103 protein-coding genes, 1 tRNA gene and 2 pseudogenes (1 of these 106 running past the window's edge) are annotated in these 115,343 nt (G+C 40.1%); 102 read left to right on the top strand and 4 right to left on the bottom strand.

Annotated features, from left to right (window positions below; all coding sequences use genetic code 11):
• The 10 genes from rimO to G603_RS19670 all read left to right on the top strand — a co-directional run.
• A protein-coding gene (gene rimO / locus G603_RS0107775) for a 30S ribosomal protein S12 methylthiotransferase RimO (RefSeq protein WP_026669860.1) crosses the window boundary here: on the top strand, nt 1-1,255 show its 3' portion. It extends 143 nt beyond the left edge of the window; only the last 1,255 of its 1,398 coding nucleotides appear in the window; the start codon falls outside the window, past its left edge; its stop codon occupies nt 1,253-1,255.
• Nucleotides 1,239-1,775, top strand: a complete 537-nt coding sequence (gene pgsA, locus G603_RS0107770; RefSeq protein WP_026669859.1) for a CDP-diacylglycerol--glycerol-3-phosphate 3-phosphatidyltransferase — start codon at nt 1,239-1,241, stop codon at nt 1,773-1,775. Before rimO ends, pgsA begins: the two co-directional genes overlap by 17 nt.
• A gap of 77 nt (nt 1,776-1,852) precedes the next feature.
• Nucleotides 1,853-3,496, top strand: coding sequence for a DEAD/DEAH box helicase (locus tag G603_RS19680; protein ID WP_051207620.1), 1,644 nt, complete (start codon nt 1,853-1,855; stop codon nt 3,494-3,496).
• A gap of 274 nt (nt 3,497-3,770) precedes the next feature.
• Nucleotides 3,771-5,078: an alpha-amylase family glycosyl hydrolase gene (locus G603_RS0107760; protein WP_026669858.1), complete on the top strand. Its 1,308-nt coding sequence runs from the start codon at nt 3,771-3,773 to the stop codon at nt 5,076-5,078.
• 83 nt (nt 5,079-5,161) lie between these two features.
• A complete protein-coding gene (gene dut / locus G603_RS0107755; protein WP_026669857.1) occupies nt 5,162-5,599 on the top strand; it encodes a dUTP diphosphatase in 438 nt (145 codons plus the stop codon).
• Nucleotides 5,600-5,746: 147 nt separating this feature from the next.
• Nucleotides 5,747-6,856 (top strand): ABC transporter ATP-binding protein, encoded by a 1,110-nt coding sequence (locus tag G603_RS0107750; RefSeq protein ID WP_026669856.1) that lies wholly within the window; start codon nt 5,747-5,749, stop codon nt 6,854-6,856.
• Complete coding sequence (locus tag G603_RS0107745) at nt 6,856-8,985, top strand: Gldg family protein (RefSeq protein ID WP_026669855.1); 2,130 nt, start codon at nt 6,856-6,858, stop codon at nt 8,983-8,985. Before G603_RS0107750 ends, G603_RS0107745 begins: the two co-directional genes overlap by 1 nt.
• 80 nt (nt 8,986-9,065) lie before the next feature.
• Nucleotides 9,066-9,731: a DUF4340 domain-containing protein gene (locus G603_RS0107740; protein ID WP_026669854.1), complete on the top strand. Its 666-nt coding sequence runs from the start codon at nt 9,066-9,068 to the stop codon at nt 9,729-9,731.
• Nucleotides 9,732-10,050: 319 nt separating this feature from the next.
• Nucleotides 10,051-12,591, top strand: a complete 2,541-nt coding sequence (gene glgB / locus G603_RS19675) for a 1,4-alpha-glucan branching protein GlgB (RefSeq protein WP_051207618.1) — start codon at nt 10,051-10,053, stop codon at nt 12,589-12,591.
• 6 nt (nt 12,592-12,597) lie between these two features.
• Nucleotides 12,598-13,524 (top strand): mechanosensitive ion channel family protein, encoded by a 927-nt coding sequence (locus G603_RS19670; protein ID WP_081669862.1) that lies wholly within the window; start codon nt 12,598-12,600, stop codon nt 13,522-13,524.
• A gap of 83 nt (nt 13,525-13,607) precedes the next feature.
• Here the strand turns inward: G603_RS19670 and G603_RS0107725 are convergent.
• A tRNA-Thr gene (locus G603_RS0107725) sits at nt 13,608-13,680 on the bottom strand.
• Nucleotides 13,681-13,868: 188 nt separating this feature from the next.
• Between G603_RS0107725 and argH the strand changes: the two genes are divergently transcribed.
• From argH to rsfS, 73 genes are all read left to right on the top strand, one after another.
• Nucleotides 13,869-15,296: an argininosuccinate lyase gene (gene argH / locus G603_RS19665; protein ID WP_051207616.1), complete on the top strand. Its 1,428-nt coding sequence runs from the start codon at nt 13,869-13,871 to the stop codon at nt 15,294-15,296.
• 54 nt (nt 15,297-15,350) lie between these two features.
• Entirely contained in the window at nt 15,351-16,436 is a 1,086-nt protein-coding gene (asd, locus tag G603_RS0107715) for an aspartate-semialdehyde dehydrogenase (RefSeq protein ID WP_026669853.1), read from the top strand.
• A 23-nt stretch (nt 16,437-16,459) separates the two neighbouring features.
• On the top strand, nt 16,460-17,839 hold the full coding sequence (locus tag G603_RS0107710) for an ATP-binding protein (protein WP_026669852.1): 1,380 nt from the start codon (nt 16,460-16,462) through the stop codon (nt 17,837-17,839).
• Between the two features lie 114 nt (nt 17,840-17,953).
• Nucleotides 17,954-21,421, top strand: a complete 3,468-nt coding sequence (locus tag G603_RS19660) for a DNA topoisomerase III (RefSeq protein ID WP_035792465.1) — start codon at nt 17,954-17,956, stop codon at nt 21,419-21,421.
• Between the two features lie 48 nt (nt 21,422-21,469).
• Complete coding sequence (locus G603_RS0107700) at nt 21,470-22,144, top strand: UDP-N-acetylglucosamine pyrophosphorylase (RefSeq protein ID WP_026669851.1); 675 nt, start codon at nt 21,470-21,472, stop codon at nt 22,142-22,144.
• Nucleotides 22,145-22,219: 75 nt separating this feature from the next.
• Nucleotides 22,220-22,423 carry a DUF6465 family protein gene (locus G603_RS19655; RefSeq protein WP_051207614.1) on the top strand — a complete coding sequence of 68 codons (204 nt, stop codon included), beginning with the start codon at nt 22,220-22,222 and terminating at the stop codon, nt 22,421-22,423.
• A 78-nt stretch (nt 22,424-22,501) separates the two neighbouring features.
• Nucleotides 22,502-23,383 carry an HAD-IIA family hydrolase gene (locus G603_RS0107690; RefSeq protein ID WP_051207611.1) on the top strand — a complete coding sequence of 294 codons (882 nt, stop codon included), beginning with the start codon at nt 22,502-22,504 and terminating at the stop codon, nt 23,381-23,383.
• Nucleotides 23,384-23,565: 182 nt separating this feature from the next.
• Nucleotides 23,566-24,249 (top strand): F0F1 ATP synthase subunit A, encoded by a 684-nt coding sequence (locus G603_RS0107685; protein ID WP_442852362.1) that lies wholly within the window; start codon nt 23,566-23,568, stop codon nt 24,247-24,249.
• Between the two features lie 228 nt (nt 24,250-24,477).
• Nucleotides 24,478-24,693, top strand: a complete 216-nt coding sequence (atpE, locus tag G603_RS0107680; RefSeq protein WP_026494584.1) for an ATP synthase F0 subunit C — start codon at nt 24,478-24,480, stop codon at nt 24,691-24,693.
• 22 nt (nt 24,694-24,715) lie between these two features.
• Nucleotides 24,716-25,207 carry an ATP synthase F0 subunit B gene (locus G603_RS0107675; protein WP_155832643.1) on the top strand — a complete coding sequence of 164 codons (492 nt, stop codon included), beginning with the start codon at nt 24,716-24,718 and terminating at the stop codon, nt 25,205-25,207.
• Between the two features lie 22 nt (nt 25,208-25,229).
• Complete coding sequence (gene atpA / locus G603_RS0107670; RefSeq protein ID WP_026669847.1) at nt 25,230-27,029, top strand: F0F1 ATP synthase subunit alpha; 1,800 nt, start codon at nt 25,230-25,232, stop codon at nt 27,027-27,029.
• A gap of 11 nt (nt 27,030-27,040) precedes the next feature.
• Nucleotides 27,041-27,979: an ATP synthase F1 subunit gamma gene (gene atpG, locus G603_RS0107665; protein WP_026669846.1), complete on the top strand. Its 939-nt coding sequence runs from the start codon at nt 27,041-27,043 to the stop codon at nt 27,977-27,979.
• A 15-nt stretch (nt 27,980-27,994) separates the two neighbouring features.
• On the top strand, nt 27,995-29,398 hold the full coding sequence (atpD, locus tag G603_RS0107660; RefSeq protein ID WP_026669845.1) for a F0F1 ATP synthase subunit beta: 1,404 nt from the start codon (nt 27,995-27,997) through the stop codon (nt 29,396-29,398).
• A gap of 67 nt (nt 29,399-29,465) precedes the next feature.
• The gene (gene atpC, locus G603_RS0107655; RefSeq protein ID WP_026494589.1) at nt 29,466-29,885 is read left to right on the top strand and encodes an ATP synthase F1 subunit epsilon; all 420 of its coding nucleotides are present in this window, start codon (nt 29,466-29,468) and stop codon (nt 29,883-29,885) included.
• A gap of 72 nt (nt 29,886-29,957) precedes the next feature.
• Nucleotides 29,958-31,031, top strand: a complete 1,074-nt coding sequence (locus G603_RS0107650; protein ID WP_026669844.1) for an acyltransferase family protein — start codon at nt 29,958-29,960, stop codon at nt 31,029-31,031.
• 121 nt (nt 31,032-31,152) lie between these two features.
• Nucleotides 31,153-33,663: a homocysteine S-methyltransferase family protein gene (locus G603_RS0107645; RefSeq protein WP_026669843.1), complete on the top strand. Its 2,511-nt coding sequence runs from the start codon at nt 31,153-31,155 to the stop codon at nt 33,661-33,663.
• 46 nt (nt 33,664-33,709) lie between these two features.
• Entirely contained in the window at nt 33,710-35,344 is a 1,635-nt protein-coding gene (gene ilvB / locus G603_RS0107640; RefSeq protein ID WP_026523623.1) for a biosynthetic-type acetolactate synthase large subunit, read from the top strand.
• A gap of 14 nt (nt 35,345-35,358) precedes the next feature.
• A complete protein-coding gene (gene ilvN, locus G603_RS0107635; RefSeq protein ID WP_026669842.1) occupies nt 35,359-35,850 on the top strand; it encodes an acetolactate synthase small subunit in 492 nt (163 codons plus the stop codon).
• Between the two features lie 129 nt (nt 35,851-35,979).
• On the top strand, nt 35,980-36,495 hold the full coding sequence (gene ilvN, locus G603_RS0107630; RefSeq protein ID WP_026523621.1) for an acetolactate synthase small subunit: 516 nt from the start codon (nt 35,980-35,982) through the stop codon (nt 36,493-36,495).
• A 67-nt stretch (nt 36,496-36,562) separates the two neighbouring features.
• Nucleotides 36,563-37,591, top strand: coding sequence for a ketol-acid reductoisomerase (gene ilvC, locus G603_RS0107625; protein WP_026669841.1), 1,029 nt, complete (start codon nt 36,563-36,565; stop codon nt 37,589-37,591).
• An 89-nt stretch (nt 37,592-37,680) separates the two neighbouring features.
• Nucleotides 37,681-40,110, top strand: a complete 2,430-nt coding sequence (locus G603_RS0107620; RefSeq protein WP_026669840.1) for a YfhO family protein — start codon at nt 37,681-37,683, stop codon at nt 40,108-40,110.
• A gap of 46 nt (nt 40,111-40,156) precedes the next feature.
• Nucleotides 40,157-41,422, top strand: coding sequence for a 3-isopropylmalate dehydratase large subunit (gene leuC / locus G603_RS0107615; protein ID WP_026669839.1), 1,266 nt, complete (start codon nt 40,157-40,159; stop codon nt 41,420-41,422).
• Between the two features lie 20 nt (nt 41,423-41,442).
• Nucleotides 41,443-41,934 (top strand): 3-isopropylmalate dehydratase small subunit, encoded by a 492-nt coding sequence (leuD, locus tag G603_RS0107610; protein WP_026523617.1) that lies wholly within the window; start codon nt 41,443-41,445, stop codon nt 41,932-41,934.
• On the top strand, nt 41,921-42,922 hold the full coding sequence (locus G603_RS0107605) for a glycosyltransferase family 2 protein (RefSeq protein ID WP_026669838.1): 1,002 nt from the start codon (nt 41,921-41,923) through the stop codon (nt 42,920-42,922). Before leuD ends, G603_RS0107605 begins: the two co-directional genes overlap by 14 nt.
• A 21-nt stretch (nt 42,923-42,943) precedes the next feature.
• Nucleotides 42,944-43,762, top strand: a complete 819-nt coding sequence (locus tag G603_RS0107600; protein ID WP_026523615.1) for an Mrp/NBP35 family ATP-binding protein — start codon at nt 42,944-42,946, stop codon at nt 43,760-43,762.
• A 62-nt stretch (nt 43,763-43,824) separates the two neighbouring features.
• Complete coding sequence (locus tag G603_RS19650; protein WP_051207609.1) at nt 43,825-45,285, top strand: AI-2E family transporter; 1,461 nt, start codon at nt 43,825-43,827, stop codon at nt 45,283-45,285.
• 108 nt (nt 45,286-45,393) lie between these two features.
• The gene (locus G603_RS0107590) at nt 45,394-46,425 is read left to right on the top strand and encodes a branched-chain amino acid aminotransferase (protein ID WP_026523614.1); all 1,032 of its coding nucleotides are present in this window, start codon (nt 45,394-45,396) and stop codon (nt 46,423-46,425) included.
• A 198-nt stretch (nt 46,426-46,623) separates the two neighbouring features.
• A complete protein-coding gene (locus G603_RS19645; RefSeq protein ID WP_051207607.1) occupies nt 46,624-47,016 on the top strand; it encodes a NusG domain II-containing protein in 393 nt (130 codons plus the stop codon).
• Between the two features lie 236 nt (nt 47,017-47,252).
• Nucleotides 47,253-49,034, top strand: coding sequence for an ABC transporter ATP-binding protein (locus G603_RS0107580; RefSeq protein WP_051207605.1), 1,782 nt, complete (start codon nt 47,253-47,255; stop codon nt 49,032-49,034).
• A 49-nt stretch (nt 49,035-49,083) separates the two neighbouring features.
• Nucleotides 49,084-50,871 (top strand): ABC transporter ATP-binding protein, encoded by a 1,788-nt coding sequence (locus G603_RS0107575; RefSeq protein ID WP_026669836.1) that lies wholly within the window; start codon nt 49,084-49,086, stop codon nt 50,869-50,871.
• 76 nt (nt 50,872-50,947) lie between these two features.
• Entirely contained in the window at nt 50,948-51,466 is a 519-nt protein-coding gene (locus tag G603_RS0107570) for a GNAT family N-acetyltransferase (RefSeq protein WP_026669835.1), read from the top strand.
• Nucleotides 51,467-51,478: 12 nt separating this feature from the next.
• Nucleotides 51,479-52,021 carry a Gx transporter family protein gene (locus G603_RS0107565; RefSeq protein ID WP_051207603.1) on the top strand — a complete coding sequence of 181 codons (543 nt, stop codon included), beginning with the start codon at nt 51,479-51,481 and terminating at the stop codon, nt 52,019-52,021.
• Nucleotides 52,018-52,635 (top strand): Holliday junction branch migration protein RuvA, encoded by a 618-nt coding sequence (gene ruvA, locus G603_RS0107560; RefSeq protein ID WP_026669833.1) that lies wholly within the window; start codon nt 52,018-52,020, stop codon nt 52,633-52,635. Before G603_RS0107565 ends, ruvA begins: the two co-directional genes overlap by 4 nt.
• A 64-nt stretch (nt 52,636-52,699) precedes the next feature.
• On the top strand, nt 52,700-53,722 hold the full coding sequence (gene ruvB, locus G603_RS0107555; RefSeq protein ID WP_026669832.1) for a Holliday junction branch migration DNA helicase RuvB: 1,023 nt from the start codon (nt 52,700-52,702) through the stop codon (nt 53,720-53,722).
• Between the two features lie 163 nt (nt 53,723-53,885).
• Complete coding sequence (locus G603_RS0107550; RefSeq protein ID WP_196808053.1) at nt 53,886-54,293, top strand: cell division protein ZapA; 408 nt, start codon at nt 53,886-53,888, stop codon at nt 54,291-54,293.
• Between the two features lie 42 nt (nt 54,294-54,335).
• The gene (locus G603_RS0107545; RefSeq protein WP_026669831.1) at nt 54,336-56,684 is read left to right on the top strand and encodes a peptidase U32 family protein; all 2,349 of its coding nucleotides are present in this window, start codon (nt 54,336-54,338) and stop codon (nt 56,682-56,684) included.
• Between the two features lie 3 nt (nt 56,685-56,687).
• The gene (locus G603_RS0107540) at nt 56,688-58,079 is read left to right on the top strand and encodes an FtsW/RodA/SpoVE family cell cycle protein (protein WP_026669830.1); all 1,392 of its coding nucleotides are present in this window, start codon (nt 56,688-56,690) and stop codon (nt 58,077-58,079) included.
• Nucleotides 58,057-59,502, top strand: coding sequence for a peptidoglycan D,D-transpeptidase FtsI family protein (locus G603_RS0107535; RefSeq protein WP_026669829.1), 1,446 nt, complete (start codon nt 58,057-58,059; stop codon nt 59,500-59,502). Before G603_RS0107540 ends, G603_RS0107535 begins: the two co-directional genes overlap by 23 nt.
• 32 nt (nt 59,503-59,534) lie before the next feature.
• The gene (locus G603_RS0107530; RefSeq protein ID WP_026669828.1) at nt 59,535-59,870 is read left to right on the top strand and encodes a hypothetical protein; all 336 of its coding nucleotides are present in this window, start codon (nt 59,535-59,537) and stop codon (nt 59,868-59,870) included.
• Between the two features lies 1 nt (nt 59,871).
• Entirely contained in the window at nt 59,872-60,936 is a 1,065-nt protein-coding gene (locus G603_RS0107525) for a hypothetical protein (RefSeq protein WP_026669827.1), read from the top strand.
• Between the two features lie 16 nt (nt 60,937-60,952).
• Nucleotides 60,953-61,345 (top strand): GerW family sporulation protein, encoded by a 393-nt coding sequence (locus G603_RS0107520; protein WP_026523600.1) that lies wholly within the window; start codon nt 60,953-60,955, stop codon nt 61,343-61,345.
• Between the two features lie 28 nt (nt 61,346-61,373).
• Nucleotides 61,374-61,907 (top strand): J domain-containing protein, encoded by a 534-nt coding sequence (locus G603_RS0107515; protein WP_026523599.1) that lies wholly within the window; start codon nt 61,374-61,376, stop codon nt 61,905-61,907.
• Nucleotides 61,908-62,055: 148 nt separating this feature from the next.
• Nucleotides 62,056-62,241: a 50S ribosomal protein L28 gene (rpmB, locus tag G603_RS0107510; RefSeq protein ID WP_026494616.1), complete on the top strand. Its 186-nt coding sequence runs from the start codon at nt 62,056-62,058 to the stop codon at nt 62,239-62,241.
• A gap of 144 nt (nt 62,242-62,385) precedes the next feature.
• On the top strand, nt 62,386-62,748 hold the full coding sequence (locus tag G603_RS0107505) for an Asp23/Gls24 family envelope stress response protein (protein ID WP_026669826.1): 363 nt from the start codon (nt 62,386-62,388) through the stop codon (nt 62,746-62,748).
• Between the two features lie 53 nt (nt 62,749-62,801).
• Nucleotides 62,802-64,547 carry a DAK2 domain-containing protein gene (locus tag G603_RS0107500; RefSeq protein WP_051207633.1) on the top strand — a complete coding sequence of 582 codons (1,746 nt, stop codon included), beginning with the start codon at nt 62,802-62,804 and terminating at the stop codon, nt 64,545-64,547.
• Nucleotides 64,548-64,557: 10 nt separating this feature from the next.
• Entirely contained in the window at nt 64,558-66,612 is a 2,055-nt protein-coding gene (gene recG / locus G603_RS0107495; protein ID WP_051207631.1) for an ATP-dependent DNA helicase RecG, read from the top strand.
• Nucleotides 66,613-66,693: 81 nt separating this feature from the next.
• A complete protein-coding gene (locus tag G603_RS0107490; protein ID WP_026669823.1) occupies nt 66,694-67,563 on the top strand; it encodes a DegV family protein in 870 nt (289 codons plus the stop codon).
• 51 nt (nt 67,564-67,614) lie between these two features.
• On the top strand, nt 67,615-69,537 hold the full coding sequence (locus G603_RS0107485; protein WP_026669822.1) for a DNA gyrase/topoisomerase IV subunit B: 1,923 nt from the start codon (nt 67,615-67,617) through the stop codon (nt 69,535-69,537).
• Between the two features lie 85 nt (nt 69,538-69,622).
• Nucleotides 69,623-71,860 carry a DNA gyrase/topoisomerase IV subunit A gene (locus G603_RS0107480; protein WP_026523593.1) on the top strand — a complete coding sequence of 746 codons (2,238 nt, stop codon included), beginning with the start codon at nt 69,623-69,625 and terminating at the stop codon, nt 71,858-71,860.
• 9 nt (nt 71,861-71,869) lie between these two features.
• Entirely contained in the window at nt 71,870-72,424 is a 555-nt protein-coding gene (rsmD, locus tag G603_RS0107475) for a 16S rRNA (guanine(966)-N(2))-methyltransferase RsmD (protein WP_026523592.1), read from the top strand.
• A 48-nt stretch (nt 72,425-72,472) separates the two neighbouring features.
• Complete coding sequence (locus G603_RS21440; RefSeq protein ID WP_051207602.1) at nt 72,473-75,169, top strand: Ig-like domain-containing protein; 2,697 nt, start codon at nt 72,473-72,475, stop codon at nt 75,167-75,169.
• A 12-nt stretch (nt 75,170-75,181) separates the two neighbouring features.
• Nucleotides 75,182-75,709, top strand: a complete 528-nt coding sequence (gene coaD, locus G603_RS0107465) for a pantetheine-phosphate adenylyltransferase (RefSeq protein ID WP_026669821.1) — start codon at nt 75,182-75,184, stop codon at nt 75,707-75,709.
• On the top strand, nt 75,693-76,346 hold the full coding sequence (locus G603_RS0107460) for an HrpE/YscL family type III secretion apparatus protein (RefSeq protein ID WP_026523589.1): 654 nt from the start codon (nt 75,693-75,695) through the stop codon (nt 76,344-76,346). Before coaD ends, G603_RS0107460 begins: the two co-directional genes overlap by 17 nt.
• A gap of 71 nt (nt 76,347-76,417) precedes the next feature.
• Nucleotides 76,418-77,155: a pseudouridine synthase gene (locus G603_RS0107455; protein WP_035792456.1), complete on the top strand. Its 738-nt coding sequence runs from the start codon at nt 76,418-76,420 to the stop codon at nt 77,153-77,155.
• A 5-nt stretch (nt 77,156-77,160) separates the two neighbouring features.
• Nucleotides 77,161-77,775, top strand: coding sequence for a hypothetical protein (locus G603_RS0107450; RefSeq protein ID WP_026669819.1), 615 nt, complete (start codon nt 77,161-77,163; stop codon nt 77,773-77,775).
• Between the two features lie 54 nt (nt 77,776-77,829).
• A complete protein-coding gene (locus G603_RS0107445) occupies nt 77,830-78,945 on the top strand; it encodes an RluA family pseudouridine synthase (protein ID WP_026669818.1) in 1,116 nt (371 codons plus the stop codon).
• Complete coding sequence (locus G603_RS0107440) at nt 78,918-79,451, top strand: Holliday junction resolvase RecU (protein ID WP_026669817.1); 534 nt, start codon at nt 78,918-78,920, stop codon at nt 79,449-79,451. The genes G603_RS0107445 and G603_RS0107440 overlap by 28 nt, the downstream gene beginning before the upstream one ends.
• Nucleotides 79,452-79,539: 88 nt before the next feature.
• On the top strand, nt 79,540-80,649 hold the full coding sequence (gene hisZ / locus G603_RS0107435; RefSeq protein ID WP_026669816.1) for an ATP phosphoribosyltransferase regulatory subunit: 1,110 nt from the start codon (nt 79,540-79,542) through the stop codon (nt 80,647-80,649).
• 41 nt (nt 80,650-80,690) lie between these two features.
• Nucleotides 80,691-81,338 carry an ATP phosphoribosyltransferase gene (gene hisG, locus G603_RS0107430; protein WP_026494631.1) on the top strand — a complete coding sequence of 216 codons (648 nt, stop codon included), beginning with the start codon at nt 80,691-80,693 and terminating at the stop codon, nt 81,336-81,338.
• A complete protein-coding gene (gene hisD, locus G603_RS0107425) occupies nt 81,338-82,627 on the top strand; it encodes a histidinol dehydrogenase (protein WP_026669815.1) in 1,290 nt (429 codons plus the stop codon). The genes hisG and hisD overlap by 1 nt, the downstream gene beginning before the upstream one ends.
• Nucleotides 82,628-82,671: 44 nt before the next feature.
• On the top strand, nt 82,672-83,262 hold the full coding sequence (hisB, locus tag G603_RS0107420; RefSeq protein WP_026669814.1) for an imidazoleglycerol-phosphate dehydratase HisB: 591 nt from the start codon (nt 82,672-82,674) through the stop codon (nt 83,260-83,262).
• A gap of 71 nt (nt 83,263-83,333) precedes the next feature.
• Nucleotides 83,334-84,611: a bifunctional phosphoribosyl-AMP cyclohydrolase/phosphoribosyl-ATP diphosphatase HisIE gene (gene hisIE, locus G603_RS21930; RefSeq protein ID WP_026669813.1), complete on the top strand. Its 1,278-nt coding sequence runs from the start codon at nt 83,334-83,336 to the stop codon at nt 84,609-84,611.
• A gap of 33 nt (nt 84,612-84,644) precedes the next feature.
• On the top strand, nt 84,645-86,522 hold the full coding sequence (locus G603_RS0107410) for a TIGR03960 family B12-binding radical SAM protein (RefSeq protein WP_026669812.1): 1,878 nt from the start codon (nt 84,645-84,647) through the stop codon (nt 86,520-86,522).
• Nucleotides 86,523-86,590: 68 nt separating this feature from the next.
• Entirely contained in the window at nt 86,591-87,343 is a 753-nt protein-coding gene (locus tag G603_RS19635; RefSeq protein WP_081667171.1) for a TIGR03936 family radical SAM-associated protein, read from the top strand.
• Nucleotides 87,336-88,358, top strand: a complete 1,023-nt coding sequence (locus G603_RS0107400; protein ID WP_026669811.1) for a ribonuclease E/G — start codon at nt 87,336-87,338, stop codon at nt 88,356-88,358. Before G603_RS19635 ends, G603_RS0107400 begins: the two co-directional genes overlap by 8 nt.
• A 94-nt stretch (nt 88,359-88,452) precedes the next feature.
• Nucleotides 88,453-88,761: a 50S ribosomal protein L21 gene (gene rplU / locus G603_RS0107395; protein WP_026494637.1), complete on the top strand. Its 309-nt coding sequence runs from the start codon at nt 88,453-88,455 to the stop codon at nt 88,759-88,761.
• Between the two features lie 22 nt (nt 88,762-88,783).
• On the top strand, nt 88,784-89,113 hold the full coding sequence (locus tag G603_RS0107390; RefSeq protein ID WP_026523579.1) for a ribosomal-processing cysteine protease Prp: 330 nt from the start codon (nt 88,784-88,786) through the stop codon (nt 89,111-89,113).
• A gap of 3 nt (nt 89,114-89,116) precedes the next feature.
• The gene (gene rpmA, locus G603_RS0107385; protein ID WP_026490668.1) at nt 89,117-89,401 is read left to right on the top strand and encodes a 50S ribosomal protein L27; all 285 of its coding nucleotides are present in this window, start codon (nt 89,117-89,119) and stop codon (nt 89,399-89,401) included.
• 117 nt (nt 89,402-89,518) lie between these two features.
• The gene (gene obgE, locus G603_RS19630) at nt 89,519-90,865 is read left to right on the top strand and encodes a GTPase ObgE (protein ID WP_051207601.1); all 1,347 of its coding nucleotides are present in this window, start codon (nt 89,519-89,521) and stop codon (nt 90,863-90,865) included.
• Nucleotides 90,849-91,145: a ribosome assembly RNA-binding protein YhbY gene (gene yhbY, locus G603_RS0107375; RefSeq protein ID WP_026523578.1), complete on the top strand. Its 297-nt coding sequence runs from the start codon at nt 90,849-90,851 to the stop codon at nt 91,143-91,145. The genes obgE and yhbY overlap by 17 nt, the downstream gene beginning before the upstream one ends.
• An 80-nt stretch (nt 91,146-91,225) precedes the next feature.
• Complete coding sequence (nadD, locus tag G603_RS0107370; protein WP_026669810.1) at nt 91,226-91,879, top strand: nicotinate-nucleotide adenylyltransferase; 654 nt, start codon at nt 91,226-91,228, stop codon at nt 91,877-91,879.
• Nucleotides 91,876-92,463 carry a bis(5'-nucleosyl)-tetraphosphatase (symmetrical) YqeK gene (gene yqeK / locus G603_RS0107365; protein ID WP_026669809.1) on the top strand — a complete coding sequence of 196 codons (588 nt, stop codon included), beginning with the start codon at nt 91,876-91,878 and terminating at the stop codon, nt 92,461-92,463. Before nadD ends, yqeK begins: the two co-directional genes overlap by 4 nt.
• The gene (gene rsfS / locus G603_RS0107360; RefSeq protein WP_026523575.1) at nt 92,460-92,828 is read left to right on the top strand and encodes a ribosome silencing factor; all 369 of its coding nucleotides are present in this window, start codon (nt 92,460-92,462) and stop codon (nt 92,826-92,828) included. The genes yqeK and rsfS overlap by 4 nt, the downstream gene beginning before the upstream one ends.
• A 101-nt stretch (nt 92,829-92,929) precedes the next feature.
• Here the strand turns inward: rsfS and lexA are convergent, their stop codons facing one another.
• Nucleotides 92,930-93,547: a transcriptional repressor LexA gene (lexA, locus tag G603_RS0107355; protein ID WP_026523574.1), complete on the bottom strand. Its 618-nt coding sequence runs from the start codon at nt 93,545-93,547 to the stop codon at nt 92,930-92,932.
• A 493-nt stretch (nt 93,548-94,040) separates the two neighbouring features.
• On the opposite strand from lexA, the gene G603_RS0107350 reads away from it, so the two are divergent.
• From G603_RS0107350 to G603_RS0107315, 8 genes are all read left to right on the top strand, one after another.
• On the top strand, nt 94,041-94,469 hold the full coding sequence (locus G603_RS0107350) for a LysM peptidoglycan-binding domain-containing protein (protein ID WP_026523573.1): 429 nt from the start codon (nt 94,041-94,043) through the stop codon (nt 94,467-94,469).
• Between the two features lie 124 nt (nt 94,470-94,593).
• A complete protein-coding gene (locus tag G603_RS0107345) occupies nt 94,594-95,223 on the top strand; it encodes an AAA family ATPase (RefSeq protein WP_026669808.1) in 630 nt (209 codons plus the stop codon).
• 5 nt (nt 95,224-95,228) lie between these two features.
• Nucleotides 95,229-95,822 carry a 5'-deoxynucleotidase gene (gene yfbR / locus G603_RS0107340; protein ID WP_026669807.1) on the top strand — a complete coding sequence of 198 codons (594 nt, stop codon included), beginning with the start codon at nt 95,229-95,231 and terminating at the stop codon, nt 95,820-95,822.
• A 9-nt stretch (nt 95,823-95,831) separates the two neighbouring features.
• The gene (locus G603_RS0107335; protein WP_026669806.1) at nt 95,832-97,172 is read left to right on the top strand and encodes an MATE family efflux transporter; all 1,341 of its coding nucleotides are present in this window, start codon (nt 95,832-95,834) and stop codon (nt 97,170-97,172) included.
• Entirely contained in the window at nt 97,162-97,602 is a 441-nt protein-coding gene (locus G603_RS0107330; protein WP_026669805.1) for a hypothetical protein, read from the top strand. Before G603_RS0107335 ends, G603_RS0107330 begins: the two co-directional genes overlap by 11 nt.
• Nucleotides 97,547-97,918, top strand: a complete 372-nt coding sequence (locus tag G603_RS23295; RefSeq protein WP_081669859.1) for a CPBP family intramembrane glutamic endopeptidase — start codon at nt 97,547-97,549, stop codon at nt 97,916-97,918. The genes G603_RS0107330 and G603_RS23295 overlap by 56 nt, the downstream gene beginning before the upstream one ends.
• 226 nt (nt 97,919-98,144) lie before the next feature.
• On the top strand, nt 98,145-98,366 hold the full coding sequence (locus tag G603_RS0107320; RefSeq protein WP_026669803.1) for a hypothetical protein: 222 nt from the start codon (nt 98,145-98,147) through the stop codon (nt 98,364-98,366).
• 74 nt (nt 98,367-98,440) lie between these two features.
• A complete protein-coding gene (locus G603_RS0107315; protein WP_242834853.1) occupies nt 98,441-99,733 on the top strand; it encodes a fibronectin type III domain-containing protein in 1,293 nt (430 codons plus the stop codon).
• A gap of 180 nt (nt 99,734-99,913) precedes the next feature.
• Here the strand turns inward: G603_RS0107315 and G603_RS21430 are convergent, their stop codons facing one another.
• The gene (locus tag G603_RS21430; RefSeq protein ID WP_026669801.1) at nt 99,914-100,882 is read right to left on the bottom strand and encodes an AraC family transcriptional regulator; all 969 of its coding nucleotides are present in this window, start codon (nt 100,880-100,882) and stop codon (nt 99,914-99,916) included.
• A gap of 381 nt (nt 100,883-101,263) precedes the next feature.
• On the opposite strand from G603_RS21430, the gene G603_RS19620 reads away from it, so the two are divergent.
• The 11 genes and pseudogenes from G603_RS19620 (at nt 101,264) to G603_RS0107250 (ending at nt 114,718) form a co-directional block, all read left to right on the top strand.
• Nucleotides 101,264-102,769, top strand: coding sequence for an extracellular solute-binding protein (locus tag G603_RS19620; RefSeq protein ID WP_051207599.1), 1,506 nt, complete (start codon nt 101,264-101,266; stop codon nt 102,767-102,769).
• 123 nt (nt 102,770-102,892) lie between these two features.
• Complete coding sequence (locus G603_RS0107300) at nt 102,893-103,804, top strand: carbohydrate ABC transporter permease (protein WP_330366846.1); 912 nt, start codon at nt 102,893-102,895, stop codon at nt 103,802-103,804.
• 2 nt (nt 103,805-103,806) lie between these two features.
• Nucleotides 103,807-104,721: a carbohydrate ABC transporter permease gene (locus G603_RS0107295; protein WP_330367573.1), complete on the top strand. Its 915-nt coding sequence runs from the start codon at nt 103,807-103,809 to the stop codon at nt 104,719-104,721.
• Nucleotides 104,722-104,758: 37 nt separating this feature from the next.
• Nucleotides 104,759-106,834 carry a beta-glucosidase family protein gene (locus G603_RS0107290; protein ID WP_026669800.1) on the top strand — a complete coding sequence of 692 codons (2,076 nt, stop codon included), beginning with the start codon at nt 104,759-104,761 and terminating at the stop codon, nt 106,832-106,834.
• A gap of 71 nt (nt 106,835-106,905) precedes the next feature.
• Nucleotides 106,906-108,918, top strand: a complete 2,013-nt coding sequence (locus G603_RS0107285) for a right-handed parallel beta-helix repeat-containing protein (RefSeq protein WP_026669799.1) — start codon at nt 106,906-106,908, stop codon at nt 108,916-108,918.
• Nucleotides 108,919-109,179: 261 nt separating this feature from the next.
• Nucleotides 109,180-109,893 (top strand): hypothetical protein, encoded by a 714-nt coding sequence (locus G603_RS0107280; protein WP_026669798.1) that lies wholly within the window; start codon nt 109,180-109,182, stop codon nt 109,891-109,893.
• A gap of 225 nt (nt 109,894-110,118) precedes the next feature.
• Nucleotides 110,119-111,447, top strand: a complete 1,329-nt coding sequence (locus G603_RS0107270) for a fibronectin type III domain-containing protein (RefSeq protein ID WP_026669797.1) — start codon at nt 110,119-110,121, stop codon at nt 111,445-111,447.
• 118 nt (nt 111,448-111,565) lie between these two features.
• Nucleotides 111,566-111,892, top strand: a complete 327-nt coding sequence (locus G603_RS19615) for a hypothetical protein (protein WP_051207597.1) — start codon at nt 111,566-111,568, stop codon at nt 111,890-111,892.
• A gap of 244 nt (nt 111,893-112,136) precedes the next feature.
• Nucleotides 112,137-112,964, top strand: a pseudogene (locus G603_RS0107260) (tRNA 2-thiocytidine biosynthesis TtcA family protein); the annotation flags it as partial.
• A 43-nt stretch (nt 112,965-113,007) separates the two neighbouring features.
• A complete protein-coding gene (locus G603_RS19610; protein WP_051207596.1) occupies nt 113,008-113,856 on the top strand; it encodes a carbon-nitrogen hydrolase family protein in 849 nt (282 codons plus the stop codon).
• 22 nt (nt 113,857-113,878) lie between these two features.
• Nucleotides 113,879-114,718, top strand: coding sequence for a CPBP family intramembrane glutamic endopeptidase (locus G603_RS0107250; protein ID WP_026669795.1), 840 nt, complete (start codon nt 113,879-113,881; stop codon nt 114,716-114,718).
• 430 nt (nt 114,719-115,148) lie between these two features.
• On the opposite strand, the pseudogene G603_RS0107245 reads toward G603_RS0107250, so the two are convergent.
• Nucleotides 115,149-115,343 (bottom strand): annotated as a pseudogene (locus G603_RS0107245) (transposase); the annotation flags it as partial.

Below are 115,343 nucleotides of genomic sequence, written 5' to 3'. Positions count from 1 at the left end.
TATTGGTGATGCTAAGGAAGAAAGTATCAACACTATCATTGATCTTGCGAAGTATCGCACTTCCGGTCAGTATAAGGCGCTTATTGTAACGGGCTGTCTTGCTGAGAGATACCGTGATGAAGTCCTTAAGGAGATTCCTGAGGTTGACAGAATTATCGGTACAGCATCAATCGAGCATATTATAGAAGCTTTGGATTCTGTTCTTGAAGAGAACGCTGATTCAGAAAAATCACTATCTGAGAAAGAGTATCTGGACAGTCTTGATAAAAAGCCTGTAGGAAACAGGAAAAGGATTCAGACTACAGGCGGTCAGTTCAATTATCTTAAGATTGCAGAGGGCTGCAATAAAAACTGTACCTACTGTGTAATTCCCAAGGTAAGAGGAAGATATCGCTCAGTTCCTATGGATGAGCTTGTTGCTGAAGCAAAGACACTTGCTGATAAAGGTGTTTCAGAGCTGATTCTTGTTGCACAGGAGACAACACTTTACGGAGTAGATCTCTATGGAGAGAAGAAGTTACCAGAACTTCTTAAAGAGCTTTGCAAGGTTGAAGGTATCAACTGGATAAGGCTTATGTACTGTTATCCCGAAGAGATTACAGACGAGATGATAGAGACCATAGCAAATGAGCCTAAGATCTGTAATTATCTTGATATCCCTATTCAGAGCGGTTCTGACCATGTGCTTCGAATGATGGGAAGAAAGACCAACAGAGCTGAGATTACTGAGAGAATAAAATACATCAGAGAGAGAATTCCTGATATATGTTTAAGAACGACTCTTATCGCAGGATTCCCGGGAGAGCTTGAAGAGGATCATAGGGAGACACTGGAGTTTGTAAAAGAGATGAGATTTGACAGACTTGGCTGTTTTACCTACTCCCAGGAAGAGGACACTGTTGCAGGCGAGATGCCGGAGCAGATTGATGAAGATATCAAAGAACAGCGCCGCGATGAGATTATGGAGCTTCAGCAGGAGATAGTTTTTGAGGCTGCAAGGAATCGTGTAGGTCAGACAGTTTCTGTTGTAATTGAGGGCAGAATTACTGATGATGACGAAGACGAATATGGTTATACCTACGTTGGTCGTACCTTTATGGATGCGCCTGATGTAGATGGATATATTTTTATAATGAATGTACCGTTTGATCTTATGAGCGGACAGTTCGTAGAAGTTAAGATTACAGGTTCCAACGATTACGATTTGGTTGGGGAACTTATTGTGGAGGGGGACCAGGATGAATTTACCGAATAAACTTACAGTATTTAGAGTCTTACTTATTCCGTTTTTTGTAGTATTTTTACTTGTACCGATTTTTGGGGAGCCAGATAAGTGGATAGCGCTCACGATTTTCGTAGTTGCTTCACTAACTGATCTGGCTGATGGCAAAATCGCCAGAAAATATAATCTGGTAACAGATTTTGGGAAATTTATGGATCCGCTTGCGGATAAGCTTCTTGTTTGCAGCGCCATGATCTGCCTTATAGAGCTTGGCAGAATTCCTTCTTGGATAGTGGTTGTGATTATCGCAAGAGAGTTTATAATTAGCGGCTTCAGACTGATAGCAGTTGAAAAGGGAAGGGTTATAGCCGCAAGCTACTGGGGTAAGTTCAAAACAACTTTCCAGATGATAATGGTAATTTTAATGATCGCCAATATCGGACAGTTGCAGGTAGTAACAACGATAATAATGTATATAGCACTTGTGCTCACTATAGTTTCGCTTGTTGATTATCTTATTAAGAATAAAGACGTTATGAGCGGAGCAATTTAATTTAGTAATGCTAGTGGGGGACAGCATTTATTGTTTAAATGTTGTCCTCCATTTTTTATAAAAAGAAAGAGGTAAGAATGTCAGATATTTTAAAAGACGTAATGGAAGAAGAGGAAAAGAAAGATACACGTATCAGATATGATGAGGCTGAAGGAATTGATGAAAGAGTTCTTCGTGCAGTTACAGAGATGGGATTTGAATACATGTCACCCATTCAGGCTGCTGCGATTCCTGTGATGATGAGAGGTACAGACCTTATCGGACAGGCCCAGACAGGAACAGGAAAAACTGCTGCCTTTGGTATACCCACACTTCAGAGCATCAATCCTGAATCAAAGCATCTTCAGGCAGTAATTCTCTGTCCCACAAGAGAGCTTGCAATGCAGGCAGCCGATGACCTTAGAAGCTTTGGTAAATACATGCATGGAATAAAGGTTCTTGCAGTTTATGGCGGTCAGGACATTTCAAGACAGATAAGAGCACTTTCATCAGGAGTTCAGATAGTTGTAGGTACACCCGGACGTGTAATGGATCACATGAGACGTCACACCATGAAGATGAAGGATGTTAAAATCCTTGTTCTTGATGAAGCTGATGAGATGCTGGATATGGGCTTTAGGGATGATATTGAGACCATTCTTGAAGGTATGCCTGAAGAGAGACAGACAGCTCTTTTCTCAGCAACAATGCCTGAGCCTATTTTGCAGATCACCAAAAAGTATCAGCACGACGCAGAGTACATCCGTATGACTCCCAAAGAGATCACAGTTAAGGCCATTGAACAGAGCTATTATGTGATTCCTCAGGTTTATAAGGAGGAAGCTCTTACAAGACTTATTGAATACAATCAGCCAAAGAGAAGTCTTATTTTCTGTAATACCAAAAAGAGAGTAGATGAGCTTACATCAAGTCTTAAGAAGAAGGGCTTTAGAGCTGAAGGTCTACACGGAGATCTCTCACAGTATCAGAGGGATACTGTTATGAATATTTTCAGATTCGGACAGGCTGATTTCCTTATTGCAACAGACGTTGCTGCTAGAGGAATCGATGTTAGCGGAGTTACTGCTGTATTTAACTACGATATTCCTGAAGATACAGAATATTATGTACACAGAATAGGCAGAACAGGCCGTGCAGGTAAAAGCGGTAAGTCTTATACCCTTGTTACACCCAGAGAGATGTATAAGCTTCGCGAAATAGAGAGAATCTGCCACACCAAGATCGAAGAAAACGATATTCCTTCTGTTAAGGAGGTTCAGAGAGCAAAGGCAAGAAAGGTATTCTCAGAGGTTATTGACCTTATTGAGAATAACGAAGTCGGCGATGCTTATGACTTTGTTCAGAAGAAAATCGATGAGGGCGAATATACAGCAGAGCAGCTTGCAGCAGGTCTTCTCAAACTCAAGATGGGTAAGGCTCCTGCAGAGATTGACTTTAAGGTTCCAAGAAGAGGTCATTCTTTCCGTGATGGCAAGAGAACTGGTGACAGAAGACGTGACGGCAAGGGATTCTTCGGAGATAAGGACCGCGGCGGCAGAGGAAGAGGCTTCTCATCAGATAAGGATGGTAAGAAGAAATTCTTCTCCAAGGATGGTAAAAAGGGCGGATTCTTCTCCGATGCAGGTAAAGGTGCAAAGCATAAAAAGGCATCAGCTGATAAGTTTAGAAGAAATACCAGACCCAAAAGTGAAAAACTTGGCATAAATAGAAGAGAAAACTGATATAATTGATATAGGTGTCATAAGTCAAAAATGCGGGCATGCTTGCATGTTGAGCATTTTGACTTCATGACCCTAACAAATATGAGGGCGCATGATGTCCAGGGGACATCAGCACTGCGCCGACCGAAGTGGAACGTAGAGTAGCAATTTACGAAGTAAATTAGCGGTTTCCGAATATTTGTAGAATTGCGAGAGTTTCGAAGAAACGGAGCAATTCGTATATCATTAATAACTTATAACTTTCGTATATCAATATTTGTTTGAGGGGAAAATTATGTGGGCATACGAAACAGGTTTTTATCAAATCTATCCATTGGGTTTTTGCGGGGCACCGTTTGAAAATGATGGCAAACAGGAGCATAGGATATTAAAGGTTATAGACTGGATACCGCACCTTAAAAAGCTTGGTGTTGGTGCAGTGCTCTTTAATCCTATATTTGAATCCGATACCCATGGCTATAATACAAGGGATTATAAAAAGATCGATGTACGTCTTGGCACTAATAAGGATTTCAAAAAGGTCTGCGATAAGCTTCATAAGGAAGGCATTAAGGTAATTCTTGATGGAGTATTTAATCACGTGGGTCGCGGCTTTTTCGGATTCCAGGATGTGCTTCAAAAGAGATGGGACAGTGAGTATAAGGACTGGTTTCATATTAACTTTGATGGCAATAACGGTTATAATGACGGTCTTTATTATGAAGGCTGGGAAGGTAACTACGATCTTGTTAAGCTGAACCTGTGGAATGAGAATGTCGTTAACTATCTTCTTGATGCTGCAAACAGCTGGATTGACGAATACGATATCGATGGTTTAAGGCTTGATGTGGCATATTGCCTTGAACAGAATTTTATCAAAAGGCTCAGAGGCTCAATGCTTGCAAGAAAAGAGGACTTTTTCCTTGTGGGTGAGATGATCGGCGGCGATTATCACAAAGTTATGGGACCGGAGCTTTGCCACAGTGCTACAAACTATGAGTGCTATAAAGGGCTTTTCTCAAGCTTTAATTCTATGAATATGTTTGAGATAGTTCATTCACTTCTTCGTCAGTTTGGTCCTGAAAACTGGTGCATGTACAGAGGTGAGCATCTGCTTTCATTTGTGGATAATCATGATGTATCAAGAATAGCAAGTAACCTTAATAACGAAAGACATCTTCCGCTTATCTATGCAATGATGTTTGGAATGCCGGGAATACCTACGGTTTATTATGGCTCTGAATGGGGAGCTAAAGCGCACAAGTCAGAAGGAGATCCCGCTCTTAGAGCGTGTTTTGATAAGCCGGAGTGGAATGAACTTACAGATGTAATCGCAGCGCTCTATAAAGCAAAGAAGGAAAGCAAAGCTTTGCAATATGGTGATATGAAGCAGCTGGTTCTTCAGAATAAATATTGTATAATTGAGCGTGAGACTGAGGACGACAGAGTTATGATTGCTGTTAATGCTGATGATAATCCGGTTCATGTGGATTTCAATGCAAGAGCAGGAAGAGCTCATGATCTCATAACCGGTGATACAATAGATTTTGGCGGTGGTCTTGATATCCCTGCATGCACTGCTTATGTTCTTCAGCCTTATTAAAATATTAATATTTGAATATGTACATTATAGTTTTGCCAAGTACACGTAAGAGCAGAACATCATTATAAAGGAGAGTATGAAAAATGTTAGTAAAAATTAAAAAGCTTGATAGCGAAGCTACACTTCCCGGAAGAGGCAGTCTTGCAGCTGCAGGCTATGACCTCTATGCCAATGTGAAGGAGGATACAAAGATCGCTCCTCACACAACAGCAAAGATTGGAACAGGCCTTGCTATGGAAATCCCTGATGGATACTTTGGCGGAATATATGCCAGAAGCGGTATCGCAACGAAGGAAGGTCTTCGCCCTGCTAACTGTGTAGGAGTTGTTGATTCTGATTATCGCGGTGAGATAATCGTTGCTGTACATAACGATTCTGATGTAGAGCGTACCATTACTCCCAATGAGAGAGTTGCTCAGATCATCATCCAGCCTTATCTCGAGGTAGAGTTTGAGGTTGCTGATGAGCTTAAGGAATCAGAGCGCGGAGCCGGCGGCTTTGGTTCAACGGGTAAGCAGTAAAAACACAGTTTTTTCACAATTTCTTGCATATTAAGTCACAAATTAAATTTAATACAGTAGTAAACTAAAGTCTGTGCATAGAGATAAGCGATTATCTTAACTGCACAGATTTTTTTGCTTTAAAAGCGATAAAGGGAGGTAATTACTGTGATTGAAGTCAAGGATATTGTGAAAAGCTATGGCAATCACAAAGCAGTAGATCATTTATCATTTACTCTTGAAAAAGGTAAGATTTACGGTTTTCTTGGACCTAACGGTGCAGGTAAATCAACAACTATGAACATCATGACAGGATATATTGCTGCCAATGGGGGAACGGTAACAATCGATGGACATGATATTGTAAAAGAACCGGAGGAAGCTAAAAAGTGTATCGGATATCTTCCTGAGCTTCCGCCTCTTTATATGGATATGACTGTATCCGAATATCTTTATTTTGTTGCAGATCTTAAAAAGGTACCCAAAAAAGAAAGAAGAGATCAGCTTGCGAAAATCATGAGCCTTACTATGCTTGGCGAATATGAAGGTCGCATGATCAGGAACCTGTCAAAAGGTTACAGACAGAGAGTAGGCCTTGCCCAGGCTCTTATTGGATTTCCTGAAGTTATCATTTTAGATGAGCCCACAGTCGGTCTTGATCCTCAGCAGATTATCGAGATAAGGAATCTTATCAGGTCTCTCAGAGATGATCATATCGTAATTCTCAGCTCACATATTTTGTCTGAGGTTAATGAAGTTTGCGATGACGTACTAATTATTTCTCATGGCAAGCTTGTTTGTCAGGGAACTCCTTCAGAACTTGAAGATAAGTTTAGCGGTGCTGAGCATATTAAAATGTCCATCCTTGGTACAGAAGCTCAGATCAGAGGTGCCCTTGCAGGAGTACCTTCAATTTCTGAAATTACTATTGAGGAAGAGAAGGATGCTCAGGGTGGCGTAATAGTTGAAGTAGTCAACAATTCATCTGAGGACATCAGAGCCGATATCGCAAGAGCCCTTGCAGGAATTGGGCTTCCTGTACTTTCCATGGAGACTCAGAAGAAGACTCTTGAGGATGTATTCCTTGAAGCAACAGGCCTTGGTGATGAAGCAGAGACTAAGAATAACAGCGAAAATGAAGCAAAAGAAACTGAGCCCGCTGAAGATAAAACTGAGGCTGAAGAGTCTTATGAAGAAAAAGCCGAGGTTGAAGCACCTATCGAAGATAATGCTGAGCCTGAAGAATCAAAAGATGAAAATAAGGAGGATGTGGAATAATGCTTGCTATATTTAAAAGGGAGTTTAAATCCTATCTCCATTCATTTATCGGACCGCTGTTTATTGCTGCAGTCATTTTTATGTTTTCACTTTTCTTTACAATATTTAATCTTATGGGGCTTTCCAACAATATAAACGGATCCCTGTATAACCTTGGTTACTGGGGACTGATGTTCCTGATTCCGATCCTTAGCATGAGAGCTTTTTCAGAAGAGAGGAAAAATAAGACAGATCAGCTGATACTTACAGCACCTGTATCTGTCGGTAGTATCGTGTTTGGCAAGTTCCTTGCAATTGTAGCTATATTTGCCATACCGGTAGCTTTTATCTGCGCAATGCCTCTTGTACTGAATCTTTTCGGAGATGTTCCGCTTTTATGGAATTACACAAGTATACTTGGGTTCTTCCTTTATGGAGTGATGCTTATTGCAATATGCATTTTCATTTCCAACCTTTCAGATAACCCGCTTATCTGTGCAGTAATTTCAATACTTATTATTTTGCTTGGTAATTTAAGCTCCAATTTTTATAACAGTTTAAATTCTACTGTTGCCAAGAATCTTCTTGCATCAACCATTGATTTTTCAACAAGAATGGCGAAGATGATGACAGGTAACTGCGATGTAACTTCAATTGTTTATTTTGTATCAGTAACAGCTCTGTTCCTTGTCTTATCAGTGCAGATAATTCAAAAGAGAAGATATTCTGTTTCTAAAAAGAATTTCAGCATTACAGCCTACAGCTCTGTAACCGTCATCATCCTTATTGCAGCGGTTATAGCAGCAAATATGGCAGCACTTCAGATACCTGATGAGATAAGAGAAGCTGATGTTACAGCCCAGAACCTTTATTCATTAACAGCTGACTCTGAGAAAATTGCAAGAGAGATCACCGATGATATAACTTTATATTTCTTTGCACAGGAAGATGATGCCCAGTCAAAGACCAAGGATGAATCAATTGAGAAAATCCTAAAGCAGTATGCATCATTAAATGATCATATTTCACTTAAGTATATTGACCCTGTTCTTAATCCTCAATTTGCAAAGAATTACACTGATAGTTCGGTTGCTTATTCAAGCGTAATAGTTGTAAATGAGACTAACGGAAGAAGCAAGGTTATCAATTATAATGATATGTTCGAATCCACAATGGACTATCAGACTTATCAGCAGTCAATCACAGGTTATGACTCAGAGGGCGAGCTTACTTATGCACTTCAATATGTATGCCTCTCCGATGATGACATGATGAACGCCTACAGCATCACAGGACACAATGAGATTTCATTTACATCCAAATTCAGCGATGTTCTGGATAAGGACAATATAAAGGTTTCAGAGCTTTCACTTCTTACAAGTGAAAAGGTACCGGATGACTGCAAGCTCCTTATTCTCAATACACCTCTTGTAGATTACAGCGAGGATGAAGCAAACAAGGTAATTGATTATCTTAATAATGGCGGAAATGCACTTATAATCACCTTCTATAAGACAGACGGAGAGCTTACTAACTTTGGAAAGATCCTTGATTACTATGGTGCAAGCCTTGAAGAAGGCAATGTGATTATTGAGGCAGATGCTAATAACTATGTAGCAGGTTCTGATCCATATTACATTTTACCTGAACTTGGAACTGATACTATTACCAGCTCCATTACATCACAAGGCTTTGGAAGTGTTTTTGCACCTCTTTGTCAGGCTATTAGTTATACTGCAAAAGATGACGTTACTGTTACAGAGCTTCTTAAGAGTTCTGACAGTGCTTACCTTCAGTCAATTACTAATCCTGATGATAAGAGCGAGAACGGTCCTTACATTATAGGTCTTAAAGCTGTAAAAGAACTTGATTCCGGATCATCAACAGCGATTATCTATTCTTCAGGTGACATGTTTACTGAAGGCGCTGACCAGATGGTTCAGGGCAACAACGTAAGACTTTTTGCTAACTCAATAAATGCCCTTGTAACATTTGATAAGGAACTAGTTACAATTCCTGCCAAGGACGCAGAAACACCCTTATCAATAAAAGGAAGCTATTGCATATTCATGATGGCAGGCTTTGCAGCACTTGTACTTGTGATATTCTTCGCAGGCCTTGCAGTCTGGATCATCAGAAGAAGAAAATAAATAATTTAGTGTAAATAGAATTCTGTTTTTCTTAGGGAAAGCAGAATTCTATATTTTAATAAAACAGATTGGAGCACAATATGAAAAAACAAAAAGTTCAGCTGATTATTCTTTTAGCTTTATTATTGGTTTTTGTGGGTGGATACTATGGACTTCAAAAATACAATAAGGACGAAGCAGCAAAGGAGAGCGAATCTACCTATACCGCTTTATCATTAGGGGATGATGCTGACGTTACAGTATTGCACGTGAAAAATACAAACGGAGCGTTTACTCTTGAAAAAGCAGACGATGAAACCTGGACATTAAAAGAGGATTCATCAGTAGATGTTGATGAAAGCAAGATTACAACAAAAATCAGTTCACTTAAATCAATTACCTCAGACCAGATAGTAGAGGATTACAGCGACCTTTCTGACTTTGGCCTTGCAGAACCTGCTGAAACCGTGGAAATCACGCTATCTACTGGTGATACTCATACAATCAAGATTGGTGATTATAATAACACGGTGAACAAGTACTACATTCTTGTTGACGATAACCCTACAATCTACACTGTAAACTCCATCATCAAAACCAACTTTGGCTTCTCAGCTGATGACATAAGAGTTACTGAAGAAACCACAACAGATGATACAACATCATCCGAAGAAGATTCTACAAGTGTCGATACATCAGAAAACACAAATGATAATATCGAATCATCAACAGAAGAATCCTCCGAATCCACTACAACCGGAGATTAACCATTCACTAGAAAGCAAGATTGTTATTAGGTATACATCAAAAAAATCGGAAATTTACTAGGGAAGTTAACAAAGAAAAAATTTAAATACATGGACATTTTAAAAGCACAAAAGCCACTGCAGTAAGTTTTAACAAATGGTCCATTTTCGGTGATTTAAAGCTCGGGCAAAGCATTTGAACTCGTTAAATGCTGATAATATCCGAGCTTTACCGGAACAAGAAAATGGACCATTTGATAAAACGACTACCTGCGGCGGTTTTTGTGCTATAATATTTGTCAGAGAATTTTGAAAATTTATGTAGGTGGAGGTAAATGTGATGAACAATAAGCTTTATAAACTTATGAATTGGCCGGAGATTGAAGAAATAATTTATTCTGACGGAGACGATCCTCATCGCATTTTGGGCGCCCACAAAGTTGGCTCCAATCTTCTTATTCAGACCTTTTATCCCTCAGCAGTTGAAATAACAGTTGTACCTTCTGGTAGCAGCAAAACTTATAAAATGGAGCTTGCAGATGAAGCAGGCTTTTTTGCAGCGCTGATACCTATTAAGGAAGGTACCGATTATAAATACAGGATAAAGCTTGATAACGGTGAGACCAAAGAAATCTATGATGCCTATAATTTTCAGCCGCAGATGGACAGAGAGGACTTCATCAAGTTCAACAGCGGAATTCATTATGACATCTATGAGAAGCTTGGTGCACACCCTATGACCATTAATGGTATCGAAGGTACAAGCTTTGCTGTATGGGCTCCGGATGCTGCAAGAGTCAGTGTTATCGGTGATTTCAATGAATGGGACGGAAGAGTCAACCAGATGAAGAGAGTTGAACAGTCCGGCGTCTTTGAGATTTTTATTCCCGGTGCAGTGGAAGGTGCAGGCTATCAGTATGAAATAAAAACAAAGGGCGGCGTTATATTTAAGCGCCCTGATCCTTACGGATATGCTTTTGCAGATAAGGAATTTACTGTATCTAAGGTTGTCGGAATTAAAGGCTTCAAGTGGACTGATGCAGCATTTATAAAGGATAGAACAAAATTTGACAGAGACAGCGATCCTCTTTCAATTTGTGAGATAAATATTGAATCTTTTGCAGCAAAGCATCAGAATCATATACCTGATTACAAGGAGCTTGCTCTTGATATTTTATCCTATGTTCAGGATCACGGCTTTAATGCTATTGAGCTTTTCCCTGTAATGGAGCATATTGGAGGACATCCTTATCATATTACCGGTTTCTTCTCAGTTCAGGGAAGATATGGAACACCGGATGGATTTATGGAATTCGTTAATATCATGCACGAAGCAGGTATCAAGGTATTTATGGATTTTGTTACCACATTTTTCCCGAAGCTTCAGTGCGGACTTAATGCCTTTGACGGACAGGCTCTCTATGAATATCCTGATCCCAGAATGGGCGTACACCCCAGAACCGGTGATCTGATCTTTGACTTTGGAAGAAAACAGGTTACCAATTTCCTTGTATCCTGCGGACTTTTCTGGACTCAGAAGTTCCATTTGGACGGACTTAGAGCTGCAGATATAGCAAAGATCCTTTATCTTGACTATGACAGAAAGCCTGGTCAGTGGATTCCCAATATGTATGGCGGAAACGAGAACCTTGAAGCAAAAGAATTCCTTTGCAACTTTAACAATGTATTAAAGACAAAGAATCCGGGACTTCTCACAATGACCAAGGAGACCTCCTGCTGGCCCAGAGTTACAGGAGAGCTTGATGACGGCGGACTTGGATTTGACTATAAGTGGAACAACGGATGGACCAAGGACTTCCTTGATTACATTCAGAACGATCCGCTTTTCAGATCAGGTAATCATAATGAGCTTACATTCTCGCTTATTTACTGCTATACAGAGAGATTTATCCTTGCCTTTACTCACGAAGAAATCGGAAAAGGCTTAGAAGGACTTTATGATCTTATGCCCGGCGATTCAGCACAAAAGATGGCAGGTGTCAGACTTGCTGTTGCTTATGCAATGTGCCATCCCGGAAAGAAGATGTTCTACATGGATCCTTCAGCTCTCAGCATTGATAACGCTGTTTTCCTTGAAAACATGATCCACATGCTGAATGAGATCTACAATCAGAGACCGGCTCTTCATCAGCTTGATACCAATGATGCAGGCTTTGAGTGGGTTAACAGCATGGCAGCTGAGGAGTGCATGATGTCCTTTATCCGTAAGGGAGAAAAAGACGGTGACATGCTCCTTGTAGTTGTAAACATGGCAGGTGTAGACAGAACCTTCGAAGTAGGCGTTCCTGCTGATGGTAAATACTATGAGATTTTCAACTCTGATGATACCAACTTTGGCGGACAGGGTATTGTTAATCCCGGAAGAATTGAAGCTGATTTTACTGAAGCTGACGGAAGACCTTATTCAATTCCTGTTAAGGTTGCTGCTACTTCAATTGCTATTTTCTCATACACTCCTTACACAACACAGGAGAAGAAAATCAGAAAGATTCGCGAAGAAGAGGCAATAAAGAAGCAGAATGAGCGTGAAAAGGCTCTTAGAGAGCTCAAGGACAGACAGGAGAAGGAAGAAGCTAAACTTCTTAAGGAGCTTCATGAGCGCTATGAAAAAGAACTTGCCGCTCAGGAGGAAGCAATTGAGAAGAAGTATGAGCAGATAGAGGAAGAGAGAATTTCAAGCGTTGTTTCCGAGGCTGCTCTTAAGTCCATAACAGGCAGCTCAGCTAAGAAGTCAGCTGCCAAGGCTTCTGCTAAAAAGACTGCAACAGCTAAAACGACAGCAAAGAAGACTGCTTCTAAAACCACAAAGAAGACAGCCACAAAGACAAATACAAAAAATACTAAAAAGAAGGACGAATAATACATAATGAATTACATGATAAATGCCCTTACTTCAACAGCGGCAGCTACAGCTACTGCACAGGCTGAGGCTGCTATGGAAACGTTAGCTGAAGTTACAGGTAATGAAAACCTTAATCCGGGAGTTATCGAAAAATATATGAAAGAACTTCCGGATAAGGCCTTTGCCTTAGGCGTCAAGGTAGTACTTGCCATTATAGTTCTGGTTGTATTGTGGCAGGCTATCAAGATTGTAACCAATATTATTGAGAAGTCCCTTGAGAGAACCAAAATCGATAAGGCGATAGCAATGTTCCTTGCCAAATTCATAAAGGCTGCGCTTCAGATAATGCTTCTGTTTTCAATAGCTGCGGGCTTTGGAATGGACACAGCAAGCATTGTGGCACTTCTCGGATCTGCCGGCGTAGCTATCGGTCTTGCTGTTCAGGGAACACTTTCAGATTTTGCCAGCGGTATACTGATCTTAATAGCAAAGCCCTTCAGAGTCGGCGATTACATTGAAGTTACCGGATCCGGTATGGAAGGAACAGTAACTGAAATAGCACTTATTAACACTAGGATGCTGACTGCAGATTTTCGAAAGGTCGTAATGCCAAATAAGATTCTGGCATCAGCAACTGTTGTTAATAACTTTGGTAACTCGATGCGAATTCTTGATACTATGTGCAGTATAGCCTATTCTGCGGATATTGATAAGGCAAGAGCAGTAGCCCTTGATGTAATGCATAATAATGAATTTATTTCAGACAAGCAGGAATGCGCAGTATATGTAGATGAACTTGCTGATTCAGGAGTTAATTTAAGAATTAGAGGCTGGGTTAAGCCCCAGGAGTACATTAAAGCAAAATGGTCCATGAACGAAGCCATCAAAAAAGCCTTTGATAAGAATGGTATCGAGATACCATTCCCTCAGGTGGATGTACATATGAGATGACAACCAATTTAATATCAGATTTTTGGTAAATCAAAACACTAAAAAAGCTTCACGGGAAAATATCCTCGTGAAGCTTATTTTTAAGCTGGAAAAGGGACTTGAACCCTCGACCTACTGATTACGAATCAGTTGCGCTACCGACTGCGCTATTCCAGCAAATTGCATCAGTCACAAAGCAAATTATACATATTTAATGTACAATTTACAAGATTAAATTCGCTCATTTTGTGTTGATTTAAAATAATTAAATTTTGTCCTTGTTTTTGCTTTTATACTGTGATAAGTTATACTATAATTTAATGTAAAGATATTCATGTGTAATTTAACTTAAAGAGGAGAATTCGATGGCACAGCTATGGGGAGGAAGATTTCAGGGTGAGATCAGTGAGCTTGCCTGGAAATTTAATGCGTCCATTTATTTTGACAAGAGGTTAATAGCTCAGGACGTATGCGGCAGCAAGGCTCATGTAAAAATGCTCGCTAAGCAGGGCATAATCACTCAGAAAGAGAGCAAGCAGATTGCTGAAGGTCTCGATTCCATCTTGCAGGATGTTTTAGATGGTAAGCTTGAGATCACAGATAAATATGAAGACATTCACAGTTTCCTGGAATCAAATCTGATTGACAGGATTGGTGATGTCGGCAAAAAAATGCACACCGGTAGGTCAAGGAACGATCAGGTGGCACTTGATATGCGTCTTTACATCCGTGAAGAGGTTCGTAATACAGCTGACCTTCTTTACAATATGTTAAAGACTCTTAATAAACTAATGTCTGAAAACATTCATACTTACATGCCGGGCTTTACACATCTTCAAAAAGCTCAGCCTGTAACACTTGCACATCATCTCGGAGCGTACTTTGAGATGTTCAAAAGAGATTCCCGTAGACTTGAAAATATTTATATGTTAATGAATTTTTGTCCACTTGGAAGCGGAGCACTGGCAGGAACCACATATCCGCTGGACAGAGAATTTGTAGCACAGCAGCTGGATTTCTTCGGACCCACAAAGAACAGCATGGATTCTGTATCAGACAGAGACTATCTGATTGAATACCTTTCAGCTCTTTCTATAATAATGATGCATCTATCCAGATTCAGTGAAGAAGTAATAATCTGGAACTCGAATGAATACGGCTTTGTCACTATCGATGATGCTTATTCAACAGGTTCAAGCATTATGCCTCAGAAAAAGAATCCTGATATTGCAGAACTTGTAAGAGGTAAGACGGGAAGAGTATACGGAGCGCTGAATTCGCTTCTTGTTACCATGAAGGGAATCCCTCTTGCCTATGATAAGGACATGCAGGAGGATAAGGAAGTAAGCTTTGATGCAATTGATACTACTAAGAACTGCCTTATTCTTTTCACTGATATGCTTTCTACCATGAAATTCAATAAAGAGACCATGGAAAATAGCGCAATAAGAGGCTTTACAGATGCCACAGATGCAGCCGACTATCTTGTCAACAAAGGTGTTCCTTTCAGAGATGCCCATGGCATAATAGGAAGACTTGTACTTTATTGCATAGATAAAGAAGTTGGAATATCAGATCTTGAGCTGGATGAACTTAAGAAGTTCTCCGATAAATTCGATAAAGACGTATATGATGCAATAAGCCTTAAGACCTGTGTAGAGAAGCGTCTTACTGTAGGAGCTCCGGGTCCGGAGGCAATGAAAAATGAGATTAAAGGAAACGTTGAATTCCTTGATCTTTTCTGGACTAAAACCCATAGCCCGTTATATCCGGACTGTCAGGATGAAGACTGACGGCATGTTTTTTAGGTACCAAATTTAGTTATTATATAAGAGGAGAGTGAAAAAATGAGCGAGAAATTGAAAGTAGCAGTTCTTGGCGCAACAGGAATGGTAGGCCAGAGATTTATTACTATTCTTGAGAACCATCCTTGGTTCGAAGTTGCTGTAGTTGCAGCAAGCCCCAGAAGTGCAGGTAAGACTTATGAAGAATCTGTTGGCGACAGATGGAAGATGGAAGTTCCCATGCCTGAAGCCGTTAAGAAGCTTATTATCAAGGATGTTACAAATGTAAAAGAAGTAACAGAGGGCGTAGATTTCGTTCTTTCAGCTGTAAACATGTCAAAGGATGAGATTAAGGCTATTGAAGAGGAGTATGCAAAGACAGAGACTCCTGTAGTTTCAAATAACAGTGCTCACAGATGGACTCCTGATGTTCCCATGATGGTTCCGGAGATCAATCCTGAGCATTCAGACGTTATCGAATTCCAGAAGAAGCGTCTTGGAACAACCAGAGGCTTTATCGCAGTTAAGCCTAACTGTTCAATTCAGAGCTATGCTCCCGCACTTTCCGCATGGAGAGAGTATGGCCCTTATGAAGTTGTTGCTACAACATACCAGGCTATTTCAGGTGCAGGAAAGAACTTCAAGGAGTGGCCTGAAATGGAAGGCAACATCATTCCTTTCATCTCCGGTGAGGAAGAAAAGAGTGAGATGGAGCCCCTTAGAATTTGGGGACATATTGAGAACGGTGTAATCGTTCCAGCTACAAGTCCGCTTATTACTTGCCAATGCATCCGCGTACCTGTTTTATACGGTCACACAGCAGCTGCATTTGTAAGATTTAAGAAAAAGGTTTCAAAGGAAGAGCTTATCGAAAAGCTTGTAACATTTAAGGGTAAGCCTCAGGAGCTCCAGCTTCCCAGCGCACCTAAGCAGTTTATTCAGTATCTTGAAGATGACAATCGTCCTCAGGTAGCTTTGGATGTGAACTATGAAGGTGGTATGGGTATCAGCATAGGTCGTCTTCGTGAGGATACACTTTACGATTACAAGTTCGTAGGCCTTTCACATAACACATTAAGAGGAGCTGCAGGCGGAGCAGTTGAATGCGCTGAGCTTCTTAAGGCACTTGGTTACATTAACAAGAAATAATTTTTAAGAATAGGAATCCGACTATGGAAAAGAGCAAAGTACAAGAACTAGATATTTTAAACAGCTATTATGAGACGGGGAAAAATCAGATTGTAATTGTTTATGGTCACATTAAAACCGGCAGTGAGACTGTACTTACTACATTTGCATCGGATAAGCAGTACACATATTATTGTGCTGTTTCATCATCTGAAAGATTGCAGCAGTATATTTGGACCAAAGATCTTCATGATAAGGGTGCATCTCTTCCTGAATATCCTGACTATGAGACCATTTTTGAAGCATACGAGAGAATGGCCATAAATAGTGGCAAGCCTTTGCTTATTTTTATCGATCGATTTGAAGAGATAATGAAATCCAGTCCGGATTTCCTTGAAAAAGTCAGCAAGATAATCTATAGAGATGGTCATCCTCAGATGATGCTCTTGCTTCTTGGAAACAATGCTGCATGGATTGAGAATAATATGGTAGCAAAGCTTGGTAATCAGGCATCCTACATAACAGGATTTTTGAAGATTAAGCCATATTCTTTCCAGGAAATGAGAAGAAAGTTCGCTAAAATGAGTGATACCGATGTTGTTTGCGTATATTCTGTATTTGGCGGAAAAGCAAAGCTTTGGGATTATTTTGATGAGGAAAAGACTTTCAAGCAGAATGTCATCGATAAATTCCTCGATGCAAGCAATAGTGTCCTCCTCAGGACTACAAGTGCAATGCTTGAAGAGAACCTGAGAGAGACAGCTGTTTACAATACCATTCTTTATGGACTTGCAAACGGACAGAACAAGCTAAATGATATCCATCATGCTACAGGATTCTCAAGAGCTAAGATCATGGTTTACTTAAAGAGCCTTATTGATCTTGGCATGGTTGAGAAGGTTTACTCATTCTCAACAACCGGACATGAAAATGTGCAGAAGGGCGTTTACAGAATAATTGATCCTCTTGCTCACTTCTTCTTCAGATTCCTTTATCAGAATCTCAGTAAGATTATCAGAATGGATGCTGAAGATTTTTATGATATGTATATTTCTGATGGTTTGCAGGAATATGTAAATTACGCATTTAAGCTTGTTTGCAAAGAGTATATTCTTAAGATGGCTGAATACGACAGACTGCCCTTCAAGATTGAAGATGAAGGTGAATGGGTAGGTAAGATGGGTACTCTTGATATTGTTGCTCAGAGCGATATCGGAGACACTCTTGTTGGTATCTGCTCATGGAACAGAAAGCTTGACATATCTGATATCGAGTTTATCAGAAGCTGTTCAAAGAGAGCAAAGCTCAACCCTGATTATTATTATCTGTTCTCAGCTCAGGGCTTTGAAGATGGACTTAAGGAGCTTGCAGCTGAATCTTCAACCATCAAATTGATTGGACTCGATGATTTGATGAACGGCTGATAAAAGGGTATAATACACTTTGTGATTATAAGTTATCCAGAGATCTGTTATGACAACTATGATCTCTGGATTTTTTATCGCAATCTCTAAATTCGAAAGGACTAGCAAAAGGAATTGCCTAAGAAACTGATAATTACTGAGAAACCATCAGTTGCCAGAGATTTCGCAAGAGTTTTGGGAGTATCGGGGAAAACAAATAATTATATAGAAAACGATCAGTACGTAATAACCTGGTGTTACGGCCATCTTGTAGAGATGGTGTACCCTGAGGATTACGACATTAAATATAAAAAATGGAAGCTTGAAGATCTTCCTTTTCTTCCTGAAAAATACAAGTATGATGTCATAAAAAGAAATGCTGAGCAGTACAACACCGTAACAGGACTTCTTCACAGAGAAGATATCGATGTTGTTTACTGGGCAGGAGACTCGGGAAAAGAAGGACAGACAATTGAAGAAAATATAAGGAACTTTGGCGGTGTCAGAGATGGCATGACTGAGCTTCGAGTGTGGATTGATTCTCAGACTGATGATGAGATAAAAAGAGGAATTGCAGAGGCGAAGCCCATGTCTGATTACGCGCTTCTGGGTGAGTCAGGAATCATGCGTGCTATTGAGGACTACAGCCTTGGTATCAATTTTTCAAGAGCTCTTTCTGTAAAATACGGAAGACTTATAAATGATGCTGCTGCCACCAATTCCTATACTGCAATTGCAATTGGCCGTGTAATGACCTGCGTCCTTGGAATGGTAGTAAGGAGAGAGCGTGAGATTAGGAATTTCACAGAGACTCCATTTTACAGAATAGTAGGTTCATTTTCCGAAGCAGGTATAAACGCTGAGTGGAGAGCTGTAGAAGGCAGTAAGTATTTTGAATCGCCTCTTCTCTATAAAGAAAATGGCTTTAAAAAAGAAGACGATGCAAGAGCATTAATAGATTCTCTTACAGGGAAAGAAGCTGTTATTGACAGTATCGAAATAGGAAAAAGTAAGAAGAAAGCACCGCTTCTTTTTAACCTTGCTGAGCTTCAGGCAGAGTGCTCAAAGAGATTCAAGATTGACCCTTCACAGACCCTGGCCGTGGCACAGGAGTTATATGAGAAAAAGCTCACAACTTATCCCAGAACCGATGCAAGAGTGCTTACAAAAGCCGTTGCAAAAGAGATTACCAAGAATCTTCGAGGACTTACAAGTCTCCAGGGAATTTCCGGATATGTTAATAATGTTCTTCAGAACGGCTTATATAAAGGCATAGACAGACCGCCCTATACAGATGATTCCAAGGTTACGGATCACTATGCAATAATCCCTACAGGTCAGACAGGGGCTGTTAATTCATTATCACCACTTTCAAAGAGCGTATATGAGCTTATTTGCAGAAGGTTTGTTGCGATATTTTATCCGCCTGCTGAGTATAAAACAGCCAAGCTCCAGATTATGGTTGATGGCGAGAGATTTTTTGCAACAGCAAAGCTTCTTATGTCTCCCGGTTATTTAGAGGTAATGGGACTTCCTCAGGATAAGGGGAACGATTCAGATAAGACCGAGGAAGAAGATGATGCAGGTATCTCTAAAGAGGATTTTGTTAAGTTCGTTGAGAGTGCAAAAGAAAGGGATACTATAAGTGTAAACGGATATGATTTAAAAGAGGGTAAGACGGCTCCGCCAAAGAGATATACAACAGGAACCCTTATTCTTGCCATGGAAAATGCCGGTAACCTCATCGAGGATGAAGAACTCAGAGAGCAGATAAAAAATACCGGTATCGGCACATCCGCAACAAGAGCTGAGATCATTAAAAAGCTTATAACCATCAAATACCTGAACCAGAGTAAGAATCAGATTGTTACTCCTGGAACTCTTGGTGAGATGATCTATGAGATTGTGGTTCTGACGTTGCCTACAATCCTTAACCCCGATATGACAGCCAGCTGGGAGAAGGGACTTGAAGGTATTTACAATGGCTCTGTAAATGGTAAAGAATACAGAGCAAAGCTTGAGAGCTACATAAGGCGCGAGACCCAGAAGATTATTGAAAAAGATCTTACGCAGGATATCATCAAAAACATCAGCCCTCTTGCTGGAAATAAGGCAAAGGGAGCCGTGGCAAGACGCCCCATAGGCGTTAAGTGTCCTGTCTGCGGCGGTGAGATTACAACCACTACCTTTGGCTATGGATGCAGTAACTATTTTGATGAAAACATAAAGTGTAACTTCAGTATTGGTACTATTGCAGGTCGTGAGCTCACTGAAGATGAAGCTAAAACTCTCATCACAGAAGGAAAAACCGGCGTCCTTTCAGGTTTTGCAGGAAAAAATAAAAAGCCCTTCAGTGCAACACTGCAGCTTAGTAAGGATGAAAACGGCAAGTACAATGTAGGCTTTAATTTTGATGAAGTTCCCGATGAATATCTTGAAGATGTGAAATGCCCTGCCTGCGGCGGAAGAATTGTTAAAACAGGTTATGGATATGCCTGTGAAAACAGAAGAAATGAAGAAAATAGCTGCTACTTCAACATCGGTGAGATTGCAGGTAAGACACTTACCAAGGATCAGATTTTAACGTTGCTTAGAGGCGAAGAAACAGAAGTAATAAAGGGCTTTAAGTCAAAGTCCAAAACAGCCTTCAGTGCAAAGCTGCTTCTTAAACCGGGCGAAGATGGTAAGATCGGCGTAGCCTTTAATTTTGATGGCATAGAGCCTGATTATGTGGCTGATGTGGTATGTCCTGATTGCGGCGGCCGAATCATCAAAAAGACCAAGGGCTTTGGCTGTGAGAACTTTAAGATGGATGATCCGGAGTCCTGTAAGTTCTTTGTTGGTAAGATTTGTCAGAAGCAGCTTACGGAGAGCAATGTAAAGGAGCTTTTAAGTACAGGCCATACTTCTACGATTCGCGGCTTTAAGAGTAAAGCAGGAAAGAAGTTCGACGCATGCCTTGTTCTTAAGAAAAATGAAAGCGGTGTATCTGAGATTGCATTTGATTTTGATAATGTGGAACAGCAGACTCTCAAAGATGTTACCTGTCCTATATGCGGCGGAGAGATTGTAAAAACCTCCTTTGGATATGGTTGTAAGAATTATAAAAAAGATGATCCTGAAAATAGCTGTAAATTCAATATCGGAAGTATCTCGGGAGTTAAGCTTAAGGATGCACAGGTCAAAGCACTTTTGACAAATGGAATCACAGATCTGATCACAGGCTTTAAATCCAAGTCCGGTAAAAAGTTTGATGCAAAGCTCACCCTTAATAAGACTGAGGATGGTAAGATAGAAGGCCTTAAATTCGTATTTGAAAATGAAGACGAAACACTTGAAGATCTCAAATGTCCTAAGTGTGGAAAGAGAATCATTAAGGGCTTCATGGGATACAGATGCGAAGATTACAAAAAGGAAGAGGATGGCTGCAAATTTTTTGTGGGAAAGATTGCAGGAGTAACTCTGAGTAAAGAGGATTTCACAAAGCTTCTTACTGAGAAAAAGACAGATAAGATTACCGGCTTTACCAGTAAGAAGGGAACAACCTTTGATGCTGCATTAAAATTTGATGAGCAGTTCAATATAGTCTTTGATTTTGAATGAGCATTGATATATTCTATTTTTATAATTCATCCATGAGAGGAGATTAAAATGGAGCAGTATTCTATTGAGAAATTATATGATTTAAACGAGACAATAGCTGCAGATCTTATGAGAAGCGCAAAATATCCCTGGGAGATACTTCCCAAAATAAAAGACTTTATAATAGAGCTTGGAAATAAGCTTCCTCAGGATAAGTATGAAAAGAAGGGTGAGAATATCTGGATCGCCAAGAGTGCGATTGTTTACGATTCAGCATATATTGCAGGTCCCTGCATCATTGATGAAGAAGCAGAGGTAAGACACTGCGCATTCATCAGAGGAAGCGCTATTGTTGGTAAGGGAGCTGTTGTCGGTAACTCAACAGAGCTTAAAAATGTCATTCTGTTTAACAAGGTTCAGGTTCCTCACTACAACTATGTGGGAGATTCTATTCTTGGTTTTAAATCTCACATGGGAGCAGGCTCCATTACTTCCAATGTTAAGTCTGATAAGAAGCTTGTTGTAGTTAAGAACGGCAAGGAAGACCAGGTTGAGACAGGCCTTAAGAAGTTTGGCGCAATGCTTGGTGACAACGTAGAAGTTGGCTGTGGCAGTGTACTTAACCCCGGTACTGTTATAGGAAGAGAGACAAATATCTATCCTCTTTCTTCTGTAAGAGGCTGCATTCCCGCAAAGAGTATCTTCAAAGATAAGGATCATATTGTACGAAAAACAGAAGATTGATAATTGACTTGTCAAAACTACAAGACTATAATCTTACTTAGTTTAATTCTTATTAATTCGGAGGAGGGAATACCAATGGCAACTAGCAAGATAAAGATTGAACTTCAGTATGCTGATAAGAATATCACTCAGGAAGAACTCGTTGAGAGAGCTAAGGCTGCTTGCGAAGCTGAGTATGGCGTAAAGGGCGTTAAGGATATGCAGCTTTATGTTAAGCCTGAAGAGAACAAGGCATACTATGTTGTTAACAACAAGATGACAGGAAGCATCGATCTTTAATCAAATTTTTTATGTAACACCAAGCCTCAGGGTAAAACCTGAGGTTTTTTCATATAAGGATATACAAGGACAAAGAAAATGAATACTGAATTATCATTTGAACAGAATTTTGAGAAATTACATAACTGTGCGCTTTTTCTTCTGGATATGGACGGTACACTTTATCTTGGAGATGAAGTATTTGACGGTGCGATAGATTTTATTCATACACTAAAAAACACAGGTAAGAAATATATATACCTGACCAACAATTCTTCAAGAGCAGGTAAGGACTATATTGACAGACTAAGAAGACTTGGATTTCCTTGCGAGCCTGAAAATGTCTACACTTCAGGAATGGCTACAGCCAGATACCTGAAGGAAAAATATGCGGACAGACATATTCTGGTTGTGGGAACAAAGACTTTTTACAATGAATTAAAAACTGCAGGATTAAAGGTTTTTACTTCATCCATGTATGATGATGAGACACTTTTTTCTGAAGACTCAAAAGCTGCTCTTGATAAGGATATTCCTGTGGTTTGTGTCGGCTTTGATACTGAGCTTGTTTACAGAGATCTTGATCTTGCAGTTCATTTCTTAAGAAAAGGATCTGAATTTATAGCAGCTAACCCTGACTGGGTTTGTCCCATGCCTGCAGGAGAAGTGCTTCCTGATTGCGGAAGTATATGTGCGCTTCTTACTGCTTCAAGCGGCTCTGAACCAACTTATATTGGAAAGCCAAACAGAAATATGGTGGATATCATTTCGTCAATGACAGGGATACCAAACGAGAAGATATGCTGCGTTGGTGACAGAGTTTACACAGATATTGCAGTTGCACAAAATGCGGGAAGCGTATCTGTTTGTGTCCTTTCAGGTGAATCCGATGAGAAAATGATTTCAGAGATGGAACAACTCCCTGACTATACCTTAAGTAATGTGAAGGAATTAGCATCAATACTTATCTCACTTAACTGAATTTTTAATTATGAGTTTCCTGCAAGTGTTGTGGGAAACTCATTTTTATTTGAATATTTTTAATCAAAGAGAACCTAGTATATTTATACAATTATGATTGAGAAAAATGTGCTAAAGAAGTATAATAATATAGTTGTATTTTTAGTATAAATTGTTATGGGGATGGTATTATTTTTATGGATATTGGTGGACTTTTAAAAGAGCTGTTATTAGAGGACAAAGTGTTTATTCACTTTGACTTTATGAACGGCTTTTTTGATATTAATAAGTCGGTTGTAGTAACCTGGGGTGTCATAGCTGTTATCGCATTATTACTTGCATTTTTAACAAGCGGAATGAAAGTACATAACATCGGTAAGAGGCAACTTCTTGCTGAGATGATGGCAGACGGCCTTCGCGGGATCACAGGTGGAATGCTTGGAGAAGAGGGACTTCGCTACAGAGACTACATGGCAGTTGTTCTTGTTTTCATAGGAGCATCCAACCTGGTAGGACTTTTTGGACTTACCCCTGCTACCATGGATCTTAATGTAACAGCATCCCTTGCTCTAATGAGTATCATTCTTGTGGAAGCAGCCGGCATCAAGCATAAGGGCTTTGGCAAATGGCTAAAATCCTTCTCGCAGCCCATGGCTATCATCACTCCCATGAACATACTCGAGCTTGCCATCAGACCTTTATCACTGTGCATGCGACTTTTCGGTAACATCATCGGTGCCACCGTCATCATGGAGCTTTTAAAGATGGTAGTTCCCGTAATCATCCCCGCAGCATTCAGTGTATATTTCGATATTTTCGACGGATTAATCCAAGCTTATGTATTTGTATTCTTAACCTCACTCTACATAAAAGAGGCAGTAGAATAAAAGAAGCAGCCACTATCTATCGTTTATAGAATACTTTAAAATAAACAACCATATAAAGCTGAAATTATTAAGTGAGTTGCCGGAACTGAATGTATGCCCGTAGAAAGGCATATCTTCACAACGTCGACCATTTCAATAATATAAATAGCTCTTTTTTATGCCTTTCCGAGGGCATATGTTCAGTTCCGCTAACGGGCTAAAACATTCAACATTGTAGGAGGTATACTTATGAATTTAGCAGCAATTGGAGCTGCAATCGCAGCATTTACAGGAATTGGAGCAGGTGTTGGTATCGGTATCGCAACATCTAAGGCAGTTGATGCCGTAGCACGTCAGCCTGAGGCAGACGGTAAGATCATGAAGCTCCTTCTTCTTGGTTGTGCTCTTGCAGAAGCAACCGCTATTTACGGATTCGTTGTATCAATCATGATACTCTTTACCTGATTTTTAGGGAGGGAAAAAAGCAGTGTTAAATATCAGTATTATGAACATCATATATAATGCGATCAATGTTCTGATCCTTTATGTGGTGTTCAGATTATTCTTGTTCAAAAGGGTCGACAGCATCCTTCATCAGAGAAGGAATGAGATTGACCATGCTACTGACGATGCTAAGAAAAAGCAGCAGGAAGCAGAAGAATTAAAAGAATCTTATGCTAAGAAGCTTCAGGATGCTGATAAGGAATGCGAAGAGCTCATCGCCAAGTCTAAAAAGGACGGCTATGATGAGTATGATCGCATTGTTAATGATGCAAAAGCCAAGGCTGAGCAGATCATCGTTGAAGCTAAGCACAATGCACAGATAGAGGCACAGCGTGAGAAGGATGCTTATGTATCAGAACTCACAGATCTTGTTGTGCATGCAGCTAATAAGATTGCCGTTTCCAAGCATGACGAGGAGACAGATAAGGAACTTTATAACAAGTTCATTTTCGAGGCAATTGAGAAGAGCGAATAACCAAAATCAGGGGTTTTAATTTATGTTAAGAGATAACGTAGCAAGACTCAGATATTCATCTGTTGCACCTTCCGAGGGACAGGCGGAGCAGATTAAGGAAGCTCTTGCCAAGAGGTTTGGTAATCCCGACCTGGAGCTTGAAATCGTTCATGATCCAAAGGTTGGCGGCGGTTTCGTAGTTAATTATGGCAACTTCGAGTATGACTGGAGTGACGAAGGCCGTACCAGACAGCTTAAGGAATTAATTGAGCTTACCAAGAAAAGACAGAATGCTAATGCAGAAAATCTTGTTTCTATAATCAGAGACAGGGTTAATAAATTTGACCTTAAAGCAGAGGGTAAGGAAGTCGGCAGAACCATTTGGGTCGGTGACGGAATTGCCAATGTAGTTGGAATAGATCACGCCTTCTATGGCGAGATTGTTCGTTTTGAGGATGGAACAAAGGGAATGGTACAGGATATCAGAGACGATCATATCGGTATCATCCTCTTTGGAAGTGATGAAGGAATAAGACAGGGTACAAGATGTGCCCGTACCTATAAGCAGGCAGGTATTCCTGTAGGTGAAGCCTTTATCGGAAGAGTTATTGATGCTCTTGGTAATCCGGTAGATGGCGGTGAAGAGATAAAGACAGAGGTTTACAGACCTGTTGAAGAACCGGCTCCCGGAATTGTTGAGAGACGTTCAGTTAATGAGCCCTTGGAGACCGGTATTCTTTCTATCGATACCATGTTCCCTATTGGAAGAGGTCAGCGTGAGCTTATCATCGGTGACAGACAGACCGGAAAAACATCTATTGCAATGGATGCCATTCTTAACCAGAAGGGTAAGGATGTTATCTGTGTTTATGTTGCAATCGGTCAGAAGGCAAGTACCATTGCAAAGCTCATAAATACCTTTAAAGAATCCGGTGCTATGGATTATACAATTGTTGTTGCATCTACAGCTTCAGACAGTGCGCCTTTGCAGTATATTGCACCCTATGCAGGAACGGCTATGGCTGAATATTTCATGCTGATGGGCAAAGATGTTCTGATAATCTATGATGATCTGTCAAAACATGCTGTTGCATACAGAGCACTTTCACTTTTGCTTGAGAGATCCCCCGGACGCGAGGCTTATCCCGGAGATGTATTCTATCTGCACTCAAGACTTCTTGAGAGATCAAGTAAGCTTTCAAGCGATCTTGGAGGCGGTTCAATAACAGCGCTTCCTATTATCGAAACCCAGGCGGGAGATGTATCTGCATATATTCCTACCAATGTTATTTCGATTACTGACGGACAGATTTTCCTTGAATCAGATCTGTTTTTTGAGGGTATGAGACCTGCTGTAAACGTAGGACTGTCTGTATCCCGTGTAGGTAGTGCGGCTCAGACCAAGGCCATGAAGAAGGCTTCCGGAAGCATACGTATCGATCTTGCGCAGTACAGAGAGATGGCTGTATTTACTCAGTTTGCATCTGACCTTGATGAGACCACAAAGAGTCAGCTTCGTCATGGCAGCGTACTGATGGAACTGTTAAAACAGCCACTGGGTAAGCCTTATGCAATGTATGAGCAGGTAATTCTGCTTGTTTGTGCAAACGGCGGAAAGCTTGATTTTGTGCCGGTAAATGATGTTAAGGATTATAAGGTCCGTCTCCTTAAGTATTTTGAAGAAAACAGACAGGATATCATTGAAGATATAGTTAAATCCAATGACCTCTCAGATTCTACAAAGAAGGCTATTCTTGAGTCAGCTGATGAGTTTGAGAGAATTAACAATGAACACCTCAAAGAGGAGCTCAAAAAGAAGAGAAAGATATTGAATTTGGATTAAGGTGATTTTTTGTGGCTAACATAAAAGAGATTCGCGATAGAATCAGCAGTATTCGCGACACAATGAAAATTACAAATGCGATGTATATGATCTCCTCCAATAAGCTCCGTAAGGCAAAGAAACAGCTTGCAGATACCGAGCCTTATTTCTATGCGCTTCAGGCTATGATTGCAAGAGTATCAAGGCATATTCCCGATGACGTAGAGGATATTTTCCTTCAGACAGCGGAAGGAATTCCTTTTCATGCAAGAGCGAAGGGATATTTAATTCTTACATCAGATAAAGGGCTTGCCGGAGCCTTTAACCATAATGTGGTTAAGCTGGCAGAGGAGCATATTAGAGAGAGTAACAAACTCGTAAACTATAAGCTCTATGTTGTTGGTGAATTTGGAAGACATTATTTTACAAGTCTCGGCTTCAAGATAGAAGAGAACTTCAGATATACTGCGCAGAACCCTAATCTGGACAGAGCCAGAGATATTTCCGCTACAATACTTGAAGATTACAGAAACGGTGTTTTGGATGAGGTCTATGTAGTCTATACATCCATGAAGAATTCTCTTACGAGCGAGGTTAAGATCGAGAAGATACTTCCCTTGGATATTATCGAGAATGCCAGAAACAGATACAGGATCATTGATGCCTACAATGAGGAATTTATCTTTGATCCAAGCCCTAAGGCCATAATCGATAACATTGTTCCTAACTTCATCACGGGATTTATTTTCGGAACTTTGGTTGAGACCTTCTGTTCTGAACAGAATGCCAGAATGATGGCCATGGATAATGCCAATAAAAATGCTACATCCATGATAGGAGAGCTGGTAAAACAGTATAACAGAAAGAGGCAGGCGGCGATAACCCAGGAGATTACTGAGGTTGTCAGCGGAGCCAAAGCACTTAAGAGAGCTAAAGAAATCAAACAGCGTAAAAATCGCGCTAGTAAATAATAAGAGGATGAGCGAGTGAATAACGAAGGAAAAATCCTGCAGGTTATGGGACCTGTAGTAGATGTCTTATTTGAAAATGGTAATCTTCCATACATAAGTGATGCTCTTAAGGTAATGGTAGGTGAGAAAAAGGGCGTCATGGAGGTTGCTCAGCACGTGGGAGACAATGTTGTAAGATGTATCATGCTTACAGCAAGTGAAGGTCTTGCAAAGGATATGCCTGTTTATCAGACAGGTGGTCCTATCAGTGTTCCTGTTGGAAGGAAGAACCTTGGAAGACTTTTCAATGTGCTTGGCGATACCATTGACGGCGGGGCGAATCTCGATGGCGAAAAGCACTGGTCAATTCACAGAGAGCCTCCAAAGCTTGAAGATATGAGTCCTGTTGCGGAGATTCTTGAAACAGGTATCAAGGTTATCGATCTTCTTGCGCCTTATGCTAAGGGCGGTAAGATCGGTCTTTTCGGTGGCGCCGGTGTAGGTAAGACAGTTCTTATTCAGGAGCTTATTCAGAATATCGCTACAGAGCACGGTGGATACTCCATTTTTACAGGTGTTGGAGAGCGCTCTCGTGAAGGTAATGATCTGTGGACCGAGATGAAGGAGTCAGGTGTTTTAGAGAAAACTGCCCTTGTTTTCGGACAGATGAATGAGCCCCCGGGAGCTCGTATGAGAGTTGCGGAGACCGGTCTTACAATGGCTGAGTATTTCCGTGACAGAGAGCGACAGGATGTGCTTTTGTTCATTGATAATATTTTCAGATTTGTACAGGCAGGTTCAGAGGTTTCATCACTTCTTGGACGTATGCCCTCTGCGGTTGGATATCAGCCCACTCTTGCTACTGACTTAGGTCAGCTTCAGGAGAGAATTGCATCCACCAAGACAGGTTCCGTTACTTCTGTACAGGCTGTTTACGTGCCTGCTGATGACCTTACGGATCCTGCTCCCGCAACCACATTCGCTCACTTGGATGCTACGACGGTTTTATCCCGTAAGATTGTAGAACAGGGTATTTATCCGGCTGTTGATCCTCTTGAATCATCAAGCCGAATTCTTGAAGCTGATGTCGTAGGTGAAGAGCATTACTATGTTGCCACCAAGGTTCAGGAGATGCTTCAGAAATATAAAGAGCTCCAGGATATTATTGCGATTCTTGGTATGGACGAGCTTGGTGAAGATGATAAGCTTACTGTTTACAGAGCACGTAAGATTCAGAGATTTTTATCACAGCCCTTCCATGTAGCTGAGACCTTCACAGGCGTTAAGGGTGTTTATGTTCCTCTTAAAGAGACGATCAGAGGCTTTAAAATGATCATTGATGGTATGATGGATGATTATCCTGAAGCTGCATTTTTCAATGTAGGCACAATCGATGATGTGGTGGAGAAGGCTAAAAAGCTTGAAGGCGGCGAGAATTAAAGAGCTTTCGAATAGTTGCTTTTGAGTGATCGTAACAAAAGCTATTGTTTATTTGAGGTGATAAGTTTTGGAGAGAAAAACCTTTAATCTACAGGTTATGTCCATAAACGGAATATTTTATAATGGCAGAGCAGCCGAGATAATTTTGCCCTGCATTGACGGTGAATATGCCATTCTACCGGAGCATGAGGAGCTTGTGCTTGCTATCTACAACGGCAAGATGACCATAAGAGATGAGATTGGCGATAAGATTGACTGTATCGTTGGTGTGGGCTCAGCTCAGATTGCCAATAACAGAGTTATTGTTATTGTTGATACAGTTGAGAAGCCTGAGGATATCGACAGAAACAGAGCAAGAAGAGCCCTGGAGCGAGCAGAAGAAGAGATGCGACAGAATAATTCCATCAAAGAGTATTACACTGCTCAAGCTGCCATGGCAAGAGCTCTTACAAGACTTAAGCACTCATCTGACTATGGTCTTGACTAAAGTTTGTTTTATATATTGTATTATCTGACATCATATTGGGAGTTTTAAAGTGATATGGTGTCCCGGAGGGGTATGAAAAAAACAGCACATAGTGCTTTACTTGATGAAATTAAGGCGATTGCCTGTATATTTGTTATATTGATTCATTGTAAGTTTCCCGGTATTACAGGAGATTTGTGCGAAGCCCTTGCACGCTTTGCAGTTCCATTCTTCTTTGTGATTTCTGGGAAATATCTTTTAAAGGAATCCTGCATAGAAGTATCTGATATCAGAAAGACTGTTTTTCAGAAAACAAAAAAGCTTCTTGGGGTTCTTTTTCCTGTCTGGAGTTTCTATACGATTTATTCCTTTTGGTATAGCTTAACTGTAGGACATACTGTGTCTGAATGGCTTTCCGATAAGTACAACAGCTTTGAGTTTTCAAGACTGATACTTTTTAATTCCGGTAAGTTTATATACGATTTTACGTATTCATTTGATCACTTATGGTTTATACTGGCACTTATTTATGTGTATTTGCTTGTAATAATATTTGCAAGGTTTGTCAGAAGCTGGGCACCCTTTCTTACGGTATCACTTATGATGCTTCTTTTTGTCCTTGAACTCTTACAGACCTATTATCCCATAAGACCCTTTGATATCAGTATTTCCACCTGGTACGTTGTAAGAAACTGGCTCTTTGTGGGCGTTCCCTTCACAATGCTGGGAGTGTGGTTTAGTGACAAGCTCTCTAAAATGGAGTTCTTCAAGGAAATTACCCCTGGCGTTACTTTATTGGTATTAGGAATAATTTCAACCTTGGCAGAGTACTCAGTTTGGAAGAGTAAGGAAGTCTACTTTGGATCCTTGCTTATAGTTCTGGCGCTTCTTATTTTGGAAAATGCCGGAAGAAACATGGGCAAAAAGAAATTTTTTCACATAAAGGCATTTGAATTTGTGGGAAGAACTATTTCATCACATGTTTATTATATGCATGTTTTTGTAATATCCTTGTTTGGCTGGTTTATAGACAGAATAAATCCTGAGATATATGGGAATGATTCCTTTATGTATGCAAGACCATTTATGGTGATTGTTCTTACGATTGTGCTTTCGCTAACAATTTATAAAATAAAAACTTTGACTAAAAAGGATAAAAATGTATAATTATACAGATGATCGTTTCGATATTCATAAATATACATTCCTTTAAAATTGATAAATTAGTCTATGCTGTATTATAATAGCTCAAAACTTGAAGAAATATACTGAAGAAAGATTACATTATATGAACAGAGAAGAACTGATTAAATTTATAAATGACAAGAAGATTGTTTTCCTTGATGGCGGTACCGGGACTTTTCTTATGAAAAGAGGTCTGCCTGCAGGCGCATGTACAGAGCAGTGGCTTATAGAACACGAAGATGTTATTAAAGAGCTGCAGAGCGCTTATGTTGCTGCAGGATCAGATATTATTTATGCACCGACTTTTACTGGAAACAGAATTAAGCTAAAAAACTTCGGCCTTGAGGATAAGGTCACTGAGATAAATACAGAGCTTGTCAGGATTGCAAAAGAAAGTGCTGCCGGTAAAGCCCTGGTTGCCGGTGATATCACAATGACAGGCAGACAGCTTAAACCTATGGGCGACCTTGATTTTGAAGAGCTTATAGATGTTTACAAAGAGCAGATAAAGGTGCTTGTTGATGCAGGGGTGGATCTTCTGGTTGTTGAGACCATGCTTAGCCTTCAGGAATGCAGAGCAGCCCTGATTGCAGCAAAGGAAGTTTCAGACATAGCTGTAATGGTTACTCTTTCTTTTGAAGCAGATGGAAGAACACTTTTCGGAACAGATGCCAAGACTGCTGCTATAGTTCTTGAATCCATGGGAGCTGCAGCAATCGGAACAAACTGCGGCACAGGACCAGATAAAATAGTAAATATTGTAAAAGAGATTGCTTCAGTTACGTCTATTCCCGTAATCGCAAAGCCCAATGCAGGACTTCCTGTTATGAATCCCGATGGAAGTACAGGCTACGACATGGACTGCGATACCTTTGTAACTGAGATGGAGAATATTCTTAAAGCCGGTGCAACTGTAATTGGTGGATGCTGCGGAACAGATCCTGATTATATTAAGGGAATTCACGATAAATACGCAGGCTTCGAGAGTGATGCTCCAAGGAAGCCTGAAGGAATAAGATACCTTACAAGCGAGAGAGAAACTGTTGCATTTTCTCTTAATGATCCTTTCATGATCGTGGGTGAGAGAATCAATCCTACAGGTAAGAAAAAGCTTCAGGCAGAGCTTCGTGAAGGCAAGCTTGATATGGTCTGCGATTTTGTATCACAGCAAGAGAGCGATGGAGCAGCAATTCTTGATGTTAACGTGGGCATGAGCGGTATCGATGAGAAGCAGATGATGAGTGATGTTCTTGATGAGATAATGCCTCTTACATCACTTCCTCTTTGCATAGATACCAGTGATGAAGCCACCATGGAGATGGCTCTTAGGAAATATCCGGGAAGAGCTCTTATTAACTCTATCTCACTGGAAAAAGATAAGGCAGAAAGATTCCTGCCTCTTGCTAAAAAATACGGAGCTATGTTTATAGCACTTCCCGTTGGACCAAAAGGCCTTCCAAAGGACCTTGCGGAAAAACACAGCTTTATAGATGAGCTTTGTGACAAAGCCTACGCGTTTGGACTTACAAAAGAGGATATTGTTGTTGACGGCCTTGTTGCCACAATCGGTGCAAATCCCGAGGCAGCGCTGGAGACTCTTTCAACTATTGCTTACTGCAAAGAAAAAGGTCTTGCTACTATCTGTGGACTTTCCAATATTTCCTTTGGTCTTCCTCAGAGAGCATTTATAAATACAGCTTTCCTAACAATGGCGATTGCAAACGGTCTTACAATGGCTATCTGTAATCCTTCTCAGGAACTTCTTGTAAACAGTGCTTTTGCATCAGACCTTTTGAGGCATAAGGAAGAAGCCGATATTCGTTATATCGACAGAATGAACCGTTACGATGGTATGAATGTGCAGGTTGCATGCGTACCTAAAGGACAGACTCTTTCCGTAACACCTTCTGTAAAAGATGAAAAAACAGCAGCTTCAAAGGAAGGTACTGAGCTTAAAGAAGTCGATGCCAAAACGGCTTTTTATGAAAAAGTAAAAACAGACGTAATGAAGGGCTCAAAGAAAAACATAGAAAAGGACACCCTTGACGCAATAGATGCTGGATGCGAACCCAAAATACTACTTAATGATGTGCTTATGCCTGCAATTAACGAAGTAGGTGAGCTTTTTGATAAAGGAAAATACTTCCTTCCGCAGCTAATTGCCAGTGCTGAAGCCATGAAGCTCAGTATTGCGAAGCTTGAGCCGCTTCTCAAAGAAGCAGGTGGAGAGGATTCCAAGGATAAGGTCACAATAGTAATAGCCACCGTTCACGGTGATATCCATGACATAGGTAAGAACCTTGTGGCCCTTATGCTTAAGAACCATGGATTTAACGTTATCGATCTTGGAAAGGATGTTCCAAGTGAAAAGATAGTTGATACAGCTATTTCTGAAAATGCAGGAATTATCGCACTTTCAGCTCTAATGACAACGACCATGCAGGAAATGAAAAACGTGGTCAGAATTGCTAAGGAAAAGAACTGCAACGCTAAGATAATCATCGGCGGCGCGGTTGTTACTGAGGATTATGCCTGGGAAATAGGTGCTGACGGATATTCATCCGATGCAGCAAACTGCGTAAGAGTGGTTAAGAACATCATCAGCGCAGTGTAACATTTTCCCTATACGTGATAAAATTTACAAAAATGGAGGCTTAATTATGAACGGAGCACAGGCGATAGTTAAATGTCTCGAAGAAGAAAAAGTAAAGGTTGTTTACGGCTACTCCGGAGTTGCAATAGCTCCTTTTTATGATGCTCTCGGAGAAGTCGATATCAAGCAGGTTCTTGTAAGAACCGAGCAGAATGCCGCTCATTGCGCCAGCGGCTATGCACGAATCAGCAGAAATGTAGGCGTATGTGCTGTAACAAGCGGCCCCGGTGCCACCAACCTTATCACCGGAATCGCTACAGCTTATGCTGACAGTATTCCCCTTGTTTGCATCACAGGTCAGGTTAATTCCGAGCTTATCGGCAGTGATGTTTTCCAGGAGGCTGACATCACAGGCGCAGCAGAATCATTTGTAAAATACAGTTATCTAATCAGGGACGTAAATGATATTCCGAGAGTTTTCAAGGAAGCTTTTCACATTGCAAACACCGGAAGAAGAGGCCCTGTTCTTATTGATATTCCCATGGATATCCAGATGGCAGAGATATCCAAGTTTTCATATCCTGAAAAAGTAAATATGCGTACCTATAAGCCCACAGTTGAGGGTAACGCTGTTCAGATAAAGAAGGTCGTAAAAGAGGTTGCTCAGGCAAAGAGACCTATTATCTGCGTAGGCGGTGGTGTACACCTTTCCGGTGCTGTAGATGAGATAAGGAAATTTTCCAAGGAGAATCAGATTCCTGTTGTATCAACCATGATGGGTATAGGTGTAATGAGTTCTCTTGATCCCATGTATTTTGGAATGGTTGGTAATAACGGAAGACCTTATGCCAACAGGGCTCTTAATGAATCTGACCTTCTGTTGATGGTTGGTGCCCGCGTAGCAGACAGAGCTGTGAACAGACCTGATCTTATAACTGAGAATAAGGTTCTTATTCATATCGATGTAGATCCTGCAGAAATCGGTAAAAACGTAGGCCCTACCATACCTCTTGTAGGTGATATAAAGCATATTTTCAAGAAAATAAATGAATTTGAGGATAAAGAGGATCTGATCCATAAGAGACAGGACTGGATCGATACTTTGAATGAGTACAGACTCACCATGGTTGAGAAAAGACCTGAAATCGACACCTCAAAATTCGTTGACCCCATGCAGTTCCTTAATAAGCTTTCCATAAGACTTCCTGAGGATGCCATTTATGTAGCTGACGTAGGACAGAATCAGATTTGGTCCTGCAGATGGCACCTTGTAAAGAAAGGCAGATTCCTTACATCAGGCGGTATGGGAACCATGGGCTATTCGATACCTGCTGCCTTTGGCGCAAAGGAAGCTGATCCTAATAAGACAGTTGTTGCTGTTATGGGTGAGGGAGGTTTCCAGATGTCAATGATGGAGCTTTCCACTTTGAAGCAGTATGGAAATAACGTAAAGATCATTATTTTCAGAAATAATTTCCTTGGAATGGTTCGTGAGTATCAGCATTATAAGCTGGATGACAGATACAATATGGTTATTCTGGACGAATCTCCAAAGCTTGATAAGATCGCTGAAGCCTACGATATGAACTACATGAAAGCAAGTAATCAGGAAGAGGCTGAAGAACTTATAGAAGCACTTTTAAAGGATGATGCACCTGTAATTGCAGAAATCGTTGTTGATCCTTATGACCTGGCTAAGTAAAGGGGTGGTAGATTATGAAAAGAATTTATTCTGTACTTGTAGAAAACCATGCCGGCGTTCTTTGTAAGGTAGCGGGATTGTTTTCAAGAAGAAATTTCAATATTGATTCTCTGGTTGTGGGCGAGACCAATTCAAGGGATGTGTCCTGCATGACAATTGTATCAAGCGGCGACGAGCGAACTATCGAGCAGATAGAAAAACAGCTCAACAAAAAGCTTGATGTCATCAAGGTAAAGACCTTTAAGGAGAGCATGAGTATATGCAGAGAGCTCACTCTTATTAAGGTGCGCTACAACAGAGAAAACCGCAGAGATATTATGGAAAACTGCGACATAATGAAGGCTCAGATCGTGGATATGAGTAAGAATCTTATGATGATTCAGATATGCGACACCCCTGAGAGGGTTGAGCTTTTCATAGAAATGCTTCGCACAGTATCCATTGTTGAGATAGCAAGAACAGGTACTGTAGCCCTTACAAAATGCGGTGAAAATGATAAAAACTGAACTTTGTTTAAAATATACAATAATTTAAAGCGTTAAAGCTTTAAATTATAAAAGTATTTCATTGACTTATGCATTAAAAACGCATAAAATTTATTGATATAAGTTTAAACGGCAGTTCATTGGAGGAGTATGAAGAAAAAAGTATTTCAGCTGCTGGTAGATAATACATCAGGCGTTTTGACCAGGATTTCAGGTCTTTTCGCACGCCGCGGTTATAATATCGAAAGTATTACAGCCGGTACTACCACAGATCCAAACTATACCAGAATAACCATCGTAGCATCAGGTGATGATGTGATCTTAGATCAGATTGAGAAACAGCTCAGCAAGCTCATCGACGTAAGAGATATTCACGAGCTTGAGCCGGAAGAAAGTGTATACAGAGAGCTTTCTCTTATCAAGGTCAGAGCCGGTGAGAAAGAGCGCGAGAGTATCATGACAATCGCCAATATTTTCAGAGCTAATATCATCGATGTTACACCTGAGTCTCTTATAATCGAGATCACAGGTAACCAGTCTAAGGTAGACGCACTTCTTAAGATGCTTGAAGGCAAAGAGATCTTAGAGCTCGCAAGAACAGGTATCGCCGGTCTTACAAGAGGCGTTGATAAAGTAGTTTCTGTTAAGGAACTGGAAGAAAAATAAGGTTTACTACGAAATATTATTTATTTCGCTGTATATATAAAATTTAAATTTACGGAGGTAAGGAAACATGTCACAGGAAGCACGCATTTTCTATCAGGAGGATTGCAACTTATCACTCTTAGAGGGTAAGACCATTGCAATTATCGGATATGGTTCACAGGGTCACGCACACGCATTGAACCTTAAGGAGTCAGGCTGCAACGTCATTATCGGTCTCTATGAAGGCTCTAAGAGTAAAGCAAAAGCTGAGGCACAGGGACTTAAGGTTTATCCCACAGCTGAAGCTGCAAAGATGGCTGATGTGATTATGATCCTTATCAACGATGAGAAGCAGGCTAAGATGTATAAGGAAGATATCGAGCCCAACCTTGAAGCAGGCAACATGCTTATGTTCGCACACGGCTTCAATATTCACTTTGGTCTCATTCAGCCCCCCAAGGATGTTGATGTTACAATGATCGCTCCTAAGGCTCCCGGCCACACTGTAAGAAGTGAGTATCAGGCAGGTAAGGGAACACCTTGTCTTGTAGCTGTACATCAGGATGCTACAGGTAAGGCTCTTGATAAGGCTCTGGCTTATGGCGCTGGTATCGGCGGTGCAAGAGCAGGTATCCTTGAGACCACATTCAGAACAGAGACAGAGACAGACCTCTTCGGTGAGCAGGCAGTTCTTTGCGGCGGTGTTTGCGCACTTATGCAGGCTGGTTTTGAGACTCTTGTTGAGGCTGGTTATGATCCGAGAAACGCATACTTCGAGTGTGTACACGAGATGAAGCTCATCGTAGATCTTATCTATCAGTCAGGTTTTGCAGGAATGAGATATTCAATCTCTAACACAGCTGAGTATGGCGATTATGTAACAGGTCCCAAGATCGTTACTGAGGATACAAAGAAGGCAATGAAGAAGATCCTTTCAGATATCCAGGATGGTACATTTGCTAAGGAATTCCTTCTTGATATGTCTGATGCAGGCGGTCAGGTACATTTCAATGCAATGAGAAAGCTTGCAGCTGAGCATCCCGCTGAGCAGATCGGTAAGGAGATCAGAAAGCTTTACAGCTGGAACAACGAGAACGACAAGCTTATAAACAACTAATTTTAAAAGCGTAAGGGCTGCCGCTAAGCGGCAGCCTTTTTCATCAGAGATAAAATCCTATCTTATAATTTATTTGGAGTGTTTTAGTAATGGAGTATTACAGAACAAGGCCCACACATATTCGTATAATTCAGATTATGGTGCTGTCGTTTGTAATGTATATGGTGGCTGCCTTGCCATTTTTTATCACCAGAGGGATGCCATTTTTCTATTACGGTGATTACAATGTGCAGCAGATTCCTTTTTATATGCAGGCTCACAGAGCTATTAGGAACGGAGAGCTGTTTCTAAACTGGAATGTTGATCTTGGAACCACAATGATGACTTCCTTCTCTTTTTATCTATTGGGAAGTCCGTTTTTCTGGCTGACAATTCCATTTCCTGAATCGGCTATTCCATATATGATGCCATATCTAATGGCATTAAAATATGCAATCTGTGCAGGGACCGCTTATTTCTATATAAGAAAGCATGTTATCAGAGACGAATCCGCAATTATCGGAGCTTTGCTATATGCATTTTCAGGTTTTAATGCATGTAACATTGTGTTTAACCATTTTACGGATGTTGTGGCGTTCTTCCCTTTGTTTCTGTATACCTTTGATGAACTTATGGAAATAGACCATCATCAGGATCATTGGTTTTATATACCCGCAGGAAAAAAGCTTGTGGCTTTTTCACTTATGACGCTACTTATGGCTGTCATAAATTACTATTTCTTCTTCGGACAGGTTGTATTTCTGCTTATTTATTTTGTGGTGAGATTCGTTCCGGGGAACAGACCAAAGCAGATTTTCAGAATGTTTTTAAGGGCACTCTTTGGCGGAACGCTTGGATGCCTGATTGGAGGCTTTTATCTGCTTCAGGCATTTTATGGAATTACAGGAAATGACAGATTATCGGAGCTGATGATCGGTTATGACGCCGTTGCTTATCCAAGCATGAAGATGCTTTGGGACATAGTTAAAAGCATGGTAATGATTCCTGATATTATCGGTAAGGGCACTGTTTTCTACACGGGAGAAGTTAGAGTAGCTTCCCTTGCAGCCTATCTGCCGGTGTTTGGAATAGCAGGAGTTGTGGCATATTTTATATCACATAAATTTAAGAAGGATGAGTATAAAAGACTGCTTTTGGTATGTCTTATCTTTTCATTTATACCGATACTGAATGCCAGCTTTTCAATGTTTAACGCCACTTATTATTTCAGATGGTTCTATATGCCCATTCTTTTCATGGCTATGGTAACTGCCAAAATGATAGAGAGGGGCAGATCCATTCACCTGAAAAAGGGCGTGCTTATCACTAACTTCGTATACATAGTAATTTTGCTTATATCAATTTTCCCCAGCTATGATAAAAATGGGGACATTGTATTTAATAAGCTCATAGAGAATACGAAGATCTATGAAAAGCAGGTGGTTGGAACCGCAGTAATGATGGTGCTTTTGGTAATCACTGTTTTTGCATTTCCAAAGTGCCTTAGGAAAATCGGTAAAAAGACTCTTAAAAAGCCCATAATGAGGCTTAATGTTCTTTTTGTACTTACTATTTTTGGAAGCGTACTTACTCTTTTACTTATGCTGAAGGCGGGAAGCGATCTTATCACAGATTACGGTAAAGAGCAGTGGGAGATTCAGATGCTTAAGACATCTCCTAAGCTTGAAGGAGATGAGTTCTACAGAATTGAGACAGATGATACCGCTACCAATTATGAGTTTGTATGGGGAAAGTCTTCACTTCATAGTTTTATAAGTACCATACCGGGTGAGACCTTTGACTTCCTTGAAAAAACAGGCGGTATAAATAGATCAGTTGAGACCAAGATACCTGCTGAGAAGGTTGGACTTAGAGCAATTTTGTCTCAGAAATATTATCTTGAGAACTCTATAATTAATAAGGACGGTATATTCAATAATGGTGATGGCATAGAGGAATTCATAAATGTCGATTCCCAGAACGGTATAGATATTTACTACAACGAAAACTATATACCCATGGGAATTGCCTATGATTACTATATTGCTGAATCCGATTATGAAGAGATGCTTAATGATGGCATAAGAGATAAGGTCCTTAGCGCAGGCGTAATTGTAAGTGATGATGACGCTGATCAGCTTGAGGGTGAATTAGAAGAACTTCCCGAAGCTTACTACCAGGCAGAGATCCCTATTGAGTTTTTCAATATGAACTGTGAGGAGAAGCGTGAAACCGCCTGTGTTTCATTTAAGCCTGATACCCATGGTTTTAGTGCAACAACAGCTAATCTTGATAAGACGAAGCTTATTTTCTTCTCTGTACCTAATATGGATAACTTCACCATGACAGTGGATGGAGCAGAGGCTGAGATCATAAACGCAGATTATGGAATGATGGCTGTTAAGGTATCTGCGGGAGTACATGAAATAAGAGCTGACTATACTCCTAAGGGATATGGTCAGGGCATTATATTAACTATTATTGGAATTGCTGTTTTATCGGCATATTTAGTGTTTGTTCGTTTTTACAAACAGCGTTAAAAATGGTAAATTATTAGTTGGGAAAAATATAAGGAGCGTGGAATTTATGAGCAAGATGACAATGAGCCAGAAAATTCTGGCAGCACATGCACACCTTGATGAAGTTAAGGCCGGCCAGCTTATTGAGGCAGATCTTGACCTTGTTCTTGGTAATGACATCACAAGTCCCGTCGCTATCGGGGAGATGGAAAAGTTTAACACTAAGGGCGTTTTCGATAAAGATAAGATCGCGCTCGTCCCGGATCATTTCGTTCCAAATAAGGACATCAAGTCAGCGCAGAACTGCAAATGCGTTCGCGAATTCGCAAAGAAAAATGATATCACCAATTATTTTGAAGTAGGACAGATGGGTATCGAGCATGCACTTCTTCCTGAAAAAGGTTTGACCGTTGCAGGCGACCTTATAATCGGAGCTGATTCACATACCTGTACTTATGGAGCACTTGGTGCATTTAGTACCGGCGTTGGTTCCACAGATATGGCAGCCGGCATGGCAACAGGAAAAGCATGGTTCAAGGTTCCTTCAGCCATCAAATTCAACCTTACAGGTAAGCTTTCTGAGAATGTAAGCGGTAAGGATGTAATTCTTCACATCATCGGTAAAATAGGTGTTGACGGCGCTTTATATAAATCCATGGAGTTTACAGGTGAAGGAGTGGCTTCACTTTCAATGGATGACAGATTCACTATCGCTAACATGGCTATCGAAGCAGGTGGAAAGAACGGTATTTTCCCTGTAGATGAGAAGACTCTTGAATATCTTAAGGAGCATGCTCCGGGTAAAGAGATCAAGGTTTACGAAGCTGATGCGGATGCTGAATATGATGAGGTTTATGACATTGACCTTTCATCACTTAAGCCCACAGTAGCATTCCCTCATCTTCCTGAGAATACTCATACCTTTGATGAGAATTTTGATATTAAGATTGACCAGGTTGTAATAGGTTCCTGCACAAACGGACGTATTAATGACATGAGAATCGCCGCAGATATCTTAAAGGGCAGAAAGGTTGCTGACGGAGTAAGATGTATTGTTATCCCTGCTACTCAGTCAATTTATCTGCAGGCTATGGAAGAGGGACTTATCAGAACCTTCATCGAAGCAGGCGCAGTTGTTTCTACACCTACATGCGGCCCTTGTCTTGGTGGATACATGGGAATTCTTGCATCAGGAGAGAGATGTGTATCAACCACAAACCGTAACTTTGTAGGTCGTATGGGCGCTACCGATTCCGAGATTTATCTTGCATCTCCTGCAGTAGCAGCTGCAAGTGCAATAACCGGCAAACTTTCACAGCCTTCTGAGCTGTAAGAATATGAGAGGATATAGACATGAAGGAAGCTAAGGGACGAGTATTTAAATTCGGCGACAATGTAGATACAGATGTAATCATTCCTGCAAGATATCTTAATACCACAGATCACAAGGAGCTTGCCGCTCACTGCATGGAAGATATCGATAAGGATTTTATAAAGAATGTAAAGGAAGGCGATATCATCGTTGCAAACAAGAACTTTGGATGCGGATCATCCAGAGAGCATGCACCGATCGCAATTAAAGCCGCAGGAGTTTCCTGCGTTATTGCTGAGACCTTTGCAAGAATTTTCTATCGCAACAGTATTAATATTGGTTTACCCATAGTTGAGTGTGAAGAAGCTGCTAAGGAAATTGCTGATGGAGATGTAGTAAGCATCAACTTTGATACAGGCGTTATCACTGACGAGACCACCGGCAAGACCTATCAGGGTCAGGCATTTCCTCCTTTTATGCAGAAAATAATAGACAGTGAAGGACTGGTAAATTATATCAATGCAAACAACTAACAGACTTTTCATGGTAATCCCCTGCTATAACGAGCAGGAGGTATTACCTGAGACTTCAAAAAGGCTTCTTGCAAAATACAATGATCTGATCGGCAAGGGAGTTATTACTTCCGACAGCCGAATTGTTTTTGTAAATGACGGATCAAAGGATAATACCTGGGAGATCATTGAGAAGCTTCATAATGAGAATCCTATTTTTCAGGGTATCAAGCTTTCCAGAAACAGGGGACATCAGAATGCGCTTCTTTCAGGTCTAATGACTGTGAAGGATATCTGTGATGTCTCTATTTCCATGGATGCGGATCTTCAGGATGACATTAATGCAATTGATGAGATGCTGGAGAAATTTAACGAAGGCAAGGATATTGTATTTGGCGTAAGAAGCAGACGCAATACGGATACATTTTTCAAACGCTTTACTGCGGAAGGCTATTATAAGTTAATGAACAGGATGGGAGCAGACATTGTCTTTAACCATGCTGATTTTAGACTTATGAGCAGCAAAGCTCTTAATATGCTTGCGGAATTTGGAGAAGTAAATCTTTTCCTTAGAGGAATAGTTCCCATGATCGGTCTTGATACCGATATTGTGTACTATGAGCGTTCCGAGAGATTTGCAGGAGAGAGTAAATATCCACTTTTCAAAATGCTTTCATTTGCATTTGAGGGAATTACATCTCTTAGTACCAAACCCATAAGATTTATTGCTGAGCTTGGTGTTTTCATTTTTATAGTAAGTATTGTTGTACTTATATATAGTCTTGTTAGACATTTTACAGGACATACTATTCCCGGATGGACCACAACGGTTCTTTCTGTTTGGGCCATCGGCGGACTTACAATGATTTCCCTTGGCGTAATAGGTGAATACATTGGCAAAATCTATCTGGAGACCAAAAACAGGCCCAGATATATCATCGGCAAATATCTTTGCGATGAATCGGATAAGGAGACTATTTCCTTAACTGATGTAAAATTTGAGAAATAAAGAATTGGAGATTTTTTAGAAATGGCAGAAGAAAAGAAGAAAAAAACACCCGAGGACTTTAAGCGTGAGAGCATGGAGAGCTTCCGTGTAAAGACCGCTGAGGGGACAAATATAAAGAAGATCATTGGCGTAGTCAGTGGTAAGGGCGGCGTTGGTAAGAGCCTTGTTACAGGACTTTGCGCCTGCGCTATGAACAGAAAGGGATACAAGACAGGTGTACTTGATGCTGATATCACAGGCCCTTCAATTCCTAAGATGTTCGGTGCTGATCCCCTTAGATATGCTGACGAAAACGGTAATATGATTCCTGCTGTATCAGATAAGGGAATTAAGCTTATATCAGTTAATCTTCTTATGGAGAATGACACAGATCCGGTTATCTGGAGAGGTCCTGTAATTGCTGGTGTTGTAAAACAGTTTTACGGTGAGACCAACTGGGGCGATATTGATTATATGTTTGTTGATATGCCTCCCGGAACAGGTGATGTTCCCCTTACTGTTTTCCAGTCACTTCCTGTTGATGGAATTATTGTGGTTTCAACACCTCAGGAGCTTGTTTCAATGATCGTTGAGAAGGCAGTAAACATGGCAGGTCTTATGAATGTGCCCATCATAGGTCTTGTTGAGAACATGAGCTATATGAACTGTCCTCACTGCAACAAGCCTATTTATGTATTTGGAGAGAGCAAGCTTGATTCCTACGCTGCAAGTAAAGGAATGGACGTTCTTGCCAAAATACCCCTTGATCCTGAATTTTCCAAGAAGTGTGATGCAGGCAAAATCGAGGAGTATGAACCTGATTTCCTTGATAGTCTTGTTTACAGACTTGAGAATATCTAAATCCAGTAAGTATTAAAACATTTAAGCACTACTATATATGAAAATGTTTTGGGGGTACTTCCATGAAGTGGAAACCGGGGAAAAAACAGGTCAGCATAATGCTGTCCGTAATCATATGTGCCATAGTAATTATTCTTTTTTACTATGTTCTTTTTAATGGCAGCAAGATAGCAGGGGCCATAAGCTCGCTTATTTCCATTCTTGCGCCGGTCATCACAGGATGCGTAATAGCTTATATCCTTACACCTGTTCTCAATTTTATTGAGTCCAGGTGGCTGTATCCTGTTCATAAAATGAGGGGAATCGACCTCAAAAAACCTGAACACAGAAAGAAGCGCAAGAATATCAGGAAGATCAGTGTTTTACTGACAATGGGCTTTGCTGCATTTATTCTCTATGCAATGCTGATGGTGCTGATACCTCAGCTTGTCAGAAGTATAAATGAGATCATCAGGAATTTCCCTTACTACATTACCAATTTGCAAAAATATGTAGATAAATATTTAAATGATAATCCAAGGGTCAGATCCACTGTTGATAATCTGATCCAGACCTACTCATCAACTGTGATGGAGATGTTTAAATCCAAGGTAATACCCAACATTTCCACAGTAATTTCAACTGTATCAAAGAGTATGATGAGCGCAATACAGATTTTCCTTTATCTGGTGGTAGGAGTAATTGTTGCTATCTATGTTCTTAACTCGAAAGAGCTTTTCATGGGACAGGCCAAGAAGCTTTGCTATGCATTTATGAAAAAGGAAAGTGCCAACGAAGTTATCGGTGCATTCAGATATGCCCACTATACATTTACCGGTTTTGTAATCGGTAAGCTGGTGGATTCATTGATTATCGGAATTATCACATTTATTTTCTGTGAGATTTTAAAGATTCCATATGCGGTACTTTTGTCATTCGTAGTAGGCCTGACCAATATTATTCCTTTCTTTGGACCTTATATCGGAGCATTCTTTGGAGCGATACTTCTGATAATGATCAATCCTTTGAAGGCCTTGGTTTTCCTGCTTCTTATAATGATAATCCAGCAGTTTGACGGCAATATCCTTGGACCGATTATCCTTGGTAACTCAACGGGACTTTCAAGCTTTTGGGTAATATTTGCAATACTTGTATTTGGCGGAGTTTTTGGACCTATCGGATGGCTTATCGGTGTGCCTACTTTTGCATGCATTTATACTTTCATAGGTTATGTTGCAAGAAAGCGGCTTAAAGAAAAGAAGCTCCCGAGGGATACTTCATCCTACATCGATGCTGCCTATATCGATGATGACGGCATTACCAATATCGAAGATGCCGATAACAGCAAGTATTACGTCCATAACGAGTCATCAAGCCTTAGAAGAATGTTTAAATTCTATAAAAAGGGTAAGAGCTATATCGAAACCGTGGTTCCCATGGCATCTGCAAAGGATGAGACTGAAGATATTAATGGCTCTGCGGAAGATGATGTTAAAAAAGATCAAGAATCAAAACTTGATAATGAGGATAATATTGAATCTTGACACTGTTTTTTCAAGTTTTATAATTGATAATATTTAATGAACGATATTCAAATGCTTTAGTACTGATTAAGCAAATAAAATCTTTTTATATAGGGAGGAGCAGATATTATGAGTAAAAAAGATTTAGATTGGTCTGGTATTGGGTTTAACTATCACAAGACAGATTATCGCTATGTTTCCAACTTTAAGGATGGAAAATGGGATGATGGCATTATTACAGAGGATGCAAGAGTAGTCCTCAGCGAAGATTCAGGTGTTCTTCATTATGCTCAGGAAGTTTTTGAAGGACTTAAGGCATATGAGACAGAGGATGGTCATATCGTTTGCTTCAGACCTGACTTAAATGCAACCAGAATGGTAGATTCAGCTAAGCGTCTTGAGATGCCTGCATTCCCTGAAGACAGATTTATCAAGGCTGTTGAAGAGGTTGTTAAGGCAAATGAAGACTGGGTACCGCCTTTTGGAAGTGGCGCAACACTCTATATCAGACCTGTTATGTTTGCTACAGGCAATGTAATCGGTGTTAAGCCTGCAGATGAGTATCAGTTCAGAATTTTCGTAACACCTGTTGGACCTTACTTCAAGGGTGGCGCTAAGCCCATCGTTGTAAAGATAAGTGATTTTGACAGAGCAGCACCGCATGGAACTGGTAACATCAAGGCCGGTCTTAACTACGCAATGAGCCTTCATGCCATTGTTACAGCTCATGAAGAGGGATTTGCTGAGAACGTATATCTCGATGCTGAGAGCAGAACCTATATCGAGGAGACAGGCGGAGCAAACATCATATTCGTAGATGCTGATGGAAACTTAGTTGTTCCTAAGTCACACACCAATTCAATTCTTCCTTCCATCACAAGAAGATCCATTGTTCAGGTTGCTAAGGATTATCTTGGACTTAAGGTTGATGAGAGACCTGTAAGACTTGACGAAGTATCAAACTTCAAGGAAATGGGACTTTGCGGAACAGCCGCAGTTATCAGCCCTGTTGGCAAGATCAACGACCACGGCAAGGAGATCTGCTTCGAATCCGGTATGGAAGAGATGGGACCTGTTATCAAGAAGCTTTATGACACTCTTACAGGCATCCAGATGGGCGAGATTGAAGCTCCCGAAGGTTGGGTTCACGTTATTAAATAATTTGTAGGATTATATTTTTGAATGTATAGACCACAGCTAATTTCGTATTTATTCTTAAATAATTATTCGAAATAGGCTGTGGTCATATTAGTTTATGGAGTATAATCAAAACTGCATTTAATAACCAGCAAAGGTGCGGGTTATTAGATAATTGATATTAAAAGAGGTGCATTATTCGCTTGTCTAAAGTGAATATACATGATTATGGGCGGAGAAAATCAAAAGAAAAACACATACATTTTGCTTCTTGCTGTCTGCATTGTGGCTGTCTGCATCTTTGTAGCAAACAAAGCTTTAGCCAAAACCGGCGACTACGCAGAAGTATCAATAGACGGAGAGACAGTTTATGAACTACCTCTGTCTGAGAATACCGAACTACTTATTACAGGTACTGACGGCGGCACCAACAAACTCATCATCAATAATGGTGTATGCTATGTAACCGAAGCCGATTGCCCGGACAAGCTCTGCATTAAGCAAGGCAAAATCAGCCACAACGGCGAATCCATCATCTGCCTCCCCCACAAATTGGTAATAACCATACGAGGCACCTCCAACAATACCAACCCTATCGACGTCATTACCAACTAATAATTATTGATTGTAAAACTAAATTCAAAACACATATATAACCAAAAAGCCAAATAACCTATAACCAATTCAATGACATGTGCGAAGCGTTGAAGGCAATAGCCCGTTACCGGTGATTGAAGGCTCGTCCACAGCCTAAATATTACCAATAATTTTGCGTATACGAGCCTTACGAGTCCGGAAACGGGCTATTGCCTCCATAAGCACGCACATGGGACTAAATGGAGATAATAATCATGAATCAGTCAGCTGAGTGGAAATTTCCTAGAACAAGATTGCAGTGGATTTGGGACAACATGGAGGGATTTAGGGGACTTTATGTTGTTATTATTTTGGGAACAGTTGTTTATAACATGATGCAACTCACTGTTCCTTACTTTTCATCGAGAATCATTGATGAATTCTTAACCGGCCCTAATGCAAAAGAAAACTTTGCATTACACCCTGATGAATTCTATCGCCTCATCTTCATGATGATAGGATTCACATTACTTAGATGCATCATAGTCTACTTCGACTGTCTTGGATACGAGAAAGTATCACAGGCAGTTTTATTCCGTGTCAGAAACATTCTTTATGACAAAATCCAAAGACAGGACATGAAATTCTATAGCACCTACAGAACAGGTGACCTTATGACAAGAGTAACAGGTGACCTTGATGCTGTAAGACACATGATTGCCTGGGTTGTAAGAATGGTTATTGAAGCCATTTCACTTATTACTGCTGTCGGCATCTACTTCATGTTCATGAACTGGAAAATGGCGCTTTGCCTTTTAGCTGTGGCGCCTTTCATTCTTGCGATTATTGTAGCCTTCAAGATGCAGGTAGCTCCCATGCACAGACTTCTTCGTGAAAAACTTGCAAAAATGAATACAATGGCACAGGAAAATATCGCAGGAAACCGCGTTGTTAAAGCATTTGCAAGAGAAGACTATGAGATAGACAACTTTGATAAATGCAACACAGATTATAGAGAAACCAATAAAAAGACAGCTTATACATGGCTTAGATTTTTCCCTTATGTAGAAAGTCTTGCAAACCTGCTGCCTCTTATACTTTTGCTGGTGGGCGGACTTTTCCTTATCGGAGATCAGATGACCATGGGACAGTACGTGGCATTTTCAGGTCTTATCTGGGCTATTGCCAACCCCATGAGACAGCTTGGAAACATCATGAACGAGTTCCAGAGATTCTCTGCTGCATCCGTTAAGGTCATGGAAATCTATTACTCAGAACCTGAGATCGTTGATAAAGAATATACAGCCCTTATGCCCAACAGATTCGATGGGAAAATTGAATTCAGGGATGTTAGCTTTAAATACTCCGATGGTAAGCTTCCTGTTCTTAAGCATATTTCATTTACAGCTGAACCGGGACAAACCATCGCCATAATGGGTGAAACAGGCTGCGGTAAGACATCGCTTATCCATCTGATTCCCAGATTTTATGAGCCTACAGAGGGCAAAGTTCTGGTTGATGGCGTAAATGTACAGGATATTAAGCTTAATCAGCTTAGAAAAAACATAGGTCTGGCTACCCAAGACGTGCTTTTGTATTCAGATACTATAGATGGAAACATAGCTTACGGTGATCAGTTCTTAAGTAAAGAGGATGTTACAAAGTTTGCCAGATATTCACAGGCTTCTGATTTTATCGCAAAGATGCCTGAAGGCTATGAGACAATTGTAGGTGAGAGAGGTGTTGGACTTTCCGGCGGTCAGAAGCAGAGAATATCTCTTGCAAGAGCCCTTGCCGTAAGACCGTCAATTCTTATTCTCGACGATACTACGTCGGCGGTGGACTTAGAGACAGAGAAGGCTATTCAGGATCACCTGCGGGAGCTTGATTTTAAATGCACCAAGATAATAATTGCCCAGCGTATCTCCACCACTAAGGATGCGGATCAGATACTTATCATGCAGCATGGTGAGATCACTGAGCGTGGTACCCACGAAGAACTTATAAAGCAGGGCGGATACTACGCAGAGCTTGTTAAACTGCAGGCCGGTGCTTAAATACAGAAAATAACTAAGATTTTGTTTTTGATTAAAATAGGAGACAAAAATGGCACGCAATACTTACAAACAGGATGAAATACTTGAAGAGCCCTTTGATATAAAGCATCTCCTTAGGGCATCTGTATATATTAAAAGACACGCAGGAAAAATGATACTGGCACTGGTGCTTTCAGCCATAGGCGGAATTACGGCCCTTGTGAGCCCGATTCTTGTTCAGAAGGCTCTGGATGAGGCTATTCCCAACGCTGATAAGAAAATGCTGTTTACTTTGGTTATAACCATGGCAGTATTTTACCTGCTGAGTATGCTTTTCATAACAGTCAGATCAAAGATCATGGTAAATGTATCCCAGGATATCATTTACCAGATAAGAAAAGATCTCTTTGAGCATCTGCAGCAGCTACCTTTCCAGTATTATGACGACAGACCTCATGGCAAAATTCTGGTAAGAGTAGTTAACTACGTAAATTCAGTTTCGGATATGCTAAGTAACGGTCTTATAAATCTGGTTTTGGAATTCCTTAATCTGATTTTTATCGTGGCTTTTATGCTTTATGTGGACATTCAACTGAGCCTTGTGGTTCTTGCGGGTGTACCAATTCTCATGGTTTTCATGTTCTGGATTAAGAACAGACAGAGAAAAGCATGGCAGGCAGTTTCCAATAAAAACTCCAACCTGAACGCATATCTTCAGGAGAATATTGTAGGAGCAAGAATCACACAGATTTTTGCAAGAGAAGATGAAAATGCAAAAATATTTAAGGATCTTTCAGGTGATTGCAGAAAGACCTGGATGAAGGCTATATACTACAGTACTCTGGTATGGCCGGGAATTGACACCATATCGGTATTTGTAAGGGCAGCTATCTATATTTTCGGACTTGTTATTTTCGCAGGGGGACATCAGACCCTTGGAACAATCGTAGCCATATCAAGCTATGCTTCAAGATTCTGGCAACCCATTATGAACCTTGGAAATATTTTCAATAACTTTATTAATAACATCGCTTATCTGGAGCGAATCTTCGAGACCATGGATGAACCTGTAACCGTTACAGATGCTGAAGATGCGGTTCCCATGAAGGAGATGAAGGGCGAGGTTGAGTTTAAGAATGTAAGCTTTTCATACGAAAAGGGCAAAGAGATTCTTCATAACGTTTCATTCACTGTTAAGCCCGGTGAGAGCGTTGCCCTGGTTGGACCTACAGGTGCAGGAAAAAGTACAATTGTCAGCCTGATATCAAGATTCTACAACGTGGACAGCGGAAGTATTCTTATAGACGGACAGGATATTTCAAAGGTTACCCTTAAGTCACTTCGTCAGCAGATGGGAATCATGCTTCAGGACAGCTTTATTTTCTCAGGTACAATTGAGGACAATATCAGATATGGTAAGCTTGATGCCACCAGTGAAGAAATTGTAAAAGCAAGCAAAACTGTTTGTGCTCACGATTTCATTAATGGTATGTCAGACGGCTATGATACTGAAGTTAGAGAGCGCGGTGCAATTCTTTCTCAGGGTCAGAAGCAGCTTATATCCTTTGCGAGAACACTTTTATCCGATCCTGCAATTCTGGTACTTGACGAAGCAACTTCAAGTATCGATGTGCAGACGGAAAAAGCGCTGCAGCAGGGACTTAATGCTATGCTTAAGGGCAGAACAAGCTTTATTATCGCTCACAGATTATCAACCATCACAGGTTGTGATAAGATTATGTATATTAATGACGGCGGTATTACTGAAGCCGGAACCCACGAGGAACTCATGGCTAAAAAGGGCGATTATTATAAGCTTTACACAGCTCAGGTTGAGGGACTAAGGGGCATTGCCTGATCCGGACATTTTGAATTTAAACTGATAAAGATTATTAATTATTAAGCTATTAGAAATATAGCTTTTGGAGGAGATTATGGAAAAATTAAAAATAAGAGAGGTGAGCCTTGAGGATGCATCAAGGCTCATTGAGATATACAATTACTACATTGAGGAAACTGCCATCACCTACGAGATCGAGGATGTGACTGTCGAGGATTTTAGAGGCAGAATCAGCAATACCCTTAAAAAATATCCTTATCTTGTTGCTGAGTATGAAGGAAAAATCATAGGCTATGTCTATGCCAGCAGCTTTGTAGACAGAGCAGCATACGATCACTGCGCAACACTTAGCATTTATCTTGATAAGGATTATCACGGACTTGGAGCAGGCAGAGCTCTCTATGAGGCAATTGAAGAGAGACTGTTAAAGATGGGCGTTGTTAATCTCTATGCCTGCATTGCTTACACCAAGGTGGAGGATGAGTACCTCACAAATAACAGCATGCGTTTCCATGAACACATGGGATATAAGCTCTGCGGAACTTTTAATGAGTGTGGCAGGAAATTCGGCAGATGTTATGACATGATTTACATGGAGAAGCTTATTAGATAAAATGTATATGGTATGAATGGTAAAGAGTTTTGGGGAAATGACGATAATCGAACATCTTATGTTGTGATTCTGGGCTTTATGCTGGCCCTTTCGCTTATTTTATCTTATGTCGAGTCTTTGATTCCATTCCCATTCGGAGTTCCCGGTATGAAGCTGGGACTACCCAATATGGCCGTTGTAATCCTTATTTACAGGTACGGTGCAAAAGAAGGCATTGTCATTAATGTTTTAAGGATTATTTTAAGCGGCTTTTTATTTGGAAATCTTTTTGGAATCATGTTCTCGATATCAGGCGCCCTTATCAGTTTTTTATGCATGATAATTGCGAAAAAATCAGGGCTTTTTGATATAAGAGGAGTAAGCGTTATAGGCGGACTTTGCCACAATATTGCGCAGCTCATTGTGGCTGCTTTTATTGTAAAAACTTCCGGAATCATGTTTTATCTGCCTGTGCTTCTTGTGTCAGGCGCCGTAACGGGCTTCCTCAATGGCTTTATCGCTGAAAAGTTGAGCATATATTTAAATAAAAGTTTTATCAGGAGTAAAAACAGATGATTGCATTTTTAAACGGAATTGTGGATCAGATTGATGATACCGTTGCTGTAATAGATGTTAATGGTATCGGATATAACGTGTTTGTATCTGCATATACGGCTGACAGGCTTCCTGCCAAGGGAGAAGTGGTTAAGCTCTATACCTATCTAAGTGTCAGAGAAGACGCCATGAACCTTTACGGCTTTTTGTCCAAGGATGAGCTGGAATTTTTCAAGCTTCTTATCAGCGTAAGCGGTATTGGTCCAAAAGGCGGTCAGGCTATTTTATCCGTTATGACACCGGACGATCTCAGATTTGCAATTTTGGCAGGAGATTCCAAAGCGATTTCAAAGGCTCCCGGAGTTGGCAAAAAGACAGCAGAGAGACTTGTATTAGAGCTTCATGACAAGATTTCTTCTGAGGATATTACATCAGGAAGAGTTTCAGGAGATGCAGATTCACTTATTCCTTCAAGTGATAGCGAACCTCAAAATGAGGCAATCGAAGCACTGGTTGCTCTTGGATATTCCGGAACAGATGCTGCAAAGGCTGTAAGAAAGGTTCTGTCAGCAGGAAATGTAGACGGTTCTGATACAGAAAGCATACTTAAGCTTGCTTTGAAGGAATTATTTTAAGAAAGCAGGCTTTGACTCTAACATGATACATAGCAGAGCATAAATTCCTACTATGGAGATTTTTATGGAAAAGAGAACTATTCGTACATCAGCAAAATCAAATACCACAAATGCTGAGTTTATAAATGAAGATATAAAGTTTGAGGGATCACTTCGTCCAAAGAAGCTTGCCGATTACATTGGCCAGCAGAAGATTAAGGACAATCTGAACATCTCAATTGAAGCGGCAAAGCAGAGAGGTCAGAGTCTTGATCACATTCTTCTCTATGGACCTCCCGGACTTGGAAAGACAACCCTTGCGGAGATTATCGCAAATGAGATGGGTGTAAACTGCAAGGTTACAAGCGGTCCTGCCATTGAAAAGCCGGGTGAAATCGCTGCTATTTTAAATAATCTCAAGGAAGGGGATGTCCTTTTCATTGATGAGATTCACCGCCTTAACAGGCAGGTTGAAGAGGTTCTTTATCCTGCAATGGAAGATTACAAGATCGACATCATGATCGGAAAAGGCCCTACTGCCAGATCCATCAGACTTGATCTTCCGCATTTTACGCTGGTTGGTGCTACCACAAGAGCAGGTATGCTTTCAGCGCCACTTCGTGACAGATTCGGAATGCTCTATAGAATGGAGTTTTATGAGATTGAAGAACTTATGAATATTATCCTTCAGTCAGCTAAGGTCCTTAATGTAGAAACAGAAGCAGGCGGCGCAAAAGAGATGGCAAAAAGGAGCCGCGGAACGCCGCGAATTGCCAACAGAATACTTAAGAGAGTCAGGGATTATGCACAGGTAAGGTATGATGGCGTTATCACAGAAGAAGTTGCTAAAACTGCCCTTGACCTTATGGATGTTGATAAGCTGGGACTTGATCACAATGACAGAACACTTCTACTTACTCTTATTGAGAAATTTGGCGGAGGCCCTGCAGGTCTTGATACGCTAGCGGCTTCCATCGGTGAAGATCCCGGAACAATAGAAGATGTCTATGAGCCTTATCTTTTGAAAAATGGTCTCATTAACAGAACTCCAAGGGGCAGAGTAGTTACAGATCTGGCATATCAGCATTTGGGACTTGATTTTGAATAATTTAACCCAATATATATTTTTCTGCAATATATATTGTAGTATAATATCTGATAAATACAGTATATTGTAGGTTTTTTATTATATAATTCTTGGATTTTCTCTTGAAATAGGGGCTAAAAGAAGTATATAATTCATTCATAACACTTTTTCGGGGGAGGAAATTATGGCTTCTAAGACAGATACCGAGGTTATCATTGGGGGAAAGGTTTTTACCTTAAGTGGATATGAAAGTGAGGAATACTTACAGAAGGTTGCCTCATATATAAATAATAAGATTGCAGACTATAACAAGATGGAGGGCTTCAAGAGACAGCCACTCGATACTCAGAACGTTCTGCTTCAGCTTAATATTGCTGATGACTACTTCAAGGCTAAGAAACAGGTTGAGCTTTTGGAGGGTCAGCTCAGTGACAAGGAAAAGGAGCTTTATGACATTAAGCATGAGCTTATTGCCACTCAGATAAAGCTTGAGAATACTGAGAAAAACGTTAAGAATCTTCAGTCTGACATTACAGAGGATTCAAGAAAGATTATTCAGATGGAAACAGAGCTTAAGACTCTGAAAAAGTAATGTGAAGGCTGCCGATATGGGCAGCCTTTTTCGGTGAAATATATGAATAAAGTTGAATTACTTGCACCGGCAGGGAACTACGAGACCATGCTGGGCGCTTTTGCTGCAGGTGCTGACGCTGTATATCTTGGCGGACAGGGCTTTGGCGCAAGAGCATTTGCTGACAATTTCACAGAGGAAGAGGTTGTATCTGCTATCAGATATGCGCATCTTCATGGCAAAAAGATCTATCTGACCACCAATATTTTGCTCAAAGAAAATGAGATAGATTCTTTTAAGGAATTCTTTGAACCTTATGCCTATGCAGGCCTGGATGGCGCCATCATCCAGGATCTTGGTGTGTTCAAAATTATAAGCGAAGAATTCCCCTGGGTTGAGAGACATGCCAGCACTCAGATGACAATAACGGGGCCCGAGGGAGCAAGACTTCTTAAGGAGCTTGGTGCCACAAGAGTTGTGCCTGCAAGAGAGCTTACCCTTGATGAGATTCACGGAATTCATGAATATTGTAAAAAGATAGACGGCGAGGGCATCGAAATCGAAGCCTTTATTCATGGCGCAATGTGCTACAGCTATTCAGGAGCCTGCCTTTTTTCAAGTATGGTAGGTGAGAGAAGCGGAAACAGAGGACGCTGCGCACAGCCCTGCAGACTTCCCTATAAGCTTAACGGACACGGAAAAGAGTGTTATCCCTTAAGCCTTAAGGATATGTGTATGGTAGACAGGATTCCTGAGCTTATAGAAGCCGGAATTAATTCCTTTAAGATTGAAGGAAGAATGAAAAAGCCCGAGTATGCAGCAGGAGTTACTTCTGTTTACAGAAGATTTATTGATAAGTACTACGAAGCTATTGCATCCGGCAAGGAAAAGGGCACAGTTAAGCTTTTATCCAATGCGGGAGATAAGAAGATTTTATCAAGCCTGTATCTTCGTTCTGAAATTGGCGAGGGCTATTATTTCAGACACAACAGTAAGGATATGGTTACACTTGAGAATCCTTCCTATAACGGATCTGACGAAGAGGTTCTTAGAGAGGTTGGAGAACAATACTTATCCGGCAAAAAGCTTATTCCGATTGATTTAAAATGCGAGCTAATTGCTGATAAAGAGGCTGCATTAACACTTACTACTGTTACAGATGATCACGTATCGGTTACAGTTACGGGCGACATTGTTCAGAGAGCTCAGAACAGACCAATGGCTTTAGAAGATTGCAAAAAACAGCTTTTAAAGTTTGGTAATTCGGAGTTTTCAGTTTCATCCTGTGATATTACTTTGGATGATGCAGGAATTTTCATGCCTGTAAAAGCACTTAATGAGCTAAGAAGAAAAGCTGCAGCAGATCTTGAAAAAGCTATAATAAAGAGCCGTGGTTATGAAGAAAATATCGAAATGCCGCCTATAGAAAGGCTTCCGAGAAGTGAATATAAACATGAGAAAATTAAAAGCTTTATAAATAAGCCCACTCTTTGCATAAGCGTAATGAGTAAGGCTCAGCTTGACGTGGTTTCACAGGAATGCGTAAACAGAGGCAATATCGACAGAGTTATTGTGGACTCAAGGCTCCTTCTTTTAAATGAGGAATTGCCTGATATGGGCAGAGCAGAGGTTTTTGCTGCGCTTCCTTATGTACTTAGATGCGAAAAGGGTATTCCTGACAGATACGATCTGAAAAGAATTCTTGATTATGCGGATAAATTCGGCCTTGATGGCATAGTTGTAAGGAATCTTGAGGAGCTTTCCTATGCACTTCATTATGGCTATAAGGGTAGAATAGTTCCGGATTATGGTCTTTATCTCTGGAATGAAGAAGCATTTAAGTTATATGGAGAAATCCTTAAAAATCAAGGCTTTTCGGATTTTTCGCTTCCTTTAGAGCTTAGCTATCCCGAGATGAACGATACCATGAAGGGTATTTATGGTCACATAATTTCATCGGGCAGACATGAGCAGATTTCACTGCCTACAGCTATGCTACAGGTTTATGGAAGGGTTCCCATGATGCACACTGCAAACTGTATCAGGAACACCTTTGGGGACTGCACAGGAAAAAGAGGCGGAGAAGTTTTCTACGAGACTATTTTTATAAATGACAGAACAGGCAGAACCATGCCTGTAACCTATGATTGCAGATACTGCACCAATATTATATGGAACAGCGTACCTGTATCATTATTTAAAAAGGCAGATAAGCTCAGTAGTTTTTCATCAAAATACAACACCTGCTTCAGGGTGGATCTTACCACCGAGAAGGCAGATGTGAGCAGAGATATAATTAGGGGATATGAGGAGCTTTTGAAATTCGGATCCGGAAAAGATAAGGATATGTATATTGAAAAACTTCTTAGTATGGATTACACTACGGGACATTTTGAGAGGAGCGCAGATTAAAGTTTGGGGATACTTGATTTTTATTTATCTGAAATAGCCAAGTATGTAATTGGGGGATGTATTCTTGCTTATACATTTTTCAGCTTCCTGGTATTTGTCTATAAAGGAGAAAAAAGACGCGGATGGATCTACGGTTTTCAGACGGCGTTTCTTTTTCTTACCCAATTTGCCTGCTTCATTCAGATAATTGCCAAGACCGGAAGTAAAAGATACCTGCTTCTTCTTGCGATACAGACCCTTGTAATCCTCACAACTATTTCCCTGTATAAGATGATATATCCTGACGGAAACAGGCTTATTATTCACAATATGTGTTTTATGCTGATGGTTGGGATGCTGGTAATTACAAGAGTTTCTTACTGGAAGGGCATCAAGCAGTTCATGATAGCATCGGTTTCAATAGTTATCGCACTGCTTATTCCTGAGATAATATTCAGATTAGAGATTTTAGAAAAGATGGGCTACGTTTTTGCAGCAGCGGGGCTTATTTTACTGACTGTGCTTCTGGTATATGGAACTGTAACCAACGGCTCAAAAATCAATTTCAGAATCGCCGGCATTTCCTTTATGCCTACAGAGGTTGTAAAGCTTTTCTTTGTATTTTTTGCGGCGTCAGTCCTGTCTATGAAGACGAATTTTAAGACCGTAGCTATTTGTTCTGTGCTTGCTGCTGCTCATGTGATAATTCTTGTTTTATTAAAAGACCTTGGAAGTGCGCTTATTTACTTTGTTGTATATATGTGCATCCTCCTTGTGGCAACAGGGAATCCTTTGTATTTTATTTCGGGCTTTGCCTTTGGGGGACTTGCCAGTGTCGTAGCATACAAGCTTTTTCCTCATATTCAGGTCAGAGTTGCAGCATTTATCAATCCCTGGGCGGATATCGAAACAGGGGGCTATCAGATAGCACAGTCACTTTTTGCAATAAGCGGCGGAGGACTTTTTGGATTGGGGCTTTATGGGGGTAATCCCACATCTATTCCCTACGTTGAGGAAGACTTTATTTTCGCAGCGATTTCAGAGGAGCTTGGCATAATTTTTGCCTGCTGCCTTCTTGCGATTTGTATATCAACCTTTGTAATGGTACTTCGTGAAGCCTACAAGATTAAAAATGATTTTGGAAGACTCCTTTGTCTTGGTTTTGGAGTTACGTATATTTTTCAGGTGTTCCTTACAGCGGGAGGAAATTCAAAATTCATTCCTCTTACAGGAGTGACGCTTCCTCTTGTTAGCTATGGCGGAACTTCTGTACTGGTATCCATAGTCATGTTTGCTTTTATTGAGGGTGAATGCCTTGTCAGAAGCAATGAGAGGTACCAGGATTATTTAGAGAAAAAGAAAGAGGCAGCCTATAGAAATAAGGCCGTAAATAATGGACAAAGAAAATCAGACTGAAAAAAACAGTAAAACTACAAATAAAAATCTATATTCCATAGTCTTTATCGGCTCTGCTTTTATTGTGCTTTTTGCCGTAATGATAAGCTATATCTGCGTATTTTCTTTTTCTAATAAGCAGGAGATGATGGATAACAGCTACAATACCCATCAGGCTCTTTTGAAAAAGCAGAATTCCAGAGGTTCAATTTATTCATCAGATGGCAAGATATTGGCGAGAACTGTAAAGGATGATAAAGGCGAAGAAGTAAGAGAGTATCCTTACGAAAAAGTTTTCGCTCATATTGTAGGCTTTTCATCCCATGGCAGAAGCGGAATTGAAGATATAGCCAACTATTACCTGATTAACAGCAATATCTCCATTAATTCCAAGGCAAACGCCTATGAGAATGAAGAAAAGTTTCCGGGAGACAGCCTTTATACAACCCTTGATACAAAGCTCCAGGAGACTGCTTATGAAGCCTTATCTGCCCATAAAGGTGCTGTGATAGTTTCAAATGTTAAGACAGGTGAGATTCTGGCTATGGTTTCAAAGCCTGACTTTGATCCCAATAAACTTGATAAGGAATGGGTATCAATGACTACAGACGAAGACAATACCCAGCTCCTAAACAGAGCGACACAGGGACTTTATCCTCCGGGATCTACATTCAAGATAGTTACTGCTCTTGAATATTTCAGAGAAAATGGTGATAACTACAAGAATTATCACTTTAGCTGTAACGGCAGATTTACATACGAGGGCAATACCATAAACTGTTTTCATGGCGAGAGCCACGGAAGCGTGGATTTTCCTTTATCCTTTGCAAAGTCATGTAATTCATCCTTTGCAAATATGGCTGTAACCTTGGACAGAGCTTCTTTTGGAAACACATTATCCGGGCTTATGTTTGGAAGCGAGCTTCCATGGGACATGAATCATAAAAAGTCATCGGCTATCTGTAATGAAGGTCTAAGCGATAACGATATAATGCAACTTGGAATTGGACAGGGTAAAACTACGGTTACACCGCTTCACATACACCTTATTACTTCAGCAATTGCCAATGGAGGCAGCCTTGTAAAGCCTCGTGTAATGGACAGAGTTGTTTCTGATGAAGGAAAAGTCATTAAGAGCTTTTATGAAGATGAGACTAAGCAGCTCATAACCTCAGAAGAAGCTGAGTTTTTAAGAGATCTTATGCATGAAGTTGTAGAAAAGGGAACTGCTTCAAAGCTAAAAGGATTATCCTATACTGCAGCAGGAAAGACCGGTTCTGCCGAGTTCAAGGATTCAACATCTGATTCTCATGCATGGTTTACAGGATTTGCACCCTATGAGGATCCTGAAATTGCTGTTACCATAATAGTAGAAAACGCAGGGTCAGGTGGTGAATTCGCCGTGCCCATAGCTAAGAGGATTTTTGATAAATACTTCAGCTGAGAGAACTTAGCGAGGTTTTGTTGGAGAAAATTATGTCAATACGCGGATATTGCAGATTTTATAAAAATTTATATGTGGGTGAATCCATAAAGAATTCCGCTAAGGTTAAGTGGAAGCTTAAACATGGCGCAGGACAGCTCCTTATTTATGTTATAACAGCTGCTGCCAATGAAGCGGACCAGCTTGAAGTTACTCACTGTGCGTTTTTGAAACAGAAATACTATAAAAAGCATCCTGCTTTTGTTTACGGAATAGCAGGGAGCCGAGAAGAAGCCTTTGATCTGATTGTAAAGATAAGCGAGGAGGCATCAGCCTGTGGTATGGAAGGTGATTTGAAAGGATACTTAAACACAGTTTTGGGGGAATAAGATGTCACTTTTTCTGACAATTTTAAAAATAATAGGGATTGTACTTCTTGTGATCCTGGCGGTGGTTTTGGTAGTTCTTTTGCTGCTATTATTTGTGCCCATAAGATACTACGTAAACGCTGATATTGAAGAGACCAACCTGGAAACAGAAGTAGACAAGCTAAAGGATCGAATACAGGCAAAAGCAGGATTCCATTTTCTTTTGCATCTTATAAGAGGTTATATCGAATATCCAAAGGATATGGAATTTACCGTAAAGGTTTTGTTTTTCAAGGTTTTTCCAGGTAAAAATAAAGATGAGGACACCACAGAGGAGTTTGAAGAGGAGCTTCCATACGAAATGGAAGATGGCTTTGAAAATCAGGAATCCGGAGAATCTGAATCAGAACAGCCGGGAAGTGATGCAGAAACGTCAAAAGAAGAGCCTAAGGACGAATCTCAAAACGAAGTTCAGGATGAAACTCAAAATGCCGATATAGAAGATAGTGATAGCTCTGCAGAAAATGATGATTCGAACCCGGATGGCGCAGAACCTGAAAATGACGCTTCATCAGAAGAAGATTTTGATGATGAAGAGGAGGAAGAAAAGCAAAGCTTCCTCGACGTACTGAAGAAAATAAAAGATATTGTGGTTCAAATTATAAAAACACCACAAAATGTGTATCAAAAAATTAAATGTACAATATCTAGCATTTATGCTAAGATAGACATGGTTAAGAAAACGCTTGAAAATGATATTTTTAAAAGAGCTTTTAATGTTTCAAAGAAGCAGGTTTTAAGAGTTCTGAAGATGATCATTCCAAGGAAATGCAACATTAATCTGTGTGTAGGTATGAGTGATCCCACTGCGACGGCAGATATTTTCGCCGCTTACGGAATACTTTATCCCATACTTGCAGGTAAGGTATATATAACACCTGATTTTGAGAATCCCGTGATAGCCGGATCTGTCAGAATCAAAGGTAGAATCAGACTTGTTACGATAGTATGGGCTGCTGCGGTACTTTATTTTAATAAGGACGTACGCAAGACCATCAGACGATTTAAGAAGATACTTAATTCATAACTTAGGGGAGAGTTTTATGGCAGAGCATAATTTTAATGGTGTTATTGATTCACTTATGCATGGTATGAATACTATGCTTGGTTCTAAGACTGTAGTTGGCGAAGCTACAAAGGTCGGTGATACGATCATTCTTCCGCTTGTGGATGTGTCCTTTGGTGTAGGTGCAGGTGCAAGCGATGGTGATAAAAAGAACTCCGGTGCAGGCGGTTTTGCAGCCAAAATGTCACCCAGCGCAGTTCTTGTAATTAAAAACGGTCAGACAAAGCTTGTAAACATCAAGAATCAGGATGCAGTTACCAAGGTACTGGATCTCGTTCCTGATATAGCCGATCGTTTCTTAAACAAAGGTAGCGATATTATGAGCGACGAGGAGGCTGAAAGTATCGCTTTTCCTGAGGATGAAACCTGAGTTTCATAGTTAGTATAGGGGGTTCCGTATGGAAAAGTTCATTAGTGAAGAACGTATTGATGTTGCGACGGAGGAAGAGCTTCTTGAGATGAAGCTCTGGATTTACAAAGAGAGTCAGCGCCTCGAGCAGGAACAGGCAATGGTTGACAAGAAGGTAGCCGAGATTGAGAAGGAAGTAGGCTACTTCAGAACCAGCATCCAGCGCGAGAGAAGTAAGCTTGAGCACGATAAGCAGAAGCTTAAGGATGAGCAGGCTCTGTTTGATCAGCAGATTGAGATCCTGAAGGATGGTTTTGATAAGCTCAACACCGATAAGAAGAAAATCGAGCGTGAGTGGAAGAAGCTTGAACAGGAGAAGGGTTACATAAGGGAAGATGAATATCACCGTGCAGAGATTTTCTTTACAGGGGTAGATTCACTTCTTTCTCTTAAGAAGCGCTATCGTGATCTTATGAAGATATATCATCCAGATAATCTTCGCGGTGATCATGAGATGTGTGACCTGATTAATCAGGAATATAATGTTCTTTTAAGACAGTATGATTCTTATATGAAGGCATAAGGTTACAGTAAATTATAAATATTTAAATTTTTACTTGCACTTTCTTATAATATCTGTTAATATATCTCATGTTGCGGGTAAATTTATTATTTGTCGATTATCCGCTGTAGCATTTGATTTAAAATATGGCTTATAAGGAGGTGTCAAAATGGCTAAATGTGAAGTTTGCGGCAAGGGCGTTCATTTCGGTAACAACGTAAGCCATTCCCATAGAAAAACAAATAGAGTTTGGAATGCAAACGTACATAAGGTTGCTGTTAAGGTTGAAGGCGGCTCAAAGAGAATGAATGTATGTACAAGCTGTCTCAGATCTAAAAAAGTTGAGCGTGCATAATCCGTTCTAAGTAAGAAAGATTTTAAGGATTCACTTGCGGGTGAGTCCTTTTTTCTTGGAAAATTCACAAGATAAATTCGTGTTCCATTTTACGACTGCTTACTGTATAATCATTTTATGTATGCAATTTAATGGAGGTGTGGAATGAAGTCTACTTCAATAAATACCCATATGGGGAATATTGCTATCGACAATGAAGTTATCGCTCAGTATGCCGGTGCCGTTGCAAATGAATGCTTTGGTATAGTTGGCATGGCAAACGTTAACGTAGCAGACGGACTTGTAAGTCTTTTGAAAAAGGATAATATCAAGAGAGGAATCGGTGTTTCTATAGGTCAGGGACGTAAGCTTACTCTTGATTTTCATGTTATCGTCGCATATGGCGTTAGCATTTCTGCTGTAACTGATAATCTTATTGATAATGTTAAATACAAGGTTGAGGAATTCACCGGCCTTGAAATAGAAAAGATAAATATCTTTGTCGAGGGCGTTCGCGTCATCGATTGATCAAGGAGGGCTTAACTTTGAGTAACACAATTAATGCGTCACAGGTTAAGAAAATGTTTCTTGCCGGCGCAAGCAACTTGAATGCAAAAAAAGAATGGATCAATGAGCTTAATGTTTTCCCCGTTCCTGACGGAGATACAGGTACCAATATGACAATGACCATCATGTCAGCAGCTAAGGATGTACAGGCGCTGTCGGATGATGTGGATATGGCTACACTTTGTAAGAACATTTACTCAGGTGCCATGAGAGGTGCCAGAGGTAACTCAGGTGTTATTCTTTCTCAGCTCCTTAGAGGATTTACAAAGGGATGCAGAGATTATTCTGAGCTTGATGCTGTAATTATCGCAACTGCATTTGAAAAAGCTGTTGAGACTGCTTATAAGGCAGTTATGAAGCCCAAGGAAGGTACAATCCTTACAGTAGCTAAGGGAGCCAGCGAGAAGGCTTCTGAGCTTGCTAAGGAGGGCGCTACAGACCTTGGTCCTTTCTTTGAAGAGATCATTAAATACGCAGATGAAGTTCTTGCTAAGACTCCTGAGATGCTTCCTGTTCTAAAGCAGGCAGGCGTTGTAGATTCAGGTGGACAGGGACTCGTACAGGTTCTAAAGGGCGCTCTTGATTTCTATCAGGGCAGAGACGTTGATTACAAGGTTGATGAAGCAGCTGCTACACCTGTATCAAAGAAGCAGGTTGCTGCAGAGCTTGAGACTGATATTAAGTTTGGTTATTGTACAGAGTTTATCGTACTTTTGAGCAAGCCTTTAAATATCAAGCAGGAAATGGATTTCAAAGCATTTCTTGAGTCAATCGGTGACAGTATCGTAATGGTTGCTGATGACGAGATTTGTAAGGTTCATGTACATTCCAATGATCCCGGACTTGCTATTCAGAGAGCTCTCATGTATGGTCAGCTTTCCAACATGAAGATTGATAACATGAGAATGGAACACCGCGAGAAGCTTTTCCATGAGAATGAAAGTGGTGAGTACGCAGAGATAGAAACAGAAATTAATGGCGCAGCTGAAGCAACACCTACATACAGTGCAGGTGATGACATCCCACTTAAGGATGGAACAGTAAGCAGCCAGGCTGCTGCAGAGGAGCCCGAGGTTCCCACTGAGCATAAAGAGATGGGATTTGTAGCTGTATGTGCAGGCGATGGTCTTGCAGAGATATTCAGAGGTCTTGGCGTTGACTACGTTATCGAAGGCGGTCAGACCATGAATCCCAGCACTGCTGATATTTATGATGCAGCATGCAAGGTTAATGCAGATACAGTTTTCGTACTTCCTAACAACAAGAACATTATTCTTGCTGCTAACCAGGCTAAGGTAATGATGGAAGATAACGATTCTGATAAGAAGATCGTTGTAATACCTACAAAGACAGTTCCTCAGGGTATCACAGCAGCTATCAACTTCATTCCTGATATTCCGGCTGAGGATAATGAAGCAGCTATGATCGATGCAATCGGTACTGTTAAGACAGGTGAAGTTACCTATGCAGTAAGAGATACCATGATTGATGATGTTACAATCAAGCAGGGCGATTACATGGGAATCGGCGATAGCGGAATTCTTGGTGTAGGCAGTAGCATTGATGATGTAACAGCCATGATGATTGAGAAGATTGCTGATGATTCAACAGAGCTTATCAGTCTCTACTATGGATCAGATATTAACGAAGACGAAGCAAATGTACTTAGTGATCGCATCTCTGAGAAGTTCCCTAAGTGTGATGTAGAAGTTCAGTATGGCGGACAGCCGATTTACTACTATATTGTGAGTGCGGAGTAAAATTTTGAAGGTGAAAAATCCATCTTTAATTGAACATGTATCATCTTTAAAGGGCGTTGGCGATAAAAGCAGCGCCCTTTTTGAAAAGTGCGGAATAAGGACTGTAGAAGATCTCCTTAATTATTTTCCAAGAGATTATGATATCTGCGGGCCTGTAATTAATGTTGCTGATCTTACAGAAGGTGAGACCTGTGCGGTAAGAGTTGCGATGGCAGGGAAGGTTGCTGTAAGGCGTGTAAGAAACTTAAGCATACTTGCTTTTAAAGCTTCGGATGCAACAGGTGAGATGAACATTACATATTTCAATATGCCTTACATGGTCAATAACATAAAGGCTAAGACCTTTTATGTTTTCAGAGGACTGGTGCAGAAAAAGGGTAATCACTTTGTAATGGAACAGCCCAAAATGTATAAGTATGAAGACTATCTCGAAATCATGGGTACCATGCAGCCGAAATATCCTCTTGTTAAGGGTCTGTCCAATCAGCTGATGATAAAGACCGTAACCCAGGCTATAGGTGCAACTCCTTATCTTGAAGATGCTTTATCACAGAGCATGAAGCGTGAGCTTAATCTAATGGACTATTCCGAGGCTGTGAGGAAGATTCATTTTCCTGCCAATATGGATGAATTTACTGTGGCCAGAAGGAGAATTGCATTTAATGAGATACTGCAGTTTATCCTGAAAATCAGATTCCTTAAAAGAGAATCCGAAGAGTCAATTAATGACTATGTATATAGTGAATCGGGAGAGATTGATAAGCTTCTTTCAAATCTTCCCTATGAGCTTACAGGGAAACAGCTGTCTATCTGGAATGATATAAAGTCGGACCTTATGGGGCCTCACGTAATGAACAGGCTTATTCAGGGTGATGTTGGTTCCGGTAAAACTATTCTTGCTTTTATGGCTCTTCTTTTTACAGCTGCAAACGGATACCAGGGTGCGATTATGGCTCCAACAGAGGTTCTTGCAAGACAGCATTATGAATCCTTCGTAAAAATGGCTAAGGATTACGATCTTGTTTTAAAACCGGTACTTCTTGTTGGCTCACTAACTGCAAAGGAGAAGCGTGAAGCCTATGCACTTATTGAAAGCGGTGAGTGCAACTGTATTGTTGGGACCAATGCACTTATACAGGAAAAAGTAAGCTACAATAAGCTTTCACTGGTTATCACAGATGAGCAGCACAGATTTGGCGTAAAACAGAGAGAGAAGCTCTCTGAAAAGGGCTTTAATACTCATATTCTCGCCATGAGTGCAACGCCCATACCTAGAACCCTTGCAATTATTCTCTATGGAGACCTTAGCGTTTCTGTATTGGATGAGATGCCGGGCGGCAGAATACCTATTAAGAACTGTGTTGTAGGAAAAGAATACAGACCTACAGCCTATAAATTCATACACGATCAGGTAATGCAGAAAAGACAGTGCTATGTAATATGTCCCATGATAGAAGAGGGTGAGAACAGTTCTTCTGAGAATGTTACTGATTACAGTGAAATGCTTAAGCGCACGCTTCCTGATTTAAGAATTGGTCTTCTTCACGGAAAAATGAAGCCTTCCGAAAAAGACAGTGTTATGGATAAGTTCTTTAAGGGTGAAATCGATGTCCTAGTTTCTACTACGGTTATTGAAGTAGGTATCAATGTACCTAATGCCACAGTTATGATGATCGAGAATTCAGAGAGATTTGGTCTTGCTCAGCTCCATCAGCTGCGAGGAAGAGTCGGACGAGGTAAGCATCAGAGCTATTGTATTTTCATAAATACCTCAGGAAAAGAAGAAGCAAAGAACAGATTAGAGATAATGAACCACTCAAATGACGGATTTCTTATCGCTGAAGAGGACCTTAAGCAAAGAGGCCCCGGTGATCTTTTTGGAATAAGGCAAAGCGGTGAGATGTCCTTCCATGTAGCTGATATTTACCAGGATGCTGCGCTGATAAAAGAAGCTGCTGCTTATGTGGACAGACTTTTAAAGGAAGATCCGGATCTTGTTCTTGATGAAAATGCACCTTTAAAACAGTGGGCAGTATCGAATTCATTTGACTTTACGGCTTTATAAAAGTAAAATTTAGTAGAGTATGTAATGATATAATACAACATATAGTGTTATTGAAGTGACAAATGGTTACTTGGAGGAAATATGTCAAAAGTTGCGATCATAACAGATACAAATAGCGGCATCATGCCTGCAGATGGGGAAGCTCTCGGTATCATTGTTATTCCCACACCATTTATGATTGATGGAGTTGAATATTTAGAGGGTGTTAATCTCACTCAGGAATGGTTTTTCCAAAAACTTGCTGACGGTGCAGATGTGTCAACAAGTCAGCCGAGCCCCGGTAATCTTCTTGAACTTTGGGACAAGGTCCTTAAGGAATATGATGAGATAGTTTATATTCCTCTCAGCTCAGGTCTTTCAAGTTCATGTCAGACGGCTACAATGCTGGCTTCAGACGATTATGAGGGGAAGGTTTTCGTCGTTAACAATCAGAGAATTTCAGTTACCATGAGGCAGTCCGTTCTTGATGCCATAATGCTCCGTGATGCGGGCATGTCCGGTAAAGAGATCAAGGATAAGCTTGAAGAGGTGAAGTTTGAATCAAGTATTTATATCATGCTTGATACTCTTTACTATCTTAAAAAGGGTGGAAGAATCACACCTGCAGCAGCTGCTCTGGGAACTCTATTAAAGCTTAAGCCCGTACTTCAGATTCAGGGTGAGAAGCTGGATGCTTTTGCCAAGGCAAGAACTGTTAATCAGGGCAAAAACATTATGATCAACGCTATGATGTCCGATATTGAGAATCGTTTCGGCGGTCTTGATGCGAAGGACGTACACCTTGCGGGTGCTTATACATACGATCTTGATAAGGCAAACGAGTTTAAGAGTGAAGTTGAAGCGGCTTTTCCCGGATACGAAATGCATCTTGATCCCCTTTCACTCGTTGTATCCTGTCATATCGGTCCCGGAGCTCTTGCAATAGCATGCTCCAGGAAAATTCATATTTAAATCAGATTTATTCTGATAACGAGGAAAAAGTTTTAAGGTTGGGTAATTTTTATGGCAATTAATAACAACTATGATGCGTCGAGCATTACAGTTTTGGAGGGTCTCGAAGCGGTTAGAATGAGACCCGGAATGTATATCGGAAGTGTTTCCACAAGAGGTCTCAATCACCTTGTCTATGAGATCGTAGACAATGCGGTTGATGAACATCTTGCAGGACATTGCAGTCAGATAACTGTAACACTTCATGAGGACGGAAGCGCGAGCGTAGAGGATAACGGTCGCGGTATTCCTGTAGGTATGCATGCCAAGGGAGTGACAGCAGAGCGAGTAGTTCTGACTATGCTCCATGCAGGCGGTAAGTTTGATAATGCTGCATATAAGACCAGTGGTGGTCTTCACGGTGTTGGTTCATCCGTTGTTAACGCACTTTCCACATGGCTGAAAGTTCAGATTAAAACTGACGGCTATATCTATGAGGATGCTTATGAAAGAGGTGTTCCCACTGTAGAGCTTAAAAACGGACTTCTTGAACCCGTTGGTAAGACAAGAGAGCACGGAACCACCATTTCATTTTTACCTGATCCTGAGATTTTCGAAAAAACCAGATTCCGTGAGGAGGATATTAAGTCACGTCTCCATGAGACTGCCTATCTTAATCCGGAGCTTACAATCATCTATATCGACGACAGACCGGGTACAGAGGAATATATTGAATTCCACGAGCCAGAAGGCATCACCGGTTTCATTCGTGATATGAATAAATCAAAAGAAGCTGTCACAGACGTTATTTTCTTTAGCGGCGAGATGGACGGCGTCTCTGTTGACGTGGCATTCCAGTACGTCAACGAATTCCATGAAAATGTTCTTGGATTTTGTAATAACATCTATAACGCCGAGGGTGGAACACACCTCACCGGCTTTAAAACCATGTTTACCAATGTCATCAATCAGTATGCACGTGGCATCGGTACTCTTAAGGAAAAGGATAACAACTTCACAGGAGCAGATGTACGTAACGGTATGACTGCTGTTGTAAGTATCAAGCATCCGGATCCCAGATTTGAAGGACAGACCAAGACCAAACTTGATAACCAGGATGCAGCCAAGGTTGTATCACAGATTACAGGTGATGAGGTTTCAAGATATTTTGACAGAAATCTTGAAGTCCTTAAATCAATCATCGGCTGTGCTGAGAAGGCTGCAAAGATCCGAAAGACTGAGGAGAAGGCTAAGACCAATCTTCTTACCAAGCAGAAGTACTCCTTTGATTCCAATGGTAAGCTTGCAAACTGCATCAGTAAGGATGCTTCAAAATGTGAGATTTTCATCGTAGAGGGAGATTCTGCGGGTGGTAGTGCCAAGATGGCAAGAAACCGTGAATTCCAGGCTATTCTTCCCATAAGAGGTAAAATCCTTAACGTTGAGAAGGCCAGCATAGATAAAATCCTTGCAAACGCTGAGATCAAGACCATGATCAACGCCTTTGGATGCGGATTTTCAGAGGGATATGGTAATGACTTTGATATCAGTAAGCTTCGCTACGACAAGATTGTAATCATGTCCGATGCGGACGTTGACGGTGCACATATCGCAACACTGCTTTTGACATTATTCTATAGATTTATGCCTGAGCTTATTTTTGAGGGACATGTTTATATAGCTATGCCTCCTCTTTATAAAGCGATGCCTTCAAGGGGCAAGGAAGAGTATCTCTACGACGATGCTGCCCTTGAAAAATATCGTAAGACTCACAAAGGACCTTTCACTCTTCAGAGATATAAGGGTCTTGGTGAGATGGATCCTCAGCAGCTGTGGGAGACCACACTTGATCCCGAGAACAGAATGATGCGTCTAGTGGAGATTGAGGATGCCAAGATGGCTTCACACATGACAGAGCTTCTTATGGGCAACGAAGTTCCGCCCAGAAGAGAATTCATTCATCAGCACGCTACAGATGCTGAACTTGATGTATAAAATATCACATATAAGCTGAAAATATTTAATAACCTTCTTCCAAAATATGAAGAAGGTGTCAGCGCAGCTGACGGATGAGGTAGTAATGGAAGAGAAATTAATTCGCTCCGAATATTCGGAGATAATGCAAAAATCATATATTGATTATGCCATGAGCGTTATAGTAGCAAGAGCGCTTCCCGACATCAGGGACGGCCTTAAGCCCGTTCAGAGAAGAGCTCTCTATGATATGTATGAGCTGGGTATCAGATATGACAGACCTTATCGTAAGAGTGCCCGTATAGTCGGTGATACCATGGGTAAATATCATCCTCACGGTGATAGCTCTATTTACGATTCACTGGTTGTAATGACCCAGGATTTCAAGAAATCAGTACCGCTTGTAGACGGCCACGGTAATTTCGGCAATATCGAAGGCGACGGCGCAGCTGCAATGCGTTATACAGAGGCAAGACTTGCCAGGATCACACAGGAGAATTTCCTTGCTGATCTTGATAAAGATGTTGTGGACTTTGTTCCTAACTTTGATGAGACAGAACGCGAGCCCACAGTTTTACCTGTAAAAATACCTAATTTCCTTATAAACGGATCTGAGGGTATCGCTGTAGGTATGGCTACAAGCACACCACCTCACAATATCGGCGAAGTCATTGATGCAGAGATCGCATATATGCAGAATCCCGAGATGACTACCAAGCAGCTGATGAAGTACATTAAGGGGCCTGATTTCCCGACAGGCGGCATTGTTATCAATAAAGATGACCTCAGATCAATCTACGAGACAGGCCAGGGTAAGATCCGCATAAGAGGTGCTGTTTCTGTTGAGAAGGGAAAAGCAGGACATATCAATCTTGTTATTACTGAGATTCCTTATACCATGATCGGAGCAGGAATAGGTAAGTTTCTTTCAGATGTGGCAGAGCTTGCTGAGAAGAAGATCACAAATGATATTGTTGATATTTCTAACCAGTCCTCAAAAGAAGGTATCAGAATTGTAATCGAGCTTAAGAAGGATACGGATGTAGAGAACTTTACAAATCTTCTTTACAAGAAGACCAAGCTTGAAGATACCTTTGGTGTAAACATGCTTGCTATCTGTGATGGCAGACCTGAGACCATGTCTCTTACAGCCATCATGAGATCTGTTGTGGATTTCCAGTTTGAGACTGCAAGACGTAAATACACTACATTACTTAAAAAAGAGCAGGAAAAGAAGGAGATTCAGGAAGGTCTCATCAAGGCCTGCAATGTAATTGATATTGTAATCGAGATTCTGAGGGGTTCCAAAGACAGGGCTATGGCTAAGGATTGTCTTGTTAACGGTAATACCGACGGAATCAGATTTAAGAGCGAAGCCTCCAAGGCTATGGCAGCTCAGCTTCTTTTTACTGAGAGACAGGCTGAAGCCATCATGGAGATGAGATTATATAAACTCATTGGCCTCGAGCTTGACGCCCTTGTAAAAGAGCATGAAGACACAATCGCCAAGATCTATCGCTACGAGGATATACTTGAGGATCATGAGTCCATGTCTCTTGTTATCCAGAATGAACTTACAGAGATAAGGAAACAATATGCTGTTAAGAGAAAGACCGTAATTGATAATGTAGAAGATGCTGTTTACGAAGAAAAGCCCATCGAAGAAATCGACGTTGCTTTCCTTATGGACAGATTTGGATATGCCAAGACTATCGATGTTACTACCTACGATAAGAATCTTGAGACCATAAAGAATGACTTTAAGTATTCCTTTGTTATGAAGAACACAGGTAAAATCTGTGTGTTTACCGCAAATGGTAATCTCCACACAATCAAAGCCATGGATCTTCCTCAGGGCAAGATGAGAGATAAGGGTGTGCCCATCGATAATGTCAGCGATTTTGATACCACCAAGGATCAGATAATAAACGTTGCAAGCCAGTCAGAGCTTAACCTTTACAGAATTATGTTTGTTACAAAGCAGGCAAATATGAAGGTTGTAGACGGCGGCGAATTTGATGTTACAAGACGTTCGGTTGCAGCTACTAAGCTTAATGATGGTGATGAGGTTGTAAGCGTTCATTCTATTCATGATGTGAGCACAGTTGTGCTTCAGTCTGAGAACGGTTTCTTCTTAAGGTTTAAGACAGAGGATGTACCTGAGAAAAAGAAGGGTGCGGTTGGTGTTCGAGGAATGAGACTTACAGGAAAGGACACCATCAGAGATGTTTATTATCTTGGTGAGACAGAGGAAAAAGCCATTGAGCACAACGGCAAGAATCTGAATCTTGATCACCTTAAGATAGCAAATCGTGATACTAAAGGTACAAAGATTAGAATTTAAGAGGTATTTATGCGAGTAATTGCGGGAGAGGCAAGGCGCCTTAAGCTTGTTACACCTGAAGGTAATGACACAAGACCCACCCAGGACAGAATAAAGGAGACTTTATTTAACATCATTCAAAATGATGTTCCCGGGGCTGTATTTATCGATGTTTTCGCAGGAAGCGGCGGAATTGGTATTGAAGCTTTATCAAGAGGTGCCAAAAGAGCCTATTTTATCGAAAACAATATAAAGGCAGTAAAATGCATCAATCAGAATATCCAGACTACGAAGTTCGAGGAAAAGGCAACTGTTCTTAAGCAGGATGTTCTGGTGGGGCTTAAAAATGTCCGTGAGGAAGAGGTTGATATTATTTTTATCGATCCTCCCTATGAAGGCGGACTTTATGAGAGAACATTTGCACTGTTGGCAAAATTACCGTATGTAACAGAATATACGATGATTATTGCTGAGTGCAATTTAGATATGGATTTGTCAGTGTTTGAGGATCAGGGATTTGAGATTACGAGAGAAAAACGCTACAAGTCAAACCAGCATGTTTTTCTGCGTAAATGTTCTAAATAATTTCTTTATGAAGGGGGAATTATTGGAAAAGGAGTTTTTTGAGGTTTTATGAAGAGAAGTAAATTAAACAAAGGCCTGGCTTTAGCCCTTGCTTTAGCTCTTGCCGGAAACACAATGGTAACTTCTGCAGATTCTGTAAAGGCTGCAAATGTAGATGATGAAAATATCAATCTTGTTTCTGATGAGACTGAAGCAAACAGCTCTGAAGAAAGTTCTGAAGTTGCAGGTGAAGAAAACTCAGAATCAGAGACTGAAAGCTCTGAAGAAGGTGCTTCAAAAGAAGCTGAAGGCGAGAGTTCAGGCGAAGCCGGTTCAGAAGGTTCAGACAGCGCTGAAACAGGTTCTGAGAAATCTGAGACTGAGGGAAGCGATGCTTCTGATGCTTCAGGCGAAGGCTCTACAGCTGATGTTACAGAGGATGGAACTGAGAAAACCAGTGATTCAACAGATTTATCAGATACAGAGGCTACAGATGCAGCTGACAGTTCTGAAACTGAAGCTACTGATGAAGCTGATAGCACGGCTACAGATGATGCTGCAATAGCTACAACAGATGGCACTGCTGAGACTACAAAAGAAGCTGAAACAGAGGCATCATCTGAAGCATTTGAGTTCTCCACAGATTTTGAAGGCTATAACTTCAAACTTTCAGCTGAAAAGGATGTTGTTCCTGCAGGCACAGAAGTTAAGATTGAAAAGCTTAAGGGTAATGATGCAACGGATACCGACGAGCTTGTAAATGATACACTTCCTGAAAATTCAGTAGTTTACGATTCTGCATCCTTTGACATCAGCCTTTGGTATGAGGGCGTTGAAATTGAGCCTAACGGCAATGTGGCTGTTGAGATTACTCTTAACGACGATCTTGCCGAGAAAAACGAGGATCAGGATACTTCAATTCAGGTATTCCATATTGATGATGAAGAGCAGGTAAGTGAAGTAGAAGCAAACACTGAGCTTACTGTTAACGGCAAAGAAGAGGATACTGTTGTTACATATGATGCAGAGTGCTTCTCTGTATATGATGTTGCAGTTGTTCTTAATTTTGATATATCTGAGCCTGTAGTAGAGGTTAACTCTGTTTACGATGGAAGAATAGATGCTGATGAAATCGGCTATCTTGCAAATGATATTGATTGCACAGAGAATATCAAGACTCTTATGACAGATCCCGGTGTTCACACATCTTTCCAGACAATGGGTGAAGCTGTAAGAGCTGCCATTAAGAACAGACAGGATATGATTACCTTTAGCCTCAAGCTTCCCGGCAAGTACAACAAGGATATTATTTTATCAAATATCCTTAACGTAGCCGTTGAGCATACTGGCGTGCCTAACGAAGGTGACTATGTAAGATGGGCTTACTATGGAACAGGTGTAGGTAATGGTACAGCTTATGCCAATAAGACAACTTATGGTACTTACACAATCAGATTTGCATATACACAGACTGCAGCTCAGGAAGTAGAGACAACAAATGCAGTAAATAAGCTTGTTAAGCAGTTTAATAGCGGATCTGATTATGAGAAGGTTAAAAAGCTTTACAACTACCTTATAAACAACGTTACATATGATTACAACGGTGACAATGACGCTAAGTACAATAACTCATATTATCGCTATTCATGTCACTCAGCTGCAATTTCCAAGCATACTGTATGTGAAGGATATTCACTTCTTTTCTACAGAATATGTCTTTCAATGGGAATTGACGCAAGACTTGTAGCAGGTCTTGGCGGTTCAGGAAGCAATGCTGGTCCTCACGGTTGGAACATTGTTCAGATCGGTGATTATTTTTACTATGTAGATTCTACATGGGGAGCTGAGCCATCCTATGATAAGGGTAAATCAGTTGATAAGTGGGTTTGGTTCCTTAGAGGAACTGCTTGCGGATTTGATAATTATCATCAGAGATACGCAAATTACGCAACCAATGATTTCATGAATATCTATCCGGTTAATTACTATGACTATGCTACACATTATGCTTCACCTACGAAGGCAACTGCAGTAAATATTTCTCAGACAAGTGCCACAATTGGTGTTGGCGGAAGACTTTCACTTACAGCATCTGTTACACCTGCAAGTTCACCTCAGCAGGTTAAGTGGAACACATCAGATGCTACTGTAGCAACTGTTGATCCCAACGGTACTGTATACGGTATCGGTTATGGTGTATGTGAGATTTTTGCTACATCAAGCGTTGGTGGTAAGAAGGCTGTATGCAGAGTAACAGTTGTTGGCGGCGAAGCTAAGGATATTGAAGTTCCTACCAAGAAGCTCACTGTATATAAAGGCTACAAGGCAAACCTTAATGCACAGGTATGGCCCACAGGTGCAAGCGGAAAGCTTAAGTATTCATCAAGCAACAGCAGCATCGCTTCTGTAAGCAAGAAGGGCGTTGTTAAGGGTAAGAAAAACGGTAAGTGCACAATCACCATTAAGACAAGTAATGGTGTAAAGATTAAGGTTAAGGTAACTGTAAAAACACCTGTTAAGGTTAAGTCAGTTAAGCTTAACACCAAGAAGATGGTACTTACTGTTGGTCAGACAGGCCAGCTTACTGCAAAAATTAAGCCCGCAAAGGCTTATAATAAGGCTGTAACATATAAGAGCAGCAAGAAGAGTGTTGCAACAGTTGATGCAAACGGTGTAGTTTATGCTCACAAGAAGGGTAAATGCACCATTACCGTTACAACCAAGGACGGCAAAAAGAAAGCTAAGTGTAAGATTGTTGTAAATTAAGAGGTTTAGTAAATGAAAATAGCAGTATATCCGGGCAGCTTTGATCCTATAACACTGGGTCATCTTGATATCATCAAAAGAGCATCGGCAATGTTCGATAGAATGGTGGTTCTGGTAAGCGTGAACACCGCTAAGAGTCCGTTGTTTTCAGCAGATGAACGTGTTAAGATGATTAAAGAGGCAACTTCTGATCTAAATAACGTAGAAGTTAAGTCCTATGAAGGATTACTTATCGATTATTGTAGAGAGAACAATATCCGGATTATTATCAGAGGTCTTCGTGCTATCACTGATTTTGAGTATGAGCTTCAGATAGCACAGACCAACAAGACCTTCTCCAATGGAGAGGTTGATACAGTATTTCTTACTACAAGTCTTGAGTACGCTTATCTTAGTAGTTCTACTGTACGTGAATTTGCCAGTTTTCATGGGGATATCAGTCACTGCGTAACACCACATGTCGCAGAGATGGTATATAGAAAATATGGCTATGAAGCCAAAAACAATAATGGGGGAAATCAGAATGAGCAGCAGAATTGAACAATGCATCGACGAAATCGAAACTTTCATTGAAAACTGCAAGTATCAGCCACTGTCCAAGACCAATATTGTAGTTAATAAAGAGGAGATTGACGAGCTTCTTCGCGAACTCAGAAGCAAGACTCCTGATGAGATCAAGAGATATCAGACTATAATCAGCAATAAAGAAGCTATTCTGGATGATGCCAGAAAGAAGGCAAAGGATCTGATTGATAAAGCTACAGCTCAGACCAATGAGCTTATTAATGAGCACGAGATTATGCAGCAGGCTTACGCCCAGGCTAATCAGGTTATCAATCAGGCTGCAAAGCAGGCAGAGGATATTCTTACAAAATCTACAGATGAAGCTAATCAGATGAAGGCAGCTGCAGTTGCCTATACAGATCAGCTCCTTGCAGATGTGGAGAAGATCATCAACTCTGCAATTGATACTACAAACAGAACAAATTCAGCTTTGCTTAGTTCCCTTACAAACTATAGCGAGACTATTAAGTCTAACAGAGCAGATCTTGTTCCGCCCAGCGTGGAACCTGTAAATGTTTCTAAGGGAGCCGGCGTGCAGGTGAATGAGGTTACACCTCAGACAGGTACTATACCTCCAATAGATGATGGTGACCTCAATCTCGATCTGCTTTAATATTATTTGATTTATTTGAGCTGCCGTAATTTTGATATTACGGCGGCTCATAGATTTTTAAAGGTATTTTGATGAGACTAGATAAATTTCTTAGTGATTCCGGAATAGGAACCAGAAAACAAATTAAAGAATGCATAAAAAACGGAATGGTAAAGGTAGACGGCGTTGTTGCCAAAAGACCTGAGATGTCCGTTAATCCTGAAGAAAATGAGATAATATTTGATAACGAGAATCTCACAGAAGGTTATGCCAAATTCAGATATTATCTATTGAATAAGCCCCAGGGAGTTGTGTCTGCAACAACAGATAAGCATGATACAACAGTTATAGACCTTATTGATACAGGCTATGATAAAGATCTTGCTCCCGTTGGAAGGCTTGATAAGGATACTGAAGGCTTTTTACTTATAACAAATGACGGTAAGCTTTCGCATATGCTGCTTTCTCCCAAAAAGCACGTGGAGAAGGAGTATGAAGTTCATACCAGGGATAAGATTACTGAGGATGATATTAAAAGGCTTGAAGGAGGCCTTGATATTGGTGATGAAGAGCCTACAATGCCTGCCAAAGCTTTTATTGAAGATAGAGATGGACAAGAGATTCTTCATTTGATATTACATGAAGGCAGATTTCATCAGGTAAAAAGAATGCTGACTGCGATAGGAAATGAAGTTGTTTTCCTAAAGAGAATCAGAATGGGAGGTCTTTACCTTGATAAGGATCTAGAGCCGGGAGATTACAGAGAGCTTACTAAGGAAGAGTTAGAGCTCCTGTCAGGAAAAACAGAAGATGAAAGGAATAAGAATTAAAGGCTATGAAGTTGTTTAAAGGAAGAGTACCAAAGGGGGAATTTGGATACATAGAAGGAGCTGCAAGGTTTGCAATAATCAGGACAACAATATCTGTTCTTGCCTGCGTAGCAATTTTCCTTATTGGTCTTTTGATATATCACACCAATAAGAGTGCTTTTAGTATCATAGCTGCTCTTGGCTGCATACCTGCAGGACTTAGTGCGGTGAATATGATCATGTATTTAATGGCACATCGTTGTTCAAAAGAAGCCTATGATAAGATTGAAGCTCACAGAGGCGGCCTCCTAATCAGATATGAGCTTGAAATGACAAGCTATGACGAGAATTATGGAATTTCTGCAGCAACAGTTCTTGATAAGAATGTTTGCTGCTATTCGGAAGTAAAAGGCCTTGATACAGCTGACTGCGAAAAACACATCAGGAATCAGATCGCTCAGAGTGGCTACAGCTCTTATACAGTAAAGGTATTCAAGGACCTGGATGCATTTTGTTCAAGACTTGATCAGCTTGAGCAGATAAGAGTATCAAAGAATATTGATCCTCAGGCAATAGAGGATGCGTGGGTTCCAGGCACTGTTGAGACCTGTGCCCATGTGCTTTTGTCCATATCTTTATAAGTTCTAATATATGGCACATGTGTGTATAATAGATAATATAAATACGGTATTTAGATGAGAGATATAAACATTACTGACAACGAAGCCGGAAAAAGGCTGGACAAATTCTTATCCCAGTATTTTACTGGTACAACCATGGGCTTTTTATTTAAAATGCTCAGGAAAAAGAATATTGTCCTAAATAAAAAGAAGGCAACAGGAAAAGAGGTTCTGAAAAAGGGAGACACTATAAGCGTTTTCTTTTCTGATGAGACCTTTGATAAATTTGCCAATAAGTTCGCGTCCGCGTCTGATGATTCAAAAGAAAATGATAATAAGCTCTCAGGTGTTTTTAAGGAATATGATCTGGCCTATAAGAGATTTGGACACCTTGAGATAATCTATGAAGATGATAATATCCTTCTGATAAATAAACCTGCAGGAATCCTTACTCAGAAAGCTGAGCCCAAGGATTTGAGTCTTAATGAATGGTTGATTGGTTATCTTTTAGATAGCGGCGCCATTGGTAAGGATAGTCTTGTTACCTTCAGACCTTCTGTTTGTAACAGACTGGACAGAAATACCTCGGGAATTGTTATCTGCTCAAAGTCCCTTGTTGGAGCAAGAGAGATGGCTAAGGGCCTGAAGGACAGAACAATTCATAAATATTATTCAACAATAGTATCAGGCAAGATCACTGAGAATGCCCATATTTCAGGGTATCTCATAAAGGATGAGAAAAATAATAAGGTACGACTTGTAAATGAGAAGGAAGCACAGCGCTTAAAGGATGCTGACAGGATTGAGACCTCCTACGAAGTATCCGGATATCTTAAAATAGATTCTTCAAAGTGCGGCGATAAGACAACTGGCAATAAGCTTGGAGACAGAGTTTTCACAGAGCTTTCTGTTTGTCTTATAACAGGTAAGCCTCATCAGATAAGAGCACATCTGTCATCAACAGGTCACCCCATAATCGGTGATGGGAAATACGGAAGCAGCAGTATAAACAAGTTTTTCAAGGACTGTGCAGGACTTAAGTATCAGCTTCTTCATGCAAGAAGGATTGAATTACCCGAGTTTTCCGGTGAGCTTTCAAATCTTTCCGGAAAAGTATTTGAAGCAGGGCTTTCACCTGAATATAAAAAGATAAAGGAAATCACATGCCAACCTGGAACTCAAGAGGCTTAAGGGGATCAACCCTTGAGGAGATGATTAACAGAACAAATGAGAAATATCTAAATGATGGGCTTGCTCTAATTCAGAAAATTCCTACGCCCATCACTCCCATTAATATCGATAAGGAGACAAGACACATCACCCTTGCTTACTTTGATCAAAAGAGTACCGTTGATTACATCGGCGCTGTGCAGGGGATTCCTGTTTGCTTTGATGCAAAGGAATGTGCCGTTGATACATTTACTCTTGAGAATATCCATGAGCATCAGGTTGTTTTCATGGATAATTTTGAAAAGCAGGATGGCGTTGCTTTTTTTCTAATTTACTATACAGCTAGAGGCATGTATTATTATCTGCCCTTCAGACATCTTAAGGTTTTCTGGGACAGAGCGAAAGAAGGCGGCAGAAAGAGCTTTAGATTCGATGAGCTTGATATGGGCTACATGATATCCGATGATCAGGCTGCATTTATTCCATATCTTGAGCTTTTGCAGAAGGATTTGGAAGATAGAGATTGACAAAAGAAGTATATTCCGATAAACTGAGTGAAGTTTAACAAATTAGCATGGTAGCACGTTACCATAGTAAAGCGCGAGGGGAACTTGTATGAATCGAAAATTACTTCACACTCCTGAAGGCGTAAGAGATTTATATGGACTTGAATGCAGTGACAGAATACTCATTCGAAGCCTTATAAACGCCAAAATGAAATCTTACGGTTTTGAGGATATAGATACACCTACTTTTGAGTTCTTTGATATCTATTCGACAGAGATAAGTAATAACAGTGCGAGAGAACTGTACAAATTCTTTGATAAAGATGGCAACACCATGGTTCTTCGTCCTGACTTTACGCCTTCTGTTGCAAGATGCGTAAGCAAATACTTCTTGGAAGATAATAAGCCGGTCAGATTCTGCTATGATGGTAAAACATTTTTAAACACCCATTCACTTCAGGGTAAGCTTAAAGAGAACAATGAAATCGGCGCTGAGCTTATGAATGATGACAGTATCTATGCAGACGCTGAGATGATCGCATTACTTGTCGAGTCACTTCAGGCTGTAGGACTTACTGAGTTCCAGATAAGCATAGGCGATGCTGATTACTACAATGGTATTTGCGAAGAGGCAGGAATAAGCGCAGAGACTGAGGCAGAAATCAGAGAACAGATTACAAACAGAAATACTTTTGCTGCTGATCTTATTATGGAAGAGAACAACATCAGCGATAAATACAGACAGCTCATTAAGAGTGTATCTACCTGTATCGGCGATGCTTCTATTTTAGAAAAGGCAGGAAGTATCGTAACCAATGATCGTTCTCAGAATTCCATCAAGAGACTTCAGGCGCTGTATAAGGTTCTTTGCAGCTACAAAATAGAGAAATACATATCCTTTGACTTAGGAATGTTAAGTAAATTCAATTATTACACAGGCGTTATGTTCCATGCATATACCTATGGCGTTGGTGATGCAATCGCCAAGGGCGGACGCTATGACAATCTTCTTGAGGGATTTGGAAAAAGCGCACCGGCTATAGGCTTTATGATCAACGTGGACGATGTGATGAGAGCACTTTATTCCCAGAATATCAAGTTAGAGCATGAGGACGGCGTAGTTGTTCTTAGCTTTACAGATGATGATTTTGAGGCCACTTTGGCAGAAGCTCAAAAGCTCCGTGAAAGCGGGAAGAAAGTAATTTTATCCAAGAAATAATTGTAACTACTTACACATTAACGATTAAGAAGGATATTTTCATGAATAAACAGGACAGATATCTTACGTTTGCTCTTGGAAAGGGCAGACTTGTAAATAACACAATGGAGCTTCTTGAAAAATGCGGTATTCACTGCGAAGAAGTTACAGATAAAAGCACAAGAAAGCTTATTTTTACTAATGAAGAGCTTAAGCTTAAGTTTTTCCTTGCCAAGGGACCGGATGTGCCTACTTATGTAGAGCATGGCGCAGCCGACATCGGTATTGTGGGTAAAGATACCATCATGGAGGAAAACAGAAGCGTTTACGAGGTTCTTGACCTTGGCTTTGGCAAATGCAGAATGTGTGTCTGCGGTCCGGAATCAGCCAGAGAGCTTCTAAATCACCATGAGATGATAAGGGTAGCCAGTAAATATCCCAATATCGCAAGAGATTATTTTTATAACAGAAAAAATCAGACAGTAGACATAATAAAGCTTAACGGTTCGGTAGAGCTTGGTCCCATCGTAAATCTGTCAGATGTAATTGTGGATATAGTTGAGACAGGAAGTACTCTTAGAGAGAACGGACTTACAGTCCTTGAAGAGATTTGTCCTTTATCTGCAAGAGTCATCGTAAATCAGGTCAGCATGCAGATGGAATCGGCCAGAATTCAGAAGCTTATCAACGACATGAAGGAGAATTTGTAATGCGTATTGTAGAACTTAACGAGAACACTAAAGGCGAACTTCTTGATAAACTGCTGCAAAGAAGCCCTTCCAATTACGGTGAATACGAGAAAATCGTTGCTGATATTATCGAGAATGTCAGAACTAAAAAAGATGAAGCATTGTTTGAATACACTTTGAAGTTCGATAAATTCGCTCTTTCAAAGGAAACTATTAAAGTTACAGAAGCTGAGATTAAGGAAGCATACGATGCACTTGATTCAAAATTCATTGAAGTAATGAAAAAGAGTGCCGAAAACATCAAATCCTTCCACGAGAAGCAGAAAAGAACAAGCTTCATTGACACAAAGGCAGACGGATCAATTCTTGGACAGCGTATTTATCCGATTGAAATTTCCGGTGTTTATGTTCCCGGCGGAAAAGCTGCGTATCCTTCAAGCGTTCTTATGAACGTTGTTCCTGCCAAGGTTGCAGGCGTTGAACGAATCGTTATGTGTACGCCTCCCGGAGCTGACGGTAAAGTTAATCCCGGAACACTGGTTGCAGCTGATATCGCTGGTGTAACGGAGGTTTATAAGGTTGGCGGAGCTCAGGCTATCGCAGCTATGAGCTTTGGAACAGAGTCAGTTCCAAAGGTAGATAAAATAACAGGCCCTGGCAATATCTTTGTTGCTCTTGCTAAGAAAGCATGCTTTGGATATGTTTCCATCGATTCAATTGCAGGTCCTTCAGAAATCCTGGTTCTTGCAGATGAAACATCCAATCCCAGATATGTCGCTGCAGATCTTTTATCTCAGGCTGAGCATGATGAGATGGCAAGTGCTATACTTATTACAACGAGCATGGAGCTTGCTAATAAGGTCTCTGATGAGATCGATGGTTTCCTTAAGACTTTAGACAGATCAGAGATCATCAGAAAGTCTCTTGATAATTACGGATATATTTTCGTAGCTGATAATATGGATGATATGATTGATGCTGCAAACGCTGTTGCATCAGAACACCTTGAAATCCTTACAAAGAATCCCTTCGAGGTTATGCCAAAGATCAAGCATGCCGGTGCAATTTTCCTTGGAGCATATTCATCAGAGCCTCTTGGTGATTATTTTGCAGGACCTAACCACATCCTTCCTACAAATCAGACAGCAAGATTTTTCTCACCTCTGTCCGTGGATGATTTCATCAAGAAGACCAGCATTATTGCTTATTCAGAAGAGGGACTTAAAGCTGTACACGAGGATATCGAACTTTTTGCTAAAAATGAAGGACTCACAGCTCACGCTAATTCAATTGCAGTAAGATTCGAATAAGATTTTTATAATACAAAGAAAATAAAATTTTGAGGAGATTACTTATGAGCAGAAGTGCAGTAGTCACAAGAAAGACCGGAGAAACGGACATTACCGTTAAGCTTGAGCTTGATGGTACTGGAAAATCTGAAATCAATACAGGAATAGGCTTTTTTGATCACATGCTTAGTGCATTTGCAAGACATGGTCTTTTTGATCTGACGGTTAATGTAGACGGCGATCTTTATGTGGACGGACATCACTCCGTAGAAGATACCGGAATAGTTCTTGGACAGGCTATAGCACAGGCACTTGGAGATAAGAGCAATATCAAGCGATACGGCCAAAGAATTCTTCCTATGGATGAGACTTTGGTTCTTTCTGCGATTGATCTTTGCGGAAGACCTTATTTTGTGATGAATGCTGATTTTGAGACTCCAATGGTTGGCGGATTTGATACTCAGCTTGTAAGAGAATTCTTCTATGCAGTATCTTACGGTGCCATGATGAATCTGCACCTGCGAGTAATTACCGGAATCAATGATCACCACAAAATTGAAGCTATGTTCAAGGCTTTTGCCAAGGCTCTTGATGAAGCAACAATGATTGATGAGAGGATTCAGGGAGTTCTTAGTACAAAGGGATCCTTGTCCTGATAAAAATTACTGTTTTGATTGAGGTTTTACACTGATAGATTATTACTATAAAATTTACCGGGAGATATGTAATGCTTAAAAGATTTATACCCTGCATTTTTTTAAAAAAAGGAAATGCTGTAAAAGGCTTCGAAGGAGAGGAAGTTCTTGAGCAGACACCGCTTGCTCTTGCTGAGCAGTATGATAATGACGACTGTGATGCCATAATTGTTTTCGACTTATCTGAAGGCGACGCAGAACATGAAGAGTCCCTTGATATTATCAAGGATATCTGCGCCAATGTGGGAACAAGTGTATATGGAGCAGGTAATGTAAAGCGTATGGAGGATATCAAGAAGCTCCTTTACGCCGGCTGCAAAAAAGCATGCCTTAATTTTTCAAAACAGGGCAATATCGAAATTCTTCAGGAAGTATCTGAGAAATTCGGAAAAGATAAAATTGCAATCTGCTATACAGAGACTGATAGAATCACAGAGAATACCGAGAATATTGAAAAGTTTGCAGATGAGCTTATCCTTCTTAACAGTTCTCAGATTAAGCAGGCTCCCGTACTTAACATGCCTACAATTTTCAGCGTGCCGGATATTTCACTTGATAAGATGCTTGAACTTATGTCAGGTGCAAATACAGCAGGACTTACAGGGGAGGGTATCAACAAGAATTCTGCTGAGATTCGCGGTATGAAGAAATTCTGTGCAGACAATGACATGGCTGTTAACAGAATGATTCCTCAGATAAAGTGGGAAGATCTTAAAAAGAATTCTGACGGAATGGTTCCCGTTGTTGTGCAGGATTACAGAACTGACGCAGTTTTGATGGTTGCATATTTTACCGAGGAATCCTTTTATAAGACAATTGAGACCGGTAAGATGACCTATTTTAGCAGAAGCAGAAATGAACTTTGGCTTAAGGGCGAGACCAGCGGTCACTTCCAGTACGTGAAGAAACTTACAGCTGACTGCGATCTTGATACCATTCTTGCAAAGGTAAAACAGGTTGGCGCCGCATGTCACACAGGAAGTTATTCATGCTTCTTTAACGAAATTGCTTCAAGAAACTCTTCAGAGAAAAATCCTCAAAGAGTCCTGGACAGCGTTTTTGAAGTTATCAAAGACAGAAAGGTCAATCCCAGAGAAGGTTCTTATACCAACTACCTCTATGAGAAGGGCCTTGATAAGATTCTTAAAAAAGTCGGCGAAGAGAGTACCGAGATGGTTATCGCCGCAAAAAATACAAATTCTAATGAACTCGTTTACGAAATGGCAGATTTTTTGTATCATATGATGGTACTTATGTCAGAGAAAAATATTTCCTGGGAGGAGATTACTGACGAACTGGCCAGGAGATGATTTTTCTTAATAATTAAATTATTGAGGTGTAGTTTGAACGAGAAATTAGCTTTATCAGATGAGATTCTTCTTAGCATTGGAAAACCTGAGCGCTACGTTGGCGGTGAGGTTAACTCTGTTATCAAGAATCTTTCTTATGTAAAAATACGTTTTGCATTCTGCTTCCCTGATGTCTATGAGATTGGTATGTCTCATCTTGGAATTCAGATTTTATACGGAATGTTTAACGAGTATGAAGACGTATGGTGTGAGCGGGTTTATTCTCCATGGGATGATCTTGATAAGATCATGAGAGAAAAGAATATCCCGCTTTTTGCACTGGAATCACAGGACCCTGTGAAGAATTTTGATTTCCTTGGATTCACTTTGCAGTACGAGATGTGTTACACCAATATTCTTCAGGTTCTTGACCTTTCAGGCATCGCACTTTACAGCAAAGACAGAGAAGAAAATGATCCCATAGTAATTGGTGGTGGTCCCTGCACATATAATCCGGAGCCTATCGCTGATTTCTTCGATATCTTTTATATTGGTGAAGGTGAGACCAGATACCGCGACCTGTTTGATCTCTATGAGAAATGCAAAGAAGAGGGTGTATCAAGAAAAGAATTCCTTAAGAAAGTTTCACAGATTCCCGGAATGTATGTGCCTTCGCTTTATGAGATATCCTACAACGAGGATGGTACTGTTAGTGAGATAAAGCCTCTTGACGGAGCACCTGCTGTTATTGAGAAAGAGCTTTGCACAGATCTTAGCAATGCTTATTATCCCATGAAGCCTGTTATGCCTTTTATAAAGGTAACTCAGGACAGAGCAGTAATCGAAGTTATGAGAGGCTGTATCAGAGGCTGCAGATTCTGTCAGGCAGGTCAGCTCTACAGACCACTTCGTGAAAGAGATGTTGAGAAATTAAAAGAGTACGCAATGACTCTTATAAAAAATACAGGATATGAAGAGATATCATTAAGCTCACTTAGTACCAGTGATTATTCCAAGCTTAATGAACTTCTTGAGTTCCTTATCGATTATTGTAATGAGCATAAGGTTAACATCTCACTTCCTTCACTGAGAATAGATGCATTCTCTCTTGATGTAATGAGTAAGGTTCAGGACGTTAAAAAGTCTTCACTTACCTTTGCCCCTGAAGCCGGCACCCAGAGAATGAGAAATGTTATAAATAAGGGACTTACAGAAGAAGATATTCTTAAAGGATCCCATGAAGCCTTCGTTGGCGGATGGAATAAGGTTAAGCTTTACTTCATGCTTGGTCTTCCCGGTGAAACTACAGAAGATATCGAAGGAATCGGAGATATCGCCAATAAAATAGCAGTTGAATACTTTGAAACTGTTCCCAAGGAAAATAGAAACGGCAGAACAATTGAGATTACAGCAAGTACATCCTTCTTTGTTCCAAAGCCCTTCACACCTTTCCAGTGGGCATCAATGAATACAAAAGAAGAATTCCTTGAAAAGGCCAACATTACAAGAAAAGGCATTATGTCTCAGCTTAACCAAAAGCATATCAAGTACAACTGGCATGAAGCAGATGCCAGCATGCTTGAAGGAATCCTTGCAAGAGGCGACAGAAAACTATCCACTGTTATTTATAACGTTTACAAAAGAGGCTGCATCTTTGATGCATGGAGTGAATTCTTCAAAAATAACATCTGGATGGAAGAGCTTGAAAAAGCAGGCCTTGATCCCATGTTCTATGTAAAACGTGAGAGAACAAAGGATGAGATCCTTCCCTGGGACATGATAAGCTGCGGAGTATCAAAGGAATTCCTTTGGAGAGAGTGGGAGCGCTCACAGCAGGGCATCGTATCTCCCAACTGCAGACAGGCATGTATGGGATGCGGCGGTGCCAACTACGGTGTAGGTATCTGCTTCCAGCCTAAAACAGGAGTATAAGTACAATATCGTTTGTTATAACTTAAACCGGTTGATATTTTATAAATTATTATAAATTAGGATTTGATATGGAAAAATTACGATTGAAATTTTCAAAGCATGGTCCTATTCGTTTTCTTGGACATTTGGATGTCATGCGTTATGTTCAAAAAGCTATAAGACGTGCTGAGATAGACATTAAATACAGCGAGGGCTTAAGTCCTCATCAGATACTTTCTTTTGCACAGCCTTTAAGTGTTGGCTCCACAACAGATGGTGATTATATCGATATGACTGTGAATTCCTTGGAATCACCTGAAGCTGTTATGGATGCTCTAAATGAAGTAATGAATGAAGGTATTGTAATAACAGCTGTTACAGCACTCCCCGAGAAGGCCGTAAATGCCATGACGAGTGTGGCTGCAGCTGAATACCTTATTTCTTTTAGAGAAGGTAAAGCTCCGAAATTTGATTTAGAAGATACAATGAAGGCGTTTATGGAGCAGCCTGAAATTCCCGCCATAAAGAAAACAAAGAACGGCGAGAAAACAATTGATATCAAACCACTGATATTTAAATATGAAATATTAGATAACAAAATACATCTGTTATTATCTGCAGGCAGTGCCAATAACTTAAAGGCAGCTCTTTTTATAGAGAGTCTTTATAGCTTTGCAGGAGAAGAGATGCAGGAATTTGCAGCTGTATTCCACAGAGTAGAAACCTATCTGGATGGAGAGGATGAGAAGGGACATTTCGTACAGCCCATGATCCCTGATAAGCTCTTTGACTATTCATTCGCTGCTCCCGGAAAAGCTGAAATGGGTAAGATCTATGTCTGAAATCGTTATTACGAAATGGCATAACAAGCTCTCGATTCTTGGCTTTACTGATGGGACCCTTGAATATCTCAAGGTCCTTGATGGTAATGATAGACGGGGCAATGTCTACACAGGAAGAGTAGAGAATAAGACAAATAATATCGATGCTCTTTTTGTGCGCTTTGAGGCCGGCCGTGGAAAACGCGGAATAGGATTCTTACCAATTAAGAGTATTCCTACTGAGTGTGTATTAAACAGAAATGTCAGTTCAGCCTCAGAGATAAAACCGGGTGATATTTTACTTGTTCAGATAAGAACTGATGAACATAAGACGAAACAGGCAAGGTTGTCTTCCAGAATAAAGCTTCATTCCTCAGAATATGATGGAGATCTAAATAAGCTGATAGATGTAGCCAAGACCAGAACGGAATATCAGCTTCTAATAAATAAAGGTCCTACACTTAGCAGAGAAATAGAAGAAGCAAAGCGATATCTATTGAAAACAACTGATACCGATTCTTTTAAAATAGTTTCTGATATTAAAAGCATCTGTGATGAGCTTAAGGATAGTGATACAGATTGTGAGTTCTATGATGAAGAACAACAGCGGATATCTCTTATGGTTCATTACAATATTACAAGTAAGACCGATGATCTTTTCAAAAAGAAGGTATGGCTTAAATCCGGCGGCTATATAATAGTAGAACAAACGGAGACTCTGAATCTGATTGATGTAAACTCAGGTAAGAATCAAAAGAAATTAGATGATTTCTTCTTATTATTAAATAAAGAAGCTGCTGATGAATGTGTACGGCAGATCAGACTCAGGAATTTGTCAGGAATGATACTGATTGATTTTGTATCTATGAAGAGTAAGGAGCTTCAGAACGAACTCATTTCTTATATAGAAGAGATCACGACAGGTGATCCCGATCACTTGAGGTTCATAGATCTGACCGGGCTTGGTATAATGGAATTTACCAGAGATAAAAAGTATAAATCCTTGTCAGAAACTATTGACTTTAAAGATTTGTGATGTTATTATATCACAGTATGCCGCTTAACGAGGTCGAAGTGGATACTTTTTTATCCCACCATAGTTAGCGAGATTTAGAAGAAGGAGGTGCCTTATGTACGCAATTATAGTTACTGGTGGTAAGCAGTACAAGGTTTCCGAAGGCGATGTAATCCGCGTTGAGAAGCTTGACGTAGAAGCCGGAAAAGAAGTTACATTTGATAATGTTATTGCAGTAAATGATGATACAACTCTTAAGGTTGCTGGTGATGTAGCAAACGCTAAGGTTAGCGCAACTGTTATGGAACAGGGCAAGGGCAAGAAGGTTATCGTTTACAAGTACAAGTCTAAGACTGGATATCACAAGAAGAACGGTCACAGACAGTGCTTCACAAGCGTGAAGATTGACAAGATTTCTCTTTAATCTTGGAAAGAATGTTTGAAATATGACTAGTATCGTAATTCGTAAAAATTCTGACGGCGAATACATGGGCTTTGAATTAAGCGGCCATGCAGGATCCGGCGAATACGGGAAAGACATTGTATGTGCAGCGATTTCCATGCTCACTATTAACACTGTTAATTCCCTCGAAAAGTTTACAGATGATGCTTTTACCTGTGATGCAAATGCCGAAGAAGGTCATATCTTGGTTACGTCAGAGAATGGCTTTTCAGAGGATGGTGAGCTATTGCTTAAATCCTTCGAACTCGGTATTACAGGCGTTTTCAAACAATATGGTAATGAATTTTTGGACATTAAATTCGAGGAGGTGTAAGTCATGTTGAATATGGACCTTCAATTTTTTGCTCATAAAAAGGGTGTAGGATCTACCAAAAACGGTCGTGATTCTGAGTCAAAGCGCCTTGGAGCAAAGAGAGCTGACGGACAATTCGTAAAGGCTGGAAATATTTTATACAGACAGCGCGGCACACATATTCATCCCGGTGTAAACGTTGGTATCGGTAAGGATGATACTCTTTTTGCACTTGTTGATGGTGTACTTCGTTTTGAGCGCAAGGGCCGTGATAAGAAGCAGGCTAGCGTTTACGCTGTAGAGAAGTAATCAGTTTCGATTTATTTGGCTCCAAACATTTTATGTTTGGAGCTATTTTTTACTTTATTGATGCGCATTGGCGCTTTGTCTCAAATATTGAGATTAACATTTTATTTAGGAGAGAATATGCCTGCATTTGTAGATAGAGCAAGAATATTTGTCAGAAGCGGTAAGGGCGGCGACGGTCATATCTCTTTCAGAAGAGAGAAGTTCGTAGCAAACGGTGGCCCCGACGGTGGTGACGGCGGTAAGGGCGGCGATGTAATCGTTGTCGTTGATCCCGGTGTGAATACACTTTCTGATTTCCATTTCGGCGGTAAATACAAGGCTGAGAATGGTGAAGACGGCGGAAAGAGAAGATGTCACGGTAAACAGGGTAAGGATATCGTTATCAAAGTACCTGAAGGCACTGTTATTAAGGATGCTGCCAGCGGAAAAGTAATTGTAGACATGTCAAAGGATACCAAGGAGTTTGTGCTTCTTAAGGGCGGCAAAGGCGGTAACGGTAACATGCATTATGCTACCAGCACTATGCAGGCTCCTCGTTATGCACAGCCAGGTCAGCCTGCTAAAGAGCTTGAGATTTTACTTGAGCTTAAGATGATTGCTGATGTAGGACTTGTTGGATTTCCTAATGTTGGTAAATCAACTTTCCTTACAAAGGTATCTAATGCAAGACCTAAAGTTGCGAACTATCATTTCACAACTCTTACTCCTATGCTTGGTGTAGTCAGCCTTAATGATGCTAAGGGATTCGTAGTTGCTGATATCCCCGGACTTATCGAAGGCGCTGCAGAAGGTGCAGGACTTGGTCATGAGTTCCTTCGCCACATTGAGAGAACAAGGATGATGATCCATGTTGTAGATGTAGCCGGAACAGAGGGCAGAGATCCTTTTGAAGACATTGAAGCAATTAATAATGAGCTTTCCAAATATAACGCCGATATCACAAAGAAGGTGCAGGTCATTGCAGCAAATAAGATTGATATGCTCCCTGATGGAGAAGACAGTGAGATCATAGGGAAGCTTAGAGATAAATATGAACCTTTGGGAGTAAAGGTATTCGCTACATCAACCCTTACAGGGAAGGGCATTAATGAGCTTTTGTATTATATAAGTACTGAGCTTGATAAGATTGGCGATACAACAGTTGTATTCGAAAGCGAATACGATCCTGAAGTAGAACTTAAAGAGGAGGCTGAAGCATTCTCTGTTACTTACGATTCAGATGAGAAGGAATATGTCATCGAAGGTCCTAAGATTGAGAAGATGCTTGGTTATACCAACCTTGATTCTGAGAAGGGCTTTGCTTTCTTCCAGAATTTCCTCGTAGAAACAGGAATATTAGATCAGCTTGAAGCTCTTGGAATACAGGAAGGCGATACAGTCAGAATGTATGGTTATAGCTTCGACTATTACAAGAATGCTGATACAAATACCGAAACGGAGGTAGATGATGAATTTAACGAGTAAACAGCGCGCATATTTAAAAGGACTTGCTCAGAATATCGAGCCTGTTTTTTCTATAGGCAAGGCTTCAATTACACCTGAAGTTACTGATTCTGTAGCTGAGTGCTTCAACACAAAGGAGCTCATTAAAGGCACAGTTCAGAAAAACTGCCTTGATGATGTAAATGAAGTTGCAAGAACAGTTGCTGACAGAACAAGATCAACTCTTGTTCAGGTTATCGGTCGTAAGATCGTGCTTTACAAACCTTTTAAGGACGAGCCTGAAATCAAACTTCCTAAGTAACTTGGCTGATATTTTGGTCCGCTTTTGTGATAGAATAATATAAATAGACTTTTATTTTTTAACTACACGAGGTATATATTATGGCACCCAGAAAAATTGGAATTGTAGGCGGAACATTTAACCCTATTCACAATGTACATTTACTTCTTGGTGAAGCAGCAAGAGAGCAGTTTGGACTTGATAGAATCATTTATATTCCTACAGGAAGATCTTATTTAAAACAGGATGAAGAGATTCCTGCAGGTGAGATGCGCTATCAGATGGTGAAGCTTGCCATAGATAATAATCCTTACTTTACCTGCTCAAGACTAGAGATAGACAGGGAAGGCAACACTTATACCATAGATACAATTAATGAGCTTAAGAAGATGTATCCCGGTGATGAGCTTTATCTTATCCTTGGAGGTGATACCTTTAAGCAGATTGAGAACTGGTATCAGAGTGAAGAAATTTTCAAGAATTGTATAATTCTTGCAGCTGTAAGAGATAATATGTCCATTGAAGATATGGATAAACAGCGCAGTTATCTTCACGATAAATATGGTGCCGATGTTCGAATCCTTCAGTTCAGGAACATCGACCTTTCTTCCAGCGATATCAGAAAGAGACTTCTATCAGGAAGATCAGTTAGATACATGGTTCCTGATGCAGTTATCGAATTTGCTATTCTTAAGAATATCTATTCCGGTGTTACCGTTTCTGATGAAGATGATATGAAGGTTTACGTGAAATGAAAACCCTTGAATTATCCAAAAAGTTCCGTAAGGAAATGCAGGATGCGTTAAAATCCGAGAGGTTTGATCATACTCTTGGAGTTGCATATACTGCTGCTAATATGGCTGCAATTTTTGACGCAGATAATCAGAAAGCTCTTATTGCCGGATATCTGCATGATTGTGCCAAGAACTTAGATCACGAAGAGCAGATTAAGATTTGTAAAAAGAACGGTGTCGAAATAACGGATGTGGAGAGACGAAATCCATCACTTATTCATGCAAAAGCCGGAATGTGTCTTGCAAGGACCAAGTACGGAATAGAAGATGAAGAGATTTTAAATGCGATCAGATGGCATACCACAGGACATCCCGGTATGACAACTCTGGAGAAAATTGTATTTATTGCTGATTTCATCGAACCTAACAGGAAGCCATTAGAACACATGGATATAATTCGTAAGGAAGCTTTCCGCGATCTTGATTCATGTATGCTTCTAATTCTCAGGGATACTCTTAATTATCTTAAAAACATCGATAAAGAATGCGATTCAATGACTCAGGACACTTATGAATACTATTTGAGAAAGGCAGAACAGAAATGAGTAATTCACATAGCTTAGAAGAATCAAAGAAAATGGTAAAAATCGCTGTTGAAGCTCTTGAGAATACCAAGGGCGAAGACATCGAGATTCTTGATATCAGTGAAGTATCATCACTTGGTGATTATTTCATTATTGCAAACGGAACAAACAGATCTCAGATCCAGGCCATGGCAGACAGAGTAGAAGAAGAACTCTACAAGGCAGGCTATAAAAAGAAGGATATTGAAGGATACGAAAGTGCCTTCTGGATTCTTCAGGATTTTGAAGATATCATCGTTCACATATTCGACAAAGAGAACAGAGTATTCTACGACCTTGAGAGAATATGGCGCGATGGTAAAAAGGTCACAAAAGAAGAGATTTAATTTATAAATTATTGGAAGCAAAAGTATAAGAGTTATCATAAAAGCTTTTGCTTCTTTTTTTGTAAAAAAAGAAAGGAGGCTCAATCAAGCCTCCTTAATCTTTAATATAATCTAAGTACTCCGAATACCTTACCCAATATCTCACAGTTATCAACAATAATAGGATCCATTGAATCATTCTCCGGCTGCAGTCTGATGTGACCGCTTTCCTTATAAAAGGTCTTAACAGTAGCAGAATCATCGATAAGTGCTACAACCTGATCTCCATTCTTAGCAGTATTACAGCTCTGAACAAAAATCTTATCCCCGTTATAAATTCCTGCATTTATCATTGAATCGCCCTTTACATTAAGAATAAAGGTATCAGCTCCCTTAGGACACATGGATGCGGGAATAGGGAAGTATGTATCAATATTCTCCTCAGCAAGAATCGGAAGTCCTGCTGCAACCTGACCAACTACAGGTATGCTTACCATCTCTGTTCTGATCATATTAAAGCTGTCATCGCAGATCTCGATTGCTCTGGGCTTAGTAGGATCGCGCTTGATATATCCGTTCTTCTCAAGAGATGCGAGATGAGAGTGGACAGAAGATGTGGACTTAAGCTTAACGGTCTCGCAAATCTCTCTGACTGTGGGCGGATAGCCCTTATCCAGAATAACTTTCTTCATATATTCAAGTATTTCTTGTTGTTTAGCTGAAATTTTCCCTTTTGACATAATTCTCCCTCCAACAATTAGTATGAACCTACGTTCAGTTTATCATATCTTATAAACTAATGCAAACATATATTCGCCTATTCGATATGCGCTATTTGGTTAATTTATTTACGGATATTAAAGTGTGACATTTATGGGACAGTTCGTGATTTATTATAAAGACAGTTCAAGAAACCGCGGTGAAATTTATAAAGGAAACTATATAAAAAAACTTCATAAGGAAAAAGTTTCATAAAATCACAAAACACCCACATAGATGTGAGTGTCCTGCGATTTTCTTATGAGGGGGAGATAGTGATTTCGTTCATCAACTATCTTGATACATATATTACTTTATAAATATGAACAAAATATGAACTGAAACGAATGATTTCTTTAAGATTTCAAAAAGAACAAATGTGCGAATTTCCTGTTGACAAATGAATATATGTTCGATATATTATTTTAAAGAACAGTTGTTCGCAACATTTGTTCGAATAATGGAGGGTATGAAATGAGCAGTGCAGTCGGTACAGTAAACGGAACAAACAGAACATACAGCAATTACGACATCATCGAACAGAGCCGTATCAGATCTCTCAATAACAGGAAGAGACGAGAGAGACAGCTTCGCCGTAGAATCATTATATTTGTAGTAATGACAGCAATCATTATCTTCCTTGGAATGTTCTTATCATTTTCATTCTTCTCTGATGCAAGTGCTGATGAGTCACATACACAGCACATTTATTATAAGACTGTATCAGTAACAGCCGGAGATTCTGTATGGAGTATTGCCAATGACAATCTTGATTCTATTCACTACAGAAAAGCACAGACTCTGGTTAATGATATTGCTAAGATCAACAAAATATCTACTGATGCCAAGCTTACAGCCGGCACTAATATAATAGTTCCTTACTATTCGGATGAAGTGAAGTGAAATTTAACTAGTATTACTACAATTTAAAATAATTGTTGCTATATAGCATAAAAATATCCATTTTGTAAACTCAAATATGTTATAATTGTATTATTAAAAGACCATTCGAAGTGGAGGTTCTGTTATGAATACAATTATTACAATAGGCAGACAATTTGGTTCAGGCGGAAGAGAAATTGGCGTGAAGGTTGCTGAGTATTTTGGCATTAAGTTTTATGACAAAGAACTTCTTACCAGAGCCGCAAAAGAAAGTGGATTTGCTCAGGAGATGATTCAGGATCATGATGAGCGTCCCACAACTTCTTTCCTTTATAATCTCGTAATGGATACCTATTCATTTGGTTATAATTCATCAAGCTTTGTTGACATGCCTATCAGTCACAAGATTTTTCTTGCTCAGTTTGATACTATCAAGAAAATTGCTGATGAAGGTCCATGCGTAATTGTTGGTCGATGTGCTGATTATGCATTGGCTGATTATAAAAATGTAGTAAATATATTTATCCATGCTGATGAAGAAGATAAGATAGAGCGTGTTATGAGCAGATATCCTGATATCACTACCAGGGACAAGGCCTTAGAGATGATTCTTAAGAAGGATAAGCAGAGACAGAGCTACTATAATTACTATTCATCAAAGAAATGGGGCAGATCTGATACTTATGATCTTACAATTAACAGCAGTTGCCTTGGAATAGATGGCACTGTTAAGCTTATCACACAATTTGTAGAGGATTTCGAGAATAAAGACTAAACATCATGGCTTATAATTTCTTTGCAACTATATCAAGAATGAAATATATAGAGCGCTGGGCACTTATGCGTAACTCCAGACAGGAGAATCTCTGTGAGCATTCTCTTGAGGTTGCGATGATTGCTCATGCGCTTTGTATTATTGGCAATGTCAGATACGGAAAGAATCTTAATGCAGAAAAAGCTGCCCTTATAGGGCTTTATCATGATGCATCTGAGATAATTACAGGTGACATGCCGACTCCTGTGAAGTATTATAATGAAGAGATAAAGCGTGCCTACAAACAAGTTGAGGCTATCGCTGATATTTCGCTTTTGCACAAGCTTCCGGAAGACTTACAGCCTGCATTCGAAGAGATTTTCAAAGCTCAGGACGGTGAGGACGAAGAGTACATGCGAAGGCTTGTGAAGGCTGCTGATAAACTTTCAGCACTCATAAAATGTATAGAGGAGAAGAATGCCGGCAACAGTGAGTTCAGAACGGCAGAGAAGAGTACGTTAAAGTCTATAAATAAACTCAAAAAGGATTTACCGGAGGTTGAAGACTTCATGAATGATTTCCTTGAGCCATACGGTAAGACTCTTGACGAACTCTCATAGTTATTTGTTATGCAGAATGAATTATTTGAAAAAGCACCTATTCCAAAAGCATATATGAAAATGGCGATGCCTGTAGTTATGGGTATGATCGTTACGCTTGTATATAATCTTGTAGATACATATTTTATAGCGTTAACGGGAAATACGGACCTAATTGCAGGTATTTCTATTTGTGCACCTTTATTTACACTTCTTTTGGCTATTGGTGATATATTTGGAATCGGTGGAAGCTCTGTTATCTCAAGACTTCTCGGTGCAAGAAAAGAAGATGAAGCTAAGAAAAAGAGTACCTTCTGTTTTTATACAGCTATCATTACTGGAATTATATTTACTGTTATTATGCTTGTATTCAGAAGTCCTATATTAAATATCCTTGGAGCGACACAGCAGACATACGTATATGCAGAGCAGTACTACAGATGGCTTATTCTTGGTTCCACTTTTGTTATTTTCTCGCTTGTACCCACTAACCTTCTAAGGGCAGAGGGTGCATCAATGGCATCAATGATAGGTTCTATCATCGGAACCGTTATAAACATTATACTGGACCCCATATTCATCTTTACCTTAGGCTTTGGAGCTGCCGGAGCTGCCATGGCTACAGTAATCGGATATATATCTACATGTACGTTCTTTGTTATTTATATTCTTAAAAAGAGTAAAATATTGTCCTTATCACTTAAGGGATTTGTTCCTGAATTCGCATCATTATCTGAAATACTTGTTATAGGTCTACCTTCAAGTATATCAAACCTTATGCAGACGATTGGAATTACGCTTACCAACAGATTCCTTATGCCCTATGGTAATGAGAATATAGCTGTAATGGGTATCGTACTTAAAATTGTGAATATCGCACTTCTTGTTCTTGTAGGACTTGCCTTTGGCGGACAGCCTATTATTGGATACAATTATGGTGCTAAGAATATGGACAGGCTGAAAAAAACTTTACGTTTCGGTATTGCTGTTACAGGCGGATCGGGACTATTCTTTACAATAGTTCTTTCCTTGTTGGCGAACCCTATTGTATCAAGGTTCTTAAGTGATTCTGAACTAATTTCACTTGGCGCTAAAATGCTAAGATTACAGCTTCTGGGAATGCCGCTTGTTGGTGTATGCCTCATATTTATTTGTGCATTCCAGTCCACAGGAAAGGCTCTTAGTGCATTTATTTTATCTGCATGCAGACAAGGTATTGTTTACCTGCCTGTAATATTAATCGCATCGAAGCTTATGGGAGTTAATGGTGTAATTTCAGCACAGGTAATATCCGATATACTTACTACAGTAGTTGCCTTTTTCATCTTTAGTAACAGCCTGCTGAAGGATATCAGAACTTATGGAAAATGAACATAAAAAGCATGAGCGCATAAAATTAACTGAGCTACACAAGATTAAAGATGATACTTCAGATCCCGTTGCATACGCAAAAAAAATGGAGCAGAAGTTTCATGATTCTTCTTCCATGCTTGCTATTTTAATGGTCGGAATTGGTGCATGGGTACTATTTTATGCCTTTTGGGATTCTACCGGCAGGCCCTTTTCAATTGCTTTTATGGTTCAGGCAGAAGATGCTCTTGGATTATTCTTATTTTTCCTTGCACTTAGGCATACAAGCTTTACATGGAGCGATATAGGTCTGTGGACTGATAATCCTAAGAAGATAATAAAGTCTGCGCTTATAATCAGTGCATTATCATTTGGTTTATTATGTATTGTCAAATATGTTGCACAGCTATATGATCCAAATCTGTTTCAGACAGAACATGGTTTTTTTTGATATTCGAAGATTTAATTTATATCAGGTCTTTTATTTATTTACTGCATTTATTCAGGAATTCATCGCCAGAAGTGTTCTTCAATCAAATCTCAAACGAATTGCAATAAGGAACAAATCTGCCTATTCAATAATACATGCATCCATTATTTTTGCTATTTTTCATATAGAATATGGCTTCTGGTTTATGATAGGAGCCGCTGTTCTTGGCGGTTTATTGGGAGTTCTATACGATAAGCAAAAAACCATTCTTGGAGTTTGGATAGTTCATTGGATTCTTGGAGTAGCTGCGTTTCTTCTGGGGATAATCGATCAATAAATAGTTTATTATTGTATGTATTCTTATTTATTCAAGTTCTGAATAACGCTCAAACACTGCATTTCACAAAAATATATTCTTGTCAAGTACGAATTATGAATGAAACTTTTCATTTTCCGTAATTTTTTTCTTGTGTTTTTTCTATATAATTATCATTGCACGGATTAAATAGTTTTATATTCAATTTGGATATTTACATTAGTCCAGATAGATGGGAGGGTGAGATATGAATGAAAATACTTTTTACTTACGTCGTACAGTCATAATAGTGGTTCTGACTATTTCTCTTACAATATTGCCACTTTTGACATTCTTTACTAAACCCAGTAGCCCTTCAGAATCATATCTTGCCAGCAATACAAATGATGAAACTGTTACCATTTCGGATGGTGGATTCATTTCCGATGATTTGAATTTATCCAATTTTATAGCAATGATAGTAGAGTAACACTCTTATTTATATATGTTCTTTTATTCTAATTCAGTAACTTTTGTTCCTTTATTATGAGGGAGGGCTGTTTTATGAATCAAAAACGTCATTCAAGACAAATTCCAACTTTTGTACTGTCACTATTTCTGCTGTTCATTTTATTTCAATCAAGTATAATCCATGCTCGAGCTGATGATATTGTATATCCTTATGAAGAAAAGGGGATCCTTTACATGCAGCTTCATCATCCTTCTGCTTTTAAGGAAGTTGGGAAAGTCGGCTTTTGTGGAGAACATTATTTTAAAACTGAAAATGGTTATGATTTGATAGTGGAAGCGAACTGGTACATAGTAGGCAACAGTAGTAGCCTGGCAATTAATGATGTTTTTCAACCGAATACAAAATATATTTTTTCTGTTAATGTAAGAGCATTAAATAATAATTCTCAAGTACCTCTTAATATTCGTTTTTTAGATTGTGATAATAAAATTAAATGGGATACTAAATCCGAGAAGCTAGAGCGAAGTTATAATAATAAAGGACTTTTATTTACAGCAACAGTAACACTTCCGAACTTAGTTCCTGATATAAAAAAATACAATTTAGGAGATGTTACTATTGATTTTACATCAGGAGAGACTTCTATTGTTGGAGAAGACAAGTATAATGGATTTTTAAATTTTTTATATTTGATCAGCGTATATGATGAGTCAATAGTTTTTAATTATTCCGAAGAAGAACCGCCAACAATGGATATTGATAAAGATTCAAATCTTGATTTTATGTTACTTCCGGTTTATAAGGATGGAGATGTTAACGGCGTTTCAGTTATTCTTTTGGGAACAAGCAGAACATCGGGAACATATACATTAGAGCTGGGTGAAAAGTCATTAAAAGCTTTGCCTGACGAAATGCGCTCACATCCGGAATACTTTTATTCAAAAGCTACATTTGTTATTTCAAAATCTACAAATGATAAACCAATTGATCCTAAAGACGATAAAACTGTAACTGAGCCTACCAAAGAAAATACACCTCAGGTTAACACCGAGGCAGTACCTGCACAGCAGAATAAAGAAACTCTTGATAAAAAGCAGAAGAATGCCAAGATTTCTAAGGTTACTGCAGGCAAAAAGTCCTTCACATTAAAGTGGAAGAGGGTTAATAAAGGAATCAATGGCTACGAGATTCAGTACGCAACTGATAAGAAGTTCAAAAAGAATGCAAAGATAGTAAATATCGGTAAATCAAAGACCACATCCAAAAAAGTAAAAGGTCTTAAATCCGGAAAAAGCTACTTTGTTCGTATTCGTACTTATAAGCTTGTTGATGGAAATAAGGTAATATCTAACTGGAGCACATATAAAAAGATCAAGGTAAAATGATTAAAAATTGCACTTTAAATCTATCAGTAAATGCACTATAGTAATATCTATAAAATAGTTTTAATTCAGTAAATTAAATAATATTGCAGACGCAATATAAAGAAATCGCTTAGATGCTTCCACTCTCATCTAAGCGATTTTTATTGTCTTTTTCAAATTAAAAGATAAACGAAATATATTTCATTTTTTCAGATCTGCAAACATTGGGTTCGCAGGAAGCGGGTGCTTAGCTTCATTTAGCATCCTGAACTGTGATGGAGGATATCCGGTACTTTTTCTGAATGCTCTTGTAAATGCTGTACTGCTTGCAAAGCCTGACTGATAGGAGATATCCGTAATTGACAGCTCCGGATTGGATAGCAGCGTTTGAGCATAGTTTATGCGCATCTGCTGTAAATATTGATAAAAAGTGGTTCCTGCATAATCAGTGAAAATCCTCTCAAAATGATATTTGCTGAATCCTGCGAAGGCTGCCACATCCTCCAAAGATATATCCTCAGTAAAATGCTCTGAAAGATAAGCACAGACATTACTTAAGGACAAAGTGTTTTTATATGCAGCAGCTGACGAAGCAGCCTCAGGAGCCTGGAAAAGCGCAATGTTTTTGCCACAAAGAACAATAAAATGCATAAGTATGGAATAGATCTCAAGCTCGCCATATGGATCGAGCTCTGTAAATGACATGAGGCTATGACCGAGGCGGCCTTCACTCATTTGAACAGGCGGAGCAGAGCCAAAATACAGTTCTTTTATTTCATCCAAATGATCGCAAAGCTGAGCATATAAATTCTCAGGACAATTCTTTTTCCTTATATGCAGGGCAGGCGACATAAGTCTGAATGCCTTGTCTATTTCTTTTAATACCGAAAGCCTGGAAAAATCAGCCTGAATATAGACTCTTGTTCCAAAGGAAAGAGAGAAGATTTCATGCAAAACAGCAGGGCAGACCACAAGAATGTCGCCCTCCTCAAGATCATAGGTCTGGGTTCCGCATACAACCTTGTAGGGAGCCTCCTTGATCCAGATTATCTCAATATCAGTATGCCAATGAGGCGGATAATCAGTATGTTCCTGATTAATATACATTCTAAGGCTGGTATTTATCTTATGTTTTACGCTTTCCTTTGTTCCATCAAATTTAACTCTCATATTCCAAGTCCCCACATTTGGAAAAAATAGCATTTTTTGACAGGTTACATAGAAGTCCATAATTGCCATTATTTTCGAAAGATTTCGAGAAATAATAAACAAAAACTTTATATTTGATAGCAATTATAACATACATAGCAACAGATAAAAGTATAAAATATGGCATTTTGTACACCTTTTATTAAGAATAAATTAAATATGGTTGTCGTTTTGTATAATAAGAAAGCAATATTTGTATATTAGATAGCAATTTTTCACAAGCAATAATTAACAGTATAATTTATTGTTTATTCATAAAGAAACAGATAAATGTTTTATAGAAATGATATTTTCTGACTAATTGTCAGAAAATATCGGCGCAAAACATAAGGAGGGTTATGTATGAGCAAAAAGTTATTAGCTACTTTGTTTGCAACAGTTTTCGCTGTTACAACAATTGCCGGCTGTGGCGGTGGATCATCAGCACCTGCTACAACAGAATCTGAGCCTGCAGCTACTGAAAGTACCGAAAGTGCAGATACTACTGAAGCCACTGAGACTACTGAAGCAGCTGAGACTACAGACGCAGCAGAAACAACCGAGTCTACAGATGCAGCATCCGGCAAACAGACTGATGGTAAGAATCTGCCTACACTGACAACAGAGCCTATGACGATCACGCTTTGGGATATCGCTACAGAAGATCCCGGAAAGAGCACTCAGGAAGCAGCTGTTCAGAGATTCATGGCTGATTATCCCAACATCACAGTTAACCAGGTTCATCAGCAGAACGATAACTACAAGCAGCAGCTGGTTGTAGCAATGAGTTCAGGACAGGCTCCTAACATGTACATTCACTGGGGTGGCGGCCCTATGGCTGAGTACTACAAGTCAGGTTTCGTAAACGATATCACTGATATGTATGCTAAATACGATCATCCGGATTTCATCGACGCAGCTGTAGCACAGTCAACCTATGATGGCAAGATGTTGGCTATTCCTTTCGGCGGACTTTCAGGATGTGACGTATTCTACAACAAGACAATCTTTGCTGACCTTGGTCTTGAAGTTCCCACAACCATCGATGAACTTGAAGAAGTTTGCGCAAAGCTTAAAGAAAACGGCATTACTCCTTTCGCTCTTGCAAACGCTTCCAAATGGACAGGCTCCATGTACTACATGTACCTTGTAGCCCGTCACTCAGGAAATGCTGAATTCGATGCAGCTTATACACAGGAAAATGGCGGCTCTTTCACAAGTGAAGCATTTATCTATGCAGCTGAGAAGATTCAGGATTGGGTAAAGAAGGGGTACTTCCCGGATGGTGTGAACTCTCTTACAGCTGATGATAACCAGGATAGAGCGCTCCTTTATGATGGCTCTGCAGCAATGATGCTTCACGGCTCATGGCAGGTTTCCGGTATCAGAGCAGACAGTGAAGAGTGGTACAACGAGAACGTTGGCGTATTCCGTTTCCCTGAAGATGCAGAAGCTAAGGCTAAGGGTGTTCCTCAGAACGTTGAAATCGGAACAGCTATCGGTAACGGATTCTCCTTCAACTGCTTCAAGGAAGATGGTTCTGTAGACCAGGATATGCTTGATGCTTGCTATGTACTTGCAACTCAGTACTACAACGATGACACTTATAACCAGACACAGGTTGCAAACGGAACAATTCCTTCAATCAAGGGCTTTGAGCAGGGTATCGACGATCCTTGTAACAAGGTTGTTGTAGACGTATTCTTCAACGCTTCAAACGTACAGCTTTGGTATGACCAGTATCTGCCCGCATCTGTAACAGAAGTTCATAAGAACTGCATGACCGAGCTCTTTGGTCTTGAGAAGACTCCTGAGGAGATCGGACAGGAACAGGATGAAGCAATGCAGAAGGCATTAGCAGAAGAGTAATAGAATAAGATTTTTAATTACTTAGCTGCGGCTGGATATTAAAACCGCTGCCCGCAGGATAACTATTTTCCTGCGGGCAGTTTTGCTTATTTATTCGCCTAAGGGCGACAGGAAGGAGATAACGTGGATAAAAGTAACAATATGGGGCTTGCTCAGGCAAAAGCAAAGAGTACAGCCAAAGCAGCAACAGTGTTCCTGCTTCCGGCGCTCTTACTGATTGCAATTTTCATAGTATATCCCGTAATTGATACATTCGCTATCAGCGGATATAAATGGAACGGCATCTCGGCAGGAAGAGTATTTATCGGTCTTGATAACTGGAAAGCTCTTTTAAAGGATGCAATGTTCTGGAAATCATTTCAGCACAATCTGATAGTAATGGTATTTTCCATACTTATTCAGATTCCTCTCGGTATGCTGCTCGCAACATTCCTTGATGCCGGAGGCAAGAAATTCAATATTTTCAAAGTAATATGGTTTTTACCTTATCTTATGAGTTCAGTTGCTATAGCATTCCTTTTTAACTATGCTTTGGCAACAAACGGAGGAATCATTTCTTCTCTGGCAACACTTATAAATGGTAAAAGAACCACAATCGATTTACTTGGTACAGCACCTAATGCACTTTACACAGTTATCGGTGTTATGGCATGGCAGTTCACACCTTTTTATATGGTTTACTTCATCGCCGGATATGGAAACATCGATACCACGATCTATGAAGCTGCTGTAATCGACGGTGCTACCAGAGGGCAGTACATTCGCATGATTGCCATACCTCTTCTTGGACCTATTTTCAAGACAGCCTGCACAATGTCTCTTATCGGATCACTTAAGTACTTCGATATGATCTGGAACATGACACAGGGCGGACCGTCAGGTTCTACAGAACTCATGGCGACATACATGTACAAACTTTCATTCCAGCAATTTAACATGGGCTACGGTTCCTGCGTGGCAGCCGGAATGTTCATTTTGATAACGGCAATCGCATTACTCTTTAACAAGGTATTTAAGGTTAAGGAGGAATATTAAATATGACAGATAACAATTTGAATGGTGGTACTATGGCAGTAGATATAAACAGTCTCGGAAAATCGAATGATACTGATTATCGCATGTCCAAGATAAAATCCAGGATCGCATGGACGATAGCAATTATCTTTGCACTGATTCAGCTTGTCCTTACGCTTACACCGTTTTTCTTCATGATAATGAACTCCTTCCGTAAGCAGTTCGATATGCTGCAGCAGGGTGTTTTCCATCTTCCGGATCCCTGGTATTTCAACAACTATGTAGAGGTTGTTACCCATGGCTTCTTTGGATATTTCTTCCGAAGCGTGCTTGTTGTTGCAATTTCACTTGTACTTATGCTGATCATCTCATCGTTTGCTGCATATCCTCTTGCAAGAATGAGTTTTAAATTAAACCCTTTTATCTATGCAACCATTGTAGCAATGATGTCTGTTCCCATGCACGTAACACTTATTCCTATCTTCAAGCTGACAACAACAGTCGGATTCTATGATTCACTTAAAGCTCTGATAGGTCCCTATGTTGCATTTGCACTTCCTATGTCAGTTTTCATTCTTACAGCATTTATGAAAACTATTCCGAGAGAGATAGAAGAGTCGGCAGAAATCGATGGCTGCAACCGCTATCAGAATTTCTTTATGATGATCCTTCCTTTATCAAAATCAGGATTGTCAACACTTGCAATCTATAACGGCGTTTCAATGTGGAATGAGTTCGCATTTGCCAATACCTTGCTTATCAGCCCCGAACACAAGACATTACCTCTGGCTCTTGGTCAGTTTAAGGGCGAGCATTCCCTGGATATCCCGATTATCATGGCAGTTCTTACCTTATCAGTACTTCCCATGATCACACTCTTCATCGTGTTCCAGGATAAGCTCGTTAAAGGTATGATGGCAGGTGCTGTTAAAGGCTAACAGAACTTCCTTGTGAAAACAGAAAGGACAACTCGGTATGAAAAAAGATAAAACTTACAGAATGACTTTCGATGAAAAAGCAAGACAAATAGTTGGGGAACTTAGTCTTGAAGAGAAGGTCAGCCTCATGGCCGGCAATATTGATGCCACATCCATGAAGGAAAGCGAAATAATGGAGCTGGTTCTTGGAACCGAAGAAGGTGCCCATTATAATGTAAAACCTTATGAAGCAGGCGGACTTCCGGATAAAGGCGTACCTCCCATGAAATTCGCGGATGGTCCCAGAGGTGTTGTTTGCGGAAATAACCAGACAACCTGTTTCCCTGTTTCAATGGCAAGAGGCGCTACCTTTAATCCTGCACTTGAGGAAGAAATCGGTCACGCCATCGGACAGGAAGTAAGAGCATTTGGCGGCAATCTTTTTGCAGGCGTTTGCATAAATCTTCCTTACAATCCCGGATGGGGCAGAAGCCAGGAAACCTACGGTGAAGAGACCTATCAGATAGGAAGAATGGGTGCTGCTCTTGTAAAGGGCGTTCAGAGCGAAGATATCATGGCATGCGTAAAGCACTATGCTTTTAACGACATGGAAAATGCCAGATTCAAGGTAAGTGTTACCTGCGATCAGAGAACTGAGCAGGAGGTTTATCTTCCTCACTTTAAGGACTGCGTAGATGCAGGCTGTGCAAGCATTATGAGTTCTTACAACCGCTATAACGGCGTACAGTGCGGTCATCACAAATACCTTTTAAGTCAGGTTCTTAAAAAGGAATGGGGCTTTGATGGCTTTGTAATGTCAGATTTTTGCTGGGGCGTTCTTGATACTGTAGAAGCAGCCAACGGCGGACAGGATATGGAAATGCTCTGGACACAGTTCTTTGGTCCAAGACTCGTTCAGGCAGTAAAAGACGGCTTTGTTCCCGAGAGCAGAATCGATGATGCGGCTGTCAGAATCGTTCGTACCATTCTTGCTTTTGATAAGGACCACAAAGAATATGACATGTCAGTTGTAGGTTCAAAGGAGCACATAGAGCTTGCAAAGAGAGCTGCTGAAGAAGCTATAACACTTGTAAAAAATAAAAACGTCCTTCCTTTAGATAAAGGAATCAAGAAGATTGCAGTAGTCGGGAAGCTTGCAGATGCAAATGTAATCGGAGATCAGGGTTCAAGCTGGGTTAGACCGCCTTATGTAAAAACTCCTTTGCAGGGCATAAAGGAAGCTGTTCCTTCCGCTGAAATTTTATATTCTGATGGCGCAGACCTTGATGAAGTAAAGAAGATTGCTTCTGAAGCTGATGCAGTTATATATGTTGTCGGATATAACCATGATGATGAGGGTGAATTCATTTCATCAGATACTACAGATAACTACACAGGTTCTATCGGAGGCGACAGAAAGAAGGGACTTGGACTTCACGATGAAGATGTAAAGCTCCTTCAGGAGACAGGAAGCATCAATGAAAAATCTGTTGTTGTTCTAATCGGCGGCAACATGATCATGATGACAGACTGGATCGATAAGGTAAATTCCGTACTCATGGCATATTATCCCGGAATGGAGGGTGGAACAGCCCTTGCAGAGATAATCTTTGGTGATGTTAATCCTTCAGGAAAACTTCCTTTTGTAGTTCCTTATAAGGAAGAGGACCTTCCAAAGGTTGATTGGGAAGCCACAGATCAGTACTACGAGTATTACCACGGCTATGCAAGACTTGATAAAAATGGTGTTAAGCCCCTTGTTCCTTACGGATTCGGACTTAGCTATACCACATTTAAATTCAGCGATCCCAGCGTAGCTGTTGAGGGTGATGAGCTTGTTGCAAAGGTAGCTGTTGCAAATACCGGTGACAGAGACGGCGCTGAAGTTGTTCAGCTCTATGCAGGTTTTGAGAACTCTGCTGTAGATCGTCCGGTTAGACAGCTTCGCGGTTTTGAGAAGGTATTCTTAAAGGCAGGAGAGTCCAAGGTTGTCACAGTAAAGACACCTCTCGAGAAGCTTAAATACTATAATCCCGTTGATAGAGAATGGGTTCTTGAGAAGATGGAGTATCCTATTTACATTGGTTCCAGTGAAGCCCTTGAAGATTTAGTAAAAACACAGATCACATTGTAACCTACATAAGGTTTTTTATAGCCGGAGAAAGGGTCTTTCTTTCTCCGGCTTTTAAGAAAAGAGGATTTCCTATGAAAATTTACGTAAATGCTAATGCGACACATGATGGAAATGGAACTTTTGAGCTTCCTTTTAAGAGAATAAATCAGGCTGCAGCTATTGCTAAGCCCGGCGATGAAGTCATCGTTGCTACCGGAACCTACAGGGAATACGTTGATCCCATTAATGCCGGCACAGAAGAAAACAGAATAGTTTACAGAAGTGAAAAACCTCTTGGTGCTATTATTACAGGTGCTGAAAAGGTAACAGGTTGGAAAAAATTCGAGGGTGACGTATGGGTTACCAAAGTAAAGAATGGCATATTTGGCGAGTATAACCCCTATACAACCCTTGTTTATGGCGACTGGTATTTTGCAACTCCCAATAAACATACAGGCTGCGTATGGCTTAATGATCAGGCTCTATATGAAGCAGTAACTTTGGATGAATGCATCGAAGCAAAAGTCTATGAATGCTCCTGGGATCCCGAAAATTCAAAGAGAAAATGGTACGCCGAGCAGGATACTGAAAATGATGAAACTATAATTTATGCTAATTTTGGAGGCGCTGACCCCAATAAAGAAAATGTTGAGATAAATGTAAGACGCGAATGCTTTATGCCCGGAAAAGAAGGAATAGGCTACATCACAGTCAGCGGTTTTAATATCAACAAGGCAGCTACCACCTGGGCTCCGCCTGCAGCTTATCAGGACGGCATGATCAGCCCTCATTGGAGTAAAGGCTGGATAATAGAAGACTGCGAGATATGGGGCAGTAAGTGCGCAGGAATATGTGTCGGTCGTTACTATGATCCTGACAACAACCACTATTACACAACAAAGCATGTAAAGAGCCCCACTCAGATGGAACGAGATTCTGTATGCCGCGGTCAGTACTATGGATGGCTCAAGGAAAAAATCGGCGGTCATATCATCCGTCGTAATAACATCCATCACTGCGAACAGGGTGGTATCATCGGTCGTCAGGGCGGTGTTTTCAGCATTATTGAAGATAACCATATTCATCATATCAACAACATGATGGAGCTTGGCGGCGCAGAGATAGCAGGTATCAAGATGCATGCAGCAATCGACGTTGTAATGCGAAGAAACCACATCCATCACTGCACAATGGGCATCTGGTGCGACTGGGAAGCACAGGGAACACGCATCAGCCAGAACCTTCTTCATGACAATGAACGTCCATCCTTTGCAAAACAGCTCCAGGGCGGCATGACCTGTCAGGATATTTTCGTAGAAGTTGGTCACGGCCCTACGCTTATCGATAACAACATCCTGCTTTCAGATGTATCACTTCGCATTGCTACTCAGGGTGTTGCCATGGTTCACAACCTCTGCGCAGGCTCCTTTACTATGGTTGGTGCGGGCACAGGCTGGAGATATACACCTTACCATATTCCTCACAGAACAGAGGTTATGGGCTTCATGACCATTCTTCACGGAGATGATCGCTTCTATAACAACATTTTCATACAGAAATGGCCTTCTGAAGACTGGGTACTTGAAAACGACTCCAATCCCAATGAGAAGCAGATTGAAAACAGAAAGGTTGGCACATACTGCTGGGATGAGTATCCTACTTATGATGAATGGATAAAGCAGTTCGATATGGAAGAAGAGTATCCCAACATGAGAAAACATGAGGCTGCTCATTTCTCACATCTTCCTGTTTGGATTGATGGTAATGCTTATTTTGAAGGTGCAACACCCTGGAAAAACGAGAAAAATGCCTTTGTTGACAACTCCGGCAAGGTTACAGTAGATGTTGTAGATAAAAACGGAGACTGGTTCCTTGATACCAATATCTACGAGGTTCTTGATTCCTTCAAGGTAGACATGATCTCAACTGAGACTCTAGGCGAAGCCTTTGAGCCTGAGCAGAAGTTCGAGAATCCTGACGGAACACCTATTACTTTTGATGTTGATTTCCTTGGTAATCACAGAGGAACGGATATTATCCCCGGGCCCTTCGCATCAGCAGACAGCTCAAAAGAAGTGCTTTACGGAAAACTTGAAATAGAATAAAAAAGAGAAAAAATACAAAGAAGCGATAGTCTGAAATAACGATTATCGCTTCTTTTAGCGCAAAAAATCACTTGCTTTAATTGTTGTCAAGTACGAATTATGCATTAATTCATTCATAATTCGTAAACATTTCTGAACAATAATCGAATATACTTGTATTGTCACAAAAATATAATGTTCTACAATTCATATAAACATATTTTTCATAGTTTATTTTCAGTAATACAAATTTTTATTATTATAATCAGGAGAACTAGTTTCATGAAGCATATTCGATATATTTTTCCAGCATTATTTCTCATCTTTTTAATCATGATAACAGCCTGCGGCAAAAGATCATTAACAGGCAACACTGATATCCGTATGGGAGATCTGGAAATAACAATAGGCCAAATAAGCCATGAAGGCCTCGTTGAAGAGTATCTTTGGGATGGATCAGAGGAAGGATTGACTATAGACATTCCGGATGTCACCGATGAAGGCGAGAAAATAACAGAACTTGGCGGCTTCAAGAATATTGGAGTTCCTGATTTTTTCGGAATTAAACTAAAGCCATTCGATGAAGGCTTCGAAGAGTGGACAGGCCCTTATGGAAAACCTCTTCAGGAAGGTACCCCGGAATGGGAGGAAGCGAATAATGCAAGGTTAGAATACATGAAGCAAAATCCTTTATATGAAAAAATAGTAGACTATAAAGGTGAAGATGAGTCCTTATATGATGCGCCAATTTCCTTCGAAAAACTCACCTTCACAATAAATCTTGGAAAAAATATCAATAGTGTAGATATTTACGGTGGTTTCGTCAATAATCCATACGTTGGTTTTAGGCAGGATGATGGTAGCATTATCTTTTATGAGCCAGCTGTATACTTTAATTGTGATGAGCAAAACGAAACCTTTTATTCCAAGGATGGAATCCTGTACTCCAGAAAAGATGATGAGAAGCAGGTGTTTCAGATGCCTTATCCTGACTGATTAAGCAAAAACAGGAGACTATGAAACTCAGAATGATGTTGTGCAAAAGAGCTGATTTAAACGTCAGCTCTTTTGTATTCGAAATTATCAAAATCCTTCCTATATACCAGCTAAAATTTCTATTAAATAAACATGAAAATGGCCTTTTATCTAATGAAATTAGGTATCATTATATTAGAGCATAAGCAGTTTTAACTTAAATTTCAGGGGAATGGAGGGAGCATTATGAATAATACTAATCGAGCACATAGAATCATTTGTTATCTTCTTTCAGTTGCATTAATCTTTGGCATAGTTTCCATTTATTCTATAAATACAAAAGCTGTGTCCAGTAAAGTAATAAATCTCTCGGATGGTACCGAATCAGTAAGCGGGTCTAATTGGAGCTATGATAAAAACAATCATACTCTAACTTTGAATGGCTTTATAAATGATGATAGCACCAAAGAAGACGGAGTATACTACGGCGGAGATACAGACTTAACTATAAACTTAATTGGATATAACAAACTAACGACAGCTTGTAGTGGTATTTTTACTAACTCTGCAGGCATTATTATTTCCGGTACCGGTACTTTGGTAATTAATACAAAAATCTTTGGATTATACGCAGTCAAGGACGTTGTAATCGATAACGCAACTTTGGACATCACTACTACCGATAATTACTATTATGGAGATGTCTCTAACAGTGGGGCGATTCATGCGAAAAATATTACTATAAAATCCAATGCAAAGATTACAGCAAAAGGAATCGACAGAGCATTTTATTTACAAGATGGTATTGTTAATAGCGAACTTACTGCAATTGCCTATACTAATTATGACGGCACCGGAACATCTAAAATACTTGATGGATCCAGCTCAGGATGGATGCAATACAAGAAAATTGTCATGCCGGCTCCTCAGGCCAAGACCACGTCTGCACCTATAATAATTACAAACATTGTTTCTGATGGTACTATGAAAAACCTTGTAACACCAGGTTCCGGCACAGGTGGTACGATGTATTATGCTGTTAACTCAAGCAAAACAACAGCTCCTACAGTTGGATGGAGTTCTTCAATTCCTCAGGCTAAAAATCCGGGAACATATTATGTGTGGTATAAAATTGTTGGCGACAGTAACCATGCAGATTCTACACCTGAATGCGTAGAAGTAACTATTTATGCTACAGATTCCAATAGTGAAACCAATGCAACGACATCGCAAAAATCATATACAGAGATTCAGGTCGAAGCGCAAATAGATAAAAAGCAGAAGACAACAAAATTCACAAAAATTAGTGCAGCTAAAAAGTCTATTACATTAAATTGGAAAAAGATTACAGACAAGGGCATTAATGGCTATGAGATTCAGTACAGCACCGATAAGAACTTCAAAAAGGATGTCACAAAGACAGTTACCATAAAGAAGGTAAAGACCACAAAAACTACTATCAAAAAGCTTAAATCCAAAACAAAATACTACGTAAGAATCCGTACCTATTCAATGAAGAATGGTCAAAAGGTCTACTCAAATTGGAGCAAGAAAAAGAGCGTGAAGGTAAATTAGTCTGTTAGCAAATTTCACTTCTAAATATTTACGAATTAAGACTTATTCTTCAAAAAATAAACACATTTTCCTGCTATTCTTGACTCATTGATAAAAAACTTTTTGGGAGGCAAAAATAATGAGTCAGGAAAAAGTAGATGCGTACAAAAAAGAGAAAAAGGGTAGAAAGGCAAGACTTGCCAAGCAGAAACGCAATGCTAAGATTGCGAAGATCTGTAGTTTAGTACTTCTTTTAGCTTTATGTTCATTTGCAGGATGGCGTGTATACGCTGCTAAGCATCCTTCAGAAGCGGTAAGCACTGAATCTACAGAAGAAGCTACAGCAGTAGAGGATACAATTGATACAGAATCTACCACAGAAGAAGCAGACGATGAGAATACATCCACTGATGAAGCTGCTGATTCTGGTGCAGAAGTAGAAGATTCTTCTGAAAATGCAGATTAATACAAGAAAACTTTAAATAAGAATTTTTAAAAAGACAGTCTCAATGTAAAGAAGTATTGGGACTGTTTTTTTATGAAAATGTGAAATGTAAATTTTCACCTTGCTGAATAAACGAACAGAATTTAAAATCTTATACGGATACATCCTGACGTTATTCCTGACTCAGTGTTATATCTGACATATATTTATAATTTTGATTAAGTAAGGAAATTTCAGTTATATGAGTGAAATCACAAACGATATAGAAGAAAGAATAAAGCGAGCTGAAAAAAGCATTCAGAAGAAATATCATAAACAGCTTTTTGCGCCATTTGCCAAGGCTTGTAAAATCTATAAGCTAATAGAAGAAGGCGATCATATAGCTGTCTGTATTTCAGGTGGCAAGGATTCTATGTTAATGGCAAAGCTTTTTCAGGAAATTCAGCGTCACAGGCATGTAAACTTTGATCTGACTTTTCTTGTCATGGACCCGGGTTATGTTGCAGAAAACAGAGCGCTTATTGAGAGTAACGCCAAGGTACTTGGAATACCGATCACAATATTTGAAAGTACAATATTTGATACGGTTGATACAATAGAGAAAAATCCCTGTTACCTGTGTGCAAGGATGAGAAGAGGATATCTTTACAGTAAAGCAAAGGAGCTGGGCTGTAACAAAATAGCCCTGGGTCACCATTTTGATGATGTTATAGAGACAATACTTATGAGTATGCTCTATGGCGGACAAATTCAGTCTATGATGCCCAAGCTTCACAGTACAAACTTTGAGGGAATGGAGCTTATAAGACCGATGTATCTTGTAAGAGAAGAGGATATCTGTGCCTGGAGAGATTATAATGAGCTTCGTTTCCTCCAGTGCGCATGCCACTTTACAGAAACCTGCAGTACCATAAACGACGATGGTTCATCAACCAGTAAACGTCTTGAGACAAAGAAGCTTATAGCAGAGCTAAAAAAGACCAATCCTTTTGTAGAAACCAATATTTTCAGAAGCGTTGAAAATGTTCATGTTGACACTATAATTGAATATAAAAAGAATGGCGTAAGGCATAATTTCCTTGATGAGTATTGATCAATGATTCTTCCAAACTTAGAATCTGAAAGTGAGTCGAAAAATGAAACTCAAAATAGCATTTTTACAAATACTTCCAACAAAGAATACAGATGAAAATTTAAAGAACGGCATTGAAGCCTGCAAGGAAGCCAAAAACAAAGGCGCCGATATAGCTTTATTTCCTGAAATGTGGAGCATTGGATATCAGTTTTCCCATAACGAGGCTGAGCTTAAAACACAGGCACTTTCTCTGGACAGCGATTATTTAAAACAATTTTCAGAGCTTTCAAAAGAGCTTGATATGGCTATCGCAATAACTTTGCTTGAAGCTCATGAACCCAAACCGAGAAATACTATATGTCTCTTTGATCGGCACGGCAAGCTTGTGTACAGGTATTCCAAAGTTCATATCTGTGATTTCGGAGAAGAAGATGACGAGGGCGTTCTTGGCGCAGGAGATGAATTTTTTGTAGAGACTCTTGATACAAAAGAGGGCAGTATTCAGGTAGGTTCAATGATCTGCTATGACAGAGAATTCCCTGAGAGTGCCAGAGTACTGATGCTTAAAGGCGCAGAGCTTATTCTTGTTCCTAACGCATGTCCCATGGAAATCAACCGTTTATCTCAGCTACGCGGCAGAGCATACGAAAATATGTGTGCAATCGCTACATGTAACTATCCCGCTAATCATCCTGACTGCAATGGACATTCAACATTGTTTGACGGAGTAATTTATATTCCTGAGCTTGCCGGTCCAAGAGACTGTTGCGTTTTTGAAGCAGGCGAAGAAGCAGGAATTTATATCGTAGAACTTGATGTAGATCAGCTCCGAAGCTACAGACAGCGCGAAGTTTGGGGGATGAAAAACAGAAGACCTGAATTATATACTGTTATTAGTTCTAAGAATTAATATGTTACAGGAGGAATTGAACATGACCAGAAAACATGCTATTTTAGATCATCCAATAATCGGATACTTTGTTCTTCTTATCTTTGTTATGCTTTTTTCATCTATTGGCGCATCCCTGATAGACAATCCACTTTCAAATTTTATACCGGGTTATGCAAAAGAGATGATCGGATTCGGTACAACTGTGAAAAATGCGTCCGGTATCGGAGCCGCTATAGGTGTCATTATAGCAGCAATTATATTTGCACTTTGGTTCAGACCTGACCTCAAAAACTTTCTTAGCTGGAAAGGCTTTAGGTGGGGCATTATTGTAATGCTTCCTTTACTTATAGCCGACTATATAGGTGCCGCTATTGATCTTTACACATTTGGACTTGGCAATGTGCTAGTTGCATTTTTAACCGCCCTTTCGCCCGGATTTACCGAGGAAGTCGCATTTAGAGGTCTCGGCATAGCCAACTACATGAGAACGATCAAGTCTGAGAAGCAGATAAAACATATATTCTGGCTGTCAACATTATTGTTTGCCGGAGTACATATAACCAATATCTTAACAGGCGAAAATCCTGTGGTGGGCATTTTTCAGGTAGCATATTGTATCGGAGTTGGAGCTGTTTTTGGAGCGGTATATTTACGCACTGCTAATCTGTGGGTTGTAATGATCGCGCATTTTACACTGGATTTTGTCGGCCTTATTAACAGTTACTATACTGCAAACGGAGGCGCTTCGACACAGCTGCTTATCAGTGATTGGACTAATCTTGTGGCATCTGCTATTGGAATAGTGACTGCACTAATCCTGTTATCACCCAAGCACTACCCGGAGATTATGGAACTTTGGAAAGAGAAGTGGAGTCAGTAAGATAAAAGAAGCAACATTGTAATAAGAACTGTATCATACGAAATTCGCAGCACCCCTGAGCATTATACATGCTTAAAGGTATTATTTAATCATTACAAATCAACAGCCCTGGGAACTTAATATATAAGTTCTCAGGGCTGTTTTCGTGAAACATATAGATTTTTAGAGTAGCATATAATTCTCTCTTTTTACAAAAGTGTTCCTAAAATATTTATAACGCGCCATTTTGCATAACATATATAAGAAAAGCTCTTACGTCAAATTTATATACCTATTTCTCCCGTAACTGGTCAAGTCCTTTATTGTGTGTAAATTACCTTTAGGTATCCAATTGTCAGGCCGCTAAAAGTCGTTGCTGTTCCTTTGCAATCTCTATCAGTTTCGCTGACGAGTTGTTCAGCTCATCAAAGTCTTTTCTGGTGAGTGATATCTTATTCTGAGCCATATACATGTCATTTTGCTCAAGTAAGACACTTCCCATGATTCTGATAATGGATTGTACATTTGGAAATACACCGATCACATTTGACCTGCGTTTTATTTCCTTGTTGAGCCGTTCCAGATAGTTTGTAGTTCTATAGAAACGTCTCATACGCTCAGGGAGTGCCATTACTGTCATTACGCT

The organism is Butyrivibrio sp. AE3006, assembly GCF_000424165.1.
In the GTDB taxonomy this organism is placed as follows: Bacteria; Bacillota; Clostridia; order Lachnospirales; family Lachnospiraceae; genus Butyrivibrio.
Note: the sequence above shows the minus strand (reverse complement) of the source record. Positions and strands in the feature narration are given on the sequence as shown.

Coding starts and splice junctions, on each gene's coding strand:
- leuD (WP_026523617.1), top strand. CDS start 41,443: ATGAAGGAAGCTAAGGGACGAGTATTTAAATTCGGCGACAATGTAGAT.
- G603_RS0107285 (WP_026669799.1), top strand. CDS start 106,906: ATGAAAATTTACGTAAATGCTAATGCGACACATGATGGAAATGGAACT.
- G603_RS0107570 (WP_026669835.1), top strand. CDS start 50,948: ATGGAAAAATTAAAAATAAGAGAGGTGAGCCTTGAGGATGCATCAAGG.
- G603_RS19645 (WP_051207607.1), top strand. CDS start 46,624: ATGATTATGGGCGGAGAAAATCAAAAGAAAAACACATACATTTTGCTT.
- G603_RS0107330 (WP_026669805.1), top strand. CDS start 97,162: ATGGAAAATGAACATAAAAAGCATGAGCGCATAAAATTAACTGAGCTA.
- G603_RS0107320 (WP_026669803.1), top strand. CDS start 98,145: ATGAATGAAAATACTTTTTACTTACGTCGTACAGTCATAATAGTGGTT.
- hisZ (WP_026669816.1), top strand. CDS start 79,540: ATGAATCGAAAATTACTTCACACTCCTGAAGGCGTAAGAGATTTATAT.
- rpmB (WP_026494616.1), top strand. CDS start 62,056: ATGGCTAAATGTGAAGTTTGCGGCAAGGGCGTTCATTTCGGTAACAAC.
- rsmD (WP_026523592.1), top strand. CDS start 71,870: ATGCGAGTAATTGCGGGAGAGGCAAGGCGCCTTAAGCTTGTTACACCT.
- G603_RS0107690 (WP_051207611.1), top strand. CDS start 22,502: ATGAATACTGAATTATCATTTGAACAGAATTTTGAGAAATTACATAAC.
- G603_RS0107455 (WP_035792456.1), top strand. CDS start 76,418: ATGAGACTAGATAAATTTCTTAGTGATTCCGGAATAGGAACCAGAAAA.
- hisIE (WP_026669813.1), top strand. CDS start 83,334: ATGCTTAAAAGATTTATACCCTGCATTTTTTTAAAAAAAGGAAATGCT.
- G603_RS0107530 (WP_026669828.1), top strand. CDS start 59,535: ATGTCAATACGCGGATATTGCAGATTTTATAAAAATTTATATGTGGGT.
- G603_RS0107450 (WP_026669819.1), top strand. CDS start 77,161: ATGAAGTTGTTTAAAGGAAGAGTACCAAAGGGGGAATTTGGATACATA.
- ilvN (WP_026669842.1), top strand. CDS start 35,359: ATGAAAAGAATTTATTCTGTACTTGTAGAAAACCATGCCGGCGTTCTT.
- G603_RS0107440 (WP_026669817.1), top strand. CDS start 78,918: ATGCCAACCTGGAACTCAAGAGGCTTAAGGGGATCAACCCTTGAGGAG.
- G603_RS0107290 (WP_026669800.1), top strand. CDS start 104,759: ATGAAAAAAGATAAAACTTACAGAATGACTTTCGATGAAAAAGCAAGA.
- atpA (WP_026669847.1), top strand. CDS start 25,230: ATGTTAAGAGATAACGTAGCAAGACTCAGATATTCATCTGTTGCACCT.
- G603_RS0107505 (WP_026669826.1), top strand. CDS start 62,386: ATGAAGTCTACTTCAATAAATACCCATATGGGGAATATTGCTATCGAC.
- G603_RS0107485 (WP_026669822.1), top strand. CDS start 67,615: ATGGCAATTAATAACAACTATGATGCGTCGAGCATTACAGTTTTGGAG.
- G603_RS19635 (WP_081667171.1), top strand. CDS start 86,591: ATGGAAAAATTACGATTGAAATTTTCAAAGCATGGTCCTATTCGTTTT.
- G603_RS0107515 (WP_026523599.1), top strand. CDS start 61,374: ATGGAAAAGTTCATTAGTGAAGAACGTATTGATGTTGCGACGGAGGAA.
- G603_RS0107550 (WP_196808053.1), top strand. CDS start 53,886: ATGGCTTCTAAGACAGATACCGAGGTTATCATTGGGGGAAAGGTTTTT.
- G603_RS23295 (WP_081669859.1), top strand. CDS start 97,547: ATGTTGCACAGCTATATGATCCAAATCTGTTTCAGACAGAACATGGTT.
- coaD (WP_026669821.1), top strand. CDS start 75,182: ATGAAAATAGCAGTATATCCGGGCAGCTTTGATCCTATAACACTGGGT.
- G603_RS0107565 (WP_051207603.1), top strand. CDS start 51,479: ATGAATGGTAAAGAGTTTTGGGGAAATGACGATAATCGAACATCTTAT.
- ilvC (WP_026669841.1), top strand. CDS start 36,563: ATGTCACAGGAAGCACGCATTTTCTATCAGGAGGATTGCAACTTATCA.
- pgsA (WP_026669859.1), top strand. CDS start 1,239: ATGAATTTACCGAATAAACTTACAGTATTTAGAGTCTTACTTATTCCG.
- G603_RS19610 (WP_051207596.1), top strand. CDS start 113,008: ATGAAACTCAAAATAGCATTTTTACAAATACTTCCAACAAAGAATACA.
- G603_RS0107480 (WP_026523593.1), top strand. CDS start 69,623: ATGGAAGAGAAATTAATTCGCTCCGAATATTCGGAGATAATGCAAAAA.
- G603_RS0107270 (WP_026669797.1), top strand. CDS start 110,119: ATGAATAATACTAATCGAGCACATAGAATCATTTGTTATCTTCTTTCA.
- G603_RS0107580 (WP_051207605.1), top strand. CDS start 47,253: ATGAATCAGTCAGCTGAGTGGAAATTTCCTAGAACAAGATTGCAGTGG.
- nadD (WP_026669810.1), top strand. CDS start 91,226: ATGGCACCCAGAAAAATTGGAATTGTAGGCGGAACATTTAACCCTATT.
- G603_RS0107700 (WP_026669851.1), top strand. CDS start 21,470: ATGGAGCAGTATTCTATTGAGAAATTATATGATTTAAACGAGACAATA.
- hisB (WP_026669814.1), top strand. CDS start 82,672: ATGAGCAGAAGTGCAGTAGTCACAAGAAAGACCGGAGAAACGGACATT.
- leuC (WP_026669839.1), top strand. CDS start 40,157: ATGAGCAAGATGACAATGAGCCAGAAAATTCTGGCAGCACATGCACAC.
- dut (WP_026669857.1), top strand. CDS start 5,162: ATGTTAGTAAAAATTAAAAAGCTTGATAGCGAAGCTACACTTCCCGGA.
- G603_RS0107525 (WP_026669827.1), top strand. CDS start 59,872: ATGTCACTTTTTCTGACAATTTTAAAAATAATAGGGATTGTACTTCTT.
- G603_RS21440 (WP_051207602.1), top strand. CDS start 72,473: ATGAAGAGAAGTAAATTAAACAAAGGCCTGGCTTTAGCCCTTGCTTTA.
- G603_RS19680 (WP_051207620.1), top strand. CDS start 1,853: ATGTCAGATATTTTAAAAGACGTAATGGAAGAAGAGGAAAAGAAAGAT.
- G603_RS0107760 (WP_026669858.1), top strand. CDS start 3,771: ATGTGGGCATACGAAACAGGTTTTTATCAAATCTATCCATTGGGTTTT.
- yqeK (WP_026669809.1), top strand. CDS start 91,876: ATGAAAACCCTTGAATTATCCAAAAAGTTCCGTAAGGAAATGCAGGAT.
- G603_RS0107740 (WP_026669854.1), top strand. CDS start 9,066: ATGAAAAAACAAAAAGTTCAGCTGATTATTCTTTTAGCTTTATTATTG.
- yhbY (WP_026523578.1), top strand. CDS start 90,849: ATGAATTTAACGAGTAAACAGCGCGCATATTTAAAAGGACTTGCTCAG.
- yfbR (WP_026669807.1), top strand. CDS start 95,229: ATGGCTTATAATTTCTTTGCAACTATATCAAGAATGAAATATATAGAG.
- ruvB (WP_026669832.1), top strand. CDS start 52,700: ATGGAAAAGAGAACTATTCGTACATCAGCAAAATCAAATACCACAAAT.
- G603_RS0107605 (WP_026669838.1), top strand. CDS start 41,921: ATGCAAACAACTAACAGACTTTTCATGGTAATCCCCTGCTATAACGAG.
- G603_RS0107350 (WP_026523573.1), top strand. CDS start 94,041: ATGAGCAGTGCAGTCGGTACAGTAAACGGAACAAACAGAACATACAGC.
- G603_RS0107745 (WP_026669855.1), top strand. CDS start 6,856: ATGCTTGCTATATTTAAAAGGGAGTTTAAATCCTATCTCCATTCATTT.
- G603_RS21430 (WP_026669801.1), bottom strand. CDS start 100,882: ATGAGAGTTAAATTTGATGGAACAAAGGAAAGCGTAAAACATAAGATA.
- G603_RS0107315 (WP_242834853.1), top strand. CDS start 98,441: ATGAATCAAAAACGTCATTCAAGACAAATTCCAACTTTTGTACTGTCA.
- G603_RS0107575 (WP_026669836.1), top strand. CDS start 49,084: ATGGCACGCAATACTTACAAACAGGATGAAATACTTGAAGAGCCCTTT.
- obgE (WP_051207601.1), top strand. CDS start 89,519: ATGCCTGCATTTGTAGATAGAGCAAGAATATTTGTCAGAAGCGGTAAG.
- G603_RS0107520 (WP_026523600.1), top strand. CDS start 60,953: ATGGCAGAGCATAATTTTAATGGTGTTATTGATTCACTTATGCATGGT.
- lexA (WP_026523574.1), bottom strand. CDS start 93,547: ATGTCAAAAGGGAAAATTTCAGCTAAACAACAAGAAATACTTGAATAT.
- G603_RS0107710 (WP_026669852.1), top strand. CDS start 16,460: ATGGAAAAGAGCAAAGTACAAGAACTAGATATTTTAAACAGCTATTAT.
- G603_RS0107280 (WP_026669798.1), top strand. CDS start 109,180: ATGAAGCATATTCGATATATTTTTCCAGCATTATTTCTCATCTTTTTA.
- asd (WP_026669853.1), top strand. CDS start 15,351: ATGAGCGAGAAATTGAAAGTAGCAGTTCTTGGCGCAACAGGAATGGTA.
- argH (WP_051207616.1), top strand. CDS start 13,869: ATGGCACAGCTATGGGGAGGAAGATTTCAGGGTGAGATCAGTGAGCTT.
- G603_RS0107400 (WP_026669811.1), top strand. CDS start 87,336: ATGTCTGAAATCGTTATTACGAAATGGCATAACAAGCTCTCGATTCTT.
- ruvA (WP_026669833.1), top strand. CDS start 52,018: ATGATTGCATTTTTAAACGGAATTGTGGATCAGATTGATGATACCGTT.
- G603_RS0107460 (WP_026523589.1), top strand. CDS start 75,693: ATGAGCAGCAGAATTGAACAATGCATCGACGAAATCGAAACTTTCATT.
- ilvN (WP_026523621.1), top strand. CDS start 35,980: ATGAAGAAAAAAGTATTTCAGCTGCTGGTAGATAATACATCAGGCGTT.
- glgB (WP_051207618.1), top strand. CDS start 10,051: ATGAACAATAAGCTTTATAAACTTATGAATTGGCCGGAGATTGAAGAA.
- hisD (WP_026669815.1), top strand. CDS start 81,338: ATGCGTATTGTAGAACTTAACGAGAACACTAAAGGCGAACTTCTTGAT.
- G603_RS0107445 (WP_026669818.1), top strand. CDS start 77,830: ATGAGAGATATAAACATTACTGACAACGAAGCCGGAAAAAGGCTGGAC.
- G603_RS0107490 (WP_026669823.1), top strand. CDS start 66,694: ATGTCAAAAGTTGCGATCATAACAGATACAAATAGCGGCATCATGCCT.
- G603_RS0107645 (WP_026669843.1), top strand. CDS start 31,153: ATGAACAGAGAAGAACTGATTAAATTTATAAATGACAAGAAGATTGTT.
- rpmA (WP_026490668.1), top strand. CDS start 89,117: ATGTTGAATATGGACCTTCAATTTTTTGCTCATAAAAAGGGTGTAGGA.
- atpE (WP_026494584.1), top strand. CDS start 24,478: ATGAATTTAGCAGCAATTGGAGCTGCAATCGCAGCATTTACAGGAATT.
- G603_RS0107600 (WP_026523615.1), top strand. CDS start 42,944: ATGGCAGAAGAAAAGAAGAAAAAAACACCCGAGGACTTTAAGCGTGAG.
- G603_RS0107535 (WP_026669829.1), top strand. CDS start 58,057: ATGGACAAAGAAAATCAGACTGAAAAAAACAGTAAAACTACAAATAAA.
- G603_RS19620 (WP_051207599.1), top strand. CDS start 101,264: ATGAGCAAAAAGTTATTAGCTACTTTGTTTGCAACAGTTTTCGCTGTT.
- G603_RS0107590 (WP_026523614.1), top strand. CDS start 45,394: ATGAGTAAAAAAGATTTAGATTGGTCTGGTATTGGGTTTAACTATCAC.
- G603_RS0107620 (WP_026669840.1), top strand. CDS start 37,681: ATGGAGTATTACAGAACAAGGCCCACACATATTCGTATAATTCAGATT.
- G603_RS0107345 (WP_026669808.1), top strand. CDS start 94,594: ATGAATACAATTATTACAATAGGCAGACAATTTGGTTCAGGCGGAAGA.
- G603_RS19670 (WP_081669862.1), top strand. CDS start 12,598: ATGAATTACATGATAAATGCCCTTACTTCAACAGCGGCAGCTACAGCT.
- G603_RS19655 (WP_051207614.1), top strand. CDS start 22,220: ATGGCAACTAGCAAGATAAAGATTGAACTTCAGTATGCTGATAAGAAT.
- rplU (WP_026494637.1), top strand. CDS start 88,453: ATGTACGCAATTATAGTTACTGGTGGTAAGCAGTACAAGGTTTCCGAA.
- G603_RS0107295 (WP_330367573.1), top strand. CDS start 103,807: ATGACAGATAACAATTTGAATGGTGGTACTATGGCAGTAGATATAAAC.
- ilvB (WP_026523623.1), top strand. CDS start 33,710: ATGAACGGAGCACAGGCGATAGTTAAATGTCTCGAAGAAGAAAAAGTA.
- G603_RS0107545 (WP_026669831.1), top strand. CDS start 54,336: ATGAATAAAGTTGAATTACTTGCACCGGCAGGGAACTACGAGACCATG.
- G603_RS0107250 (WP_026669795.1), top strand. CDS start 113,879: ATGACCAGAAAACATGCTATTTTAGATCATCCAATAATCGGATACTTT.
- G603_RS0107500 (WP_051207633.1), top strand. CDS start 62,802: ATGTTTCTTGCCGGCGCAAGCAACTTGAATGCAAAAAAAGAATGGATC.
- G603_RS19650 (WP_051207609.1), top strand. CDS start 43,825: ATGAAGTGGAAACCGGGGAAAAAACAGGTCAGCATAATGCTGTCCGTA.
- rsfS (WP_026523575.1), top strand. CDS start 92,460: ATGAGTAATTCACATAGCTTAGAAGAATCAAAGAAAATGGTAAAAATC.
- G603_RS19615 (WP_051207597.1), top strand. CDS start 111,566: ATGAGTCAGGAAAAAGTAGATGCGTACAAAAAAGAGAAAAAGGGTAGA.
- G603_RS0107335 (WP_026669806.1), top strand. CDS start 95,832: ATGCAGAATGAATTATTTGAAAAAGCACCTATTCCAAAAGCATATATG.
- hisG (WP_026494631.1), top strand. CDS start 80,691: ATGAATAAACAGGACAGATATCTTACGTTTGCTCTTGGAAAGGGCAGA.
- G603_RS0107390 (WP_026523579.1), top strand. CDS start 88,784: ATGACTAGTATCGTAATTCGTAAAAATTCTGACGGCGAATACATGGGC.
- G603_RS0107650 (WP_026669844.1), top strand. CDS start 29,958: ATGAAAAAAACAGCACATAGTGCTTTACTTGATGAAATTAAGGCGATT.